Here is a 115,343-nt window from a genome sequence, read left to right as displayed (position 1 = left end):
TGTAGGCCTCATCTGGCACTTCGCCCTTAATGTCGTACAACAACTTGTGCTCACAAAAGACTACTGGATCGTCATCTCGAATGGCTTGAATCAACAACCCTTTCACATCATAGGCACTTGAAGGCACCACCACTTTTAAACCAGGCACTGAGGCAAACACGTTATATGGCGACTGAGAATGCTGCGCTGCTGCGGAAAAACCTGCACCGATCATGCCTCTTACAACGAGTGGCGCTTTGGCTTTGCCACCAAACATATAGCGGAATTTAGCCGCTTGGTTATACAGCATGTCATAACACACGCCGTAAAAATCCATGAACATTAAATCTGCCACAGGTCTTAAACCGGTTGCAGCAGCACCTGCCGCCATACCAATAATCGCCGATTCTGTAATCGGGGTGTCAATGACTCGCTCAGAACCAAATTCAGTCCATAAGCCTTTGGTTACACCAAGTACACCGCCAAAACCTTCCAGTTTATTGTCTTCTGTATTTTTGCCACCATGCCCACCACGAACATCTTCACCGACCACAATGACACTCGGATCTCGGCGCATTTCTAATTCAATTGCTTCTTTAATCGCGTTTCGATAACTTTTATTTGGCATTTTTCTACTATTCCTTTAGTAAGAGACGTAAACATCAGTAAGTAACTGAGAGACTTCTGGGTACTGAGCTGCGCGTGCTTTTGCAACGGCATCGTCTACATTGGCTTTAGACTGGGCATCAATCGCATCCAGTTTGGCTTCGTCAATTTTATCCTTGACTTTTTCACGGAATATTTTCAATGGGTCTTTATGTTCTTTGACATAATCCAGTTCTTCTTTGGAACGAATAAGCCCCGGATCACCTTCAAAATGTCCATAAAAACGGTTGGTTACCGTTTCAATCACACTCGGACCTTCACCACAGCGGGCACGTTCAATGGCTTTTTGTGCAACTTCATACACAGCAAAAAAGTCTGTTCCATCTACTTTTTCAGCGGGTAAGCCAAAACCTGCTGCTCGGCCTGCAATGTCTTTACTGCCTACGGCATAGTCGTGTGCAGTGCCTTCACCAAAACCGTTGTTTTCAAAAACAAAAATGACAGGGAGCTTTAACACGACAGCCATATTAATGGCTTCAAAAGTTAAGCCCTGATTTGACCCGCCATCACCGGTAAAAGATAGACCAATCCCACCATTTTTCAGTGTTTTAGCACTTAAAGCTGCCCCAATAGCCAAAGGTGGACCACCACCCACAATACCGTTTGCACCGAGCATGCCTTTATCTAAGTCCGCAATGTGCATTGAGCCGCCTTTACCACGACACAAACCATCATCTTTGCCAAAAATTTCTAACATCATGGCATGAATGTCACAGCCCTTAGCAATACAATGTCCATGACCACGATGCGTTGATGTAATGAAGTCCTTGTCTGTTAAATTTTCACAGATCCCTACGGCAACAGCTTCCTCGCCGCTATATAAATGGATGAAACCGGGAATATCACCTGTATTATTTTCATCGTGAAGTCGATCCTCAAATTCACGAATGTCGCGCATTCTTTTGTATGCTGCTAGCAATTGCTCTTCCGTTAATTGCATATCTTTGTTCCTTATTAATTACGCTTAAAAGAAAATCCAAAAATTAATGGTTGAATTTTTAAACCGTATATTTATATAAATATATTTTTATTTAATTTCATATTAGACTAAAAAAATATAATGCATAAAAAGATGAGAAAAATATTAAAAACAGAAGGTTAAGAACTTAAAAAATTTTTTAAAATTTTACAGTAGTTCAATCACATATGAAAACAAACCTTTAACCAACCTTTATTTTATATGATAAGTTTTTTGCACTGTTTTAATATTATTAAAGCACCTAAAAGAGCTTATTTAATATCGGGATCTATATTAATTATTTTAAACGATGGAGTGTTTGTAATGGATTTAAATAACACAGTATTAACTGGAAAGAAGCTACGTGGCGCTGAAAAAATGGCGCGTATTCCAATTAAAGTTGTTCCAACGGAAACGACACCGAAAAAGCCAGAATGGATTCGGACTAAAATTAGTCAACCTGATGAAGTTCAAATCATTAAGGATTTATTACGACAACAGAAACTACATACGGTTTATGAAGAAGCGGCCTGCCCCAATTTGCCTCAATGCTTTAGCGGTGGAACTGCAACGTTTATGATCATGGGAGATATTTGTACCCGACGCTGTCCATTCTGTGATGTCGCACATGGTCGTCCTAATATCCTAGATCCTAATGAGCCAAAGCATCTGGCTGAAACAGTCAAGAATCTAAACTTAAAGTATGTCGTGATTACTTCTGTTGATCGAGACGACTTAAAAGATGGTGGTGCACAGCATTTTGCAGATTGCATTCGAGAAATTCGTCAAACCAGTCCAGAGACTCTGATAGAAATTTTGGTTCCTGATTTTCGTGGTCGTGCAGATATTGCCCTGAAGATTCTGAGCCAAAACCCACCCGATGTTTTTAATCATAATATTGAAACCGTTCCACGTCTGTATAAAGCCATGCGACCAGGCGCTGACTATCAGCATTCATTGAATTTAATTAAGAAATTTAAACACTACTGTCCAGATATCTCAACCAAATGTGGTTTGATGGTCGGTTTAGGAGAGATTGAAGCTGAGGTTATTGTGTTATTAAATGATTTGAAAGATTACCACGTTGACTATGTCACAATCGGTCAATACTTACAGCCATCTAAGTCTCATGCGCCAATTCATTGTTTTGTTACGTTGCAAGAGTTTAAGCACTATCAAACACATGGAGAGCGCTTAGCGTTTAAAAATATTTGGAGTGCACCATTGGTACGATCAAGTTATTTTGCCGATCGTCAGTATCATGGTGAGGCTGTGCCTAACCCTTACATGAGCGAATGAATTTTCATTCTATTTACGTTTATTAACATTTCAGATGGAAATAGTCATTTTCAGCTCATACGAACACTTTTAAAGTAACTCAAGGACTGGTAAAGCCAAAAGTTCTAATTTAACCAAGCAAAGAAAAAAGCATTTAAAATCGAAGCAAGAAGAAATGACGTAAATGACTATAAATTTTGAAGCTCATTTCTAAAGTTTAAAAATATTACAGTCTCATCATAAAGGAATATGATATGAACCTGTTCAATACCGCATCTGCAAAACAGCTGCAAACGACGCATTTAATTAATCAAACTACTGTACATGCTGCCCCTGTTTTAGCATTGCCTCAAGAAGATCAAACGTCTTTATTCCGCCGCTCTATTCAGCATAATTATGCTGACTTACTCAAAATAGCGGATGATTCAGATATGGCGATTGGTCTTACAGATCATCACGGGACTCTCTTGTGGACATGGAGTAGTTCAGCCATGCTTTCTTCTGCTGAACAAGTTCATTTTATTGAGGGCGGACATTGGTCTACACAGGCAGTTGGAACCAATGCGATTGGTATGGCGTTAAACAGCCAAATATCAAGTTGCGTCTATTCTCATGAAAACCAAATGGACAGTGTTAGAGATTGGGTTTGTTATGCCGCACCGATTTGGGACCCAACATCAAGACAATTTCACGGCATTATTAACCTTTCTACAAAATATAAAAAACATACGCCTTTAGGGTTGCTCGCAGTTGAACGCTGTGCAGATTTAATACAGCGTGCCATAAAATTTGAGCAGCAAAATTTTTTGTACATTAAAGCGCTAGATTCACCTTGGGTTCAATTTAATGGGCAAACTTTAAACTTGAGTCACCGTCAAATTGAAATACTTTGCATTTTAGCTTTGCATCCCCATGGAATTGGCTTAGAAGAGTTACACTATGCCCTTTATGGTGAGCGTAGTGTCAGCCTAAAAACCCTAAAGGCTGAGCTTTCACAACTTCGTAGCCTATTACCTCATTCAATTGAGGCTCGCATTTATAGGCTTAGCTGTGAAGTCCAATGTGATTTTTTACGTGCTGAACAATCATTAAATGCAAATCTTATTTCCAGTACATTCTCGCTATATAAAGGTAGCTTTCTCTCTAAATCAGAAAGCCCTTTACTCAGCATTTGGAGACATTGTTTTGATGCCCGTTTGAGCCAGTTGATCTATCAAATAAAGGATATCGATCAATTATTAAGAATTATTGGGCAGACACATGACCGAATTGATGCTGTACAGCGTTTATTAGAGTTATTACCACAGGACAGTATCCACCGTAATTATTTTTCAAATCTGATTTAGATTTGATCTGTTGCTTCAACTCGGCTTTGTTGCACAAATACCTAAAACTATGATTTTATTATATTTATTTCCTATTGAAATTTGGTAAACCCCTTAAAAATCAGTACCTTGCAAAATATTTATGCAACAAAGCCTATAGCCTGACCATTTTTTCCATAGTGTCCTGCCTAAATGGTCAAAATAGCTTCAATATTAAGTTTTTAATCACTAGATGGCTGAATAACCTTGTGAACGATATGTTCATGTGTCGGTACGAGGCCGGCTTTTAAGCCAAGTGGTTTAAACACCTTATCTAATACGACCTGAGTCAGTTGACCTTTGTCCTGTTCAATGTCGGTTAAAGTACGCCGACTGATTCCAACCATTGCTGCATATTTTTCTTGAGATAGCCCCAATACATTTTTGCGCAAGTGGCTCAGAAGTTGCCCCAAGGTAATTTTACCGAATAAATATTGGGTATATAAACCAATAAGCAATTGTTGACGGTCAAGTGGCTGATTTTCCTTTTTCATAATAGCTCCCATCGACTCAATTTGGCTTCAATAAAGTCATATCCTAGACCAGGCATCTCTATAATCGTTTGGGGAACACCTTTATTGATTAATTGCTGCTTGAGACCAATAAGTTTACTCGCCAATGTTTTCAATGTACTTAAAGATATATGTGGTTCACACCAGTGTGCAAGATTTTGTGTAATACCTTCCCAGCGGTATTCCCCTCCTTCTTCATACGGGCTTCCCCATGTTGTTGATCTTGTCACAACTTCTGGATCGGCTTTCATCGGCGCAAAATCATAAATTGGAGCAAGAAATATTCGTCCTGATTTTTTTAGGAATGACGTATTACGACCGTGATTATCTGAATTACCAAAAATGATATTCAGTAGATCCCTTTGTAACCACTCACAAACGAACTGCGAAGAATCAAAGTTTTTGTCCACCGATTTTAATAAGGAACAAAGCGCGTCTATGACTTCAAAATGATTCAAATGGCTCCCTGATGTTTTATTCAATACGGAATAAACTGACTCAAGCCCGAGTCGATGCCATTGTTGATTATGCCACTCTGTGTCAAATCTCGGCAACCATAACGAAGGGTATTTCTGACCTTCAATCAGTTTCATCTGAGAAGTTTCAATTGTTGTAAATCCAAGTTCATTCAGGACATGATAAAAATGATATTCTGCTCTCAATATGTCGCAATCTATTGCACTGCGCTTATTTCGAGGGAATTTAACTAGATAGTGCTGATCCGGTTCATCAAAAGAATTTTGATAGGTATCAATCCAAACTTGCTGATCCTTTGAGACGCGAATCAGTAGTTTTGGAGCCTCACCTCCTGCTCCAGTTGCACCACCACTAATTGCACCCATTTGTTGTGCGTATTCGAGAAAATCAACATTTCGTTCTGTAACATCACCAGTAGTGAACTTGCGTAAGTGCAATGTTGATTCTGAATTGATTGGTGGAACAGATTCCTTAACTCTTAGATTCCCTACAGGAGCAATTGTACCTTTTGCCAATAAAGTGAAATCTTGTTCTGCTGATGAGAGTTTTTGCAACCCTAGATATTGGACCAAATAACGTCGAGCAGCACCAGATGGAAAAATATCATCTAAAAAACTAAACCAGACTTTCGATTCATGTTGAATAAGAATTTGAACAGGAAGTGCTAAGCTACATGCATGTTCATCTCTCTTATCTAGATAAGAAATGGCATATTCTAATTCGTAGGCTAACTCACACGCACTTGCAGAACCCTTATGTGGTTCTAATATTTTAAGTTCTGCTATATCTAGCCATTCTGTATCGAGAAGAGCTTGAATCGTTAATTTTTCCATAAATATTAATGAGCAAATATTTTCTCAAAAATACCATAAAACTAAAAAAATGAGAATATATTTGCGCATTCACATAATAATTTAAATTAAATGAGCAAATATTTGCTCAATCAATAGCTAAAACTTCTTTCCATACTACAAATATAGAGCTCGTCCAAATCTGTAAGCAATTACCGAGCTACTTTTAAATGCAATACACCTAAAGCTAGATGCTATGATTAAGCACTGTTTATTATCTAATTTTCTCATGACGAATACATTTTCTGACAACAATCAAATTGAAGTAGTTTCTTCTTTTTCTGAACTTGTAAATTCCAAATTTCAAGGAGAAATGAATGCACTTTGCTGGCATAGAAATTTGGTTGGGGATTTTAAAGAAATTGTGGCTAAACTCGAATTAAAAGAAAATATTACAGAAGTTTCGATTGAAGATCTTTTAGCATTACAACTTTCAGAAAAAGGAAATTTAGCAAGGGAAATCATTTTAAAAGATATACAGCTCTTAACTGATTTTGGTGCATCTCCTGCTCTTAATTTACTAAAATGTTATGAGCGAAATGACGAGCTAGATTTCATTTCCACAGATGTATATTCGTTTCATGTTGATCGCTCACCGATTGAAACAGATACTTTCCTCTGCACTTATCACGGCGCTGCAAGTGATATCGTACCCAATGATCAGGTGGAGCAAAAGATTCTAATTCCCGAGATCAGAGAAAAACTTAAAAAATTACATGATGGCCCTGAAGCTGAATTTGAAACATTTCTAGAAGAATATTTTTTTGATCTGCATTATCAGCCTAAACTGAATGCAAAACCTGTGAATTTAGGCTTAGGCCATCTTTGTCGTTTGGCGGTAGATCATCCTATGCAAAAAGTCTTGCCTTGTGTACATAGAGCACCCGTTGAAAAGGATGGCGAATATAGATTACTGTTGATTTGTTAAACATTTATTCGATACAGAGTCGATGAATTTAATCTATTTATAGACGCTAAAAAAGCACCTTAAATTTTAAGGTGCTTAGCTGAAAAGCGTTACTATGCGATTTCACCGTTATTGAGTTTAGTAATCCCAAAAAATGCGTTGGATTTCCTTGGCATCTTTGGTTTTTGTTAAAGCAAGTGCAGCCAGTAATTTAGCTTTTTGCGGGTTAAGATCATGTGCAACGACCCAACCATATTTGTCATCTGGTTGTTCTGCATTTCTAAGAATAAAACCTTGAGGTACGCGAGATGAACGAATAATTTGCACACCTTGTTTTTGTAAGTCAGTTAAAGTTGGGACAATATAATTGGCTACCGAGCCATTCCCTGTACCTGCATGAATAATAGCCTTTGCCCCTGCTTTAGCATAAGCCGTGTATGCATCTGGCAACATATTGCCTGAACCATAAACAATTTGTACCAGCGGTAAATTATCACCTTTAATATTTTCAATATTAAATTCGGAGCTCTTATTATGACGTTTCGCCGTGTTTCTGAACCAATATGCTTTTCCTTCAACTAAGGTTCCAAGCGCACCCCATTGGCTCATAAATGCATTGGTATGGATATTAATTGTTTTTGAAACATCTCGTGCTGCAAAAATGTCGTCATTCATGAGCACAAATGTTCCCTTACCTTTTGCACTGTCATCGGCAGCAAGTGCAACCGCACTATAAAGGTTCAACGGGCCATCAGCAGAAAGTGCAGTACTTGGACGCATTGACCCGACCAATACAATCGGCTTATCTGAATGAATCACTAAATTTAAAAAGAAAGCTGTTTCTTCTAGGGTGTCTGTTCCATGTGTAATCACTACACCATTCACATCAGGCTTTTTAAGCAAATCATTGACTTGACGTGCAAGGGATAATAATTCTTTATCCGTAATACTTTCTGATGCAACTTGCATTGCCTGCACACCAGTTACATTGGCAATGTTTTGAATCTGGGGAACCGCATTTAATAATGCATCTACAGGAACTTTTGCCGCAGTATAGGTTGCACTATTGGTAGAACTTGCACCAGCACCTGCAATCGTTCCACCAGTAGCGACAACAACAACATTATTTTTGGCAAATGCTACACATGGGAGTAATAGGCTTAAACTGAGTGTCAAAGCTGAAATCGTTTTTTTCATAGGTCATCCTTTTTGAGTCATTTTATTCTTAGCATTTTTCATACCATATTATAAAATTACTTGAAAAAGATCGGATTGTATAGGTGTAGAAATTGTATTTTTGGGCCATCACATTTCTTATCTTAAATACAAATAAGCAGCTACAACATGAATGATCTGACCTATGCAATCATCCAATCACTATGAATGGGTGATATTTCCGCCCACTTTCGACTAGCTCAAGTGGGGGTATTCTAAAAGCAAAGGCTCTTAGGTGACTTCCTCACGGATTTCGCTTGCTTTCTACTTCATAGGTCGACCTTTAATGTATCTTCCTTCCACAGACAAAACGGTACATCCTACCGCTAAAATGTTGCGAGAAGCGTTTGTATCCGCATTCTCGCTAAAGCCACACTCAACACAGTTAAAGTTTGCCTGTATGCCTTTATTTAAAACTATTTATTAGAAGTTCACAGTCCATGAAAATTGCGCTGTACGCGGTGTGCCCAGAAATAAGTAATCATCCCCGAAGAAGCTTCCTGCATCTCGCCAATATTTTTTATTGAACAGGTTATCCACATTCAGGCTAAGCATATTGTCATAACCATAAGCACGGAAGTTATAGGCTGCACCCGCATCGAATACGGTATAGCCTGAAACTTTAACCGTACCAGTTTTGTTAGCATATTTACTACTACTGTATTGCATACCTGCGAGTAGACGTAAACCTTCTACTTGAGGCATTTGATAAGACACATGACTGGCAAAACGAACCGTCGGTAAATTTTGAGTTTGATGTCCTTTGTAAGCATCTACCTGTATATCTTCCAAACGTGAACGAGTCAGAGCCAAAGTCGATGTCATATCCATATTTTCAGCAACGCGACCTTGCAAGCCCAATTCCAAACCTAGATTATGCTGTTCACCATCGGTGACATAGTAATTGTCTAAGTTGGTATATTGATGGTCTTGTGTTAAGTCAAAAAAAGCGGCAGTAAATAGTAGCTCTTGCCATTGCTGTTTAAGACCTAACTCATATTGAGTTGAGCGTCTTGGTGCTAAAGTTTCAAAGGCATTTCCTACGATGCCTTTATCCTCATTACCATAGGCAGACCACGGCGCTTGACTGCCGTCACTTATCCCTTTGGCATACGAAGCATACAGATGAGTGTTCTGCCAAGGCTGATACATCAACGCAAGCTGTGGCAAGAAGCGATTGAAGTCGGTGTCACGAATACTATTGCCATCCGCAGCATAGGCACTTTCATTTAAATGTAAAAACTTACCGCCTAGCAAAACTGACCAAGCATCATTAAATTCGATTTGATCTAACACATTGAGGGCTGTTTGTTGACTATCCAGAGATTTGTAATGATTACCTAAAGGTTTATCCGTAGGCGTATAGCTAATAGGATCATTATAAATATTTCCTGAACCTATCCATTCATTGATTGCATCATACTGAGTATGGCGTTTGTAGGCATGTGACAACTGTAAACTCAGGTTATGTTGCCATGCTCCAGTGCTGAATTTTCCGTTTAAGCCCGTTTTAAATTGATTGGTTAGATAGCTATCATCTGGGCTGCGGAAATCATAAATGTCATAGTTACCATCAGTGTCAAAGGTGTAGGCAAAGGCTGAGTAATCATCTACGACCACACGGCTTTGTGAAACAGACAGATTGCTGCTCCAATTATCATTGATTTGATAGTTATATTTCAGACTCGTATTTAAACTTTCATTGGTGATTGGTTTGCTCCAGCTTTGATAACCCAGCAAACGATCCCATTCCACTCCTGTCGGTACAGTTTCACCCCCAAGTAGCTGATAACCGGGTACCGAACGCTGTTTTTGACGCTGTGATTCAAGATCAAATTCAAGTTTTGAACGATCTGAAATTTTCCAGTCTAAAGCCAAGGAGCCAAACAAACGTTTTCCATCGGCATGTTCAACATAGGGGTGAATATCTTCATAAGCTGCATTCACGCGATATCCAAATTTTTGATTGTTTCCAAACCATCCACCAAGGTCAGTCGCTACACGACTACCGCCATGACTACCTGCATCAAGGGTTAAAGATTGAACATCTTGAGGGCGTTTGCTCACATAGTTCACCACACCGCCCGGCGTTGACATCCCACTTTGAATCGCACTCATGCCTTTTAGGATTTCAACTTGCTCTTTATTTTCAAGTGCTATATTTTGCTCACCGCGTAGCAAATGACCGTTCAGTAAATAACTTGATCCCGCATTTAAGCTAAATCCACGCATCACAAAGTTTGCATAGTAACCAATAGGTGCATAGCCATCCCCAACAGACGCATCGTTCTTTACCACATCGCCCAGTGTTTTCGCATGTTGATCTGCGATCAGTTCAGCAGTAACGGTGTGAATAGATGCAGGAATGGCTGCAAGGTTTTGCTGACCAAACCCAGACAAATTAACTTTGGGCTGATAATAAGCCAGTTGTTCAGTCTGAGCAGTGGTTGTAATGGTTGCGAGTTGTTCCACATCACTTTCTTCTGCCGCATGTACCCATACCGAGTTCAGCCCTAGACATGAAAATGAACCAACCGCCAATAATGCTTTTTGTAAACGAGAAAATGGATACGTTTTCACTGTCGTTGCTAACCCCAAAAGATAAATTTACAGCCTGAATTTTGCGGCATGAGTATTCACAATTTTCTTAGAATGAACAAGCACATTATTCAACATATCTCAGCTTTTTTTAAATTATCTGGCGATAGCTTTGAGTGTGAAGATTTAGAATTAGAAATTGAGTTTATAGTTTAACCACATGCTTTTAAATTATAACTTAGATCTGCTTTCCATATCTTCAGTCGTATTTGATACAGCATATGGTATTGGGACTTTAGCTGCCTTTAAACAGTGTATGGTGGATTGGAACCTAAAAGCTTAGGTTGATTTATTTCATTTTTTTAAACCATTTTTCGTTTTTAAAATGATTTTTTAACTACAAATTCATTAAAATGTTATAACATAATAATACAAATTTAAACTACTCTCCTTCATGATGAATAAATTCTCTCTTTTTTTCCTCAAGCATATATTTAAGCCTGCTGAGTTCTTTCACTTGGGCCGAAACTTCAACAGAAGTACTCCAGACCATCCAATTACAAGCTGAAACTGAGGGGGAAAACCTTCAACAAAGCACCGCAATGACTAAGTTTTCGCATGACATTTTAGACGTGCCATTTAGTCGAAGTGTGTTATCCAAAGCGTTAATTCAGCAACAAGATGTGCAACGTATTGACGATGCACTCACGCAAGTGAGCGGGGTTTATAGTCAAACTAATTATGGTGGCGGCTTTTGGGATAACTTTTCATTTAGAGGTTTTAGTACAGACCCCAATATTGGGGCACAAATCGTCAGAAATGGCCTCAGTGTCAACCGTGGACTCAGCGCTCCCCGAGACATGGTGAATATTGAATCTCTCGACTTTTTAAAAGGCCCAATGGCTGCGCTCTATGGCCGCGGGGAAGCTGGTGGTCTACTGAATATCAACACTAAAAAGCCTGAATGGGAACGTTCTTCAGAAGTGAATTTACGTGCCAATAGTTTAGAAAAATACCGTGCTAGTTTTGAACATACTGCCCCAATCAGTGATGCTGTGGCTTATCGTATTGCGGTCGCACATGAAGATAACCAAAGTTTTCGTGATCATGTGCAGAGTGAGCGTTGGTTTTTCTCCCCTCAACTCACATGGAAAATTTCAGATTCGACTCAGTTAGATTTTGACAGCGAATTTACCCGACAAGATGGAACCTTCGATCGTGGTGTAAGTAGTTATCAAAAACAATTCGTGATGGACCCTAAAACATTTACAGGCGAACCTGATGATGGTGATCATATTCAAAAAGATCATTTCTATCAGCTTCGACTTGCACATCAGTTTAATGATGACTGGAAAATGAATAGTGCCCTCAGTGTGAAAGATACTCAGCTCAAAGGCTTTTCCAGTGAACCTCGTCGTATTCAAAGTGATGGACGCACATTAGGGCGCCAGCGTCGCTACCGTGACAATAAAAGTGATGACATTCTCTTTCAAACTGAAGTTCTTGGGACGATCCAACAAGACTGGGCCCGTCATGAAGTACTTTTGAGCATTGAATTTGGGCAGATGAAGTATCGTCAATTACAACTGCGTCGAAACCACAGCAGTAGCGTGCCAAATAGCATTGATATCTATACTCCTATTTATGGACAATACTTACCCGAGCTTCCACTTTTCATTAACACCGAAGAACAGCAACGCTATTTTGCACTGAATCTACAAGATCAAATTTTCCTCAATGATCAATGGAGTGTACTGTTTGGTGCGCGCTTTGATCACATCACCCAAGACTTTCAAAATAAACTTGCAGGTACATCCAATAAAAAGGATTTACAACAAACCAGTCCACGCTTGGGTTTAAACTACCGACTGAATGATCGTTGGTCATGGTAAGCCAACTATGGAGAATCGTTTGCACTCAACAGTGGCATGGACCGAAACGGTGATGTGTTTAACCCTGAAAAAGGCAAAAGCTATGAAATTGGTGGGAAATATCGGATTAACCCACAGAGTTTGTTGAGCTTAACCCTCTTTAAAATGGATAAAGAGAATGTCTTAACCACAGATCTAGCAGATAGTAACTATCAAATTACCGTTGGAGAAGTGTCAAGTAAGGGGCTAGAGTTGGATTTAGAGACACAGCTTAATGATCAATTCTCTATACGTGCCAATTATAGCTATACAGACGCTCAAGTGGAAAAAGACCAGAGTCTTGCTAAAGGTTCACGACTCAGCAATGTACCAAAACATAGTGGTTCTGTTAGCAGCAACTATGAATGGACCTTTGCCAATGCGGACAAAGTTGGACTCGGTGCAACGGCAATCTATGTGGGAAAACGTAGTGGACACAGTACAGATAACGGATTCAACTTACCTGAGTACACGTTGTTAAATCTAAATGCTTATTATGCGCCAACAGATCAGCTACGTTATCAGTTCAATGTGCACAATCTCTTAGATGAAACGTACTATGTTGCAAGCTATAGCGATATGTGGATTCAACCAGGCGACCCTTTAAATGCATCTGTCTCGGTGCAATGGAAGTTTTAAAGTTTAAAAACCAGACTCATCTCGTAGGAGTTGAGTCTGGTAGTCAGAAAATTAAGATTCTGATTGCTTTTTGAAGTATTAGCTACCTTAGTTTTCTTTAGCCTTACTATGTACTTACTTCAAAAAGTATTCCCAAATGATAAATCCAAGAAAAAATCCAAGAAACGAATATAAAGTAATGATAAAGAATACAAACCAAGCTCTATTTTTCTTCAGTAAAAAGTTCATTTTCAATACCTCAACGTACTCTATATATATTCATTATTCTAAGGTTTCCTATACGAAAGGACAGATACAGTTCTTTGTGAAAAAAATATAACAGACTATAACAGATTTGCCATTTTTAACTTCCAAAACCGATCATACTGATATCAAGTACTATATAAAAGCATAAGGAGGCTATTTTGCCTCCTCATGCTTCAGTAGATTAAGGAATTAAACTTTCATTTCTTTTTTGCATTCATCCAACGATACAACACTGGCAATAGCACCAAGGTCAATAACGTCGAAGAAATAATTCCACCAATCACCACGGTCGCCAGTGGACGTTGGACCTCTGCCCCTGTACCCGTAGCAAGCGCCATGGGAACAAAACCTAAAGACGCTACACAAGCGGTCATTAAAACAGGCCTTAATCGCAAAATCGCTCCCTGCCAAACGGCTTCATGCAGGCGATATTGCTCTCTTAGCTCTTTAATAAAGGTCAGCATGACCAAACCATTTAAGACGGCAACCCCAGACAAGGCAATGAAACCAATACCCGCAGACATTGACAAGGGAATGTCTCTTAACCACAAGAAAAGCACACCGCCAGTTAGAGCAAATGGAACCCCCGTGAACACCAACAAGCTTTCTTTGACGTTATGGAAAACGGCCATCAGCAAAATAAAGATCGTCAGTAACGCCAGTGGAATCACAATCTGCATTCGAGCCTGCGCCGAGGCCAAATTTTCAAACTGACCACCATATTCAATCCAGTAACCACTTGGTAGAGAATACTGCTTAAGCTGACTTTGTACTTCTGTGACAAAAGAACCCAAATCTCGCCCTTCCACATTCGCCGTGACAATCACACGACGTTTGCCATTTTCACGACTGACTTGGTTGATACCATCCATCATGTTTACAGTGGCAATATCAGTGAGCAGAATGCTGCCACCGTTCGGAAGCTGTATTGGCAGTTGTGCAATCCCAGTGACACTACGATCTTGCTCACTCAGTCGAATGACAAAGTCAAAACGGCGGTCACCCTGTAAAATTTCACCGACATTTTGTCCGCCAATGCTTGCGGACACATAGTCTTGTATGGTTTTAACACTTAAGCCATATTGAGCTGCTAAACTTTTATCAATTTCCACATTGAGTAAAGGTAAACCCGACGTTTGTTCAACTTTAACGGCGGTACTGCCTGAAACCTGTTGAATCAATTTACTAATTTTTTCAGCTTCCGTATTTAATACTTGCATGTCATCGCCAAAGATTTTGACACCAACATCGCTACGTACACCCGATATTAACTCATTGAAACGCAGTTCAATTGGCTGAGAAAACTCACTGTTGTTACCGGGCAATGTTGCTAAATAGGCCTGCATACGGCTACGCAATTCATCGAGTGTTTCTTTTGGATTTGGCCATGCATCACGGGGTTTCAGCATGACGTAACCATCTGAAATATTTGGAGGCATTACATCCGTCGCCACTTCAGCCGTGCCTGTCCGCGCAAAAATAGCGTGTATTTCAGGGAATTTTTTCAAAAGTAGCTTTTCTGTATTTTCCTGAATACGAAGTGATTCTTCTAAGCCTGTGCTTGGAGAGCGCAGTTGCTGTACAGCAAAGTCCCCTTCACTCAGTTGCGGTGCAAACTCACTGCCGATACGCGTTGCAAGTAATCCTGTCAACATCAACAAGCACAGTGCAAAGGTTAAAACCACCGCTTTATACTGATAGGCACAGTCCAATACCCGTTGATAATGCTCTTTTAACCACAACATCCAACGGCTTTCGGTTTCTTTGATGTCACCTTTAACAAAAAGTGCGACAGCCGCAGGCACAAAGCTGATCGACAAAATAATGGCTGCAACGAGTGCAAGTACAACAGTCAAAGCCATTGGGTGGAACATTTTTGCTTCTACACCAGTCAGTGCAAAAATCGGTAAGTACACCACTAAAATAATCAGTTGACCAAAAATGAGCGGGCGACGGGCTTGGCGTGCTGCCAAAAACACTTCTTTAAAGCGTTCCGACTGGGTCAATGGTCGTTTGAGTAATTGCTGCGCATGGGCTAAACGGCGAATACAGTTTTCAACAATCACCACTGCGCCATCGACAATAATACCGAAATCCAATGCCCCTAAACTCATTAGGTTGGCACTGATGTTCTGCTGTGCCATACCCGTTAAAGTAAATAGCATAGACAGTGGAATAACACAGGCTGTAATTAACGCCGCACGAATATTACCTAAGAATAAAAAGAGGATCACAATCACCAAGATTGCGCCTTCAACCAAGTTCTTCTGCACCGTTTTAATGGCTTTTTCCACCAAAGTGGTTCGGTCATAAACCGTTTCTATTCTAACGCCTTGCGGTAAACTACTTTGCACCTCTTGAATTTTGGCATCTACAGCTTTAGACACCGTTCGACTGTTTTCCCCCATCATCATCATAGCGATGCCGAGTACAGTTTCTTCGCCGTTATAGGTGGCGCCTCCTGTTCGGAGGTCATGGTCAATTGAAACTTGCGCAATATCCGCAACACGGATCGGGCTGCCATTTGGGCTGGCAACTGTTGTATTTTCAATGTCCGCAAGACTGTTGAGTGTCCCCGGAACACGCACTGTGAGTTGCTGACCATTTTCCTCAATATAACCAGCGCCACGGTTTTCATTATTTTCCTGTAATGCAGTTTGCAATTGGCTTAAGGAAATATTTAACTGTTGCATACGGTTTAAGTCAGGAGCAACGACATAGGTTTTATTAAACCCGCCAATACTGTTGACCTCGGCCACCCCCGCAACACGTTGCAGTTGTGGACGAACGATCCAATCTTGGATCTCCCGCAAGTCCATCGCGCTATAAGTCGTACCATCGGCTTTTTTGGCATTCGTTTCGGCTTTAATAACCCATTGATAAATTTCACCTAAACCTGTCGAAACTGGTGACATGGTCGGGGAAACATCGCTAGGTAAATCTGCTTTGACCTCTTGTACCCGCTGATTAATCTGTTGACGTGCCCAATAGATGTCTGTGCCATCCTCAAATACAATAGTGACTTGCGACAAACCATAACGTGAAATCGAACGAGTCAACTGTAAATCTGGAATACCCGCCATTGCAGTTTCAATCGGATAGGTAATCCGCTGCTCAACCTCCAGTGCGGTAAAACCATTGGCTTGTGTATTAATTTGTACTTGCGTATTGGTAATATCGGGCACTGCATCAATCGGCAGTTTTTGATAGCTATAAACTCCGACCGCAATCCATGTACAGACAAAGAGCATAACCCAAATTGCATTTTGAATAGAGAACTGAATAATTCGTTCAAACAAACCCTCAGGCTTGGGTAAATCATGATTAGTGTGCATGATCAGCCTCACCTTTTTCTAGTTCGGACTTAAGCACAAAGCTACCTTGACTGACATAGCGTTGTCCTGCTGTTAGGCCTGAAATCACTTCCACCCATTGAGCGTCATTTGAAGCTTGCCCAAGTTGAACGGGCTGCGCTTTCAAATGCACTTGTCCTTTTTGTTCAGCCTCGACCACAAATACCGAAGTTTGACCTTCAATGTTTTGAATAGCACTTTTATGGACGCGAAGCGCTGTTTTGGAACTGGTATTGTCTAAAAAGATATTCACTAAAACATTTGGACGTAGTTCAGCCGCTTGGCTTTTTAACTTAGCACGTACCACCAAGCGTCCTGTTTGTGCATCGGCTTGAGAGGTTAAGCTTTGGATAATGGCTTCATATTTTTGCTCAGAAGCATTCGGCTTAAATGTCAGACTCTGATTGGCTTGTAACTGACCTGAGTACTGAGCAGGCAGATTAAACTCAAGCCATAACTCTTTAAATTGTTCAATCACAAAAAGCTGATCGGCCAATTGTACGTTTTCACCCACCACGATATCTTTTTGGCTAATCACACCTGAAATGGGTGCTTTAATGGCAAAACGACCATTTACTCCACCTGTTGCCCCTAGGGCGTTTAAGCGACTTTGCACCGATTGCACAGTAATCTGCGCTTGTCGGTAAGCATTTTCTGCCCGTTGGTAGTCTTGCTTAGCAGAAATGCCCTGTGACCATAACTGCTGTTCACGTTGATAATCTTGACGTGCCAAATCCAAACTGGCTTGAGCCATCCGCAAATTGGCCTGTTGATCAATCAGTTCTGGGACGGACAGTACAGCTAAGGTTTGTCCTTTTTGTACGTTTTGACCAAGTTCAACATTCACCTGTTCCACATGCCCACCAAAGTTTGGCGAAATATGTGCTTGCTGATCGGTATTAACCACAAGCTTTCCAGGCAGAACGGTAACTTGAGACACCACGCCTTGTTGAGCTGAAGCGATTTGAATGCCTTGCTCTGTCAGTTGCTGTGCCGTCAGTTGAATTTCACCTTCCTCGGCATGTCCTTTTTCTGCCTCGGGTTCATCAGCATGTTCAGATTCTTCATGTTCTGCATGCGCATGTTCATCAGTGGTTTTATCTTTTGAGCTAAACCAGATCCCTAAAGCGATGAGAAATGTAATGAGGAGCAAAAGCCCAATCATCAATGGCTGTGATATTTTTCCAAGTTGGTTTTTTAGTTGCATATTATTGTGCTCCGCCAAGGATGAGGTCTTGTATTTGTGCGATAGAATTTTTACTGATTTGGCTATAAGCATCTGAACTACTGATCTGTTCGTAGCTAGTACCTAGGCTGAGTGCTTCTGCGCTCAATGCAGTCTGCCAAGCTTGACGTAATAACTGCAACTGCCCAAGGCGTATGCTTTGCAGTTGTGAGTTAGCTTGTTGGATGTCGGTAATGGACAGCTTTCCCGCTTTAAAACCTTGCAGCGTGCGTACTTGAACTTGTTCTGCCAAAGTGGTTTGTTGGCTCATCGAACTGAACTGTTTATTTAGTCCTTTGAGCTCATGCATGGCATTGGCGATATCTAAAATCTGCTGTTTTAACTCACGCTGTTGCTGCTGATTCAACAGGCTTTGCTGACGCTGGGCCATCGGAATGCTGTATTGCTGACGGTTAAAAATATTCAGCGGAATATCCACGCCGACACCTAATGTGGTATCGCTACTTTCATTCGGTGCTTGGCTCCGTTTCATGCCGACATTTAAGGTCGGATTGGGACGTGCCTGCACTTTTAAACTTTCAATGTTTAAATTGGATTGTTGAATGTTCAGTGCATACAGTTTTTCCAACCAACCTTCAGCAATATAGCGCTGTACTGTGGCATCGCTTTGATCTGGCCATGGCATTGAGGTCGCATTGAGTTGAATATCGGCTTTGGTTTCGCCCCAAAGGTTTGAGAGTTGACGCTGTGCTACTTGTTCTGCCAGTATCGCTTGTTGGTATAAGCGCTGCATATCCAAACTTTCGATTTGCGCACGTTCATAGTCAACCAAAGCAATACTGCCCGCCTGATAACGTTTTTTGGCACTGTCTAAATTGTTTTGACTCACTTTAAGTTGTGCTGCGTACAGTGATTTTTCAACTTGCGCTAAAGCCAACTGTGACCATGCAAATTTCACCACCAATTGGCTTTGTGCTGTCCACAGTTGTTGCTGTAACTGCCCTTGTTGGTGCGCTGTTTCTGCGAGTTTTTGATTGAGCTTACGCTGTCCAAAAACATCTAAGGGCTGACTGATGGCAATACTGAGCTCTTGATCGGTATTTGAACCAAAACCATCTTGATTGATATTTAAGCTAGGATTTTGCCATAGGCCACTATTTTTGATGTTCAGCTCTGAAATGCTTTGACGCTGTTGCCCAATGTCACTTTGGTTTTGATAGCGCTCTACTTTTGCGAAAGCTTCATCCAAAGTCTTGATCGGTTCGGCAAAACTCCATTGCATCGCGGCTGTTGTTATGCCCACAGCAAGGGCTTGGCGTATAAACGCCTTAAATTGATTCGACATGCTTTTTCCCACTAATTTTTAGAAGAAGTGGTGGGAAATGTTTTAGGCTACCCCACCATTAGCGGGGAAAGTTCAGGAGGAGGATGTTGCCCCAATAAATCAGGGGCTTGATAGGCATTGTGCCAAAAAAACTGCGGACGCTCACGAAGTTCAAGCGCGAGTGGCAGTTGATAGTTTTTTTCTTTCGGAATAATCAAATGTGCCATTGAGGGCAAATGATCTTGATGGTCTTCACCCAATTCAAACTGATCATTTGCCGTTTGAGTATGGTCATCAACACTGCTTTGCTGGTGTGCCTTATCATCAGACACACACAAGGTGGTTTGATGGTGGCCAAAATGAAAACTTTGTTGAGTCACGACTTGAGCTTTTTGTTCTTCATGGACGCAAAAAGCTGCCGCCACGTTCCAAAGACTTTGGAACATGAATAAAGCAACTAAGACGCTAATCCACGTGGTAGAACGCATAATGTCGTACTGAAATAAAGTGATGCTATTGTAAAGCCTAGACTAAGTCTAAGGTCAAGTCTTTTTAATGACTATGTTCATGTTGGTGTGGATGGCATTCATCTTCTTCAATCTGCAAAGTCACTTGCGTAATCCCATGCTCATGCCCCAATAACTCCACAGCTTGGTGGTATAAAGCTCTCTGATCTACATCGGGTGCAATCAAATGCGCTGTTAAATGCACATTTTTAGAGGTAATGGCCCAAACTTTAAGCTGGTGAATGCCTTGCACTCCATCTAAAGCCAGCAAGTCATTACGTAAAGATTCGATATCAATTTCACTTGGCACACCTTCGAGCAAAATATTGATACTTTGTTTCAGTAGGACCCAAGTTCGAGGTAAGACCCAAAAGCCGATCAACACCGCAATAACAGTATCTACCCACATCCAACCTGTGAAATAAATCACCAGTGCGCCAATGATCACACCCACAGAGCCTAAGGCATCACTGAGCACCTCAAGATAAGCCCCTTTCACATTTAAGCTGTCTTGGCTGCTCGACACCAAAATTTTCATTGAAATCAGATTGATGATTAAACCCAAAGCCGCAACAATCAGCATGCCCAAGCTTTGAATTTCAGGTGGCTGACTAAAACGCTGATAGGCTTCATATAAAATGTAAATCGCCACCACAAACAACATCATGGCATTAAACAAAGCTGCCAAAATTTCAAACCGCTGATAGCCAAAAGTACGTTTATCATCGGCAGGCTTTTGACCAATTTTAATGGCTGCTAAAGCAATCGCTAAAGCAGCGGCATCGGTAAACATATGCGCTGCATCGGACAGTAAAGCCAAACTTTGTGTGATAAATCCTGCAACCACTTCCACAATTAAGAAGGTAAACGTCAGGGCAAGTGCAATGGTTAATTTCTTGGCATTTTTTGCAGTCACTTCAACATGACTATGATCATGGTTATGAGAACCACTCATGTAGGGCTCCTTATCATTTTATTTAACGGAATGCTTCAGCATTGAAATCAAAGCTTTTATTAATTTAAAAATTACTCGATTCAGCATACTCGGTTAAAACGATAAAATCATCTTTCATGTGAATACGTCTTTATTTGCGGCGTTTTTTACCTGTCAAAAAGTTCATCGCCTGCGTATAGCCTGTTGGTGTAATACGCTGTACCAGATCGATAATTTTGGCATCTGTTCCAATTAATACACGGCGCTCATCTTTTTTCACAGCCTTTAAAATGGCCTGTGCTGCTACATCTGGCGGGGTTTTAAGCATTTTATTGAAAGAATGGCTGGCACGCTCTGGGTTCATACCCAGCGTACGAATACTGTCACTCATTCGAGCACTATTGGCGATATTGGTACGTATACCACCGGGATGAACACAAGTTGCACTAACGCCACAGTTTTGCAAATCTAACTCTTGACGTAGTGCCTCGGTAAAACCACGAACAGCAAACTTTGTCGCATTATAGGCACTTTGGGTAGGCTGAGCAGTGAGCCCAAATAAACTTGAAATATTCACAATATGCCCAGAGCCACTTTGTTTTAAATAGGGTAAAAAAGCTTTGGTTCCATACACCACACCCCAAAAGTTGATGTTGAAAATCCACTCGGCATCTTCATAGCTTAAGCCTTCAACAGTACTCGCTAACGCGACCCCTGCATTATTAAAAACTAAATTGACCTGTCCGAAATCCTTCTCACACTGCTTTGCCCAATCCTCTACAGCCTTACGGTCTGAAACATCTAGTTTTGTGAGCGTGACTGAAATAGGATAATCTTTGACGTGGTTTAAGGTTTCCGCCAAACCTTGTTCATTGACATCACTGAGTGCCAAATGTGTACCTTGTTTAGCCAGTTGAATCGCCAACTGCTGCCCAATGCCTGAACCTGCGCCTGTGATCGCAGCCACTTTATTTTCAAAACTTTTCATAATGCTCTCTAAAATATAGTGTTCTAAATATCGTTTTACACTTAAACGTCATGCTGAAGGTTCAAGTACTCTAATTCTACGCAGCCAAGGTGCTATTTTAGTTAATGTACAAAAATTAAAGTCATGAATGAAATGATCATTTCTAATGATTCAGTATGTATAAAATTCATGGGTGGTATTTTAAATATAAGATCATTTTTTATTTGGTTTTTGTTCTTAAGTGATAGGGCTCTAAAAACTGAAATCAAGTTACTGATATCTACATACTGTCCCAACAGGATTTAAAATATAACAGTCTTTAGCAATTCTGCTTCATCTGTTATATTTTTTTAATCTTGTTTTTGTATCTGTTTCATCAGTCGTTTGCTTTGCATAATGTACTCATCACCTCAGTTGAGTGCCCCAACCATGAAAGATCTAGACTCAAAAAAACCAGCAAAATATGCAGATAGTTCAATTTCAGATAAAGCTTTTAAAAAAATGATTATCTGGTTCGCGATTTACTGTGGGCTTTTTTGTATAGGTGTGATTTTCTTTGTCGGTGCAGATCAAAACTACCTTCTTCAGTAAGAATTTGAAGCTTGTTGCACTGATATAGACATCTAAATTTTAGCTGCAGAACGGAATTTTACGTGAAGGATAGACTTTGGAGATTAAACCTAGACATGGGTTTAATCTCAATTTTTTTGATTTGAAAACTAGTAAAACGGTAGTTATATTACATTTTGAATGGTCAATGTAATTACAAATGAATGACAGAGGTTGTGTAAAGATCAGACTTCAAGCCCAAATCACTAAAAATGCAGCAATCACCACCAGTACAATACCGAGATGTTCAGCACGTGCCAGCTTTTCTTTAAAGAAGTAGGCTGAAATCAACATACTAAAAATAATCTCAACCTGCCCCAAAGTTTTTACAATGGGCACGGACTGCATACTCATGGCACTAAACCAACCCAGTGACGCCAAAAAACTACAGAGGCTGACACGAAATGTAAGTCCAATACGCTGCCACATGGCCCATAGTGTTGCACGGCGAAATATTCCTAAATACATTAAAAGTAAACAGCACTGTGTCCCAATCACCATTAAAAGCACCCAAGCTGCGCGGTGAATAAAGGGTAAATTTGTTAGTTCTAAACTGGCCTCACGTACCAAGAGCGAGGTAATGGCAAAACATAAACCACTACCGATACCTATACATAAGGTGGGTACGGAAAAATCAGAAAAGTCCCGCCCTTTAGACATTAAAAATACCGCAAAGCCTCCCACAGCAACCCCAAACAAGCCTAAAAGGCTTAAATGGTCGGATAAAAAGACTACAGCAATAATCGCAGCAAGTACCGCCTCACTTTTAGCAAGACCCACCCCAATCGCATAATTTTTTTGCTTAAAAAGCTGAACCATCAACGCTGTTGCTGCAATTTGGCTCAATGCCGCAATAAGCACATAAATAGAAAAACGGAGATTGAAATGGACGGACTCCGTCACAGGCTGGAAATGGTAAAGACAACTGATGTAAATGAGTGCTAAGGGTAGAGCAAAGATGAACCGCGCTAGAGTCACTCCATAAACATCTACAGTAGTACTGAGTTGCTTTTGAAAAGCGTTGCGCCAAGCCTGCATAAAAGCGGCCATAAGCGTAAAAACAATCCATGTTATTGTCATCAAGTACTATATATGCAGTTACTTATCTCGCATAATGTAACCTTTTGATGGCAGCACATGTGCTTTATTTTCATGACTTATTCTTATGTGATAAATAACTTAAGTTCTGATGAAACTTCGACTATTACATTACATGTGCAACATCTTTTCAAAACTGAGTATCGAGTAAATTAAACGGCAATACATAAAAAGCCGAAGGAGTTATCCTTCGGCTTTTTATGTGAAATTTGACTTAAAGTATTAGAAGTTATAAATCGCAACCAAGTTCACACGGTTGTCTTCACCTTTTTTACTACCATTTGCCGCAGGTGCAAACGCTTCACGCTCACCGTAGACATACTCGACGCCAAGGCTAACAGGCTGAACTGGGCTATAGAATAAATTACCCCATGCTTGCCATAAGTTTTTATTGATTTTGGTATCATCAGTTACAGCATCAAGGTAGTCCTGATTTTTATCAAAAGTCATATAACCATAAGCCAAAGTGCCACGTAATTTGTCATTAAACTTCTGTGTTAAACCGACAGTAATTGAGTCAAACTCACTTTGTTCAATACTTGTGCCTGTTGCAACTACGCCAGGGTTTGTAAAGGATACAAAGCTGCTATCCCCTTTGACATGGTAGTAGTCGGCTTTTACAGAAGTTACTGGGGTGATGTCAAATTTGGCACCAACACCTACGCCATACGCCCACTCTTCTTGATTTTGAATGCGTTTTTCATGCGCCATTGCACGTCCACTGACTGAAAGGGCATCATTAAACTTATGATTCAGTCGTCCTGTAAATGCAGGCATACGTTGGCTTATGCTGGCATCTTTCGGGTCTTCCACTGCCGCGACTAAGTTAGTATTTGGCGTGAATTTATGGGTATAACGCACTTGAGGTGTACGTTTAATTGAAGCACCCACATAAGCCAAAGCATCAATCGTTTCAGGGATATAGTCTGGAGTCGCAAAGTTTGACCACGTTTGACCAATTAGCCAGTTACCATAGTTTAAATACGCATGACGAATACGTAAATTATCAAGGTTTGCACCACCTAAAAAGTCGACCTCAATTTTGGCATTTAAGTTCTGATCAGCTACTGGCGCTTTAAAGTCCAAACCTAATCGCGTTGCTGAAAGGGTTGATCTTAACCGATCGCTATTTTCAGCATTTCCTTCTAAAGGTACGCTATTGATTTGGTTATAGGGCATATCACGAGCACCACCTTCAGCTTGATACGATGCATCCATTCGAACATTACCGTATAAGTTGAACTCGGCCCCACCTTTGGTCAAACCTAAACCCGTTTTTTCAACCGTTTTTGGCGTCGTCAACACTTGACGTTCAACAGCGCTCAATTGAACAGCTTGCTGCTGTTGTTGCTGCGTATTCTGTTGAAGCATTTGTTTTAACACATTAATTTCATTTCTAAGTTGCTCAATCTCTGTCGTTGTATTGGTTTGTGCGTGTAATGCTGCACTACTTAACATCGATAAAGTGACAACTAAAACGTTCTTCTTAAATTGTTTCATTCTAACACGGGTCCTGTGTATTTAAGTCTGTCCTGACTTTTACTCTTTAATATTTAGCTCTCTTTTTCATCGCTGTTTTCTAACGCAATGCATTTCTTTTAATACTTTAAAATGAAACTTTTTATCGCATTAAAAATCGCGTTAAAAAACAACTTATAAAAAGCAAATTGATTTTAACAGTTCATACAGTTTTGGAAATGAGCCTACTACTAATGCACTAGACTCATGGGTTCAGTATTATTTAATTAGCTGTGGATTTAACTGCATCAAACACTTGTAATGCCGAAATTCACTATCAAACCTTTGGTGACCCAAAAAATCCCGCGATCGTTTTTTCAAACTCGCTAGGCACAAACTTCAACATGTGGAAACCACAAATTACTTTTTTCCAAAAAAATTATTTTGTGATTTGCTATGACACTCGCCGGCATGGCCATTCTTCCGCACATCAAGGGCCTTATGATATTGAACAACTTGATCTAGACCTGATACATTTATTGGACCATTTAAACATTGAGAAAGCCATTTTTTGCGGTATCTCAATGGGCGGACTTACAGGTCAGTGGTTAGTCATTCATAAACCTGAACGTTTTCACCGTGCCATTGTATGTAATACCTCAGCCAAAATTGGCAATGAACAAGCATGGAATGATCGCGCGTCGTTAGTACGTACCCAAGGTCTAGAACCCATTGCATCGACGGCTGCGAGCCGTTGGTTTACGGAACCCTTTATCCGAAGCAACGCAGCAACTGTAGCAGCGCTTTCAAACGACTTAGGTGCTGGCAGCCCAGAAAGTTATGCGAGTTGCTGTGAAGCTTTGGCTAAAGCGGATTTACGTGAAAAACTCGAAAGTATTCACGTACCTTTACTTGTGATTGCTGGGCGTAAAGACCCCGTAACAACAGTCTCAGATGCACAGTACATGGTGAATCACATCCGAAGTAGTGCCCTATTTGAAATCGATGCCTCTCATATTTCAAATATCGAACAGCCCAAAGCCTTCAATTAGGCCATTTTAGACTTTATTGCTTAATAATCTAGATGTGAACGCAAAACAGCCCAACAGGGGCTGTTTTTTTATCTATTTAAATAAAGAGGTAAGAATGCATCAAACGAATCATTAAAAACATGCTGGCTTTGGTTCATTCTATTTTTCCTCTTAAAATCATCAAAACTTAAAAAGTTGTATATAAAACAAACTGAAATTATTATGATTGCAAAATTATCTCTTCCAAATTTCACTTATTGCCAATCCTAAAGTCACCAGATCCCATCATGTAAAGCCAAATCTACCCAGTTAAAATGAGCAAAATAGCCAATTCTTTTCTTTTATAAAATCTTCTCTCACAGCAAAAGCCCTGACGCAATAGGAGGATATTTTTTCAATACATTCTGCTAATCAGCAATTTTTCTACAGTCTTTTGTTTATTTAACGGCAAAATTTCTCAACCAAGAGGATGCTGAAAAACACCGTTACAAACCTGAATTTTCCTCTTACTGGTTCAAGTTTTTCAGTTTTTATCTAAAAGATCATGGCATCAGCTAGATAGACGTTAACAACAGACAAAATCGTGCATCTACACTCTAATGTAACAAGTTAATGTTTTAATTGATGAAAGTGATATTTTTCCAGTTCAATGTTGATCCAATAAAGCTTAGAAGCTGAATTGATCATGCTCGTCAAGCCAGCCAAAAGAGTTAGAATAAATTGATCAGATCATCTCCAGATACAAACCATATCAGACTTCAGTTTTATTTTGATATACAGTTTAGCCATATAAAAATTGATCTACATCTGATGCAGAGTGAGCTATCGACTCAGAAGGCTGAGTTGCCCTGGTTTCAAGACTTGAGTTGTACCTGTGGCACAAAACGAAAACAAATCTGCTGCTTTTGGTCAATTTGGCTTACAATGTAAAAAAGAGTAATAATCCAAAAATTTGTAATCTTTTAACATTGCCAATTACTTGCAAAATTTACATTATATTGCCGAAGTTTGGCACTAAGCATCTACGTCAATTCAAACAAACTATAAAAAAAATGTAGAACTTTATGCCATAATACGCAAACTTTGCAGCCATCTTGCAAAGATTTATTGCAACTTATAATTGGAGCAAGATAAATGAGTTCGACCATTTTGGTTATTCATGGACCGAATCTAAATTTGCTAGGAATGCGTGAACCAGAGGTCTATGGCTCTCTAACGCTGAAAGACATCAACCTACAACTCATTGCACAAGCTGAAAATGCTTCAATTTCTCTCGACACTTTTCAAAGCAATTGGGAAGGTGCCATTGTCGACCGTATTCATCAAGCTCAAGCGGATGGCGTTCAATTTATTATTATTAACCCTGCTGCACTCACGCATACCTCTGTTGCTCTACGTGATGCTTTGCTTGGTGTAGCCATCCCATTTATTGAAGTTCATTTATCAAATGTTCATGCGCGCGAAGCATTTAGACATCATTCATATTTATCAGATAAAGCCGTTGGCGTTATTTGTGGCTTAGGTGCTCAAGGTTATAGCGCTGCGCTCAATTACGCTCTCAATAAAATTCAACCCTCTACGCAATCATAATTAGGAATACTGTCACATGGATATTCGTAAAATCAAGAAACTCATCGACCTGATGATTGAGTCTGACTTACAAGCGATTGAAGTTAAAGAAGGCGATCAATCGATTGCATTGACTCGTCGTAATCCAGTTGTTGCAGCTGGTGCTCCTGTTGCTATGACAGCTCCTGTTACTCAAGCTCCAGCGGCTAAAGCACCACGTGGTGCTGTAGAAACGTCTCCAATGGTTGGTGTGTTCTACGCGGCTCCGAGCCCAGGTGAAGCGCCATTTGTTAAAGTCGGTCAAACAATCACTGCAGGTGAAACACTTGGTATTATCGAAGCAATGAAAATCATGAACCCGATTGAAGCAACGCAAAGCGGTGTAGTCGAAGAAATTTTAGTGAAAAACGGCGAAGTGATCCAATTCGGTCAACCATTATTCCGCTACCGCGCGTAATAGACGGGGACTTATAATGTTGCAAAAAGTTTTAATTGCAAACCGTGGTGAAATTGCCCTGCGCATCACTCGTGCCTGCAAAACTTTAGGGATTAAGACTGTAGGAATCTATTCAGATGCCGACAAAGACTTAATGCATCTACGTTTTGTAGACGAAGCAGTATGTATTGGACCGGGTGCGAGCAGCGAAAGCTACTTGAACATTCCTGCCATTATTACAGCAGCTGAAATTTCAGGTGCAGATGCCATTCACCCAGGTTATGGCTTCTTATCAGAAAATGCTGAATTTGCTGAAATTGTAGAAAACTCAGGTTTTATTTTTATTGGACCACGCCCTGAACATATTCGTTTGATGGGTAATAAAGTTTCTGCAATTACCGCAATGCGTAAAGCAGGTGTTCCAACCGTACCAGGTTCTGCAAATGCGGTTACACCGCAAAATGCGCTGGCTGAAGCTAAAGAAATTGGTTTTCCATTGATCGTAAAAGCTGCTTCTGGTGGTGGTGGTCGTGGTATGCGTATTGTAGAACGTGTCGACACCCTGCTTGAATCCGTTCAAGCTGCACAGCGTGATGCTGAAATGTGGTTTGGCGATGACACGGTGTATATGGAGCGTTTCCTACAAAAACCTCGTCACGTTGAAGTTCAAGTTCTTGCTGACGGTAATGGCCACGCGATTCACCTGTATGACCGAGACTGCTCTTTACAGCGTCGCCATCAGAAAGTGTTAGAAGAAGCGCCAGCGCCAAATTTACCTGAACAAGCACGTGCTGACATTTTAGAAGCTTGCGTAAATGCTTGTAAATTAATGCAGTACCGCGGTGCAGGTACATTCGAGTTCTTGTTTGAAGATGGTGAATTCTTCTTTATTGAGATGAATACACGTGTTCAAGTTGAGCACCCTGTAACTGAAATGGTGACAGGTATCGACATTATTGAACAGCAGCTCCGGATTGCTGGTGGTCTAGGTCTTGAAATTGAACAAGATCAAGTTGAAGTGAAAGGTCATGCGATTGAATGCCGTATCAATGCTGAAGATCCAACGACCTTCTTACCTTCACCGGGTAAAATTGAGAATTTTTATGTGCCAGGTGGTGCAGGTATTCGTCTTGATTCACATATCTATCAAGGCTATAGCATTCCGCCATACTATGACTCGATGATTGCAAAGCTGATTGCACACGGTAAGGATCGTAAAACATCACTTGCTCGCATGCGCCAAGCACTTGATGAAATGATTTTGACAGGTATTAAAACCAATATTCCATTGCATAAAGATTTGATTCTTCAAGATGAAAAATTCTGTGAACAAGCAATGGATATTCACTACCTTGAAAAGCATTTGTTAAAGCAAATTGAAGGTAATCAAGATAAATAATTGTCTTTATCCTTAATAAAAAACCGCGATAAATCGCGGTTTTTTATTTATAAAACAATTAATTAAGGTAGTACACGACGTAGCGTTGCAAAGCATTGTTGTGCTTTATCATTGGCACAAAAATTAATGGTCGATGGACTTTGCCATTTCACAAAATACTGAGACATTTCACCAGTCTGATCTTCTTGAGACCCAGAACAATCCACTTGGTTATTGTCAAATTTGACCTGTAAAATTAAAGCAGGCAGTTGCACATTTTTATCGGTAGATGGCTGGTAATCATAAATTCCCGTAGACCATTCTTCCCCACTTTTAATCACAACATCACTATTACTTTTAAAATTATAGTATTCAACGCATTTACGATTATTTGGAATTTCCATTCCCCATAGTCCTACAATTTCAGGGCGAGTCGTTACACGAATATTATTTTGATTTGATGCTTGAGTATCTTCAGCCTGATTTGGCGTATTTGCCATAAGCACTGATGAAGTTAACATGAATAACATGCCGAGTAATGTTTTTTTCATACAAGCCATAATGTTTTTAAGCGTCTCACTAAATTAGCATATTTTGATTCAAAACATCATTTTATAACCATTTCATAACAATCTATTTTTTGTTATCGGTTGCAATCTCGATTTAACAAAACGATTTATTGTCAGCACTAGATAAATCCTACTTTCAGAATCGAAAAAAGACCGCTTAAGCAGTCTTTTTTGTATTTATTGATATTTGAATTTAGGCTACAGGTGCCAGTGTAAACAGCACCTGACCTGTTTTTACCGTTTGCTTTTTTTCAATGGTAATGGCTTCAACCTTCATCCGCTCAGGTGCAATAATGGGAATTTCAATTTTCATGGCTTCAATCACGACCAAAGTTGCTCCTTCTTCCACAATGTCTCCAGAGGAAGATTCAGTTTTCCAAATAGAACCGGGCATGTGCGACTCTACTGCACAGCCACCTTGAGGAATTTGAATTTCACTGTCGCCTAACACTGTATCTAGACTTTCAGAAACATATTCAGCCAAACCTGCCTCATGCCAGCGACGGCGTTCATCTTCAAAGTTTGCTTGCTGTACCGCTTTAAAACTTGAAATGGATGCTGCATTTTCAATGAGGAAGTCATTATATTCTTTTAGATTTAAAACCCCATCTTCCACACACAGCTTTAAGCACCCTGCTTTAAAGTCTTACCACATTTGCATCAATTCTGTTTCAGATACTTCATAAAATTTAATTTGATCAAAGAAGCGCAGTAACCATGGCTTATCCTGTTCAAAGTCTGGATTTTTGCGGTAACGATTCCACATTTGGGTGGTACGCCCAACAAACTGATAACCGCCAGGGCCTTCCATGCCATAGACACACATATACGCTCCACCGATGCCGACTGCATTTTCAGGTTCATGTACGTGCAGGATTATATTTGGTGGTCACTAAACGATGGCGTGGATCCAGTGGCGTTGCCACAGGTGCCCCCAAGTACACATCTCTCAAGCCCATGACCAAATAATTGGTACTATACACAACGTCCTTTACCGCTTGTTTTGACTCTAATCCATTGATGCAGCGGATAAATTCAATATTGTCTGGACACCACGGCGCATCTGGACATACCGTTTGCATATAGCGCTTAGTCGCCAGCTGGGTTTGCGAGTCTTCCCAAGCCAAAGGTAAATAGACTGTACGCGAAGGCACTTCGATTGCGGTCACATCAGGCAATTCATTTTCTGCTAGCTGTAATAATTCCAACAAATGCTTCTGATTAAGTTTTAATGAATCAAAGTGAATTTGTAGCGAACGAATTCCTGGGGTTAAATCAATAATCCCTTCGATACTTTGCTCTTTAACCCATTGCATTAAAGCGTGAATACGGAAACGTAAATTGAGGTCTAAAACCAACTCTCCATATTCAACCAGTAAATAACTGTTCCCTGCGGGACGATAAATTACATCGGGTGCAGCACTCTCACCTTTTTGGGTCGCCAAAACGGCGTCTGAGAGGGTTTCCATTTCAGCGTGAAAACTTGGAGCAAATTCTAAATTTTCAGTCGTATCCGCTGTTAACGCTGCGCTATATTTTTGATTCAATACTTGTGCTTGATCATAAGAAATTGGGGTAAATTTAACTTTATCGCCCGCTTTAAGTTGACTAATTTTCCATAGTTCAGAGCTAACCACCACCGCAGGACAAACAAAGCCGCCTAAACTTGGACCATCTGGTCCCAAAATAATTGGCATATCTCCAGTGAAGTCAATCGCACCAATGGCATAAGCATTGTCATGAATATTCGAAGGGTGCAGCCCTGCTCCACCACCATTTGTATGCGCCCATTCAGTTTTTTCACCTACTAAACGAATGCCTGTACGACGTGAGTTAAAATGAATTTCAAATTCTTGCTTGAACAAACGCTCAATATCGCGTTTGGTGAAAAAGTCGGGCGCACCATGCAGTCTATACATCACTGCAATGTTCCAAGTGTGGCTAAAGCTTGGCACTTATGCTGCACTGAGTGCAACAGTTTCTACCGAGCTCTAAGCCGTAATGGGCAACATATCTACTATGAGTAAATTGCGTCCTGCATGACCACTAAACTAACCTAAAGTAAAAGTTGCTTGTGAGCCTAAGTAGGAAGGTACATTGAGCCCACCTTTAATACCAATATAACTGCGACAACCTGTGGTGATTTTACCTGTTTTAAGGATTTGCCCTTTTTTAACATTAAGGGTCTGCCACATTGCAACGTCGACACCATCCAATGTCGCAAGCATGTCGCCACCCGTAATCACTATTTGGCTGTCACAATGGAATTTTAAAGTTGGGCCTTGTTTAGTTTCAATTCCTGCCACTGAGGTTTTTACCAAGGTGTCACTCATGGCCTGAATTGCACTTTCACGGTTTTCGTGAGCCACAATGATTTTGGGAAAAGCATCAAATTTTAAGAATTACTTCATCAAAATTTCATGGAACATGTGACGCAGCCATTGGTGGCTGGTTTTATGATGACAAGACATGTGCCAATACTGTTTCACTCCATAACTTGGAAAGGCAATCGGCGCATTGAAGATCTTTAAATTGCCACGTGAAAGCAGCACTTCACTCAAATAGTATGGAACTGTGGCGATTGCATCTGTTTCTTGTACCACCAAGCCTACCCCCAAATAGCTCGGTAAACGCATTAAAATGTCACGCTTTAGTTCTAAATTAAGCAGTTCGTTTTCAATATGGTAATGTCCCATACCCGCATCAATATCGATATGTGACTCAGCCAAGTATTGCGCTGTGCTGATACTGTCACCTGTCAAACGCGGATGGTCTTTGGCTGCAATCACCACATAATACTGCTCAAACAGTTGCTGTTGATAAAAGCCATTTTCCAGTTGAGGTAAAAAACCCAGCGCCAAATCAATCTCACCATTTGCCATTTGATAACTAGTTTCAGAGGTGATCGGACGAATATTCAAACGAATATGCGGCGCATGTTTCTTTAAGTATTGCGAAATTTTCGGCAATAACACCAAATGCGAAACATCGGTCATGGCCAAACTAAACTGTTGCTGCGAAGTGGCTTGGTCAAAATCAATCGTGAAGTTATTGATGATTTCAACCTTGTTTAAAGCCTCACTGACCAATGGAAATAACTGTTTCGACAGCTCAGTCGGTACCATTTCATTGCCAATCCGTAAAAACAGCGGATCATTATAATGTTGGCGAATTTTATTCAGAATGTTACTCACCGTCGGTTGACTCATTTCTAAATGATCAGCCGCCAGTGACACACTTTTAAACTTATAAACGTAAAAAAAGATACTGAGTAATTTACAGTCCAGTTCAAACACGAAAAAAATGTTCCTTATATGTATGTGATGGTAGACGATCCATCATCTACCCATTATAGCGATGATCCAATGCTCAAAACTTACTTTTACAGGCATCTAGGTTTAATATCAGACGTTTCAGCAATAAAAGTACATTAATTATACCTTTAGCTGTACTGCACAATCGATGCTCTCCCTGAAAAGTTAAGACGCATGATCTGCATGTATTTTACAAAATAAAAAAGGCCCGAATCAATCGAACCTTTGATGAAATCAACCATGCCGAATTATAGCGATTTAAAGTATTTTCTTCACAGGCATAGCTAAGAATATTTACAGCTTTAGTCCAGCAGCTCTATGGCAATAGCAGTCGCCTCACCACCACCAATACACAAGGCAGCTACACCCTTTTTCCCACCAGTACGTTTCAAGGCATGCAGTAAAGTCACGATAATACGTGAACCAGATGAACCCAATGGATGACCAAGTGCACAAGCACCACCATTCACATTGACTTTTGCAGGGTCTAAATGAAAACCATCAATTGCAAGCATTGTGACCATCGCAAACGCTTCATTGACTTCCCACAGATCTACATCACTCGCAGACCAGCCTGCTTTGGCTAAAACTTTCTCAATGGCACCTACCGGGGCAATGGTGAACTCAGATGGATGCTGGGAATTACTTGCATAAGCCACAACTTTTGCCAATGGCTTAAGACCACGTGCGTCAGCAACTTCGGATGAAGTTACAACCAATGCCGAAGCACCATCCGAAATAGAGCTCGAATTTGCCGCGGTAATCGTGCCGTCTTTTTTAAATGCCGGACGTAAAGTTGGAATTTTATCCACTTTGGCATTTAGCGGCTGTTCATCCTGATCAACCACAACATCGCCTTTACGGCTACTCACCGTCACAGGCACGATTTCATCTTTGAAGAAACCACCTTGAATCGCAGCAACGGCTTTATTTAAAGAACCAATAGCATACTGATCCTGTTGCTCACGGGTATAGCCTTTTTTATCTGCCATTTCTTGAGCAAGTACACCCATCGATAGACCTGTTTCAGCATCTTCTAAACCTTCTTGGAACATGTGATCGGTTGTTTTACCATGTCCCATACGGTAGCCCGCGCGTGCTTTTTCAAGTAAATACGGCGCATTTGACATCGACTCCATACCACCGGCTACCACAATCTCAGCTGAACCTGCTTTAATTGCGTCAGCCGCTTGCATGACGGCTTTCATACCAGAGCCACAAATTTTATTGATGGTTGTTGCACCCGTTGAGTCAGGTAGGCCCGCCATACGCATTGCTTGACGTGCAGGGCCTTGTTTTAAACCTGCTGGAAGTACACAACCAAAGATCACTTCATCGACATCGGTCGGCTGTAAGCCAGAACGGTTTAACACTTCTTTAATTGTCACCGCACCCAGTTCAGGCGCGGTACAGCTCGATAGTGAACCTTGAAAACCACCCATTGCTGTACGTACACCGTCTACAATAACAATCATTTTCTATTTCATCCTTTTTTGCGGTTTATTTACTTTAAGTCCAATTAAGAGACTTAAAAACATTCCCTATCTATTTTTTCATATTGCAAAGGAGTTAACCTTTTCAGATCTTATTTTAATGTTTTTCATAGTGCTACCATCTCAAAGCAAGTCATCTATAAAGACATTAAAATAAACACAAGTGCATAAGACATCGATCCATAAGACACATGATCTATTTATCAACCCGCACTGCATTCAAGGTTTGAGCACTAAATGTTCTCGTCTCTAAGAACACAGTGGCTCTACACTGACAATAGTGTAAAAATCACGAAAAAGGAATGCAATGGCCTAAATTTGATCTCTAGAGATCAAATTTATTGACAACGAAATGAGAAAATGCACCTGTATTTATTTCTATTGTTGAACAAGTGGATATTTTTAAAACGATTGTAGTAATATCCAAGACCTTAGTTGCATTTTCATTTTCAACCAAGTTCAATAGCCTCTCTATAGTTCTCATGAAATACACTGGAATAAGCCAATGACTTCAGTACGCCAACAAAATTTTCTATTACGCAAAGAGAAAATTTTAGCCATGGCTGAGACTTTATTATTAGACAATAATCAAGACATCACCTTAAGCGAATTAGCAACGGAACTCGATATTGCGAAGGGTACGATCTACAAGCATTTCAAAAGTAAAAATCAACTTTATTTAGAGCTGATTATCTTGAATGAAACTCGCCTGCTAGAGATTTCTCAAAAGCATAACAATGATATTAAAACGTATGTTTCCGAATACATGCTTTATAATATGTTGAACTCGAACCGTACGATTTTACTGCACGTTATTGAAGAACGTTTAACCAATAATGAACGTAAACTCAAAGAACTTTTTGAGAAGCTCTATCAAATACGTGAACAACGTATTATCGAAATTAAAGACATGACCTCTGACTATTTAAAGTCTTTAGACAGTGCAATGTCCATTCGTGATTATTTATCTTATGTATGGACAGTGACCTATGGTGCGTCATTGTTACTCAATTCAACGCATTATCAAAAATCAATCGGTTCTCGCGAGCGTCTGATTAAACTTTATGTAAACCAAGCCCTCATGACACCTGATAAAATTTCACACGCAGCACTTTAAGTTTCTAAACGGCATAAAAAAGCTAAACATTTTATATTTAGCTTTTTTTCATCTAGAAAATTAGTCTACGGAAATATCTTCAAACAAAACTGAAGATAAATAACGTTCACCACCGTCAGGTAAAATCACCACAATAGTTTTACCTGCATTTTCAGGGCGTGCTGCAAGTTCAGCTGCTGCTGCCATCGCGGCACCACTTGAAATACCTACCAAAATACCCTCTTGACTTGCTGTTTTTCGCGCCCAATCAATTGCTGTTGCAGCATCAATTGGCATCACTTCATCGACCAAGTCGAGGTCTAAGTTTTTAGGAATAAAGTTAGCGCCAATGCCCTGAATCTTATGTGGTCCAGGCGTCAAAGTTTCACCACGTTTGGTTTGACCAATAATCGGCGATTCAGCAGGTTCTACCGCAACTGAATACAGGGCTTGTTTTTTTACTTTTTCAAAATAACTTGAAATCCCTGAAATCGTACCACCCGTCCCAACACCTGCAACTAAAATATCAACTTTACCACCTGTTGCTTCCCAAATTTCTGGGCCAGTCGTTGATTCATGAATAGCTGGGTTTGCTGGGTTTTCAAACTGTTGTGGTAAAAAATAAGTGTCTGGATTTTCATCCAACAAACGCTGTGCTTCTTCTACCGCACCGCGCATCCCTTTTGCAGGGTCGGTGAGAACCAAGTTCGCGCCCAAAGCTTTCATCACTTTACGACGTTCGATACTCATGCTTGATGGCATAGTTAGAGTTAACGCATAACCTTTTGCAGCAGCAACGAATGCCAAAGCAATACCTGTATTGCCACTGGTTGGTTCGACAATGTGCATTCCGGCTTTCAGCACACCGCGTGCTTCCGCATCCGCAATCAGCGCAGCCCCAATACGACATTTTATTGAAAATGCAGGGTTACGGCTTTCAACTTTGGCTAAAACGGTGGCTGGACTTTGTATAATTCGGTTAATACGAACCAATGGTGTGTTACCAATCGCTTCTGCATTATTACTATAAACCGCTATCCCTAAATTATTAGGCGTTGGAAAAGCTGAGTCAGTACTCATACCAATGTTTCCTATGTTGTTTTTAATGATCCACTCATTATCATACCCTGATTTTTAAATGCAAACTGACATTTGGTCGGGCTTATGTTTTTATTTGATAAATAAATCAATTAAACAGAAAAAGTATGCGTTTTCCGATGCCTTTTCCCCAAGCGACCAACTCAAACAAGAGTGAGACTATTCCACTTTTCTAACTGTGTAACGGCCACGCTAAAATCTACTCGTGCAGCCTGTTCTCGGTCTGTTTTTAAGAACAGTTCCTGTGTCACTTGAAAAATAGGTGTTTTCATCTGTCCTTCTTCGGCAAGATCTACCGCAATACCAATGTCTTTTTGCAACAGGTTTAACGCAAAGGTTTTTTGAAAAGTTCGGCTCAAAACTTTTTGCGCCATCACTGTTTCAGACATGGTACTTTTACCACTGGAGTGATTAATACAACTCAATGCTCCAGCCAAGTCAACGCATCGATTTTTCAAAATAGACAACCCTTCACACAGTGCCCATAAATGTGTTGCCATGAGCGTATTGTTCACCGCCTTAACCGCAAAGCCTGCACCACTTTCCCCGACGTATTCAATCAGTCCTGCAAATGCCTGAATAATAGGCTTTGCCCTTTCAAATCCAGCGATATTACCACCCACCATAACCGTCAAAGTACCGCGTTCAGCACCAATGGTTTGACCCGAAACAGGTGCATCTAAGTAAGTTACTCCACGTGCTGCCAAATCAGTGGAAATTCGCTGCGCGGACTCAGGCACGCCACTGGTACAATCCACCCACAGACTTCCAAATTTGGGCGGATGTAACGCAATTAACGTTTCAACATCTGCACTTGTCGGTAAGCATGAAAATATAACATCGGCTTGCATCGCTTGTTGAAGTTCAACCTGCAAAGTACCAAAGGTTTGCGCATGTGAAGACGCTTTTTCCGCTGTGCGATTCCACACCCAAACAGGATGACCCAGATTTGGCAAATGGGAGGCCATATGCCAGCCCATTGCCCCAAGTCCTATAAATGCAATATTCAGACTCAAAACGTACTCCTAACTGTGTGCAATAGTGCTATTGATTTGATCTTCTGACTTCTCTACGACTGGCTCTTTTTCACTGCCTCGGTTCAAGAAAAGATTGAGCAGAATGGCTGCTAGTGTTGCAGTGCCAATACCACCTAGGTCAAAACTCCCTATTTGTAAGCTGTAATTGCCTGTTCCCATAATCAAACACACGGCCCCAATCATTAAAGTACTGTTCTTGGTGAAATCAATTTTGTTATCGACCCAAATTTTTGCGCCAGCAACGGTAATCAAACCAAAAACCACAATGGATGCACCACCCAAGAGTGCAACAGGAATAGTACTAATCACTGCGCCAAACTTTGGCGAAAGCCCCAGTAAAATCGCAAATACACCTGCAAAAACAAAGATTGTGGTTGAATAAACTTTAGTGACTGCCATCACCCCAATGTTTTCAGCATAGGTGGTCATCCCTGTCCCACCAACTGAAGCAGACAGTGTGGTACATACCCCATCTGCAAAGAAACCGCGTCCCATATAAGGAGACAAATTTTTCCCAGTCATCGCCGACACAGCTTTGAAATGCCCTAAGTTTTCGGCCACCAAAATAATCGCAACGGGTGCAATCAACATCATAGCGTTTAGATCAAAGGTTGGGCTGTGGAACACTGGTAAACCAAACCATGCTGCTTGACCGACTTTTGCAAAGTCAATTGCAGTGCCAAAACCCATGACATTGGTGAGTAAGAAGTAAATAAAATAGGAGGCAACCAAGCCTAAAAGTAGCAGTAAACGGCGCAGCATACCTTTGGTAAATACCGCAATGACACTAATACAAATAATCGTGATTAACGCCATCCAAGAGTCAAACTGATTGGCTGACACACTTTTGATCGCAACTGGTGCAAGGTGTAGGCCAATAATCATCACGATGGCACCTGTCACTATAGGTGGCATCAACTTTTCAATCCATGCCGTACCAGTTCGTATCACAATTAAACCGATGAACGCGTACAGCACCCCACATGCAATAGTTCCACCCAGTGCTAAAGAAAGATTTGGGTTTGCTCCAACACCTGTATAACCCGTAACTGCAACCACTGCTCCAATGAAGGCAAAGCTGGACCCCAAATAACTTGGCATACGTCCACCGGTCATGAGGAAGAAGAGTATCGTACCAATGCCTGTAATGAAGATCGTTAGATTCGGATCAAAGCCCATCAGCAATGGCGCAAGCACAGTTGCACCGAACATGGCAAAAGCATGTTGCAACCCCAAAATAATACTTTTTGCTGCGGGTAAGTATTCATCTGTTTGCACAGGCGTTGTATCTAAATCGCCTTGATAAGGCTTAAATTTTGGAAACCACGATTCTTTTGTTTGCATGGGTTTCCCCTCCTTGTAAAAGTAGGAATTTTTGAATTAGCACATTGGTAATGGCTCACAATAACCACGGTTAAAATACATCAGCGCATTTAGTCCATAACTTTGCTTCATGGCTTTGACTTGGCAAAACAGCACATCATGGCTACCTACAGATATGGTCTGAACCACTTCACAATCAAAGCTCACCAAGGCATCCTCCAAGACCGGTGCATTGGTCAACAGTGTGGACCATGTGCCCTGAGCAAAACGTTCAGGCATTGGGGTTTTCCCCCAAAACAGATTAGATAAATGTTGTTGCTGGCTCGACAACGTGTTTACACATAACACTTGATTGCTTTTAAATGTCTCAAACACAGAGGCTGAACGGTTTAAACACACTAACAACGTTGGCGGTGTATCGGTCACACTACATACTGCCGATGCCGTAAAGCCTGCCTGACCGGCCCTCCCATCCGTTGTAATCACATTGACCGCAGCCCCTAGATTCGCCATACCTTGACGAAACGTGTGTTGATCCAAGATTGCCTCTGGTGCTTTATGATTGAGCATGGTTTCAACTTGATCTTGATTCATCAGTTTTGCATTCATCGTATTCTCCATGCCCTAAAAAATCGTATATCAGGGCATTAAAATTTGATTATTCCACTTAAGCCACATGTGCAACCGAAGCGATTTCAACCAAAGCCTCTGGCTTGACCAGTCCAGTCTGTACGCAATAGCGTGCAGGTTTATCGTTTGGAAAATACTCGGCATATACAGCATTAATCGCGCCATAATCGGCCCAATCTTTCACAAAAATATGATTAAAAGTGACGTCATCCATTGTGCCACCTGCCGTTGCAAGGACTCGTTTAATGGTTTCTAAAATATGTCGAGTCTGTGCTGCGGCATCACCAACATGAACGACGTTGTTATGTTCATCAAAGGCCAAGGTGCCTGATACATAAACGATATTGTCAGCCTTAGTTGCAGGTACAAATGGTGCAAGTGGTTTCGCTGTGCCTTCTAGCACAATAATTTCTTTAGGCATGAGGTTTCCTCTATCTTTCGTACGTATGACTTATGCAGTTTTTGCCAGCGTTTGACTGCTTGAAGTTTCAAAGGTGTTCACAAAACTTTGTGTATCAGACACCCAACCAAAAAAGGTTTTGATGTTATAGAGACTTGCTTCTTGCACCTCGATAGGCCCAGCTTGATAGCACGCATCTTTAAGAGCGATTCCAAAATACTCCAAGAAAAAACCATCCCTCAAAGTTGACTCGACACAGACATTGGTCGCAATACCCACAAAAACTAAATTTCGGATTCCTCGCACCCGCAACATACTGTCCAACGCAGTATTAAAGAATCCACTATAGCGAGGCTTTTCTATAACTAAATCTTGTGGTTCAGGCTTGAGTGCATCAATCAACTCAAAATCCCAACCACCTTTTGCCAGTAGTTTTCCCTGCAGCTCTGGATTGTTGCGCATGGTTTTTAAAGCATTCGACTTATGGAAGTTTGGTGAATCACCCCCTCCTGCTTCACGGTACTGGTCATCCCAACCATTTTTAAAGTAAATCACCTGAATGCCAGCTGCATGTGCAGCAGTAATGGTTTTTTGAATGTTTTCAACCACAGGTTTGGTTTTAGATACATCAAACCCGGCCAAGTCCAAATAGCCACCTACTGAGGTATAGGCATTTTGCATATCAATCACAATCAATGCCGTGTGTTCAGGTGCTAAAGCAATATGTTCAGGTTCTGCTTTTAATGTTTTTGCTTGCAGACTTTGTTTAGTAAATTCTGCACAGACTATAGATTCATTCATGCGCTTTTCTCCAAAACAACGCGTGGTGCATCCGCTTCAACCACGATATGTTCACGGCATTTCATCAAAGGTTGTATACGCTGACCAAAGTCTTCGACCCCTTGTACAAAGTCATCAAAGGTAAGCAAAATACCTTCAGTCCCCTGAATTTCACTAATTTCATCCAACATTTGTGCAACATGTTCAAACGAACCGACTAAAGTTCCCATATTGATATTCACAGGCGAAACCGAAGATGCCATTTGGCGAATATTGGTATCTGTTCCAGATTTGGTATCTTTACCACCTTGGTTCATTAGCCAATTAATCGCCTCCATATCCGCACCAGCGTTATATGTTTGCCATTTCGCATGCGCCTCTTCATCTGTTTCTGCAACAATCACCATAAACAGCACATAGGTTTGTACATCACGCCCTGTTTTATCGGTTTGCTGTTTTAAACGCGCATTGATTTCTGCATAGGCAGTCGGTGTATTTAGCCCTTTACCGAAAACAAAGTTGTAATCGGCATATTTGGCAGAAAATTCAAGCCCTGTATCAGACTGGCCCGCGCAAATAATTTTCATATCCGCTTGTGGACGTGGGCTCACACGGCAGTCCTGCATAGTAAAATGCTCTCCTTTAAAATCTGAACGACCTGTCGCCCAGAGTTCTCGTAGAATTTCTACATATTCAGAAAGATATTCATAACGCTGTGCAAAATATTCATCTCCTGGCCACATCCCCATTTGTGTATATTCGGGTGCTTGCCAGCCTGTCACGACATTTAAACCAAAACGACCATTTGAAATGGAATCAATGGTTGATGCCATACGTGCCACAATTGCAGGCGGCATCACCAACGTCGCTGCTGTTGCATAGATTTGGATTTTACTGGTCACCGCAGCGAGGCCAGCCATCAAAGTAAATGTTTCTAGGTTATGATCCCAAAACTCTGTTTTCCCGCCAAAGCCACGCAGTTTGATCATCGACAAAGCAAAGTCAAAACCATAATGCTCAGCACGTTGAACAATTTTTTTATTTAGTTCAAATGAAGGCATGTACTGTGGCGCGGTTTCCGAAAGCAGCCAGCCATTATTTCCAATCGGGCAAAATACACCTATTTTCATCTCGTTTATCCTCTACACTTATTTCATTATTTGCAGAACTTCAAAGGCTAAATAGAGCAAAACTTTTGACCTTTAGTTTGATAAAAATATATTTGCACAAGGCATGCCAACTATTATTTATTATTATTTTTCAATATATTAAATATTTTTACTTAATTTTATTTTTTACCAAAAAGTAAAATTGGTTTTGATTTTATGCACTATCTCTGTGAGGCGTGATCAATGATTGTGCGGTAAGTGATCCAAACTAGAATTTTTATATTTTTAGCCTAAATAAAAAAGGTGTATAGATTTCAGAACCTATACACCTTCACTTTATAAAGCCAAATTAAACAATCGATAATCTAAACTAAAATTTCCTGCCCTGTTAAAAAGCCCAACATTTCCTTATTCATCAGTACTGTTTCGGTTACAGTCGCTGCATGAGCGCCCTGCTTTAAAAGAGTCAACTGTGCATGGGGAAACAACCCTTTTAGGTTTTGTGAGCGTTGGTAAGGCACAAGGAAATCATCTTGGTTCGCAATCAAATGCATCGGTATATTCTGCAAAGCGGCTCGTATCTCCTCGCTCAGTTGAAAGTTCATTAAAGCACTTAACCGTCGCAATACATTTTCATGAGGTGGAAACTTTTGAATTTGCAACTGTTCTTGTTTTTGAATACTTTCTATATTTGCTGAAATCCAAGCTGGTGGATATAAAAACAAAGCCTGTGCTTTGACATAAGCCTCAGTGCCTGCACATGTTAAAAGATTAATTCGGGTTTCAAAGCATCTATAGGTATGCGCATCTAACGTGTCCCAACCATTTAAAATCGTGATTGATAACATCTGATACTCGCTCGATTGGCACAAGTAGGCCAACTCCGCACCAATAAAACCACCCAGTGCATGGCCGATAAAATGAAAGCGTTGAATATGTTGTTGTTTTAAAATCTGCAAAAGCTGCTGCCCCAAATCGCGTATGCAATAATCTGGTTTTAATAATGTACTGTTTTCATGGCAACCTTCTTGATCGTAAGTTAAGACATGAAATTTAGTTTGTAGGTCTTGAATTTGTGGCTGCCAAAACTGCGCATGTCCACCTAAACCCGACGACAAAACCACATATTCGGCATCTTCGATATGGGATGGAAAAATTTATACATTCATCTCAAAGTTTACTTATTGGTCAAAAATATTATCTAGCAATAATTATGCCTTTTAATAAATGTTTGTATTTTTTAAATTTATAATGAATTTTTTAAAAGCTCTGTAGTTATGATTTTAATGTTCCCTATATGATAAAATATTCAAAGCTTATTATAAATAATCATAAAGAATGAGTTTTTGATTTAAAAAATCGGCTTAAATTATATAAATATCGAGAACTTAACTGACATTTTGAATAACTAATTTTCATGTAAACATTCAGTATATATAACTTTAGCTAATATTTTATTTCACTAAAAGCCATGCATATTGGACTTGAAAAGACAGCATTATGAACGGCTTGGTTTTATACTAAGCGCACAGTTGTTTTGTTTTATGAGTAGGTTTTAAATGAACACAGGACTTGAAATAACGTCTATGCGCGACTCTGCTGAAGTTGTTGTGAGTATTTTAAAATCTCTAGCCAATACTGATCGTTTATTAATTTTGTGTCATTTGTCGCAACAAGAACTTAATGTTTCTCAAATTGAAGAAATTACTGACATCAAACAGCCGACTCTTTCTCAACAATTAATGATGTTACGTAAAAGTGATGTGGTAAATACGCGCCGTGATGGTAAGCAAATTTATTACTCCATTAAAGATGAACGCATGATTGAAGTTTTAAATACTTTGTATAGCTTGTACTGCCCAAAACCACATCTCTAAACCAAATCACTTCTATATTTTGTGTGCTATGAAAACGAATGCTAAGACTTCTTAGCATTTTTTATGCATAATATATGTAAATTTGTGATTTAGATTTTTTTATGTCTGATTGGAACCGTCGTCTAAGCCATTATCTACCCGCATGGCAATGGCTCAAGAACTATGACACGCCTACGTTTAAGTCAGATTTACCTGCATCTTTTATCGTCATTGCCATGTTGGTTCCTCAAGGCATGGCCTATGCCATGTTGGCAGGCTTACCGCCAATCACTGGGCTCTATGCCAGCATTATCCCAATGATTATTTATGCCATCATTGGTGGCAGTCCGACACTTTCTATTGGTCCTGTTGCCATCATTTCGATGATGACCTTTGCGACTTTGAGCTCGATGTTTGAAGTTGGTTCACCTGTTTATATACAAGCGGCATGCTTATTAGCACTAATGGTCGGTATCATTTCCCTGCTGTTGGGTTTATTTCGGTTTGGTTTCCTCATCCAACTGATTAGCCACCCCGTCATCCAAAGTTTCATTATTGCATCTGCTTTGCTGATTGCGTTGGGTCAGTTGAAGTTTATTGTCGATCTACCTTTGAAAGCCAATAATATCCCCGAGTTTGTGGTAAGTGTTTGGCAATACATCAGTTTGACTCATATAGGTACGCTGCTTTTTGGACTGTGCGCAATCGTATTTTTAATTTATGTACCAAAGCTGCTGAATACTAATACCTTAAAAGGTTGGTTCGGATCGACCACATTACTTTCGCGTACCATTCCTTTATTTTTAGTGGTTGCCTCGATTGCCTTGGTCTATTTTTTCCAACTGCAAAAGCTTGGAATCAAAACGGTCGGAATCATTCCATCTGGTATGCCCCCACTCGATATGCCATATTGGAACTGGACTTTAGTTCTGCAACTTTTGCCAGGCGCAACCATGATCGCGATGATCAGTTTTGTTGAATCACTTTCCATTGCTCAAGCCACTGCTTTACAAAACCGAAGTCAACTCAATAGCAACCAAGAACTTATCGCTTTAGGATTAGCCAATATCAGTGCCGGTTTCAGTTCCGCCTTTCCTGTAACAGGCAGCCTTTCTCGTACTGTCGTAAATGCAGATGCAGGCGCTCAGACCCCTATGGCTGGCGTCCTATCTTCGCTGTTGATTATTGTAGTGAGCTTATACTTTACCGGTTTTTTTCAGGACCTTCCTTTAGCTATTTTGGCTGCAACGATTATCGTCTCGATATGGAAACTTGTGGACTTTAAACCCTTCATCGAAGCATGGAAGTATTCCAAAGCAGATGGTATCGCGATGTGGATTACCTTTTTTGGTGTTGTCTGTATCGATATTTCAACCGGCCTGATCATTGGCATGATCTCAACCTTTATTTTGTTGCTTTGGCGGATTAGTCGGCCACATATTGCTGTGATTGGCTTGGTCGAGGGGACACAACATTTTCGCAATGTTGAACGCCATCAAGTTCAAACAACGGCACAAGTACTGTCAATGCGTATAGATGAAAGCCTAACCTTCTTAAATGCTAATATATTGAAAGGCGAGCTGATCAATGCTGTGAGCAAACACCCTGAGTTAGCTCATGTTGTTATTAATTGCTCCAGTGTGAGTAGTATCGACTTGAGTGCTTTAGAAATGCTAGAAGATATTAATCTAGAATTGGCCAAGCAAAACATTCAACTGCATTTGTCCGAAGTTAAAGGCCCTGTGATGGACCGCCTGCAAAGTTCAAAATTATTGAAACATTTGAGTGGAAATGTCTTTTTAACTCATTATCAAGCCATTCAGACCCTTTCACCTCAACTGCTTAAAACTTCATAAGAGACCGAATGTCTGCTTGCACTTTTTCAATATAATGAGAAATATCAAGCAGGCATTTATGATAAAAATCCATTAAATATGTCATTTTTATGAATTAAAATGAATAATAAAAACTGAAATTACAACAACTTAATTTTTATATTTAAATATTTTTCAGTCAATTAGTAAATTAGGTATAAAATGGCGCACTTAAAATCCGTATTTTGTCCTCGTAATTTCAACAAGGCGCCTCTATGTTTTCTGTTTTAGCGCGAATGAGTCTAGTTACTCGAATTATTATTGCCATTATTTTGGGTATTGGTGTAGCCCTTGTTTTCCCAGGCGTTGCACCTTATTTGAGCCTGCTAGGCGACTTATTTATTAAAGCGTTAAAATCTGTCGCGCCTGTACTTGTATTTGTCTTGGTTCTTGCTTCTATTGCAAATTTTAAAGTAGGTCATAGTGCGAATCTACGTCCTATCATCATCATGTATGCAGTGGGTATGCTACTGGCTGCTTTTTCAGCAGTTGCTGTCAGCATCGCTTTCCCAAGTACTTTGTTCTTAAATTTACCTGCAAATACTGACTTACAACCACCAAGTAGCTTGATTGAAATCTTTAAGAACCTGCTGCTGAGCTTTATTGCTAACCCTGTAACTGCCATTAGTGAAGCAAACTTCATTGGTATTTTGGCGTGGGCTGTAGCCTTGGGTACTGCATTCCGTCATGCCAAAGACTCAACCAAAGACTTACTCAATGATACTGCACACGCAGTAAATAGCGTGATTCGTTTGGTGATTAACTTTGCGCCTATCGGTATTTTCGGTCTAGTGGCGGTAACCTTTGCAGAAACAGGTTTAAGCACATTAGCAAGCTATGCACACTTATTGGCGATCTTAATCGGCACAATGGTTTTCGTTGCCTTAGTCATCAACCCGCTTATGGTTGCTGTGGTAACACGTAGCAATCCATATCCTTTGGTATTTCAGTGTTTACGTGAAAGTGGTATCACTGCTTTCTTCACGCGTAGTTCTGCTGCGAACATTCCTGTGAACTTAGATCTTGCAAAACGTTTGGGTGTGGCTGAATCTACAGCGAGTGTAGCCATTCCACTCGGTGCGACCATCAACATGGCCGGTGCCTCAGTGACTATTACTGTTCTTACACTGGCAGCAGTCAATACACTAGGTCTTAATGTTGACTTTACCACTATGATGATTTTATCCGTGCTTGCAACAGTTTCAGCTTGTGGTGCTTCTGGTGTTGCAGGTGGTTCTTTGCTGTTGATCCCTGTTGCGTGTGGACTGTTTGGTATTTCATCTGATATTTCAATGCAAGTCGTTGCAATTGGTATGGTGATTAGCGTACTACAAGACTCTACTGAAACCGCGTTGAACTCATCAACTGACGTGTTATTTACTGCAGCAGTTGACCGCGCTTCAAAATAATATATTGTAGAATCAGTATATTATTTCTTTTTGAAGTTATGCCATTTCAACACTTACCACTTTGGATTCAAATGGGGGCATTCTTTCTTGCAGTCAATGCAGGAATGATTAATGTCTTAGGACTGGTGACTGTTTTACACCAGTCTGTTTCCCATATGACTGGTAATGTAAGTGTTTTGGCGATGTCGCTTGTACATTGGCAACCCGAAAGCATTTTATATTTGCTATTAGTAACGCTCTGCTATGTCATCGGTTCATTTTATAGCGGTGTAATTTTGGGAAATAGTCACTTTCGATTGGGACGCCGCTATGGCGTACCACTCAGTTTAGTGGCTTTTTTTATTTTTCTGTGTTGGTTCTTTCTACCTTATTTTCCACGTTATGCTTTACTCTGGGCCTGTGTCGCAATGGGTGTGCAAAATGCCATGGTGAGCCATTATAAAGGCACTATCATTCGCACTACACATTTATCGGGTGTCCTTACCGATCTCGGCTTAGCCCTTGGTTATCGAGTGCGCGGACTCGTGGTTGAGCGTCGGCGCGTAGTTTTACAACTTTTGATTTTAAGTGGCTTTTTGATCGGCGGACTCTGTGCAAGTTGGATGTATCCCTATTTAAAACTCAATTCTTTTTTAGTTCCAACAGCATTAAGCTTGATCCTTAGTGTTGTATATTGGATCATTTACTTTCGTTATCGTCGTTTTTAAACGCAGTTGTGGAATTCGCTATGGTAAAAAATGCATTACAGGCTCAGTTACTCAAAGCCGGTTTAGTTGACAACAAAAAGGCCAAAAAACTTTCTAAACAAGCAGTGCATGAGCAAAGAACAGGTCAAAGCAGTGAAGCGGAGATCAAGGCAAAAATTGCACAAAACAAACAGCAAAAACAGGCCAAAGATCAAGCGATTGAACTTGAGAAGAAAACGATATTGCAAGAAAAAGAGCTCAAAGCCACGATCATTCAAATGATCACGCAGCATAAAATCCGGGATACCGATGGTGACGTGGCCTATCAGTTTATTGACGATGGCAAAATCAAAAAACAATATATCAATCAACAAATCTATAATGCCTTGGTTGCTGGTAGCCTCGTGATTGCACGTGATCATGAAAGTTATGCCTTCTTACCTAAAACTTTAGCTGATCGTATTAATGCCAAACTTGAAGGCTTTATTATTGTAAATACTTCAGAGAAAAATGAAGCAGTCACCGATGAGGAAGATCCATATGCTGCGTACGTGATTCCTGATGATCTCATGTGGTAATTTGAACCATCAGAAGCTTCCATATTGGAAGCTTCGTTGTTTCCTAGTTCATTATAAAACTAATTTACCATTCCACTGCTCTGACATATCCCGACCATCAACAATTTATGCTTCATGACATTCAAATATCGATTTAAAAAATAAATCTACGAGAGTAAATAAACAAGTCGTTGAAAACATGTATAAACTTAGTGACACAATTTGCTTAATTCGTATAGCTGATTACACTATTTACAGTGTTTTAATCATAAGAAGATCGCATTTTGGATAATTTTCATTTTATACAGAGTTTAAAAGACTGGTCAGACCAGTATCCTTGGATCGAAATGTTGACAGGATTCTGCATACTCATTCTAGTGACTATACTGGCGTATATTATTGCCAAGCATGTTGTCGTTCGTGGTATTCGGCATCTCATCACTAAGCTAAAATTTGCTAATCACGACATTATGTCGCAGCATAGCGTGATTCGTCGAGTTGCCAACATTGTCCCAGCAATCGTCATTATGAATGGTATCGTCACCGTTCCTCACCTGTCTGCCAAAATAATCAGCTTTGTTCAAATGGCGGCTCAGGCCTTTATTTTCTTAACCATTGCGCTTGCGATTGGTGAATTACTGAATATATTCAATTTGGTTTATCAACGTAATCCAAAGTCTAGAAATAAGCCCATCAAAGGCTATTTACAGCTGATCAAACTTATTATTTTCATCGTTTGTGGCTTGATGATCTTAGGAACTTTCCTGAAAAAAGATGTCTTCACCTTGCTAGCGGGCTTCGGTGCTATGGCAGCAGTGCTGATGTTGGTCTTCCAAAACACCATTTTGTCTTTGGTGGCTTCTGTTCAGATTTCATCCTATGACATGGTTCGCATTGGGGATTGGATTGAAATGCCATCTCTGAATGCAGACGGTGATGTCATTGATATGTCATTACATACCATCACCGTACAAAACTTTGATAAAACCTTTACCACGATTCCAACCAACAAATTGGTCACTGATACTTTTAAAAACTGGCGTGGTATGTCACAGGCAGGCGTACGTCGTATCAAACGCTCACTTTATATTGATCAAAGTAGCGTTCACTTTATGTCTGAAGCAGAACAAAGCAAACTTAAAAAGTTCTTATTATTAGACCAATATCTGGATCACAAAAGTACAGAGCTGATTCAGTTTAATCAGAAACTGAGCAATACATCTCCTTGTAATCAGCGACGTTTAACCAATATTGGGACCTTCCGTGCGTATGTTGAGCTGTACCTTAATCAGCATCCCAACATTTCAAAACAACAGTCTTTAATCGTACGTCAGTTACAACCGACTGAAAAAGGCTTGCCACTTGAAATTTATGCATTTAGCAATCAAATTGCGTGGAAAGATTATGAAGCGATTCAGTCGGATATTTTCGACCATTTAATTGCCATTCTTCCTGAATTTGGTCTCAAAATTTACCAAGCACCATCGGGATATGACATGCAAATCGCAATGTCAAACCCGTAATTTTTCACTTTGGATATGCTAAAACTACTGCAGTTTTGGCATATCGAAAGTCTTAAAAATGCAAAATAAGCATTTTAATATATATTCAAAACTACCTAATTAATAATAAAAATTATCAAAAAACATAGCATTAGAATTCTTGCATTAGTCAAAATTTAAACAGCCCAAAGCTACATTTTATAAGGTTTTAGCCAATTCAAAAATTATGTAAAACGATACTTTCGCAAGAGCTTTATTAGTTCTGAAGTAAATAAGTTATTTATAATGTGTATTATGTAAGTTAATTATGTGAAATATACTTCAATATCACAATACCAACCTTTTCTCTTCATTAAATTAGCCACTCCTTTTCACTTTATAAGACTTTCTAAAATGAATACTTTAAATAAATCTTTATGTGCCACCCTTTTAGCTGTCACAGCGGCATCTTCTTTTGAAGCAGAAACTCAAGCTGCTGTTGCTACTGAAAATGCAGCACCTGCTTCAGAAGCTGCGGCATCTGATGGGGTTGCGACATCATAAGTTCAAGCAAACTAATGCTTTAAGCATCTTGGGGGATTCATTTGGTTGAATTCCCTTTTATCACGCTTCTCTATATCAGACTTTTATATCTATTCATCTACCTTTCATGCTATCAATACTGCTACAACATCGTTTAGCCTCTGGCAATTTACACAGACGACTGAGGTATTTTCATGCTAAAATTTTCAAATTCTGCTTATTTATAAAACAAGTCATTAACTCATAAATGACTTATTTTTTTGAAGGTTTTATTCATGTTCAAATGGTTTGAAAAACGTGTTGATCCCTATCCAGACGAAGGTTTAAATCAACCTTTACCGACCACGTTCTTTCCGTTTGTATGGCAGGCCGCTAAAGGTGTGCGTGGCTATTTGTTGATCTTGGTTTTATTCACGGCTGGTGCTGCCAGCTTTGAAGCTTTGTTCTACGCCAAAATTGGTGACTTAGTGAATTGGCTCAGTAAAAGCCAGCCAGAAACATTTTTATCGGAACATGGTTCAAACTTAGCCCTTCTATCCTGTATTTTATTAGCCAATATTTTATTTGCCAGTTTACAGTCGATTATTAAACACCAAATATTATTTAGTAATTTTCCTATGCGTCTGCGCTGGCGCTTTCATAATTTACTACTGAAGCAAAGTCTCGACTTTTTTCACAATGACTTTGCAGGACGCCTCTCCGCAAAAGTCATGCAAACCGCACTGGCAATACGTGAGTTTTGGGTTATTTTAGGTGACATGTTGGCATATGTGCTCATTTATTTTGTCACGGTCAATTTGGTACTTGCCACTATTTCCCCCCTCCTAATATTACCGTTACTGGTCTGGTTAGCGTTGTTTATCTGCGCAGCGTATTACTTCATCCCGCGTTTGAGCAAAGTTTCAAATGAACAGGCCGATGCCCGAGCTGTGATGACTGGCCGTGTTACCGATGCCTACACCAATATTCAGACAGTGAAGCTTTTTGCTCATGCAGGACGTGAAAGTTTATATGCCAAAGCCTCGATGCAAGAGTTCATGGTCACCGTCTATAAACAAATGCGTTTAGGTGCTAAATATGAAATCAGCATCCTGTTTTTAAACGTAGTACTGTACGCGGGTGTATTGGGCACTGCGGTTTGGTTATGGATGAATGGGCGAGTTGAACTCGGTGTTATTGCTGCTGCAACGGCTATGATTTTAAAACTGAGCAGTATCGCAGAATTTATCATGTGGCAAACCTCAGCACTTTTTGAAAGTGTCGGCACTATTCAAGATGGCATGAAAACTCTAAGTCGTTCAATCACGATCCAAGACAAACCTGATGCCAAAGATCTTGCGGTTAAACAAGGTGTGATTGAATTTAAAGACGTAACTTTCGCGTATAACAGTAAAAATGTCATCGACAATTTAAACCTACGCATCCAAGCTGGTGAAAAAATTGGGATCGTAGGTCGCTCTGGTGCAGGAAAATCAACACTGATTCAACTATTGCTACATTTTTATCAATTGAATCAGGGTGAAATTTTAATTGATGGACAGAATATTGAAGATGTCACCCAAGATAGCTTACGTCGTAATATTGCCTTAGTGACTCAAGACACCTCCCTGCTACACCGTAGTGTCGTAGAAAATATCAAATATGGCCGCCCCAATGCCAGTGATGAAGAAATGTATGCTGCTGTACGTAAAGCCAAAGCTGAAGAGTTTATTCCTCAGCTGACTGACTTACGTGGCAAATCAGGTTATGAAGCTTATGTTGGTGAACGAGGGGTGAAACTTTCAGGCGGTCAACGCCAGCGTATCGCCATTGCTCGTGTGTTCTTAAAAGATGCACCAATCTTAATTTTAGATGAAGCCACCAGTGCCCTAGACTCAGAAGTTGAAGCTGCAATTCAATCTAGCCTTGATGACTTAATGCAAGATAAAACGGTGATTGCAATTGCGCATCGTCTTTCAACCATTGCTCAAATGGATCGTTTGATTGTGCTTGATGAAGGTCGTATTGCAGAACAAGGGACACATCAAGAATTGATTCAAAAAAATGGTATCTATGCGCACCTTTGGCAGCGTCAAACAGGTGGGTTTTTAACGGAACAACATCCGATTAAAAAGAAAGAAGCCTAATTTTTCTTTCCATTTTCAGTACGTTTAGATCATTATCTCAATGATTTTAGCATGCTGATTTTGAAAAGATTTTACTTAATTTTTACCATCATTTGCTAAGCGTTGTTTTTTATCAAGAGTCTTATATTTTTGCTCATAAATTTATGATATTTATAATATCGTTCCACTAAATCAAAAATGTAAAGGATACTGAATTGATATAGGCTCGGAACATATTGTCCAACAATATGCTCCATGAATTTGAAATATTCATGCCAATATAACTTCAGTCAGAAAAGAAAGAAAAATGCAATGGATTGCGCATGAAAACAGTTTCACTTCGCCAAGATCAAGGAATTCCTGGGGTTTATGGCTTATTGTTGTTAGATGTTGTGTCTCGTTGGGGCTATAATGCAGAGACGCTATTTTCCCCTTTTCAACTCACGAGTGAACAACTCGCAGAGCCTGAGTTCCGCATACCTGTTCATACTGCCAATGAACTTGTGAAGTTGGCCAGCCGTCTCACTGGTGAGCCCACGCTTGGCTACCATCTAGGCACGCAAATGCGTATTTCAATTCATGGTTTCATTGGCTATGCCATTATGACAACTCATGATATTGGCGAAGCCTTGGTACTTGCTAACCGTTTTATTCAACTGCGCATGCCTTTTTTGCAGCTTTTCTTTTCCACCTTTGGCGAAAAAGCAACTTTACAATTACGCTGTGATGTCGATATAGAACCGTTGCGTACCGATATTGCGATCAGTATTATTTTTGGCATTGTTTCTATGAATAAGGCGCTCACTGGCATTGAAAATCTGGCTGGGGAAATTGATTTCGATTTTCCAGAACCCGAAGGCTTTGATCGCTATTGTGCAAAGCTACCTAACCATAGTGTTCGCTTTGATCAACCGCATTTACTTTTGAGTTTTGATAAGCATTATCTCGGCTTTAAAATGGCCAATGCTGACCCACTTGCAAGCCAAATAGCCATTAATCAATGTGAAGCTGAGCTCTCAGCCATGGGCGAACGCCGAAGATTATCGATGCGTGTACGTGACATTTTGACGCGCTCAGAACAACACTATTTAAGCATCGAGCATGTGGCTGACCTCTTACACATGTCTGATCGCACACTGAAACGCCAACTGGCTGCTGAAAGCATATCTTTTTCTACTATTGTGGATGAAGTGCGTTACCGTCATGCTACGTCACTTTTGTCACGTACAGACTATAGCTTAGAGCAAATTGCGGACGAACTGGGATATAGTGATGTGGCAAATTTCAGCCGAGCCTTTAAGCGTTGGAGTGGACGCAGCCCGAGTAATTGGCGTAAAGATCCGTATTTATAGATCTTTTGTTTTGATAGAAAAGCATGTATAAATCATGCGAAAAATGATTTTTGTATTTTAAGGAGTTATTCATGAATCATCCTTCAGAATTGAAGTATGCAAGTACACATGAATGGGTGCGTATTGAAGGTGATCTTGTTGTAACTGGTATTTCAGACCATGCACAGGATGCCTTAGGCGATTTAGTCTACGTTGAAACACCAGAAGTTGGTCAACAAATCACTGCGGGTGAACAAGCGGGTGTGGTTGAATCTGTAAAAACGGCTTCTGATATTCATGCACCGGTTTCTGGCATCGTAGTAGAAATCAATGCCAATTTGGAAGATGATCCTGACTTCGTCAATGATGACCCTTATGGTAAAGGTTGGATTTATAAAATCAAACCAGACAATATCGCAGATGTAGAACAACTCCTTTCAAGCACAGCCTATGAAGCGGGTCTATAAGCTTAGTATTTATACTTACGGCTCAAAAAATCAGTTTTCGGACTGATTTTTTTGCATCTATTCTCTTATTTTAATAAATTAACTCAACATTTACATATTCATCTCGCTTTAACACCAGAATTTATTACTATAATTATACTTTTCACGTGCATTATCTTATAATTTGATTGTTTCAATTTCACAGCCGAGACCTAGCTTCTGCATAAAATAATAACAACAGTTTACGTCCTGTGGCCTCATCTTCGAGCCAAGGGTTCTGCATGTCTGCTCTCAATACATCATCACTATGGAATAAGTCTTTTATTCTGTGCTTAGCGAAAAATCTGTTTTTGTTCATCTTTTACTTTGCACAGACCTCAATCCTCCCAATCTATATTTTGAATGATTTGGGTGGAAACCTTGCACAAGCAGGCTTAGCCATGACCTTGTTCATGGCATCGTCTATCGCAGTTCGCCCTTATAGCGGACTCATTATTGAAAAATTTGGCAATAAGAAAACGCTTTTTTTTTGCGGAAGCCCTATTTGGTTTGTTTTCCTTGGCTTGTTTGTTTGCCAATAATTTACAACTGCTGTTACTGATTCGTTTTCTACATGGCATCTGGCTAAGTATCATCACCACAGTTGCCGTACCTATCGTCAATGAGTTTATTCCAGAAAAACGTAAAGGCGAAGGTATGAGCTATTTTGTCATGTCCATTAATCTGGGGATTGTACTTGGGCCATTCCTCGGTTTAACCCTGATCCAGTCTGTATCCTATCCAATGGTCGCAGGGATTTTAGCGTTTAGTATCTGTCTCGGTTTCTTGTTTTGCTTCTTTATCCCAATTCAGCAGACCACTCAAAAATTGACACTACCCGTGAAGCGCAAGCTCAGTATCCATGACTTTGTTGAAACTAAAGCCTTGAATATTTCAATTATGGGCATGATCGTTTCTTTTTCCTATGCCAATATCATGTCGTTCATTTCAACTTATGCAGAGTCTAAACATCTGCTCAACTACGCGAGCCTGTTTTTTATCGTCTTTGCAATTTCCATGATGAGCCTACGTCCGATTACAGGCAAAGTTTATGACCGTTGTGGGCCAAGTTATGTGATTTACCCAGCGATTATATTATTTAGCTTAGGGCTTGTGATTCTTAGTCAGATTCAATCTTTGACGGGTTTATTGGTTGGGGCTGTATGCGTTGGCATGGGCTTTGGTTCTGCACAGCCTTGTCTACAGACTCTAGCTATTCAAGGTGCGGAAAAGCATCGGATTGGCCATGCGACCTCTACATTCTTTACCATGTATGACTTAGGTATTGCACTTGGCTCTATATTGTTGGGCATACTCATTTCTAAGCAAGGTTATAGCTTTACCTATTTATTCTGTGCACTGACAACCGTTTTAAGTTTATTTTTCTATGCCTTTATCGCGAATAGAAAGAAAACTGCTTAAAACATCAGTCCGTATGCGCATAGCAATGAACATACGGACTCAGAAAATTAGGCGTCGGCCTTGTCTTCTTCAGCATCTTTGGCTTTTTCAGCAATCGCTTGATCAAAAGACAAAGCACTATTTGAGTTTAACTGTGGGTTGGCACGACTACTCTTTAATTTAATCTGTAGACGTAATTCATTGACCGAGTCTGCATTTCGTAGCGCCTCTTCGTAAGCGATTGCACCTTGATTGTATAAATCAAACAAAGCCTGATCAAAAGTCTGCATGCCTAACTCTCGTGACTTCGACATCACTTCTTTAAGTTCGTGGAAATTCCCTTTAAGTATCAAGTCTGACATCAACGGTGTATTGAGCATGATTTCTACTGCTGCTCGGCGACCACGCCCATCTTCAGTTCGCACCAGACGCTGTGAAATAATCGCTTTCATATTGGAAGATAAGTCCATCAAAAGTTGATTGCGACGTTCGTCTGGGAAAAAGTTAATAATTCGATCTAAAGCCTGATTTGCATTATTAGCATGTAATGTGCCTAGGCATAAGTGGCCTGTTTCTGCAAAAGCTATGGCATGCTCCATAGTCTCCGTGTCACGAATTTCACCAATTAAAATGACATCGGGCGCTTGGCGCAAAGTATTTTTCAAAGCATTGTGCCAAGAGTGACAGTCCACACCTACTTCTCGATGAGTAATCATCGACTTCTTATGCTTGTGAACATATTCCACTGGGTCTTCAACCGTAATAATGTGCCCTGCCGAGTTTTCATTTCGATGATCAATCATGGCCGCCAAAGACGTAGATTTACCTGACCCTGTACCCCCAACTACCAATACTAAACCACGTTTTTCCATAATCACGTCTTTTAAAGACGTTGGAAGTTGTAACTTGGTGAAGTTAGGAATTTCCGCGGTAATCGTACGAATCACCATACCTACATGTAGTTGCTGCTGAAAAACATTGACGCGAAAACGTGAAACATTGGGAACGCTAATTGCAAAATTACACTCAAGCTCAGTTTCGAATTCCAATCGTTGCTTTTCGTTCATTAAGCTATAAGCAAAGAGCTTAGTCTGATCAGATGGTAAATTTTGTTGACCTAATGGCTTCATGAGGCCCTGATGCTTAATACTTGGCGGAAAGTCTGCAGATATAAATAAGTCTGAACCACCATACTCAACCACTTTGCTGAGCATGTGAAACATCATTCGACGGGCTTCTTCTAAAAGTTCTGCAGAATACATAGTGTTCTCTAAAAATTAGTGCAAATAGCTGACTTTAAAAAGCATTTCTTTTATTCAAAATACAATTTTTATCGTGTTGTTTCAGGCTTCTGATTTTGCATAAGTTTCTGCTCTAGCTCAACCTAATTTATCGTTTGATAAATAACTTTTAGCTTATTTTTCAATTTATTATCTTAATTTATTGAACTAGATCACAAAAAAAGACCTTTCATTGAAAGGTCTTTTTGGCTGCGTTGATTAAGCACTACGTTGAACGGCATGACTGCGTAATGTGTCGGCAACCTCTAAAAGTACTCGCTCGGTTTTTTCCCAGCCTAAACAGCCATCGGTAACAGACTGACCATAGACCATGTCATCTGAAATTTTCTGATTACCATCAACCAAATGACTTTCAAGCATGACACCACACACATTGCTTTGCGTACGTTCTGCAACAATGCTACGCAATACACTAGGTTGATTAAGTGGATTTTTACTACTGTTCCCATGACTACAGTCAATCACCAAAGCAGGTAATTCACCTTTGACTTTATCTTGCATATGACGAATATCTGTTAAAGCATAGTTAGGCCCTGAGTTTGCCCCACGTAAAATCAGGTGCGGCTTCGGATTTCCTTGGGAATGAAGCATACATGCCATGCCTTGCTGCCCAATTCCCATGAACTGGTGAGGGTTTGATGCAGACTGAATCGCATCCAGAGCAATTTGAATTGAACCATCTGTGCCATTTTTGAAACCAATGCTGAATGGCATATGACTCGAAATTTCACGATGAATCTGCGACTCGCTGGTACGCGCACCAATGGCTCCCCATGCCAACAGATCATCGAAATAAGCAGTCGCCATCGGGCTTAAAATTTCTGTAGCAATCGGCAAACCCATTTCAATAATCGCTAAATACAATGCTCGAGACTGCTCTAGTCCCAACTGCATATTGGACGATCCATCGAGCAGAGGATCGTATAAGAAACCTTTCCAACCCACTGTTGTCCGTGGTTTTTCAATATAGGCACGCATTACGAAGAAAATCTGATCTGAAACCTTGGTTTGTAATTGTTTTAACTTTTCAGCGTATTCTAAAACCGCAATAGGGTCATGAATGGAACAAGGGCCAGTAATGACCATTAAACGATGGTCTTTGCCTTCTAATATATTTTGAATGGTTTGACGCTGTTCAGCAATTTGTAATTTTAATGGCGTTGAAAGTGGTAACTGCGCTTTGAGTTGCTGCGGCAAACTTAAAAGTGTTTCTTGAACTGTCGTTTGATTACTTTGTAGTGCAGTATTTAGAGCATTCATTGGTTTGTATCCTTTGGACTGTGGTCTTCAGTCCGATCTTTTATTTGAGCGTTATGGGTCTAATGGATTGCTGGGCTAAAGTCATAAATTGACTAAAGTAAAACCAATAAAAGTTGCTAAAGTATGAATAGTTAGTTGTTTTCATGAAGTACTCCAAAATTTATTAAAACAGCAGATATAAAAAAACCTGATCAGGGTTGCCGATCAGGTATTAACTAGGTGGGCAACCTTTTGATGCCCGAACGCGTTCAGGCAATTATTTAAATTGCCAAAAGTAATAATTTGCGTTAGAGATTACAGGTTGCTTTAACATTTTTATATCTTCAAAAAATATGTTATCTGAAATTTAAAATACGCTGATTTTTTTGCTTTTACAACACTTTTTTATACAAAAAATTCTGTTCTATCCAGTTCAAGCTACTACCTTCGTCTTTAATTCAATGGCCTAATCATGTTTGAGTTCATGAGAACAGTTTAAAGCGCGACTTAATCTCTGGGACTATGTTGAGTACGAAGACTAAAGCAGACCAACTATCTACAAATGGCTGGAACATTCAGTCATGTGCATAATCCAAATAGTTACCTAAAGTAAGCCTATTTCAGAAAATAAGTTCTGATAAGCCTCAGCTTTTTTCTCTAAAGCCAAAGGATAGGCTCGAGAAGAAGATGGCATCCGATAAAGGTTCAGGTCTCGCCCGGCAAAATGTGTCTCGGACTTCATACCAATTTGTGGTTTTAAAGTACCTGTAGGCATAGACAGCATGAGGGTGTCAGTGGCTTTATCACCCGTGGTCATCACACTATGACACCCGGGTATTTGTTTAAGTAAATGGTGTATATTGGTTGGGGTAATAATGTGCAAAAACTTATCTGAAGCATTTCCTTTTTGGCGAATCACTTCATAGGCTGTATCAAAAATCGCAATGCCACGTTCATTTAAAAATGTACGGATCTGTTGTTCTTTAAATGTCTTCTGCTCGATATTGAGAAAATAATTTTTATCTTGAAAAAAACACAGACCAAATATTTTCCACATATCATTTTGAAAATTTGGATAGTAAAAGTCCATTTTCCAGCGAGTCTTGGGCGGCGGAAAGCTGCCCAGCATCAATAATTTGGCATTAGCTGGGAGGAACGGTTTAAGTGGATGTTTTTCGATTTCAACTGAATGTGTCATAAGCTATAAAAAATTGTCTTTATTGCATTTTAAAAAGATTGGCGTATTTTTTCAGCCACTTGTTTACCCCAAAATTGATAAATTTCTTTGCTAGGGTGGAAACCATCTTCGGCCATAGCTAAGTTTAAAGTCAAAAATTTCTTGAGATCGTATGCTATCCATTCCATCTGATTTTGCTGTGCGACAAATTGGCCTAATTCTAAGTTCATCGCTTTGGCATATTTACCGAACAACCACGCAAGTGGGTTTGGAAGTGCGGGAAACTGATCCATCGGTGGTACACCTGATGCAATTGTTAGTTGTGGACTAAACTTATGTTTGAGTATTTGATAAAGCTGCCTCTGTTTTGTGATCCAAGCCTGCGGCGAAGTGAATTTTGTAATGTCATTTACGCCCACAGAAGTAATAATGACATCAAAATGCTGTGTCTCAAGTGTTTGGATGGACTGAATGACCTGATCTGTGGTGAATCCCGTCGTTGCGTGTAAATAAAATTGAATACTAAACTCAGATGACAGTTCTTTTAAAATTGAACCCAATAACGCATCATCTTGAACATTTACACCAACACCAGCCGCCGCTGAATCCCCCAAAATGAGCAAGGAAAGCGACTTACCCACGCCTTTTTGTCCAATGCGTTCTCCTTTGGGTTCAGCCAATCTTGGTGTATTTTTTTTGACGGCATAGCCCTGAAAAAGAATGACTGGAATCAAAGCCAGCGTATAAATTTTTAATCGCATATTCAGTGACTGGGTCTAAGCTAGCTGAGAGATGAAAATAGTATACGTTGAATTGCACCGACACACCGACTTAAATATTCTTAAGAAATCAAGAAGTAATGTTGTTCCAGCCATTTTAAGTCTATGTGTTCGGCTATTTTTCTAAGTGACAAATATAATCTACGACTTCACTTGCCATCATACTAAAGCGACTGTTGGCAGGAACATCAAAACTTTCACCTGCATGATACAGCATCATTTCAGTCTGTAACCCAATTTTAACTTGGCATTGACCTGAAACAATTTCAATATGCTCCGCGAGATGTGTTTCAAAAGTCAGTGGTTGATCTGTAGGCAAAATAACCCCAAGGGTCTTTTGTGAACCATCTTCACATTGAATGACATGGATGATTGCGCGCCCACCAAAATGAACATTGGGCTTTTTTCTGACTGAAACAAAGTCGAATTGTGTGGACATCTTGATCACCTTTTTTCTTCAATGCTACCTCGAGTTTATGACCAACTCATGAATGCACTCAAATGATCATCTGGAAATAGCAACGTGTGTTTAGAAGGCAGTGGCATAGTTAAAAATAAAAAGGCTGATTTACAGCTTTTTTATTTCAATCATTTGTTCCGTCCTGAAATAAGTTTACACCTTAAGAGACTTATTTTATGGAACATGCACGAGAACAAAGAGTTAAACGTACACAACGTGATTATAACTTCGCCTTTAAAATGATGGTTGTACATGAAGTAGAAAAAGGGCAAATTACTTATAAACAAGCTCAGGCAAAATATGGTATTCAAGGAAGATCAACTGTGCTGGTATGGTTACGCAAGCACGGACAACAGGACTGGACTTCGAATATGCCGACTTCTTCTAAACGCCAATTGACACCCCAACAACGAATCCGCCAATTAGAAAAACAGTTAGCCGCAGAAAAGCTCAAAACTGAATTTATACAGGATGTGATTTATCACATTGATAAAGAGTGTGGGACTGATCTTGGAAAAAAGTATACCGAGCACGTTTCAAAGATTGGCAAAGCCAAAGAAGACTAAGCGTTTCACGTTATTGTCAGTGGTTAGGAATCACTCGACAAGCTTATTATCAAGCAGAAAAACGTGCTCAAATGACTGCACAAGTAACCGAACAAATACTCGAGTTGATTATGGAGTATCGCTGTCTCATGCCAAGTATCGGAACACGTAAGCTGTATTGGCTTAGCGCCATTATGGGATATGTCCTTCCATGACAGATGGAGGAGACTGTTATCAAAATGCATTAGCAGAGCGGATTAATGGAATATTAAAGCAAGAGTTTTTAACTACACGATGTCAAACCATGAAGGAGTTAGATCACTTAATTACGGAATCTATCATGATTTATAATTGCTATAGACCACATTTAAGTTTAAATATGAACACCCCGAATCAGATGTATGAGCAAACTAAAACCGAGCTAATTGCTTAACTCGGTTTGAAGTGGAATACTGTCAATCTATTTCAGGACAAGACAATTAACCCAGTTTATTGACCAATTTCAGCGGTAAAATTTTCATTGCTAAACCAAGTGGTAACCACGGCCATTTAGGAACATAGGCTTTTACAGGGGCTTTTTCAATTTCTGCGGCCAACAGTCGTGAACCTGTTTTTTCATCCACTTCAAAAGGTAGTGGTTTTGCACCCTCATTGATTTCTGTACGAATATAGCCAGGGAAAATCGTGGTGACTTTAATTGGGGTATTGAGCAGTTCTGCAAGAATACCTTCGGCCAAATGTGCAACACCTGCTTTACTTGCACCATACGCTGTCAAATGTTTCGGCATACCGCGGACTGCACTCATAGAAGAGATAACAACCAAATGCCCTGCATTTTGCTCACGGAAAATTTCAACTGCAGCTTCACACTGCGCTAGAGCTGAAATAAAGTTGGTTTCAACAGTGGCTTTATTAATCGCAAAACTGCCTTTACCAATTCGACGTCCATCTCCAATTCCAGCATTTACAATCACACGGTCTAAATGGCCAAACTCTTGTTTAAATGCACGAAAAACTTCAACCACTTGATCGTAATTGGTCACATCTAAAACTCTAGGGATGACTTTTATCCCGTACTTGCTTTTAAGTTCCTGCTTTAAACTTTCAAGGCGATCTAAGCGTCGTGCACAAATTGCCAAGTTATAGCCTTTTTGTGCAAATTCGCGCGCCATACCTGCACCAATGCCAGAACTTGCCCCTGTAATTAAAATTGTTTTAGCCATGTCTTAATCCTGTCCTTAGATCCATGTCAGTAAGTTTGAGTTTTCAGCTTTAATAAAATGATGTTCATTGAGACTTAAAAGCTGTGGTTCATTGCCCACCAGTCGTAATGTGGTCATGCTGCTGTTGGCAATAGCCCAATTAAGCGCAAAGGTTTTATTTGGACTTAAACCCAACAGCCTACCTGCAACCACTGAAATTACACCGCCTGAAGTAAACACCACAGCATAGCGCGGTTTGCTTTGAGCCAGTTCATCACACAAATCTTGTAAAGCGACTTCAATTCGACTTTTAAACTCAGGCCATGATTCATCGTACTCATGGTGATAGTCGCCACCTGTCCATCGTTCAATTGCCCCTTCAAATATCTTGGCCAAATATACACGTGGGTTCGACTCTTTTGCCACATCGGCTTTTAGTAAATGTGGCTCATTAAAACGCGGTTCGTAATGAGCAAAGACTTGCTGATGATTGAACTCATTCCATGCAGGATCTGTTAAGACATCTACTTCAGGAAAGCATTCAGCCAAAGAAATACATGCCGTTTGCTGATGTCGCTGCATGGAGCCTGACACCACCACAGGGGCTTCTTTTAAGATCTGATCAAAATATTGACCCAAAATTTTGGCTTGGAGTTCACCATTGGGAGAGAGTTGATCATAACTTTCTGCACCAAAAGATGCTTGCCCGTGGCGAATGAAATAAATAGTGGTCATTTGCCTAATATTTCCTTCATTTTAACAATGTACTTTTGAGCGACTTCATTGGCTTCAATTTTCTGTAAACCAATCAATTTAAGTGCACGAATATGGAGAGCATGAATCAAAATCCAAAAATCTTTGAAGGCAGGATTATTGGTCTGTTTATGGTGATAGCGATAATAAATTTGTTGGGCAATCACGGCTAAACGGAAAATGCCAAAGACTTCATAAAAGGTCCAATTCTCTGCTTCTAAACCCGTTTTTTCTAAATAATAATCGACCACTTCTTTACGTGTGAACATGCCTTGAAGATTTGTCGGTTGACGACGTGTCGCTTTAAAGAGTGCACTATCCGACTCTTCAACCCAATATGCCAAGGCCGAACCTAAGTCCATGAGTGGATCACCGAGCGTTGCCATTTCCCAATCTAAAACGCCAATAATTTGTGTCGGATGATTCGGATCTAAAATAACATTATCAAAACGCCAATCGTTATGAATTACGCAGGTTTTTGAGTCTGCTGGAATGTTATCCTTCAGCCACTTTCGCACATATTTGAATGAAGGGACGTTAATGGTTTTGGCTTTTTCAAAACGAGCGTCCCAACCTTCCACTTGACGACGGCAGTAACCATCACCTTTACCAAGGTTCTCAAGTTCTGTGCCTTGGTATGGCACTTGATGAAGTTCGATCAGTTTATCAATCACATTGATACACAACTCACGAACTTGGGCTTCTTTAAAATCTAGCTCTCTCGGTAAATTGGCACGTGGAATAATGCCTTCTACACGTTTCATCACGTAGAAGTCACAGCCAAGAACAGATTCGTCCTGACACAACGCAACCATTTCGGGAAGCACAGGATAAAAAGGGATTAAATTCTTTTGCACATGATATTCACGTGCCATGTCATGTGCAGATTTAGCTTTTGTACCTTTGGGTGGGCGGCGTAGAATTAGATCGACATTGTCGTATTTCAATCTATACGTCCAGTTAGATGCACCGCCTGAGTATTGCGTAACTTCTTCAACCTGCCCTTGTAGATCGACACCTTGTGCTTTGAGCCAGTTTTCTACGGCTACAGCATCCAGTTCTTCACCCGCCCGAACTGTTCCACCTACATCAATCGCTGACATTCTTTTTTCCCAAACTATCAATCTTTTCTTTATAACTTAGAAGATCATCTATTCTTATTTCAACACAATGAATTAAAGAGGTGATCTTCTCGTCTATTATTTTTTACGACGCGTACTATAGCCACGTTTTGCCAGTTCTAATTTTGCAATCATACCTTTATGCACTTCATCTGGTCCATCGGCCAAACGCAGTGAACGTGCTTGAGCGAAGAAACCTGTCAAAGGTGTATCACGCGACACACCTGCTCCGCCGTGAATTTGAATCGCCATATCGACCACTTTTTCAAGCACACTTGGCGCCACGACTTTAATGGCAGAGATTTCAGTTAACGCTGCCATATTCCCTAAAGTATCCATTTTATACGCAGCATACAAGGTTAATAAACGTGCTTGATCAATTGCAACACGTGCATCAGCCACGCGCTCTAGATTTCCACCTAATTTTAAAATTTCTTTGCCAAATGCAGTACGATTCATACCACGATCGATCATCAACTCTAAAGATTTTTCCGCAGCACCAATACAGCGCATACAGTGATGAATACGCCCCGGACCTAAACGACCTTGGGCAATTTCAAAACCTTGACCTGCACCACCAATAAAGTTGGAGACAGGAACACGAACATTACTAAAGCTAATTTCGCCGTGACCATGTGGTGCATCGTAATCGCCAAAGACTGGTAACATCCGTTCAATTTTGACTCCAGCTGTTTCAACAGGCACTAAAACCATCGAATGTTGATGGTGGCGATCTTTGGTTTCATCTGGTGTATGCGCCATAAAAATAATAATTTTGGCATTGGGGTCACCTAAGCCTGATGACCACCATTTACGACCATTTAACACAATTTCATCGCCTTCGATCACGGCTGTTGCTTGCATATTGGTCGCATCGGATGAAGCAACAGCAGGTTCTGTCATGCAGAAAACAGAGCGAATTTTTCCATCTAAAAGCTGTGTAAGCCACTCTTGCTTTTGAGTTTCAGAGCCGTAACGCCACAATACTTCCATATTGCCACTGTCAGGCGCATTACAGTTAAACACGGTCGGCGCAAGGAGACTCCGACCTGTAAGTTCTGCAATATGAGCATACTCTTGAACCGATAGACCTTGACCCAATTCAGGACAAGGCAAAAACATATTCCATAAACCCGCAGCTTTTGCTTTGGCTTTAAGCGTTTCAAGTTGCGCGGGCCACTGCCATTTGGTCCAGTCACCACCTTGGTTTAGTTCATGTACCTCATGCCAAAAGTCGGTTTCGATAGGCTCAATTTCGTTTTGAATAAATTGTTTGGTACGTTCTACATAATCTTGAGCACGTGCTGAAAGTTCAAACATGGCTGCTTCCTTCAATCTATTTTGATATTTTCGCTTTACATCAACATAACCTAAAAACTAATATGAACAAAATGGTTTTATTTTATAGATCAGCATGAACAATATTCATAGTAAGTCACCCATTGATATGGGACTTTTTCATCGCATTGATATCAATTTATACCCGCTTTTTATTGCGATTTATGAGCAAAAAAGTATTTCAAAAGCAGCTCAAATCTTGTCGATTACGCAGTCTGCTGCTAGTCATGCCTTGCAGCGTCTACGTAGCCATTTAAAGGATGATTTATTTGTTCGCTCTGGCAGCCAAATGCTTCCAACACCTTTTGCAGAACAAAATTACCTAATTATTAAAAATGCTTTAATTGCGATTCAAAGTATTTCTATGCAGCAGCAAAGCTTCGACCCGAACATGGTTCAAAGCCTAAAAATTGCGATTCATGATGAAATCGAACCGATTGTTTTCCCAAAGCTAGTCGCTCACTTTCAGAAACTTGGACTAAGTATTCAGTTTATGAGTAGCAAGCTTGACCGTAAAACGGTAGATGCCGATTTAGTTTCTCAACAAATTGATTTTGTGATTGATTTGGAACAAAATTTTGGTGATAAAATTCAATTTGAGAGCCTAGTCAAAGACCAGTTTGTGGCTTGTACTCAGCTCCAGCAAATCAATGCTGAATTGTATTTGGCTGCACCGCATATTGGTGTATCTTCGCGGCGTACTGGTGTTTTGGTTGAAGATATTCATTTAAATCGTAAGCAACTGTCTAGGCAGGTTTTTTTGCGTTGTCAGCACTATTCCACTGCGCTACAAATTTTAGAGCAATATCCAAATGCAATTTTAACGATTCCTCAAAATATTTTGAGCCATTTGCATGTTTCACCTCTACTCAATATTTTTGATGTTCCTGTTCAACTGCCGCAAATGAATATTGGAATTTATTGGCATAAAAACTTAATGGATAATAAAAGAAACCATTTTTTAAGAAACGAAATTTATAAAATTTTTACTTAGGCTATTTTTATATCTCACAAATTTGCTTAGGCTATTTCTTAATGAACTATAAGTTTATGCAAATAGACTGACTATTGGCTTTTTTATTTCGTTAAAAATTTGTTCCAGTTTACTTGTTCAATTAAACATCTATTTTGTTATTAAAAATAAACACTTGAGATCACTTAAAGCATTTTAAATAATGTATCTACCATACAATGTCTTTTTGATATTTTTATTTTCCATTGCTCTCCTCTATGTTTGATCACCTGTCCAATAGCTGGCTCATCGGTATTGGCTTCGTCCTTTGCCTGATACTGGTATTTACTTTTTATAAAATACAAAATGCTCTCAGCCAATTTCTTCATCCTTTTAAAAAAGGTAAAACCTATTGGTGTCGAATTACGGCTATAAGTGATGGTGATACACTGACATGTTATCGCTTTAACTTTTGACGCTCTGAAACCAAATTACGCTTTGCCTATATTGATGCGCCTGAGTCGACTCAAAGCTATGGGCCTGAATCCAAACGCTTAATCAAAAAAATGGTTTATCGGAAAGTGGTTCGTGTTCGCATTACAGACATTGACCGTTACGGTCGTTGTGTAGGTGAAATCTACCGTTTTCGGAGAAGTATGAATGAAGAGATGGTCAAACGTGGTGCAGCATGGGTCTATGAGGACTATATTAAGGATAAAAAGCATTTGAAACATATGAATGCTTTACAAAGTCATGCGAAAAAGCACAAGAAAGGTTTATGGCGCGGCACCCACCCTATTCGCCCGAGTGACTACCGAAAAATGAAGAAGTAGCCGATCTGTAAAAACTAAGCCGAAAAAGCCGCTCCATATGAAGCGGCTTTTTCATTAATTATTTGAAGACTTTAAAGCGTACAGCATCATCCACAAAGCCTTTTTCTTTGGCTTCCCCCTCAACCGAACCAAAGACCAGTTGTGCACACAGTTTCCAACTTGCAGGCACATCCCACTCAGCATGCACTTCTTCATCTACAATTGGATTGTAATGCTGTAAAGATGCACCTAAACCTAAGGTATGCAATGCAGTCCAAGTTGCAAACTGCGCTATTGCAGTTGAATGCTCTGCCCATACTGGGAAATTTTCAGCATAAGATGGAAATTGCTCTTGTAGGTTTTGAATTACATCCAGATCTTCAAAAAATAAAACTGTTCCCACACCTGCTGCAAAACTGGCCATTTTTGCCGTTGTTTTAGCCGCACTTTCTTCATCTTTAGCGTAAGACTTCAGTTTTTCAGCCACAAAAGTCCAAAACTTTTCATGTTCCGCATTAAATAAAATTACCGCCCGAGATGACTGTGAATTGAACGATGATGGGCTTTGTTTAATGGCTGTTTGAATCAAATCAGTTAAAAATTCAGGGCTGTGCTCGACCTTTTTACCAATGGCATAAATGGTACGACGCTTTGTGATTAAGTCGATGAACTGATTTGACATATTATAAAATCCTTACGGTTATATTGTGAATGATGACCCAATGTATCAAGCAATATTAATTCCAACATTTGACCAAATGATAAAATTTAGTGCTTTAGATGCAGTTTAAGTACTTTCTTGTTCTCGCAAGTACATAGTTTTGCTATCGATATAAAAAATCCTCCATTTGGAGGATTTTTTGAATGACTTAAAATTTAGCTTCTAAGACGTGAGTTGGAATTTTATTTTTCCATAAGTCACGAAGAACGGGTAAATAGAACTTTTCACCCAGTTCAACCAATTCTGCATCGATCAATGCATGAATCTCATGCATAAATAAATAATCGAGTTCAACTGTTTTCAACTGTTGCTGCGCTTTTGCAAAGTCTTTGCGTTTTTGTTGTGCACGTTTCACTAGAGCATCGGCAAAATCTTTATCTTTAAACTGTTTGATCGCGTTTAAACGTAGCTCAATCACGCCCCAACCACTCAACAACAGTTTGAAAAGTTCAAAGTCAGTCGTGGTCGATTCCCATGTCATTTCTTCAAGATTTTCATTTTCAGGTAGAACAGGAAGTAATAACTCCATAACACTTGGGAAAATCTTTTTGAAATTTAAAACAAATTTAACAGGATGTTCACCTGGATAATCGTTAAATTGCACGTTTTTCTGAACATCTGTCAAATAAATATCAAGCATGGCAACTCATCAGCAGTTTATCTTTAGTCGACCATTGTACCGACTTCGCCCAAAGATAAAAACCGCTGATGTTCATTTGCTCTTTAGTTGAGCATCTTTACCAAGGGCTATTTTACATTTGGGGAAATCATTTGCTCTGGACGTACAACTTCATCAAACTGCTCAGCGGTGACCAAGTTCAACTCCACAGCCACTTGTTTTAGGGTTTTGCCTTCTTTATACGCTGTTTTGGCAACTTTCGCTGCATTTTCATAGCCAATCACTGGGTTTAAAGCCGTGACTAACATCAATGAGTCATGTAAGAAATGGTCAATCTTTTCGCGGTTTGGCTCAATACCCACTGCACAGTGATCATTAAAGCTATTACACACGTCACCCAAAAGCTGAATAGACTGCAACAAATTAAACGCAATCACTGGCATGAATACATTCAATTCAAAGTTACCTGATGCACCCGCAACATTAATCGTGGTGTCATTGCCTAAGACTTGAGCCACCACCATGGTCATCGCTTCACTTTGAGTCGGATTCACTTTCCCAGGCATAATACTTGAGCCTGGTTCATTTTCAGGAATACGTAACTCGCCAAAACCACAACGTGGACCACTTGCCAACCAACGAATGTCATTGGCAATTTTGTTCAAGCTTACCGCAAGCGTTTTTAATGCACCTGAAGCAAACACTGCTGCATCACGCCCAGCCAATGCTTCAAATTTATTTGGTGCAGTCACAAAAGGTAGTCCAGTCAACTGTGCCAGTTGCTGCGCTGATTTTTCTGCATAATCAGGATGAGCGTTCAACCCTGTACCTACAGCGGTTCCACCTAAAGGTAGTTCATACAAACCTGAAAGTGCTTGTTGTAAACGCTTTAAGCCGTGATCGAGCTGAGAAACATAACCGCTAAATTCTTGGCCTAAGGTTAAGGGTGTCGCATCTTGTAAATGTGTTCGCCCAATTTTGACGATGTCAGCAAATGCTTGAGACTTTGCCTCTAAAGTATCTCGAAGATGGGTAAGCGCAGGAATCAGTAATTCATTGATTTGAATACTTGCTGCGACATGAATCGCCGTTGGGAACGAGTCATTGGTTGACTGAGCACGGTTCACGTGATCATTCGGGTGTACAGGTTTTTGCGCGCCTAAAGGATTGCCGAGTTTCTGATTGGCTATATTGGCAATCACTTCATTACAGTTCATGTTGCTTTGTGTGCCTGAACCAGTTTGCCATACCACTAAAGGAAACTGACTATCCCACTGCCCTGCAATCACTTCATCCGCTGCACCGACGATGTATTGCGCCAATTCTTGTGGAATTTGGTTGAGCTCAGCATTGGTCAATGCTGCTGCTTTTTTCACTAAGCCCATGGCACGAATCATTGGACGTGGTAGACGTTCATTACCAATTTTAAAGTTTTGCAAACTACGCTGAGTTTGAGCACCCCAAAGTGCTTCACTAGGTACTTCAACTTCGCCCATCGTGTCATGTTCAATACGTGTTTGCATTTTAACCTCTTCCTTTTTAAGTGAATTACAAAATGATTATTTTGCGCTTGTTTTCCTTATCTTAATGATTAAGCAAAAATATGTAAATGATAATTGTTATCATTAAATTAATTAACCGCCATTTAAACTTTGTTGGTAGAAATGCCATCCATCTTCAAGGGTTTGTTCTAAACTGCGCTTCGCTTTCCAGTGTAAAACCTTGTTCGCTTTACTACACTCGGCTGCGACCTGATCTAATTCTACGATGTTCGAATCCTTCACATCGACTGTCGCAATATCACTTTGCGTCACATTTTCAACTTTTTCAATCAATTGCTGTATCGACACACTTTGACCTGCAATATTAAAAGCTTCACAGGCAAATTGTTGAGTACTTAACCATTGTAACGAAGCGGCAATCGCATCACATGCGTCGAGGATATGTAAAAAACTACGCTCTACGGTATGGTCTGTGGTTTGTGCACTTTTTCTAAGTTCAATGTGATCACGCTGTTTTCCGGCGACTTGCATCAACAGTGGAATAATATTTTTCGGTAAAGGCGGGAACAATTCTCCGAGCATCGCATTTTCAAATGCACCAGCGACATTGCCCATTCTTAAAATTGCAATTTTCCATTCATTATCCGTTTTTGCTGTATCTCGAATAATTTCTTCGACCATTTGCTGCGACTTGATATACGGGTTTGGATAGCCGAAATTCAGCTCCAAATCTTCTTCTAAATGTAGGCTGGATTCACCATAGACCGCAAGACTGGAAAGATGAACCAAAGTGCGTACACCTGTGCGCTGCATGGCACGCAGTAAACTCATGATACAACTGACATTATCATTATAGTATTCCAAAGGCTTCAGTACAGATTCTTCAAGTGATTTAAAACTTGCTGCATGCACCACTGCGTCGATGGAATACTGCTCAAAAACTTTGTTTAAAGCAGGCGTATTTCGTATATCAATTTTGACAAAAGGCACGTACATGCCGCTAATAAATTCTAATCGTTCAAGAGTTTGTAAGTTCGCATTGGATAAATTGTCTACAATAATGACCTCTTGCCCATGCGCCATAAAGCTCAAAGCAATATGAGAGCCTATAAAGCCTAAACCACCAGTCACTAAAATCATTGTATACATACTCCCTATAATAATCAGCAAGTTGCGTTTTATTGGTGTATTTATGGTGTTTAAAATGACTTATCCACAGATATTAAACGCAAAAAACCGACTCAAAATTCTCTTGAGTCGGCCAATCTGCAAGAGCACTATACCATCATTTTAAAGGTTCGGAATACCGCATGTGTTACAGTTGTAGCTATGTACTGTATATCGTTTATGAAAAGAAAAAATTTGTTAGATAAATTGTGAAGCTTTAATTTGATTGCGTAACCTCTCTAGTTTTTGAGTTTAAAGAAATACAGAAATTCTCAGGAAGACTATAAGACAGCTTTCTCTACCAAATTTGTTAAAACATACCCTGATAAGCCCTTAACATTCTCCTCTCACAATCCAACTTTGAAAGCACTTTACTTGCAGTATTAAATGTGCAATTTTTATACATAAAGGTAATGTTTTTTTATTAATCCATTTTTAATACATATTTTTAAAATATATTATATTTATTCTTCATATAAATTTGAAAATCAAATGCTTAAATCTATACTTTTAATTAGTCCATGTGCTTTTTTAACAGCATGTATTGTTGTTGAATATCCTGTACCAGTCGTTGTAAATAAGGACGTAACCACCACTATAGATTATCCAATTAATGCACCTCTTGATCGGTTTAAAGAGGTAAAAATTCGTACCTACGATAATCGCTGTTTAGAGCTTAGTCCTTTCAATGAAAGAGAGCTTTTAGCTTCACGTTGCCAAAATACATCTAATCAGAAGCTGGTCTATCATGAAGATAAAAGCATAACAGTACAAGGAAAATGCTTAGACGTATCTGGCGCAAATAAAAATGATGGTGCTCAAGTTATTGCATACCAGTGTAATAACCAACCAAATCAAAAATGGTTTTTTGATGGTTACCGTATTCGTAGTCAAGATAGCGGTAAATGTCTAGATATCTATAATGGCAAAATGAAGATGTATACCTGCAGTAATAATCTTGGCCAGAAGTTCACTATTACTCCTTTACTATAAAGAGATTTACCGGCTTTGTTACATAAATATTTTTGCAAAATGCTGATTTTTAACGGGTTTTATAGAATTTTAATAAAAAATAAACATAATAAAATCATAGTGTCAGGTGTTTTTGCAACAAAGCCGAATTTAGCTATAGAGTGTGGTTTGATTTTAGGTGGGCGCTTTTTAGTTTTCTGGAAATAGTCGTCTGCATTCATAAATTTCGCCCATTAAAAAACCACCCGAAGGTGGTTCGCTTAAAACAACATCGACATTTGCCCAAACTCATAAATAATTAATGTAAGGACAAAAGCAGAAACCGAGATTACAAGCACATCTTGTGAAGCCATACTTTCCTCCCTTTATTGTTCTTTTTTTATACTCTCACAATTGAAATATTTATCAACACCGAAATAATACATTTCTCACAATTTACAGTCATAGATATGTAAGAAATTATACCCAAAAAGTGTAGTTGTTAAATAAGTGTCTAAGTGCTTAAAAATTTACGCAGTTGCTTTTGTCTTCTTGTAAGTCCAAGCACCTCTTTTCGATTAAGAATTTCATCTTCAGTGAAAGGTAGGTGCTCCTTAAGGTCATCAATCAACATAGAACTATTTTCAATTAAGAAACAGTCTTGTTCTGTTGTCCAATTTGACGTTATGTGCTCAGATTTTTTACGATGTCTTCTCATAAGATAAAATTATACACATGTTCAGTAAGGTGAAAAAGTAGCATAAATTGCTCTAGCTTTTAACTTCCTTCAAGCATTCTCGGCAGACATTAATTTCTTCATGGTTGATTGTATAATCGATCTCAATTGCACCATGAAGGCCAAATAAACACATTAACAATCGAAGCATTACTTTTCTCCATGCAAAAAAAGCCCACATCAGCAGTAGATTGATGTGGGCTTAAACTAAGGACCTTGGAAGTTCATTCTGAAACTACAGCTGTTTCTAGCAGCAATCATGCATAATTATTCGTGAATTTTTTGTGAAAAAAATGAATTAAGAATAAATCAATATTTTATGAATTAACTTTAATTGAAATCTGGGTGGCGACATGCAATACAAACCACTAGGAATAAAAGAACCGCCATACGAGCATCGATATTGCTTATACATAAAACATTTCTGTGAGCATTTGTTGTAATTCTCGTCTTTCCCAGTATCAATCGATTTACTTAGTTAAATGATCTATAACGACATCTAACCGGCTTTGTTGCACAAATCTATCTGTAAAGGGTTTTTCAGCGATATAATTTTCAAATGAAGAAGCCTACACACAAAATCTACCGCACAACCAATTGGCCCGCATATAACCGAGCACTCATGAGTCGCGGAAATATTGCCATTTGGTTTGATCCTGCTACGCAATGGTATGCGCCATCAAAAGGCAAACAAGGGCGAAATCAAACCTACTCCGACGCAGCCATCCAATGCTGCTTAATGATTAAATCCTTATTCCGTCTGTCTTTACGTATGGTCACTGGCTTTGTGCAAAGTCTGATTAAACTTTGCGGATTAAATTGGATAGCTCCAGATTACACCACGCTTTGTAGAAGACAAAAGCATATTGATATTGTAATCAGCTACCAAAAAAGTAGCGATGGGCTGCATCTACTCATGGACTCTACAGGCATGAAGTTTCTAGGTGAGGGCGAATGGAAACGCAAGAAACATGGACCTGAATATCGTCGCAAATGGCGTAAACTTCATATTGGTATAGATGCTAAAACCCTACAAATACGAGCAGTTCAGCTTACAACCAATAATGTCAGTGATTCACAGGTGCTTGGTGATTTACTTAATCAGATTCCACAAGATGAGCAGATTAACTCTGTTTATACCGATGGAGCTTATGACACCAAGCAATGCCGTCAGGTCATTGCAGATCGGCAAGCGCATGCGGTGATTCCACCTAGAAAAAATGCGAAACCATGGAAAGATACAAAGAGTAGCTCGCTAGAGCGAAATGAATTACTTCGAACAATTAAACGTTTAGGCAGGACATTATGGAAAAAATGGTCAGGCTATCATCGGCGAAGTTTGGTTGAAACTAAGATGCATTGCATCAAATTATTAGGAGATAAACTCAGTGCAAGGAGTTTTGATAGCCAAGTGAATGAGATCCATGCACGTGTAGCAGTCCTTAACAGATTTACGGAATTAGGTCGACCACTTACCCAAGTTAGGCCTTAAATTTGGCTCAATTAGGGGCGCTTTGCATTTCAAATCTTTGTGCAACAAAGCCGATACCACCTAAAATCATTGTATACTACCTTTTTATTATGAAGTCCGAATGTACCAAGCAAGGTTTGGACATTCCTCTAGTGAAGTTTGATGAGTACTTTATTACTAATTACCTCCGCACCGAGTTCAATTCATGCATGGCATGCTTTAGGTTTAGCACAAGCATTGAAAGCGAAAAATGAACCCTTTCGAGTGTTTTTCTACCAAGATGCTGTTCAAGTTGCCAATGCCCTGCAATGGGTACCTGACGACCAACGGAATCTATGTTCCGAGTGGCAAAAACTCGCCATTCGTCTACCCGTTTGTGTAAGTGCAGCTTTGGCCCGAGGAATTACCGATGCCGAAAATGCACAGCGTCATCAGTTAGCACAGCATAATCTTGCGACAGGTTTTGACTTGGTAGGCCTAGGGGAACTGGCCGATGCTGTTCAGTCTGCAGAGCGCTTAATTCAATTCTAAGTGCTCAGTTTTCAAGAATTTGTTGCTTTTAAAAGGTATATTGTGTGAAATCTGTACTGGTTATTTTAACCGAAGCCAATTTGAACTCTTTGCAAGTGCATGAAAGCCTCTCTGCAACCATGGTTCTTGCAACTTTTGGCTGTGAAGTCAAAGTCTTATTACAAGATGCTGCACTCAGCTTATTAAACAATGCTCAATCATTTGAACCCTTAAAACATGCGTTTAAACTGGCTTCAAACATGGTTGATAGCTTTGAGTTTTATGACTTAAGCCCGATTTGGATTGAAACCAACAATCAAGCTTCTGCTTTTGTTCAACAAACCGAGCAAGAAATCGAATATGTTGAACTTAATGCCAATTTAATACAACAGTTTGACCATGTATTATATTGGTAAGGAGCCAGCTATGAGCAAAACACTTTATCTCGTGCAGTCTCCATTTTCCGCGACGGAACAAGCACTGAGTAAATTACAAAACCTCTATCAATCAGGGGATGATGTGGTTTTAATGGGCGATGCAGCACTTTATATAGATCATACTTTTATTCAGCAGTTAGCTTGTGTATTTGTGCTTGAACAGGATGCTGAAAATATTGCTGCTGTCCATCCGAGTAATTTAGAAACCATCAGCTATACTAGGTTTGCTGAGCTATCCTTAAACCATAGTCGTTGTATCAGTTTGAAATAGTTTTGAGTGTTTAGATGAATTTAGAATTAGACCAAGATGGTCATTTAGTCGATTACACCATTTGGAATCAAGAAGTTGCAAAAGAGTTAGCAAAATCTTTAGAACTTGAATTGACCGATTGGCACTTTGAAATCCTCATGGCAGTGCGTCAGTTTTACCAACAGTTTGGACACTCACCTGCAACACGTCCACTAATTAAGTTTTTAATGAAAACAGTCAGTGCAGACATCAATAATGCCATACTGCAAGAAAAGTTTAATACTGGGCTTGTAGCGCGTCATCTGAGTCGTTTGGCAGGCGTGCCAAAACCTGCAAACTGTTTATAAACTTAAGCTTGTTTAACGTCTGATTGAACAGCTAAAGCATCGACATAAACCTGTGTCGGTATCGCTTTGATGTCTTTGGCATGTATGGCATCACCACATTCATTACAAACCAAATGTGGCTGAATGCTATGCCCGCAGGTTTTATGAATAAATTGCACGGGACGACCTAAACCCTCGTCCATCCATTGATCGGCCCATGTTGCCATGGACATCAGCACTGGGTATAAAGCCAGACCTTTTTCAGTCAGACAATATTCAAAGCGCTCTTGGCGATCTGTATAGGGTCTTTTCTCCAAAATTTTATGTTCAACCAAACGCTTTAAACGCTCAGAAAGCACATGTCGAGTGACACCTAAGTTTTGTTGAAAACTTTCAAAACGGCGTGCACCCAAGAATGCATTTCGTAAAATCAACATCGTCCACCGATCGCCAATCACCGACAGCGTTCGTGCAATTGAACACGGTTGTTCCCCGATCTCATCCCATTTCATTGTAAAAAAACCAAGTCTCTCTTAGGTCTAACGTTAAAAGATTTAAGACCATAAGAAAAGCTCTTTTTATCAAGCCTTTCTTATGGTGTTTTAACATTTAAGACGGCTCAAAGAGATCTGAATATCATGAAGACTTAAGCACAGCTCATTTCAGCCTTTTGAGGTTGGTCAGGGATCATAAAGTCTTCCATTCCCAACTCACCATTTTGATATTCATTGATACGTTTTTGAATGACATAATACAGCGCTTTTTTGTGCGCTTTTGACAGGTTCATCTGTTGAAGTTGCTGCTTCAGATGTCCTAACAATACATCCATGGGTTGGTTCTCTTCTTCCATCAAATACAAATAGCCAAAGATCGCACCACTTAATAGTGCTTCAAAAGAAAATCCATGCGAGACATTGTACGCGACCGATGAAAATACACGTTCAAATGCACTCAACTTACGCAGTGGATCACGCCCAACCCGACGACATGGGTCTTTATACGCATACTGGCAAGATTGATCAAAACTTCGGGCTAAACGCGTTAAATCATTTTTGCGTTTTGGCAGGTAATGCGTCAGACCCTGCGTTACTTCTGCAAGCAGTTTTTCAACATAATACTGCACTCGCGGATCGCCCATCGCCACACCAATAGTCTGATGCCCGAGTAGGCTGGCATACCACGCAGTCATGGCATGTACGCCATTCCATAAGCGGTTTTTAATGAGCTGAATATCTGAAATTTGATCTACCAAGATCATTTGACGCATTTTACTAAGTAAGGGACTTTTGTTTTCCACATAGATCGGCATATCCATTTCAGCATTGAATAGAATTAAATCCATATGTTGTAAAATATGACTCGGTTGAAAATTTTGTCTTAAATCTTCTACATATTCACTGGCACGGCGCTCTTGTTCCGCACTCAGTTTACTGACATCTTCAATTTCAATTTGATTACTCTCGTCATCAAGTTGATATTGCTTAAAAATATTGTATTTAATGCACAGTTGACGATATAGATTTTTATCGCTCAGCTTAGATACCATACGGTTCACAACCGTATCGCAGAAATAGTGCTGCTCTAAAATAAAATCAGCAACAGCATGGTCTGTTAATTCTACCAAGGCTTTACGTACCTGTTCTAGAACCAACTGCTTGGCACCAATTTTATTTAAGATAATTAACAGCGTCATTGGAGTTTGAACTTGCTCATCTTGCGCCAGATAGCGTGCATAGAGGCCCTGTGCAATGGTTGCAGCTTCACTGGCTAATGCATTTTCAGCTAAACAAATCGCAATTAAACTCGACTCGACGTACATGGCATGCATCTGCTGTAAGTCTTCAGCATCAATAATATGCATATTTTCAATACGCTCATCATAAGACACTTGCCCATAACGTATGCAATATGCGCCAAAAGCATTTACGGCAGAACGGTATAAACTGTTACGTGTAGACGCATAGATTTTTTTAGGACGCGTATAGCCATCCCAATGCGACAAGATTTGTGTAATATAGCCTCCGCCAATGGCGCCAAATCCGTGAATTCCAACAGTGAGTTGATTTAAAGTTTGAGGAAAGCTTTCTTGTAAGTTGGGCATTTCCAGATGTGAGCTGTAGATATCTAATTCCGTTAGATAGTCATACATATTTTCAAAATAATAATTGGCATGTGCCAACATGCTTGCATTGGGTTCTTTAATATCTTTGAACAGTACACAGATGCCCCCAGCATCATGTGCCGAGCGGATACCATTTTCAGAGTCTTCAAACATGAAACACTGCGCTGGTTCAAGGTTTAGTTTTTGTGCTGCACTTAAGAAAATTTCAGGATGTGGTTTTCCCTTTTCAACCTCATCACCACAGACCAAAACATCAAAAAATTTATAAACATTGGCATTGATTAAATACTCTTCAGCAATCGCTCTTCGGCTAGAAGTCGCCACGGCCATACGTAATCCTGCTTTACGTAAGCGTTCTAGAACTTGTACCAAACCTTTTTTAATCGGCACACCATATTGGCGCACTGTTTCTAATTCTAATTCATCTGCCCGTTTACGAATCTCTGCATAGGGAACTTCCTGCCCATATTGCTTTTGCGCCAAGGCTTCCGCACTTCGGGCGCTTAAGCCTAAACATGCCATAAGGTAGGCATCTGAAAACTCGACCCCAATTAGCTCTTTGGATGCCTGTTTCAAGGTTTGAAACCGTAAACGTTCGGTATCAAACATTGTTCCATCCATGTCAAAAAGCGCACCGTGCACAATATCATTCTTAAATTTGAACATTTAGCCTCCGTTTTTATGTTTGCACTTAGACTATACAAAAATCGGGCACAGAGACTCTGATCTGATTTTATGAAACATTTTTGTTTACTTATTAATCAATAAATTAGTATTTAGACATTTTTTTGTAAACGTAAGGTAACAATAGGTAATCAAAACATAACCAGAGTGATCATTTTTTAATAAAGCGTGTCTGAAGATGAACTATCTAAAAATGAATTTGATCTTTATATTCATCAACGATCGATAACCATGCACGAGTTGCAGGATTCATCACTACGGTTGAATTCCATGCCATATTTAAGTTCCACCTCAAGCTAGGTTGTTCCACTAAACTGACACTGAATTTTGCGCGATCTAACTGCTCACAATAAATTTGCGGCAATAAAGCAATACCGACACCTGACTCGACCATTTTGGCAATAAAGTCCCACTGGCTACTTTTGCATAACACTTTGGGTTCAAAACCAGCCGCCATCGCCGCATCTAGAATCACATGGTTTAAAGTAAAGGTGTCTGCATACAGTAAAAATGACTCTTCTTGAAGTTCAGCAAACTGCACCACATCGCGCTTTCTCCACTGTGAATCGTAGTTAGAAAGCAAACACAAAGGTGAATCGATAATTTGAATGCCTTGAATGCTGGGTTTTAACTCGCCCAATAAAATCCCAACGTCAATTTTTTTGGCCAAAATGGCTTCTTCAATGCCTGTTGCACCGACTTCTAAAAAGTTCAACTCAATGTTGGGATACAATTTGTGAAATTTAACAATTAAGGAACTCAACAATACTGAGCCTAAAGGTGGTAAACCCAATCTCAGCACACCTTGTTTCAACCCACGAATTTGATCTGCAGCTTCAAAGATCTGTTGCTCCTGCTGCAAAATCTGCACAGCATGTAAATAGACTTGCTCTCCCATATAGGTCAGTTTGACTTCTCGCTTACGCCCTGCCTCGCCTTTATGAAATAGAGGCAGTCCTATCTCGTCTTCTAACTGTTTTAAAGATTTACTAATAGTGGGTTGAGTCACAGATAGTTCCTCCGCAGCAATACTAAAACTGTGACTTTTCACCAGCTGCACAAATATTTTTAGCGCTTTAAAATCCAAAATTATTCCAATTAAGCATAATTATTATTTTATTATTCATAATTACACGATCAGGTCAAACTTAAAATAACACCAACAACTTATACCCTGTGGTCTTACAATGCGTTCGTTCAAATTGCCTTATCGTTCTACTCTTCAAGTAGGTTTGCTGATTGGGATTTGGTATCTCGGAACGCTGATACAAGTCGCCATGTCTTTACCAATATCAGGTGGGGTCGTAGGTCTAACGCTTTTACTTATTTCTCTGTTAGCGGGTGTATTTAAGCTGGACTGGATTAAGTCGGGTTCGGATTTACTTTTAGCTGAACTGTTGTTGTTTTTTATTCCTTGTATTATTGGGTTAATTAAATATAAACATCTTTTTATTACCCAAGGTTGGCAACTGGTTTTATCTATTGTACTTGGAACCATTTGCGTGATGACCTGCACTGCCTACTGTGTTTTCTTGGGCTTTAAGCTTGAGGCCAAGTTTCAAAAAAAGCACAAGCAGTCACATCAGCTGAAAAGTCAAATTTAAGGAACGATCATGCATATTCATTTCGTTGCCTTGATCTGTTTTATCGGAACGGTACTGGCCTATCTTTGGGGTAAAAAGTTTTATCAGAAACACCCGTATGTATTGCTCTCACCAGCGGTTTTTATTCCCTGTCTGATTATTTTGTGTCTAGTGTTTTTCAACATTCAGTATGACAACTATATGTACTACAGCAAATGGTTAGTCTGGATGTTAGGCCCTGCAACGGTGGCGTTTGCCATCCCGATCTATGAATATCGCAAAGTCATTCAACAGCATGCTTTTTCGATTGCTTTGGGCATTATCGTAGGTATGTTGGTTGGCGTAGTCAGCTCTTTTTACTTGGCACGTTTATTCCATTTCGATGCTGCAACCAGTTATAGTTTGATGAGCCGCTCTATCTCTACCCCTTTTGCCATGGAAGTCACTCAAGCCGTCGGAGGCTCAGTCGAGCTGGTGATTTTATTCACTGTGATTACGGGGATCGTTGGTGGACTCTTGGCCAACACCGTATTACTTGTTCTAAAATTGGATTCTAAATTTGCTCAAGGTGCATCCTTGGGTAGTGCCGCACATGGTTTTGGTACCAGTACCGCGTTCAAACGTCATAAAGAAGAAGGTGTCGCGGCCTGCCTCAGTATGGTTTTGGCCGGTATTTTCATGGTGCTGTTTGGCCCAAGTTTAATTCACGCTGTCGTTTATCTTCTTGGTTAATCCTCTTCGATAAAGGATCTCATGCCACACTACTGAGATCCTTGTTGGTTTGTATGTGTTTAAAGCTGAAGTACAACATCAGCGCCATCATCAATACCAATAAAAAACAATAAGGTAAATGCTAATTCCACTGATATAAGCCTGTACTTAGTAAAGGTGCAAAACGAAACTCAGTGCTTGCGTAGCTGTGCATAAACTGGCAATTTTAGTTTGTAGCATGGTTGGTGCGGTTTGGGCTGCCTCTGTGGTAAAAGCTGGAATTAAACAAGCCACGCCGATACCATAAAAAAGATAAGCCGCTTGGAAAGTCCAAATCTGACTAGCACTCAGTGAAAGTAATAAACCTAAAACCATCGTCACAAGACCAATCCAAAGTAATTGTTTAATTGATCATTTAAAGCGTTTTGAAATCGCCAATTGCATCAAAACGAGCGCTATCCCCACAATCAATGAACACTGAGAAAAATACATTGCACTCTGATAGGTATCGAAATGGAATCGATCTTGGATATAAAAACCAGCGGTTAAATTCAGGGTGACAATCGCAACATATAAGCTAAAACCCAGCAACAACCAAATCCCTAACTTTGACCATTGCAGCTTTTCTGTAGACACGTCTTGTAATTTAGCCGTGGTTTCATCTCGTTCTTGTGTATGTAACGCTTGCTTCCCTTGAAAGCCTAGTACAATCCAAGCCGCCATAGCCGTTAGAATAGCCACTGGGCCCCATAACGGTGTCAACATTCTCCATGTCAGCAATAATGTCGTCGCTAAAGGACCTATCACCACGCCTAGGCTATTCAGCGCGCCAAACTTTGCCATATTCTGGCTACGTTCCTGTTCACTGTGAAAAGCCGTCATGACATAACTTTGCAGCGCAATTTGTGGCATCGCCATAAAAAAGCCAGTACTGGCACGGGTCAATATCAGTAAGCTAAACAATAAATGACATGGCATAACTCAGTCCATAGCTGAGTACCGCCGCAAATAAGCCCCAAGCGATCGCCATACCGATAAAACCGATACTTAACAATTGATAAATGATGAATTTTTGAGTTTGTTTAGAAATATAAATAGCTGAGATAGCCATCACCAAACCACCAGCCGAAACCAACGCTCCACCTTGCAGTTCCGTCAGTCCCAGTTGCCGAATAAACGGTGCAAGTAAAGGTAAAATCATCGAAAAACAAGCGCCATTGGCAAGGCTGCCTGCAATAAAGATTTTGTTATTGCTATTGATTTTATTATTGAAACCATTTCTTAATGGCGAGATTACAAAGCAAAGAGGTAGCTGAAAGCTACCTCTAGTTGTGCAATTAGTATTTTAATGTGTAGCTCAAACCATAGGTTCGACCTTGAGCTGCTAAGCTTGAAATAGCACCATAAACTGACTCCACAGCTTGACTATAGACTGATTTGTAGTCCGCATTCCAAACGTTATACACACCAAAGCCCACAGTACCAGGACCTGCTTTTGCATTGGCTATGACGTCCATTGTTGCAAAGCCTTTAATTTCAGCAGGAACCGTTGAACCATACTTTACAGCATCTTTTTTGGCTTTATCTGTACCACCGATAGCAAGAGCTTGAACACGCAGGCTCATGTCATTGTTAAACTGCCACTCAGAAAATGCTGTACCTTTCAGTGGTGCAACACGGATTGCATCTAGCTCTTGCCACTTTCCTGCGGTATTTTTAAATTGTCCGCGGGTGTAAGCCATGGTTCCACCCACTATCCAATTTGGCTGTAGTCGATATGACAGATTTCCTTCAATACCATAAACGCGTTCATCGGTATCTAGTACTTCAATCGTGTAGTTGGGACGGCCAAATTTTAAACTTTTATCTGAGTCATTATAGAAAGTGGTGACACTCGCATTTAAACCGTTTGCAGCTTGTACACGCCATCCCAGCTCATAGTTATTGACTTTAATTGGATCAATAGTTTGACTATTCACAGTAAAACTTGCGGGTACATCACGAAGCATACGTTGAATATCAGGTAAATTTGATCCTTGAGAAAAGTTTGCAAAAATTTGTTGAGCATCTGTTAAGTGATAAAGCGCGCCCAAATTAAATAATGTCGCATCATGCTTTACCTTACCGCCATTTAAAGTCTTGGCTTGGTAGCCTGGTTGCAAGTCAGCGGTAATTGCCTCTAAATAAGGCGTTGATTCATCAACTTGGCTTTCTACACGTTCATAACGCACCCCTGCTTTTAAGCCTAAGCGATCTATCACATCAAAGTCTGTTTGAATGAAGGTACCCAACTTTTCTGTTTCGACATCTGGCCCAAAAGCATAATAATTAAAAGGCTTATAATTTAGACCGTTACTAGCCACAAATGCAGCACTATCGTACATTTGAATATTTTGTTCATCTTGTTCATTTTCATAGTCAATACCATAGCTGAGTCCCAACTTCCGACCATTTAAATCAAACTGTTTCTGCAAAGCAACACGCGCACCGTACACATCAATATCTGTTTCCGATTGATAAACGAGGTATAAACCGCCACCCATTGCTTGGGCTGAAGGAAACCAACGTGCCTGTTCGTTACGATAATACGCTTCGGCATTTAAGGTATGACCCAATACATTTTGATTTTCATATTGTGTATTAAACGCATAGCGTTCAGTTTGAGGTTGAGTCTCAAGTTGCATGCCTTTAACTGCAGCAAGGCTGGCTGTATAGGTCGGGTCTCGTTTTACATAAGCTAAATTTGGACCATAGTCAGGTCCATACTCACTGTCTTGTTGATCATTAAAATATTGTGCACCAAAACTTAAACTTTGTTCATCTGAAATATTCCACGTCAAACGGCCATTGAGGTCCAATGTGTCCGTATCTTGGCGGTCAGTCTGCGCAACCTCAGGTCCTATGCGATTGCCATGGCTATCCTGAATTTCACCGCGAGTGGTGTAACTTGCACCGAAAGCACCTTGCAATACACCTTGATTAAATAAGACACTTTGTGATGCTTCATAGGCCATAGCATCTGATTTAAAGTTATTTCCCGCAGTCATCCCAACTTTAGTTTCAAAGCTAATCGGGTCTTGGCCACCACGTTTGGTAATAATATTAATAATCCCGCCTGTTGCTCCCGAGCCATAAATACTGGTTGCTCCTGAAACCACTTCAATACGCTCAATCATAGACGGTTGAATGCTATTTAACTGACGTGAACCATCGCGATAACCTGTTTGCGGTACACCATCAATCATGTATTGCACTACACGACCGCGCATGGTCATACCATAGTTTGAGGTCGTTCCACTACTCGGTGTCAGAGATGGAACTAACATTCCCAAGATATCTGCAATACTCTTTCCTGCATTGGCCTGTTTTTCAATTTCAGCTTGATCAATGCTATAAACTGTCCCCGCAATATCCGCAATGCTCTTTGCAGAACGAGTTGCTGTCATCACAATCGGTGCCAGTTGTGTAGCTTCTTTTTGTTTAGCTTCAACACGGCTTGTTTGGCTATCTAATGTTGTAGTGACATTATCTTGTGCATACAATTGTGTACATACAGCAAGTGTTAAACAAGTCAACTGCATAGGTAACATAAAACGGCTCATATCTTTTTCCTTTTATTAAATTTCTTGATTCAAAAGTTTTGTTGAGTTTTTTGATGACGTGAAATGATGTATTGGCTCAGTAGTACACTGACCACAGACGCAACCGTCAATACCATATAAAAATTGCCATAGCCAAGTGATTTGGCTAAAAAGCCCGATGTGGCTCCCCCGATGAAATAAACCAACAGTTCAAAACACACTAAAATGGTGAAATCAGTGCCTGCCTGTTCTTTAGAACTGCTTTGCATGAAATAGGCATATAACGAAGTCATCGCGACATAACGAATCGCAAGCATGACAATGACAAATCCCCCCAAGAGCAAATGCCACTGGTTTAACCAACCCAAAATAATGGCTACACCAATCACCCCATACAACGCTGTTCGGCACCACCCCGCCCAAATGAGCAACTGTGTAGCCTGAATTTTTTTCAATAAAAATGCGGCACTCACAGCAGCCAACAAACCAACACCAGCTCCAATCACAGACATCAGTACCCCAATTTGGGCAAGCGTCCATTTCTGGTCAATCAGCATTGGATTGAGCATCGCCATTGCCGGTGCTTCAACCACGCGATAACACAGGATCAGTGCCAAGGCAGATAGAATCTCTGGTCGTTTAAAAGCACGGATTAAGCTTGGGGCTTGTTTAGCGATATTCGTCTGTTCGTTTGCATTTTCTTGAATATAAAAAACAGCAAACATGGTCAATGCTGTCATGAGTGCTAAACACACTAATGCGCTTTCCCAACCGTAATATTGGTATAGCCATAATGTCGCTGCACCACCCAACATACTCCCCAAAGCGACCCCAATACTTTGTGCCATACTGCCTAGATGGTACTCAGACGCTGAAAAGGTTTCTACGGTATAACCATCTATGGCAATGTCTTGAGTCGCCGCAAAGCTTGAAATCCACAAGCCAATCACAATAAACACCACCAGCCCATAAGAGAACTGGGTAAATGCCAAGGCCAATACCCCAAGTACTAGGGCTACTTGTGTAAAGAGCAGCCATGTTTTTCGTTTCCCTAACTTCTTGATATAGAGTCGGTCAATCAGTGGTGCCCATAAAAATTTAAAAGCCCATGGAATATAAAGCAGTGACAACATTCCAATCCAACGTAAGTCTACCCCCTGATGTCGCAAAATAGCGGGTAATGCCACATTGTAAAAATACAAAGGCAAGGCATGCGCCAGATATAAAACAATAACAACGGCTAGGCTCAAAGCTGAGATTTGGCTTGTTGCTCTTTGTGTATTTAGGTTTTGCATATCCACCTCTGCACGGCCCATTGCAGTGCATCAGAATGATCAAGCGTGACGTAATAAGGCACCCGCCACGCAGCATGCAGTGCGGGTGTATTCAGTCGTTGTTGATCTGCCGGGTCTTGTGCGATTCGGACTAAACCCAAACAATATTGAAAAAAAAGCTGTTTGTATGTTTTGTACCAAGCCGCTTGCAGTTGACGATATTCTTCCGGAAATTCCGTACCAACGTCGGTTTGCATGACCAAAGCAAAGTTTTGTTTCTTTAAGAAAAAACGTTCAATTTGGCTGAGCCATTGTTCAAATTCGGCGACAGTGACATGCGCTGAAAAGCGCATGTCCATGATTTGTATATGTTCTGAGCTATAGCTCATGTAAGTTCCTCAGTCCTATTGAGTGGGTTATGGTTTTGCATAAATGCATTTGAATCAGTTAAATACCCTCCAAATTTTTCATAGAATTTTTGTTTAAAGCAACAATACAACATGGCCGTTTTTTCAGGCATCGGGATCAAGCGCTGCGCCTCATAGCACATTTCTTCCACTACTACGGCATAAGGTTTAACGGTGTGGTCAGGCTCCCCGACAATTTTGTCGGAGAGTGCATTTTCAAAAATATAGAAACCTAATAGCCACATCACTGGACGCAAGTAGCCTTTACCAAAAGCCGACTTTTCACCAAACAATAAATGCCAACCGAGGTCTAAATCATCACCATCGTAATAACGCCCTAGACGGTCACGCTTGCCTTCATAGATTTCGGTATAGCCGACATCCTACCCATCCCCCCCAACGATCAACAAACGGTGATGGTCATCGGCCAGCATTTTTTCAAAATACACCGTGAGATCAATTTCAGACTTATTCCAAGCTCATTTCATGTAATTATGTTTCTTAAAGGTGTTCACGTTAGCCAACGCTGCAAAATAATATTAATGATAATTATTACCATTAATATTTGCAATTTTGTTTATTTTTGAAGATACACCCACTAAACCAACATATATTATTGTTTTTTAATACTTTTAAAAATTTAATCAGTTTTTCTAATAAAGCCTATACGAAATCACACCATAGCTTTAAATGATAGTTTATGAATTTATAATTGATTCGAACTATAAAATTTCCCTATATTTCACAAGGAAAAGCCCATTCCGTCACCTAAATGGGCTTTCATTTATACTGAAATTAATACTAAAAAGAGCTTAAGACTAAATTAATATAGATAAATAAAGCAGCGAAGACGTCACTGCTCTTTATTGATCCAGTACATCAGCAAAAGTGGCTGAAAGCAATTTTGCTAAATCCTGCGGTTTTAAACCGATATCTAAGCCGCGCTTCCCCCCACTGACATAGAGTTTTTCCAACTGTACTGCGCTTTGGTCAATCACGGTTTTTAACCTTTTTTTCTGTCCAACAGGACTAATCCCACCAACCAAATAACCTGTCAGTCGTTCTGCATCTTTAGGGTCGGACATTTTTAGTTTTTTTGCCCCCACTGCCTGTGCAACTTTTTTCAAGTTTAACTGATGATGTACAGGAAGAATCGCAACAAAATAGTTTTTTTCGTCAGTCACCAACAGTGTTTTAAACACCTCTTCGACACGTAGATTTAATTTTTCTGCGGCTTCAAGCCCAAAGCTTTTTGCATTGGCATCATGTTCATATTCATGAATAGAAAAATCGATTTTATTGGCTTTTAAAAGTTTGGTTGCAGGTGTCATTTCTGTTCAATATTTTCACAACATACTCGGCATTATATGCCTATTCAAAAAGAAAGTTTAGCGCTACGACTATCATGATCATCGAACTTACAGGCACTCAACGAATCAATGACTGTAAATTCGATGTCAATTATGTATGCAACTTGTTATCGCTGAAATATCGCAGTTTAGTCAGCACATAATCCAAATTTCTTAAAGATTAGAGCACGGCGCTTTGGCAAGATATTGGCCTTGGTCAAATCACCTTCGTAGTGATCAAACACTCGTTGATCCATCATTTTAAACCACAGCTTTGGAATTAACGCTGGAATTAACATGGTAGCATAACCACTCGGTAGCTCTGGGGCTTCATCAAAATGCCTTAAGGCCTGAAATGGGCGGGTTGGATAGGCATGATGATCTGAATGGCGTTGTAACTGGTATAAGAATAAGTTAGTCACAATGTTGTTATTATTCCAGCTGTGTTCTGGCATGGTTCGCGCGTAGCTGCCATCTTCCTTTTGGCTACGCTTTAAACCATAGTGTTCAATATAATTAATAATTTCAAACAGACTCACGCCATAAAATGCTTGTGTCACCAGATATGGCGTCACTTTTTTACCAAACAATTTCAACATGGCTGCATGAAAACCAGCACTCATCGCCCATCCATGAAACAGTTCATTTTCTTTGGAGAAGAAAGACAGACCTTTTCGTTTTAGGCGTTTATGTTCAATTTCAACACCCGACTTTAGCCCACCGAAAACGGTGCGTGGCCAAAACTCATAAAAAGTCTCGCCCATTTTCGATGAAGCAGGATCTTCTGGCGTTGCAGCACGTTTATGATGCCCATAAGGGTGCTCAATGCGGAAATGGTTATAGACCAACGGCGCTAAAGTCATGTGTGACCAATAATGATCTGATTTTTTAGGACGATGGCACAGCTCATGTGCTGTATTTACTGCTACTCCATTAATTGCCCCCATGGAAACACCCAATAATATTTGGTCGAGCATCGATACATTTTGGCGAGTCACCACATAACCTGCAAACAGGTTGGCTGCCATTTGTAGCGGAATGAACAATTTCACAATACGGTCATAGTACGGGTCATTTACCAAGACCTTAATTTCATCATCTGAAGGATTATTTTCATCTGCACCGACCAGACCATCTACCGCAGGTATAATGACATGCAGTAGCAACGGTCCACCCAAAGCGAAAATTTTCTTGGTGGGTTTCGGGCCAAAATGATAGCCCGCTAAAATACCCATGCCAATCACAGGAAGCCCAGGACTCAATAACCAGCCAAAACGCTTGTTATCGATCCCTGCTGCATTTTTGACGACCACGCTAGAATTCGTCATTTTCACTGATGCATTCATTACCATTCTTCCAATTTTCTTGTTATGCCTTTATATTTCTAGAAATGGGTCATAAAGAACAGTTGCTAACGTCCAAGAAAACAGCGTAATCGTCCTTGGCCTGAAATGACTTAAATTGACCCTAAATCAAATATTAAGCCTAAGAAATAAAGACTAGAAATCGTAAAGTATGGATGCTTTAAGTAAAATTTTTGAAGATATACACCTCAACCAATCTGAGTACCTCTACCTAAAACCTCATGGTGAATGGGCTTTTCGCTATACCGAACAATCAACCATGATGGCCTATGCGGTACTTCAAGGACAATTCACCATTTGTTTAGATGCTAAACAAATTATTGTTGCTGAAGTCGGAGACTTGATATTACTGCCTTCAGGGCCAAGCCATGAGTGTCGATCCTCAACCACCGACCAACTATTGGAAGTATTCGATATTTCTGACTTATTTGTCCAAAACCAACATAAAGAAGTCTCTTTTGGGAGTAATGCGACACAACAAAAAACCGTGATCTTGGCCCTACATGCATATATGGACCCCATTATGGCACGTCCTTTAGTACAGGCCTTACCCGCGTTTATTCACCTTCAGCACAAAGATCTCAGCACGGTTCCTGAATGGTTACAAATTGGACTGCAGTTTCTCGCTCTAGAAGTCCAGCGCATACGCCCAGGTCGTGACAAAATTTTGGATCATTTGGTGAGTATTTTATTAATTGAATGTGTACGTGATTATATTGATGCGCTGCAAGACTCGAACAATTGGCTGAGTGCTTTATCTCATCCTGAACTCTCCAATGCCCTTGCAAAAATTCATGCGGAACCTGCACAGCCTTGGACCGTTGAGTCCCTTGCAGAACAGTGTTGTATGTCACGGTCTAAATTTGCCACATTATTTAGCCAAATTTTAGGCACCAGCCCTTTGGCTTATTTGCAACAACACCGTCTGCGTTTAGCCGCCCAATACCTGCGTAATGGACAAGGTAGCATTCAGCAAATTGCACATCGGGTGGGTTATAACTCTGAAACGGCTTTTAGCCAAAGCTTTAAACGACAATATCAAATGAGCCCAAGCCAATATAGAAATCATCCAAACCCAATTTAAAATGCTCGTCCGTAATGATTTAATAGCAGTCTTCACTCTACTCATGTCTTTCTGTACCCAGATAAATACCTTGAACTTGCAGACAAAGATTAGCATCTTGTGAAAATCACACTATAATATCCCGCATCCTTGCTAGAGATGGCTTCAAACCACTGCTTGTTTGTTCTTTTTCGCTCTAGCCACACTTTTTTTAAGTCCAGTCTTCATCCGTGATTCGGCTTATTTTCAATATTTTATCTCTTATATGTCCATGCTGACATATAAGAAAATTTAGGTGCCAGCATGGAAATCAAGGTTAATTATCTCGATAATCTTCGCCAAGAAGCGAAGTTCGACGATTTTACAGTCATTGCCGATCAACCGATTCGCTACAAAGGTGATGGCTCTGCACCCGGTCCATTTGACTATTTCTTAGCATCTTCTGCGCTTTGCGCGGCTTACTTTGTCAAAGTGTATTGTTTGGCACGTGACATTCCAACCGACAACATTCGTTTGTCACAAAACAATATTGTTGACCCTGAAAACCGCTATAAACAAATCTTCAAAATTCAAGTTGAACTCCCAGCGGACATTTCAGAAAAAGATCGCCAAGGTATTTTGCGCTCTATCGACCGGTGTACAGTTAAGAAAGTGATTCAAACAGGTCCTGAGTTTATTATTGAGGAAGTAGAAAGCATTGATGCTGATGCTCAAGCCCTACTTATTCCAAGCCTTGCTTCTGAAACCAGCACCATCATTGCAGGTAAAGACCTGCCTTTAGAAGAAACCATTGCCAATATGTCAGGTATTTTGGCTGGTCTAGGCATGAAAATTGAGATTGCCTCTTGGCGTAATATTGTGCCGAATGTGTGGTCTTTACATATTCGTGATGCTCAATCACCAATGTGTTTTACCAACGGTAAAGGGTCAAGCAAAGAAAGTGCATTAGCTTCTGCACTGGGTGAGTTCATTGAACGTCTGAACTGTAACTTCTTCTATAACGACCAGTTCTGGGGTGAAGATATTGCTAATGCCGAGTTTGTGCATTATCCAGATGAGAAATGGTTCATGCCAGGTCCAAATGGTGAAATGCCAGAAGGCGTTCTGGATGAATATACCCTTGAAATTTATGACCCTGAAGAAGAACTGTTAGGTACGCATTTATACGACACCAACTCAGGGAAAACTGAGCGCGGTATTTGCGCTTTGCCTTTTGTTCGCCAGTCTGATGCTGAAGTGGTTTACTTCCCATCAAACTTGATTGAAAACTTGTACCTTAGTAACGGGATGAGTGCAGGAAACACCTTAGCTGAAGCACAAGTACAGTGTTTGTCTGAAATTTTTGAGCGTGCCGTAAAACGTGAAATTTTGGAAGGCGAACTGACCCTGCCAGATGTACCACAAGAGGTTTTAGCGAAATATCCTAGCATTTTAGCGGGCATCCAAGGTTTAGAAGAGCAAGGTTTCCCTGTACTGGTGAAGGATGCTTCTCTAGGCGGTCAATACCCTGTAATGTGTGTGACGTTAATGAACCCACGTACAGGTGGTGTATTCGCCTCTTTCGGTGCACATCCAAGCTTTGAAGTTGCGCTTGAGCGTAGCTTAACTGAGCTACTTCAAGGTCGTAGCTTTGAAGGTCTGAACGACTTGCCTCGCCCAACATTTAGCTCAAATGCGGTCACTGAACCCAATAACTTTGTTGAACACTTCATTGACTCAAGTGGTGTGGTGTCATGGCGTTTCTTTAGTGCCAAATCGGACTATGACTTTGTCGAGTGGGACTTTACCAATCAAGGCAAAAACTCAAATGCAGATGAGGCTGATGAACTGTTCGGTATTTTGGAAAATATGGGCAAAGAAGTCTATATGGCGATTTACCAACATTTAGGCGCAACGGCGTGCCGTATCTTGGTACCAGGTTACTCAGAAATCTACTTGGTTGAAGACTTGGTTTGGGACAACACCAACAAAGCACTGCTTTACCGTGAAGACATCCTCAACTTACACCGTTTAAACAACGAACAACTCGAAGCGCTGGTTGAACGTTTAGAAGAATGTGAGCTAGATGACTATACTGAAATCAAGACTTTGATCGGGATTGAGTTTGATGACAATACCGAATGGGGTCAATTGACTCTGCTTGAACTTAAACTACTCATCTATCTTGCATTAGAGCAGTTTGAGGAAGCTAAAGACTTGGTTGAAGCATTCTTACAATACAACACCAATACCGTTGAACGTGGTCTGTTCTACCAGTGTATGAATGTCGTGCTCGAAGTAATGCTGGATGACGACATGGAACTGGAAGAATATGAAGCCAACTTCCGCCGTATGTTCGGTGATGAACGTATGGATGCGGTAATAGGCACAGTTGAAGGTCGTATTCGTTTCTATGGTTTAACAGAAACCAGTATGAAACTTGAAGGTTTGGACCGTCACTTACGTTTAATCGACAGTTATAAAAAGTTACACGCTGCACGTGCCAAGGCTGTTGGACTAAAACCTTAAAATAAAAAGAAACAACCCAAATACGTTTGGGTTGTTTCTCACTGCACTATCACGATGTCTTAAAGAAAATTAATCTAAAATATTTAAAATCGCCTCAACAGGGTTTTCACTATTACCTGCAAGTAACTGTTTATGCATGGTAATGTGCTGCATAGCCTGAATCTGTGCGGTTTCAATATTCATTAATTTTTCAATTTCATCCGCCAATTTCTCAGGCGTTGCATCTTTTTGAATTAATTCTTGTATCACTTTCTTGCCCGCAATAATATTTGGCAATGAATAATATTGAATCTTGATCAAGAATTTCACCACATGATAGGTGAGCCAGTTCAACTTATAGAAAGTTACCATTGGTCGGTGTAACAGCATAGCTTCTAAAGTTGCTGTACCTGAAGCCAAAGCTACAATATTAGCGGCGTTCATCACTTGGCGCCCGATCTTTGACTCGGTACTTGAGTTTTCAAGCAAGTCTATTTGATCGACCAGTGCTTTTGGATACTGGGCAAGCAAAGCTTCGATTTGTTGCTTACGTGCATCGTTGATCGCAGGTATCACAAAGCGATGGTTTGGATATTTGGCGTAGAGCAATTTTGCAGCATCTAAAACCAGTGGACCGAGCTTTTCAATTTCACCACGTCGGCTTCCCGGCAGTAAAGCAATATGCTTTTGGGTCAGATCTAAACCCAGTTCTTCTTTGGCTTGTAAAATTGGGTTTTCCAAAGGCAATTGGCTCGCCAAGGGGTGTCCTACAAAAGCAGCAGGAACATCCCATTTTTTATAAAATGTTTTTTCAAACGGAAATAAACACAGTACCAAATCAATAGAAGCTTTGATCCCATGAACCCGTCCCTGACGCCATGCCCAAACGGAAGGACTAACGTACTGCACAGTTTTTATGGGCAATTGTTTTTGTTTTAAACTTTTTGAAAGACGCAAATTAAAATCTGGCGCATCGATACCAATAAATACATCGACAGGATTGGTAGCCCACTTCTCTACCAGTCCATCACGCACAGCAAAAAGCTTTTTAATGTCTTTCAGAACCTCAACCAACCCCATGACCGATAAAATATCCATCGGATAAAAACTCTTGAAACCCTCTGCAATCATTTGCGGGCCACCAATACCCTCAAATTCTGCATCAATTCCTTGCTCACGAAAACTGCGAATAAGTTTAGCACCTAAAGTATCACCTGATACTTCACCCACTACGATTCCAATTTTAAGTTTCCGATTTTGCAAAGCATTATTCCTTATTTTTCAACCCATACATCATAACATAGCGTCTTTTAGATTGGCGTGGGTATGTTAAAGCAACAATGATAAAGTGCCGTCAACTTACATCAATGGTATTCATAAACCCTTAACCACTCCATATCGCCTCAATCAAAGATTTCTTTTGATTTATTTTTTCAATTGTAAATATCTTGTAAAACTCACATACAAACAATAAACTTATTAATAATTATTCTCATTAGTATTTATAAATGTCCAATATCTCCTTTCGCGGTTTTAAGCTCTCTATCATTAGTTTAGCTATTCTTAGCGCTCAGTATAGCTTTGCACAAGACGCTCAAAGCTTAGCAACAATTACTGTACAACCCACTGGTGATCAAGCCACTGAAAGCTCTGAACAGTCTAAATCCTATATTGTTCAACAGTCCATTAGTGCGACTAAACTAAATATCCCACTCAAAGAAACACCTCAAACAGTCAATGTTGTGACACGTCAACAACTTGATGACTTCGCACTCAATAGCACTCGTGAGGTTTTAAATAATACACCTGGAGTCACAGTTACGAACCAAGAAACGGAACGTTCAACGTATATGGCTCGTGGCTTTGAAATCTCAAATATATTAACAGATGGCGTTGGATTTCCATCGAGTAACTACAACTACAATAATACCAACCCAGACACATATTTTTATGATCGAGTTGAAGTCATTAAAGGTGCAGATGCTCTGACCAATGCTTTTGGCGACCCAAGTGCAACAATCGACTATATTCGTAAACGCCCAACCCAAGACTTTCAAGCAAATGCTGGTGTAAGTTATGGCTCTTGGAATACACAACGTTATGAAGCAGATGTATCAGGTACCCTCACTCAAGACGGACGTATTCGTGGTCGCTTAATGGGTTATGAGCAAACTGGAGATTCATATATAGACCGTTATTCTTCGGAGAAAAATGGATTTTCAGGCATTCTTGAAGCCGATCTGACAGATAGTACTTTACTTACTGTTGGCTATAGTGAAGAAAAAAATAAACCGAATGCAAATAATTGGGGAGCGTTACCTTTATTAGATGCTGATGGAAATCAACTTTCATATGATCGCAATTACAATCCAAACCCTGATTGGGCATATTGGGATAATAAAAGTCAAAAAGCATTCATAGAATTAAAGCAAAAGCTGAATGAAAATTGGGCAGCAAAATTCAGCTACAACTACACCAATACTGAGCACAATAGCAAGTTGCTCTATTACTATGGTTATCCAAATCAGGATGGATCTGACGTATCACTCACTGCTTGGGGTGGTAAAGAAAGTCAAAAAAGACATTTTGCTGATTTAAATTTACAGGGGGAATATGCTTTGTTTGGCCGAGATCATGAGGCCACGATTGGGTATAGTTATATTCACAGTAAGCAGCATGATCAACAAACCAATGGCTATATTAATGATAGTAATATTGTAGATGATTATTCGCTTGGCTACTTACGTCAATTAACGACAAATTGGGCAAGTTGGACTCCTCAATCTGTAACTTGGTCTGATTTCAGTGAAGCTGCAAATTATACTCAGAAAATTAACTCTTTATATGCCGCAACTCGGTTACATCTCAGTGATGACTTAAAGTTATTATTAGGTTCCAATTATGTACAAGCAAAAAATGATGGAACTAGTTATGGTTCATCTGTTGCTTATGATGAAAGTAAAGTTTCGCCATATGCTGGCATCACGTATAATTTTACTCCTGAATATACAGGGTACTTAAGCTATACCTCTATTTTCCGCCCACAAACTGGTGCAGAAGTTGATAAAGCGCTTAAACCTGTTGAAGGTGAAAGCTATGAGATGGGAGTTAAGAGTTCATGGCTAGATGAGAAACTCACTGGTACATTTGCTGTATTCAGAACAGAACAAAGTAACTATCCTTTACGTAGCTCAGATGGCAATCCACTAACACGGAAAGTGGAAACAAGTGATTTACGTTCCCAAGGCATTGAAGTGGGCTTAGCAGGTCAACTCACCGACCATCTAAATATATCCTTTGGCTATGCTCAATTTACCCTAAAGGATCTAAAAAACGGTGGAGATGCTCGAACTTATAATCCGAACCAAACCATAAATCTTTTGACGACATATAACATTCCTACCTTACCAAAACTAAAAGTTGGTGCGGCACTACAGTGGCAAGATTCGACGAAATTATATGATTCATCAGTAGATAGTACGATCACTCAAGATGCTTATGCATTAGTCAATTTAATGGCGAGTTATGATTTGAATAAGCATATTTCCCTTCAAGCTAATGCAAATAACGTTACAAATGAAAAATACTTATACAGCTTCCCTGATGGTCAAGCATTTTATGGCGCACCAGCCAATTATAGTGTTGCTGTAAAATTTAAATATTGATTCAATTGCGCCTTGTTTTCTGTTATTTAACAGCACAGAAAATGAGGTGCTTTTTTCTGGGTTAAATGGTTCGTCATGCATAAATTTCAATATCCCTTATCCGTTTTGTATCGGTTTTTGATCGCATTTGGCTTAGGCTATTTATGTACATTCATGTTATCAGAACTGCTTACACTCAGTTTTTACCCTCACTTCGCTAAAGCAGAATCCATTTATTTGGCGGCTTTTCTATCTCTTATTTTCTTTACCATTTTTGTCATTGTAAGCTTTTGTGTTCAATCCCTGAAAAAGTTAAGCGCTTCAACTATTTCTCTTTCCCTTTGCTTTTTTCTATTGCTGAAGTTCGTAGGTTAAACCATGCAAAAATCTGTTCGCCAATCAATGGCATGGCTACACTCTTGGCTTGGACTAACACTGGGATGGTTATTATTTGCCATTTTTATAACAGGTGCTGCGACCTATTACCGTCATGAAATAAATTTATGGATGCAACCGCAATTTGCCACCATGCAAGTCAAACAAGACACAGCGATGGAGTCGGCATATCAATACTTACAAAAAAATGCCGCAGATGCGCAAAGTTGGTATATCGGCGTGGCTAGCCCTAGTTCACCTGTTAATAAAATCTACTGGCAAAAGGCCGATGGTGGCTACGAAAATAAGACTTTGGATGCGAACACGGGTAAAGAAGTCACCTTGTCTGCAACCCAAGGCGGTGAGTTTTTCTATGGCTTTCACTATCAGCTGTATGGTGTGCCCTATTTTATCGGTAGGCTATTAGTCACGATTGCTGCCTTCTTAATGTTGATCATCCTCATTTCAGGCATCATCACACATAAAAAGATATTCACCGAATTCTTTACCCTACGAGCCTTCAAAGGGCAACGCTCGTATCTAGACTTTCACAATGTCACCTCTGTTATTGCTTTGCCCTTTTTTCTGACCATTACATTCACTGGTTTAGCCATTTTCTTTTATCTCATTCTTCCCAATGGCATGAAAAAACTTTACCCAGAGCAACCGTTCCAATATTTTGATGAAATTAGAAATATTAGCATCAGCTCTGAGGTTAAACCGACACCTGCTACGATGCGACCGATTGAGTACTTCATACAACAATCTGAGCAGCGTTGGGGTAAAACAGAAATTGACAATATTACGGTCAAACACCCCAATACCGATATCGCTCAGGTGAACTTGGTTGAGTCAACTGACCGAAGCATCACGCGAAACCAAGCCCAACTCAGCTTTAACGGGGAATCTGGCGCCCTGCTCGGTGACATTCGGAATAATAGTGCAATTGCAACGCTCAATAATGGAGTCTATGGTTTACACATGGCACACTTTGCACAGCCCATATTACGCTTTGCTTTATTCTTCTCAGGGCTTTTAGGCTGTGCCATGATTGCGTCTGGACTTTTACTCTGGAACTTAAAACGTCAGCTACAAAATAAAAAACAAAGTTTCCACTTTGGACATTATGTAGTTAACCGCCTAAATACGGCTGCCATCATTGGCTTGCCGATTGCTATGCTCAGTTATCTTTGTGCAAACCGTTTACTTCAGTTAGAAGCTGGTCAACCCAACTACGAAATTTACGCATTTTTCGGCACTTGGTTACTTAGTTTAGTCATTGCATTGCTCACTCCACAGCAACACCTTTGGAAAACTCAACTGAAAGTCTTCATTTTACTGGCTGTATCTTTGCCTATTTTCAACCTTTACTATTTAATCAGCCACCAATATGTACATGACTTACATGAATATTGGTTATTTTTGCGAGTTGATCTTATGATCTTCATCCTTGCGATATTGGCTGTTTTCTTACATCAAAAAGTCCAGCCGATTCAACAAAAAGCAGTACAAAAAATTCAGAAAAAATATGCCAATACTGCAGTTCAGGAGCCCAATTCATGATCTACCTGATTACAGGACTTCTGATCACTCTCGCGTGCTATGTATTATTTCTGGTGAGCGATAAGCAGCGTCCAAAAACTCAAAAGTCACGTTGGGCCAAGTGTGCAGAACATTATCAAATCTGCCGATATCTGGCTTTTGGTATACTGGCCGCGACATTAATTTTATTGATTCAATTCACGGGCCGCGGTGTGGGTAGTGTCAGTTTATTTGTATTTGCAACCCCGATACTTTTTATACTGATTCTGAGCATCAATGACTTAAAACCTAAAAAAACAGCTCAATCTAAGTAATTATTTACTCTACAACTCACACACCTTTTTATTAAGATCATGAGCCAAATAAAAAGGTGTGTAAATATATGAGCCAGAATCATCTCAACAGAATTTTAAAGAGTGATCAAAATCATTTAAGTTGAAACACCGTGAGTTTTTAGTTATAACACGCTTAATAATAAGCACTTTTATAGATCATTTCTCGGGACAAATATTACGTTCAGCTTTAGATTGGTTACAAAAAGAAATCATAATACCCTTTCAATAGCTCTGCATTTGGTCGCAGCATTATTTTGGCTGGACGCTTTTTATTTCATTCATTTTCAATTTGCTTGTATTTATTTGTTTCCCAAGCAGCTGGATCCCCCCCACTCAGATTCAGAGTAAAACCTTTGATGAAATCACCGTTGAAGTTAGTAAAGGATGAATCAATGCCTTGAAATTTAAACAACAGCATCATTTATGGATCGCAAACTGCGCATTGATGGGAGAACCTGTTCAAACACTATGTGACCAGACATCACATCGTCACCAATTTACGGCAAAGCAGGTCGAGGTTTACTATTTGGAGCGTATTTTTTTGAACCTAAAAAATGCAAAAAAGGAGGCATTTATTCATCAGATCACATTAGCTAATCCACGTCAGCAGCACTTAGATATGACCTATAGCTCGACCACAGCGAATTTTTGAGCAATGGAAAAAGCATCAGCTAGCCCCTCTTTATGTTCTACAAACACTCATAGGTTTCAATCTATGGTGGTTGCTGACAATTGTAGGCATAAAAATAAAAACGCGGCTACAGCTCAAATAATCTTTTCTATATCTCTTTTTAGAATAAGTAAATCAATAATCAAGACAACGACTTATATGAAAACGTCATAAGATATGCACGTTTTTTGATATTTTGGCATATAACAATGTTTGGTCCACTCGAATTTATTCTCGCAGGTGTTTTAGTCGGTTTTTGTGTGGGAATTACTGGTGTAGGTGGTGGTTCATTAATGACGCCGATCCTCATCAGCCTTTTCAGAATTGAACCACACATTGCCATTGGTACAGACTTGCTCTATGCAGCAATTTCAAAATTTTGTGGTTCATTTGTACATGCAAAAAAACTAAATATTGTGTGGCCAATTGTGCTTTGGCTTGCAATTGGCAGTATTCCAGCTTCCTTTGCAACGCACTGGGTACTCGATAACTATTTAAGCCAGTCTACCCACTACAAAGCCGTGCTCACCATAGTTTTAGGCTTCATGTTGACCATTACAGGTTTATCGATTGTCTTCCGTAATCAAATTGAAAAATTCTTCAACAAATTACGTAAGGATGAACTCCCAGACATGACTGAAGACTTAGAAAAAGTTCAGCTTCAAACCAGCAATAAACGTAAGTACATTGTGATGATGGGTGTGGTTCTTGGGGTTTTCGTAACACTGTCATCAGTCGGCGCAGGTGCTTTCGGAATCATGGCTTTGGTGATTATGTTCCCAAACCTACCAATGATTCGTATTATTGGTTCTGACGTTGTGCATGCGGTGTTACTTACTTTCGTTGCAGGTATGGGTCATATGACTTCAGGCAACGTCGACTTCCACCTCCTTATGTGGTTATTGGTGGGTTCTATTCCAGCAATTATTATCGGAACACTGATTAGTTCACGCCTTCCTGAAAAAATCATCCGTAAAGTGTTGGGTATTACCCTGTTTGCACTGGGTGTGAACTTCATGTTGAATCCGATCAAAGCCAAACCTGTGAAGCCAGCCGAAACCGCTCAAGTTGTTCAAATTTCAACAGTTAAAAATGCCTCAGTGTAGGCATTCTGATTTAAAATAAACCTAAGATTCATCACTTTTTTTTCAAAGATTCATTCGACTTTTTTATAACCTTTTATCAGCTAAACCGTGTTATATTCAGCTTATAAAGCAACTTAATACGATCGAACCAGTGACGGCAATGAATACTCTACAGTCAAACTCTATTACCCAAAACGACATCGATGACGTGAATTTACAAAGCATTCATCCGCTAGTTACCCCTGCGGAATTAAAAACTGAATTGCCTCTCACTGAGTCTGCATATCAAACTGTACTTCACGGTCGTGAAACGATTCGCAATATTTTAGATGGTAAAGACAAGCGCATTTTTGTGGTGATTGGTCCATGTTCAATTCATGATCCTGTCGCTGCTCACGAATACGCAGACCGTCTAAAAGTTTTAAGCGATAAAATTAAAGACTCAATCTATATCGTAATGCGTGTTTATTTTGAAAAACCACGTACCACAGTGGGTTGGAAAGGTCTGATCAATGACCCTGACATGAATGACTCATTCAACATTGAAAAAGGTTTACGCATTGGTCGTAAGCTTTTGGTTGAGTTAAATGAAAAAGGCTTGCCATGTGCGACTGAAGCACTCGATCCAAACTCACCACAGTATTACCAAGACTTAATCTCTTGGTCAGCGATTGGTGCACGTACCACTGAAAGCCAAACACACCGTGAAATGTCTTCAGGTTTATCTTCACCTGTAGGTTTCAAAAATGGTACAGACGGTGGTTTAACTGTTGCAACCAATGCAATGCAGTCTGTTAAACATGGACACCACTTCTTAGGCCTAAACAACCAAGGCCAAGTCTCTGTGATTCGTACTTCAGGTAACCCGTATGCACACGTGGTACTTCGTGGTGGTAACGGTAAGCCAAACTACGATGCAGGTTCTGTAGCAGAAGCAGAAGCAGCATTGGCTAAAGCGAAAGTCAGCACCAAAATTATGATTGACACCAGTCATGCAAACTCGAACAAAGACCCGTTCCTTCAACCACTTGTTCTGAAAAATATTACCGAACAAATTATTGATGGAAATAAATCTATTATCGGCATTATGGTTGAAAGTCACCTTAAAGGTGGTCGTCAGGAAATTCCTGAAAACCTATGCGATCTTGAATACGGCAAGTCAGTAACCGATGGTTGTATTGACTGGGATACCACAGAAAAGGTATTACTAGAGATGCACGAAGCACTCAAAGACGTTTTACCGAACCGTTAAGTTTTTAAAACGCCATCTTCGGATGGCGTTTTTCATTCTAAGATTAAGAAATAATTATGAACGCTATTGAAACACACTTAAGCCAAACACTTAACTTTCAATTTATCCACGAGCATTTGTTTACTTCTGGACAACCGACTGCTGAGCAATTACAGCAAATTAAAGAGTATGGCGTAAACACGGTCATCAATCTTGCGCTCAGTAATAGCAATAACTATTTAGCGAATGAAGATCAAATCTGTTTAGAGCTCGGTTTGAACTATATACAAGTGCCTATTTCATGGGATACACCATCTGATGATCAATGCTTATTGGTCTTAGATATGATTGATCATTTGGTGCAAGAACAAACTATTTGGGTCCATTGTTCAGAAAATTATCGAGTCAGTAGTTTGATGTATTTATATCGTCAATATTATATGAATATCGATATGCCAACCTCACATGAAGCCATGCATCAAATTTGGGAACCGAATGACACATGGACAGGTTTAGCTCATGCTGTTGCCTTACAACTTCAAGGTCGTAAAGCAACACAAGAATTAAAGCTCGCGATGATCAATCCTGATCATTTTGCGTGAGAAATCAGCACTGTAGCTGTAGATAAAATACCTTCCTGACGACCCGTAAAGCCCAGTTTTTCCGTGGTCGTTGCTTTAATGCTAATCTGCGTGATTTCAACATCAAGAACGTCTGCAATGCTTTGGCGCATCGCTAAATTATGCGGTGCCAACTTCGGACGTTCACATGCCACAGTAATGTCAGCATTATTTAACTGATAACCACGATCTAAAATGAGCTGATAGACATGTTTGAGTAATACTCGACTGTCTGCCCCTTTAAAGCGAGGATCGGTATCGGGAAAATGCTGACCAATATCGCCTAAAGCCAACGCACCCAATAATGCATCTGTTAAAGCATGCAAAACCACATCACCATCTGAATGTGCTTTTAAGCCGTGTGTATGTGGAATTTGAATACCTGCCAGTGTGACAAATTCCCCCTCTTCAAAAGCATGTACATCAAGCCCCTGTCCAATTCGAATATGTGCAACCATGCTCAGTTTCCTTTAAGAAATAAATGATTGAAATCTTGTATTCACGCTTTCTCTTTCGCTATAGTTACAAGCAGCGCAACATAGTGAAAGTATAAGCGATCATGCTGTTGAAAACCGACATAAAACTTATGAAAAAATTTAGTATTTTAGTGTGTCTAAGTTGTCTTTGTACCAGCTTTAGTTATGCTCAAGTCATTGACTGTGATGATCCTACTTCATCTAGCCTTAAAAAGATCTGTAGCGATCAATTCAAAGACATTCGACAAAAATTAGACACGCAATCAATGACTGCTTTTTTAATCAGTGATGCGCCGCAGCGTTTATTGGTCGATACCCATCAGCTATGGTTAAACCGCCTACAGCAGTGTAAATCCTTAGCTTGCTATCAGCAGCAGATGGATTTTAGAATTGATGATCTCAACTTCTATACATCGTTAAATCAAAGTTTGACTCAACATTATTTGAAATTTGAACATGGGGTCATTGCCAAACAACCTGTGCATCTACAAGTGCATCAGCTCTCTAAAGATAAAATTAAGATCGAAGGTATTGCATATCGTAGTCCCAATAACCGAATAGAAACCCAAACCATTTCATTTTTGGCCTATACAACACCAGACCAAAAACAAAACATTACTGATAATGAAAACAACTGTCACTACCAGTTCAACTTTCAAAAAGCCATTCTTTCTGTAAAAAGTGAAAGTAAAGCATGTAATCGTTTTGTCGGTTTGTACCGTGTTTATGACTAAGCTAGCAAACAGATCAACGTAATGAACATCGGGAGGCTAAAGTCGTGCAAGTACTCAAGCAATGCTGTAACCTCCTAGAACAAAAAAAATTGACCATTGCCTTTATCGAAAGTGCCAGTTCAGGTTATCTATCCAGTCAATTTTCGATTTATAAACATAGCGGAGCTGACATTCTACTCGGTGGACTGGTCAGTTATGACCCCAGTATCAAATGTGAAATTTTAAAGATTGACCCTGCACTTATTCAGCAATATACAGCAGAGTCGATTGTAGTCACTGAAGCTATGGCGCTTCATGGGCATCGACTGTTTGGTCATGCCGATATTATTGTCTCCTGTACAGGTTTGCTCAAACCTGGTGGAAGTGCGACGCCTGAAAAACCTGAAGGCACCTTTTATATTGCCATTCATTATCAAAACAGTTTAAGTACTTACCATTATTTACTACTGGGCAGTGCACTCGAGCGACTTGATCAACTTACGAAAAATGTCGCTCAAATGGTCATTGAACGTGTTCAAAATGCTTAAATCTTTACACTAAATTTGATTTTTCTACATTTAGAACCCTTAAACTGAACCATAATCAATAAAAATGTGAAGCGCTTCATGATGAAAATAATCCATTCTCTACTTTTCAGCACCCTATTTTTTTCAAGCCATAGTTTTGCAACTGTAGGGGGACCACAAAATATTGAAGTTTTAGGACTCGATCAAGCTGATCAAAAAATTTATGTGATGCGACATTATGTAGATGGTCGTGGTCGTTTACCACAATTGTATTATTATCAACTCAACAGCAAAACACCCTCTAAGCTGATTGAAGTAAAATCGTTATATATCAATCCAAAAACTCAAAAAATTGACTATGATCAAGACAGTCAGAAGTTTGACCGTGACATTGCAAAAATAAAAAAACGACTCAAAGCTTTAACGCCGATTCCACCCAAGCAGGTTAAAATTCAAGTCATCAGTAAAAAGACTTCAAAAGAACCCTCTTGGTATGACGCTAAAGTCTCCATCCCGAAGTTTAGCTATCAATATGAAGTGAAATACAGCAATTTGAAAAGTCCCGTACAAAAGGCGGTGGACTATAAAAATGGCATGCGCATTTCGCAAAGTTATAAAGTTCCGAATCAACAAAAAGTGCTGGTAACAGTTCAATATCTCGGGATTCCTTTTGAAACAGGTTATAACATTGAAGATCCTGTTTTATTGATGCCTAAAAAATAAAACCTCAGAAGAGGGAAAGCCAGTCAGTTAATAAGTTGCCTGGCTTTTTTTAAATTCATGATGTTATTCGATACATGGAAACGTCATCCGCAACTGTTCAAGGCAAAACTATTTTTAAAAAGTAAGTTTTCTGCGATTAATTAATCAATAAAAGGAATTTGGCGAGTTTTGCAGATGACAAATGCTTTTGATTACTTTGGGCTTATCCAAAGTAATAGATGAGCTCCAAGTATATGATTTAAAATAGAAGACTCCGTCGTGCATAACTAAAAGGCTAAGGTCTTTACTTCTAAAACCCTTTACTGACTGGCATTACTCTGAAAAGGCTTTTTTATAATGTATCAGAGCTTTACATTAAGCCGCTGAACGTTCATCAATCGGCACCACTTTACGTAGCTCAGGCCCCGTATATAGCTAAATTCTAAAAACACTAGCACATGGAAACATCTGTAAAACCTCATTTCCTATGGTTTTAGGTGTGATAATAAATTAAGTATTCAGCTATAGTGCGCACTTGGTCGAATAATACGTTGAACCAATCTACCCAATTTAATGTCGCAAGTTGTACATCTGCTAAACCTTGCCAATCTGCTTTTAAATATTCAATCACTTCTGTTTTGTATAAACCATTTACCGTTTCAGCCAAAGCATTATCATACGAATCACCAGTCGTGCCGACTGACGCTCGTAAATTTGCTGCCTCTAGACGATTTGTGTAGCGAATAGAGAGGTATTGCACACCTCTGTCTGAATGATGAATTACATTCTTTGACATACCTCGATCATGCAATGCTTGCTCAAGTGCATCGAGCACCATATCTGTATTCATCCGTGTAGATACTTTTCATCCAACAATTGCTCGTGAGAACACATCAATAATAAAGACGCTATCTCATCTCAGAATATTGACTCTCCAACAAACCCGGTACGGTTCACATCGTTTTAATCTTAAGTTGATGGCTGTAGTCAAGGATGAAGTGATACTTCACTCGGGCTGGCTTGCAAAGTACCTTGCGGCCTTTTTTAAGATATCTCGCTCCTCTTCTGTTTGTTTAAGCTGACTTTTAAGCCGTAGAATTTCTTTCTTTTCTTCAAGCAGTTCATGTTCATCATGATTGTTGTGTAATGGATGTACAGCTTTAAGCCATTTATAAATACTGTGCTGTGATACACCTAAACGTTCTGCCACATCAATGACAGATTATCCTCGTTCAGTAATCAATTTTACAGCTTCATCTTTAAATTCTGGGTATAACGTTGTCCACTCATAATGTTTTCTCCTATGCAAAAATAATAGATCATATTTGTCTAGGAGAGTGGTGGTAGTCCAAAAGATGGTTATGTGTGTCTAGAATTTTGGTGACTATTCACATTTCTGTTCCATGATTTATGGTTACTTATGTTACTATGTCAGGGACGATACAAGAATTAAGGTAACTTATGAAAATAGCGAATACGAAATTACTAGCTGGTGCTTGTATGGCCCTAACTTTAACTATGCTTAGCCCTGCCGTACTTGCAAATGATAACAATGATATACAAAAGACTGTTGTAGTTAAGTTTGCAAAAAAAGCTTACTCTGCAAATTATTACGGAAGGCTAGATGGATACAAGTATGATTCCTACAAATTTTATGCTAAAAAAGGGCAAAAGTTAAAAGTGAAGTTGACTGGAGGAAATGTTGAAACTTACTTATGGGGTAATCAATTAAAAGACTCCATCAATCTTGGAGAATATTCTTCAGATCTTGATGATAATGGTATTTATATTTTACCTGCTTCAGGTGAGTATGAAATTAGAGTATTACAACCTAGATCACAGGCAAGAAAAGATAAAAAACCTCAATACTGGATGAATATTAACATTAAATAAAGACTTGCTAGATTCGTTTAAACTTTTATACAAGGGTTCAAAAACTATTGCCAGTTAAGCGGGGCGTGATTTTTACGTGTATGTGTTTATGTTAGTAAAATGATGCAGTTTACTTGTTTAATACCCCGAGAAATAATTTAATCTTGCTGTGCGTTAGTCACGTTTCTTTCTTTCAAAAGTTGATTATATATTTCAACCTAACCGTCGTAATATTCAAACTCTTCTGATAGGAATTTGCAGTGAAAGAATAGGCGAAACTTGTCTTAAATAATGGTAATTCCTTATCTTTAAAATAGAGAACGCCCGATGAAATTCATTGGGCGTTTAATTTAAATAAGTGTCAGCTTATTTTTTTAACTAGATGTACTTGTCAATCACGACTCTTTTTCTAAATTGCCTTTAAAAAATCAATCTTACTATTTTTGACTTTTCACACCATTTTGTTCAATTTGTACTGCGGCTTGCCAGCTAGGTAGTTGGCTTAAACCCGCTACATAACGTTGGATATGAGGATAATTTTCACCTTGTCCCATATGATGAACTAAAGCATGTAGTCCAAAGCCCATCATAAAGTCAGCACCGGTTAAACGGTCTGCCACTAGAAATTCTTTATCTTTTAAATATTTATTTAAATAGCTAAATACTTTATCGAACTCAACTTGAGTATAATTTTCTAGAAATACCAACTTCGTACCCTGCTTGGTTTCTATCGCATTAAACGTTTTTAATAAAAATGGCAGCATGGCAGAGCTTTCTGAGAAATGAATCCACTGTAGATAATCGACATAGGTAGGTTCATCCATATCTGGTGCTAAATGCGGCGCAAGTTGCTGAATTAATAACTCAACGATTGCGCCTGACTCTGCAATAACTTTGCCATCCCATTCCAATACTGGAGATTTCCCTAAAGGATGGATGGTTTTTAAAGAGTCAGGGGCCAAATGCGTGTTTAAGTCACGATAATAGCGTTTCAGCTCATAAGGCTGCTTGATTTCTTCAAGTAACCACAAAATGCGAAAAGAACGTGATTGATCTAAATGATGTAGTGTAATCATGATAATTCCTAAATTTTTACAACGACTTTGCCAAAGTTTTCGCCTTTCAACATACCATTGAAAGCATTGATCGTGTTATCTAAACCTTGCACCATATGCTCTTTATATTTGATTTTTCCGTCTTTCAACCATTCAGACATTTGCTGATAGAATTCCGGATACTGACTGCCATAATCATCAAAAATAATAAAGCCTTGCATGCGAATACGCTTTTTTAAAAGGGTGGAAATAAAGCCCGGTAAACGGTCTGGCCCTTGTGCTTGCTCGGTAGCGTTATACTGGGAAACCACACCACACACCGGTACACGTGCCGCAGAGTTAAGCAATGGCCATACCGCATCAAACACTTTACCCCCTACATTCTCATAATAAATATCAATACCGTTGGGAACTGCTTGTTGTAATTGTTCTGCAAAATTTTCATCATGATGATTGATACAAGCATCGAAGCCGAGTTCTTCTACTGCATAACGGCATTTTTCAGGCCCACCTGCGACGCCAACCACGCGACAATCTTTAAGTTTGCCAATTTGTCCAACCGTAGCACCAACAGGTCCCGTTGCAGCTGCAACGACTAATGTTTCACCGGCTTTAGGCTGACCAATGTCCAACAACCCCATATAAGCAGTAAATCCTGGCATTCCCAAAATACCCAATGCCCAAGATGGATGTTCAGGTTGCATACCTAAGCTTTGACAGGCAGACCCATTAGAAATTGCGTAGCCCTGCCAGCCATTTCCTGAAAGAACCCACTCGCCTTCTTTGAATTTTGGGTTTTTAGAGGCCACCACTTGACTGACTGTTCCACCGACCATCACTTCGCCAATTTCAACCGGCGCTGCATATGAAGGAGCATCACTCATGCGACCACGCATATAAGGATCGAGTGACAAGTAAATGGTTTTCAACAATATCTCGCCTTGTTTAAGTTCATTGAGCTCAACTTGCTCAATACGAAAATCGCTGTGTTTTGGCTCACCTACTGGCCGTTTAGCTAAAACGATGCGTTGGTTAATAACTGTTTCCACTCGCATAACTCCATGTTTTGTATAAAAGTATTTCTATTGATAATTGAAACTGTTGATTAAAACGTCTTTACATCAATTGTAGATGAGTTATAATAAAAAAAAATACGACTGGTCTATTTTTTACAATAGAGTAAATAATTAATATGAAGCCTACCCCTATTAAGAAGTCTGAAGCGAAGCGTTTACACATTCTTAACACCAGTTCAGACCTGATTTTGCATAAAGGTTTTACCGGTGTAGGATTACAGGAAATTTTACAGAGCTGTGAGATCCCTAAAGGCTCGTTTTATCATTATTTCCAATCTAAGGAAGCTTTCGGATGTGAATTGGTACAGCATTATGTGGATAATTATCAAGTCCGTTTAAATAATGTATGGCGTAGCGATAAATCCCCTTATCAAAAGCTGATTGAGTATTTTAATTTATGGATAGAAGATCCTGAAACACAGTGTGGTTGGGCGGATAGCTGTTTAATTGTGAAACTTGCCGCAGAAGTTGCCGATCTATCTGAAGATATGCGCTCCATTATGTCCGCTGGCGTCGATGATGTAATCCAACGTATTGCTGGTTTAATTGATTTGGGTAAACAGGATCAGTCTATCCAAGCAGATACTGAGGCCTCGACGTTGGCACAAGTACTTTACCAAATGTGGTTAGGTGCAGCATTACTGAGTAAGTTGCAAAAAGATAAAACACCATTACATCAAGCTCTAAGAGCAACTAAATTTCTATTAAAAAATGAAGATTCATAAAAATTAAATTAAATATCAATCACATAATTAATGACAGCAGCCCAATGATGACTTATTAATGTGTTGCTATTAGATCAATTTACAATCCATGAGTATAGCGCACAATGAATTCTCCTTCTAAAGCCCTCATGACTCGTATTTTAGTTGGTTATTTAGGCTTATATCCCACACTATTACTGGTTCTCACTTTATTAAAGCCAATTACTCAGCATCAAAGTTTCCCGATGATGGTGTTGATTGAAGTCATAGTATTAGTGCCAGTAACGCAACTGATTTCTTTTCCACTGGCTGGTTGGCTCATTACACAGCTAAAAAATTTTAAGAATTTGTTTTAACAAGAATTTATGCTGGCAACAGCAATCCTAAGTCCTTATTTTGCCAACTACAAAGGTTGGCAAAATAACTCACTTAGTCGAGATTAATCTGCGTAAGCTGGATAATCAATATAGCCTTTTTCCGTCCCACCATACATAGTGCTTGCATCTACTCCATTCAATGGCCAGCCATTGGCGATGCGATCGGGTAAATCTGGATTCGCAATAAATGGGCGTCCAAATGCAATTAAATCGGCCAGTCCTGCCTCTAAAATTCGAGTCCCTCTTTCTGCCGTATATCGACCTGCATAAATAATCCGACCACTGAAAGTGTCTCTGACATCTCTACGAAAATCATGAGGAAGTTCTGGTGCATTATCCCAGTCAGCTTCTGCAATAGATAAATAGGCAATCCCAACTTCTTCAAGTATTTTTATGGCTTCAATATAAGTCACATGTGGATCATCTTCAACCAACCCTATGTAAACACGATCTTCCTCTGTACTTTCAAATAGCGGGGCAAAACGCACTCCTAAACGATCTGCACCAACCACCTCAGCAACTGCCTCTACTACTTCACGTAAAAAACGCAAACGATTGTTTAGTGATCCACCATATTCATCTTCACGGTGGTTACTATGTGCAGAGATAAATTGATTCACCAAATAACCATTTGCACAATGAATTTCAACCCCATCAAAACCAGCAGCCAAGGCATTGCGTGCTGCTTGAGCATAGAGTTGCACTAATTCTTTAACTTCTGCATTGCTTAAAGCACGTGGCATTGAAGGATCAGCCAAGGTCCCAACATTAGGCCCGGTCTCAATAAACACTTTAACATTGCTATCAGCCCTAATAGCCGAGGGTGCGACCGGTGATGCATGATTGGGTTGCAAAGATGTATGTGAAACACGCCCAACATGCCAAAGTTGTGCAAAAATTATGCCTCCTTTAGCATGCAATGCTTCCGTCACTTTACGCCATCCAGCAATCTGTTCAGGGCTTTAAATACCGGGAGTCCAAGCATAGCCTTGTCCACGTGGCTCGATTTGCGTACCTTCGGTGACCATAAATCCTGCCCCGGCACGCTGTTGATAATAGGTTGCCATTAATTCATTTGGAATATTACCTGGCTGACTACTGCGCGACCGTGTTAATGGTGGCAATACAATACGGTTTTGCAAAACATAAGGGCCTAAGCTTAAGTTCTGAAAAAGTTTGCTGTCTTTCATTTCATTGTATCCAAGTAATCATGACTTAATTGATCTAAATTAAAAAAATACCCTTCCTTCCTGTATATAGAAAAAATAAAGGAAGGAAAGCTATTAACTCAGGCCCTTCACCATTAAATGAGGGTTATTTTGCTTATTACACCAGTTGCTCAGAGTCAGAAGTTTTATTCATTGCTAAGCACCACAACACAAACTAGCCACTCTTTATTTCAACAATTGAAGTAATGCTGAGGCAGTTGCAGCAGAAGATGCTGGATTTTGTCCAGTAACCAGCAAGCCATCTACTTGAACATATACTTGCCAATCATCCACTTTAGAATAATGACCACCGTTTTCTTTAAGCATGTCTTCGACTAAAAATGGTACAATTTCAGTCAAACCTACAGCGGCTTCCTCAGTATTGGTGAAACCAGTCACTAATTTACCGCTAACTAAAGGCGCTCCATTACTCGCTTTCACATGACGAAGAACACCTGGGGCATGACACACTGCTGCAACAGGTTTGCCAGACTGAATCGCCTGTTCTATCAGAGAAATTGAAATCGGATCTTCTGCTAAATCCCACAATGGGCCATGCCCGCCTGGATAAAACACTGCATCATAATCAGCTACAGAAATTTCGCTAAGTTTATGCGTCTGTGCCAATGCTTGCATTGCAGTTGGATCTGCTTCAAAACGATGAGTGGTTTCAGTTTGTGCTTCTGCTAAATTACTTTTCGGATCTAGTGGTGGCTGCCCACCTTTAGGCGACGCCAGCGTAACTTCAGCACCAGAGTCAATAAAGGTGTAATACGGTGCAGCAAGTTCTTCTAACCAGAAACCTGTTTTCTTACCAGTATTGCCAAGTTGATCATGTGAGGTTAAAACGATTAAAATTTTCATGTTATTTCTCCGATATTTTTCAGGATTGAGGAGCATTGTTGCATGATCACTTGTCGTGTAACGTGACCATGACAGATACGCTTATTTAGATACTCGTCTCGAGAATTTGGCGACTGATCTCTAATGAAACAGTTTTATGTTCGCCTAGCTGTGTAAGATTGTGTGATTTAAGTTGCGTAATGATGATCTCAATATCTGTCTCCCCCAATCCATAATCGCTAAGACGGGTCGGCAATCCAAGTTGCTCAAAGAAGGCTCGAGTACGAGCAATAGCAGTATCAATACGTTGTTCTTCATCACCTTCGACAATCTGCCAGACACGAGCCGCATATTGTAGTAATTTTTCTCGCTTCTCTTGACGACGTACTTGTAGATTGGCCGGCAACACAATTGCCAAGGTACGAGCATGATCAATACCATATAAAGCCGTGAGCTCATGTCCAATCAAATGGGTTGACCAATCTTGTGGTACACCAGCTCCAATTAGCCCATTCAGCGCCATGCTGGCGGTCCACATCAAGTTGGCACGCGTGTCATAGTCTGCCGAATCTTCCAAGATTTTCGGTCCAATCTCAATCAGAGTTTGCAATAGACCTTCGGCAAAACGATCTTGTACTTGTGCATTGACAGGGTAAGTTAAGTACTGTTCCATGACATGAACAAATGCATCGACCACGCCATTTGCTAACTGGCGCGTCGGCAAGCTAAAAGTTTTATTCGGATCGAGTACGGAAAATTGTGGAAAAACATAGGGACTGCTAAATGACAATTTGGCTTGGGTCGATTTTCTGGTGACTACCCCACCGCTATTCATTTCTGAACCAGTTGCTGGAAGGGTGAGTACACTCGCAAAAGGCAAAGCTTGAGTAATTTTAGTACCATGGGTTTCTAAAATCTCCCATGCATCCCCTGTATAATTGACTGCTGCTGCAATAAATTTAGTACCATCAATTACCGATCCACCACCGACAGCCATCAAGAAATCTATCTTTTGTTTTCGAATCAGCTCTACAGCTTTCATGAGGGTTTCATAACTCGGATTCGGCTCAATTCCGCCAAATTCATGAATTTCTCTTGGACCTAATGCTTCACGCACCTCAGCTAAAGTACCATTCTTACGTGCACTTTCACCACCAAACAACATTAATACTTTTGCTTCTGTAGGCACATAGTCATTGATTTTAGCTATTGTATCGCCACCAAAAATAATGCGGGTCGGATTATAAAAGTTAAAATTCAGCATATTTTTATCCTAGGATGATCAACTAATTGATTTGAAAAACCACCGTTATTCATCAAATAAACTTTAAAAAATTGGACAACACTGCGGCTTTTGCCTACACCATGTGGTGACTATACATAAAAATAGACCAGTCGTCTATTTTTATAAAAATTATTTCAGCTTGCAACTTTAGTGATGGTTAAAAAATCCAGGCTTGTTCTATACCGCTTTTATTATTGATGTATTTTCACGAGCGATTGTTGGATGAAAGGTATCAACACGTATGACTACTGACATGGTCATGAACGCATTGGCTAAAACAGTGGTGATTGAATATTTAAAGCAGATTGGCACGGTTTAGCAGATGTACAAATGCGACAGTAAATTAGATATATTGGTTCAATATAAAGCATGTACATGGGTGCATTCGTTTATTTACCCTGTTTTGATATTGATCCATGTAAATGATGAAATTAAGCCATTAAATAAAGTAGCCCAACTTGAATAAAAAGCCTCCGACAAACCTCAAAGGGTTGAAGTGCTGTCTTTCATTCGAAATTTCAGGCAGCACTTTCATACATTTAGGCGTCAGTATGAGCTGGTAGTTTACTAGCTAAAACATCTACTTTTTCAATTGATGGTGGCTCTGAAAATAGCTCATCGGCCTGAGCCATCAAAGCAGCTGCAACCTTGCCAGATAAATGTGCTTCGCGACCCGCCTCATCAGGAAATGCATCAAAAATACCAAATGTTGTAGGTCCAAGACGTAGGCCAAACCACGCAACTGTCGCAGGTTCTTCCATTACAATAGGTAAACCGGCTTTAAGGAAAGCTTCCACTTCGTCTTCTTTACCCGGTTTAGCTTCAAGGCGGACATATAAAGCTGTTTTAAGCATGACTAAGACTCCACAATTGATTAGAATTAAAACGATTCTGACATTGCTAATGGATGCATGTCAGAAAGTTTTGTTGTATAAAAGTTAAAAAAAATCCCATAGCTGAGCCAAAATCTGGTTTTTTTATTTCGGCATAATGCTATGAATTTATTCAAGTTAATACCATTAACATTTGAATCAGAAAATTAAGATATGAGATGATTAAATTCAATCTTAGTTATATAAGGATCAATTGATTCACCCTTAGATTTATAAGCTGACCTCTTCATCTGGAAATTATATTGCTCAAGAGACATTCAAGAACAACATATACATCCTCATATCTATGAAAGTTATTTAGCTAGGAATTTGCTGTGAAACTCTAGATGTTTCTCTATAAAGCTCGCAATGAAGTAATAGCTATGGTCATACCCTTCTCTTAGGTTAAGTGTAAGAGGATATTCTTGTTCCAAACAAATATCACTAAGAAGCTTAGGCTTTAACTGTTCTTCAAGAAAATCATCAGCTGTTCCCTGATTGACTAAAATAGGTAAATGAACTTCAGCGTTTTTGATTAATTCAATCGCATCATAGCTTTTCCATAAAGTTTCGGTTTCACCTAGGTAGTGTGTGAAAGCCTTTTTCCCCCAAGGTACTTGGCTAGGTGCAACAATTGGTGCAAAAGCAGAAATACTTTTATACAGCTCAGGGTTTTTTAAACCAATTACTAATGCACCATGACCACCCATGCTATGCCCCATAATGCTTTGGACTTGGTTGGTCGGAAAATTCAGGTCAATCAGATTTCTGAGCTCTTCCACAATATAATCATACATTTTGAAATGCTGTGACCAGGGTACTTGTGTTGCATTCACATAGAATCCTGCGCCTTGGCCTAAATCATAATCTGCATGATCTGGTACATCCTCTCCACGTGGGCTGGTATCTGGTGCAACAATAATGACTTTATGTTCAGCCGCATACTTTTGTGCTCCGGCTTTAGTAATAAAGTTCTGTTCGTTGCAAGTCAGTCCTGATAACCAATATAAAACTGGCAACCGCTCATCTTTGTCATGTGGTGGCAGATATATTGAGAATTTCATTGAACAGTTTCTCTGTACACGACAAAAATAGATAACTCATTGAAATAATGTCACAATAATTGTTTTCTAACGACGAATACTATGACACATCTCAATGAGTTATATCT

Annotated in this window: 98 protein-coding genes and 13 pseudogenes (1 of these 111 running past the window's edge); 47 read left to right on the top strand and 64 right to left on the bottom strand. The window is 39.9% G+C overall.

Annotated elements, in window-relative coordinates; genetic code table 11:
* Both ACG9ZB_RS08810 and ACG9ZB_RS08805 read right to left on the bottom strand, forming a co-directional pair.
* Window positions 1–607, bottom strand: the 5' portion of a protein-coding gene (locus ACG9ZB_RS08810; protein ID WP_419325376.1) for an alpha-ketoacid dehydrogenase subunit beta. 413 nt of this gene lie to the left of the window's left edge; the window shows 607 of its 1,020 coding nt (coding positions 1–607); it begins with the start codon at window positions 605–607; its stop codon lies beyond the left edge, outside the window.
* Between the two features lie 15 nt (window positions 608–622).
* Window positions 623–1,585 (bottom strand): thiamine pyrophosphate-dependent dehydrogenase E1 component subunit alpha, encoded by a 963-nt coding sequence (locus tag ACG9ZB_RS08805; protein WP_180058618.1) that lies wholly within the window; start codon window positions 1,583–1,585, stop codon window positions 623–625.
* A 342-nt stretch (window positions 1,586–1,927) separates the two neighbouring features.
* Here ACG9ZB_RS08805 and lipA point away from each other — a divergent pair, with 342 nt between their 5' ends.
* Together lipA and ACG9ZB_RS08795 are read left to right on the top strand one after the other, a co-directional pair.
* Window positions 1,928–2,902, top strand: a complete 975-nt coding sequence (gene lipA, locus ACG9ZB_RS08800) for a lipoyl synthase (RefSeq protein WP_419325375.1) — start codon at window positions 1,928–1,930, stop codon at window positions 2,900–2,902.
* A gap of 233 nt (window positions 2,903–3,135) precedes the next feature.
* Entirely contained in the window at window positions 3,136–4,227 is a 1,092-nt protein-coding gene (locus ACG9ZB_RS08795) for a transcriptional regulator (protein WP_419325374.1), read from the top strand.
* Between the two features lie 200 nt (window positions 4,228–4,427).
* On the opposite strand, the gene ACG9ZB_RS08790 is transcribed toward ACG9ZB_RS08795, so the two are convergent.
* Together ACG9ZB_RS08790 and ACG9ZB_RS08785 are read right to left on the bottom strand one after the other, a co-directional pair.
* The gene (locus ACG9ZB_RS08790) at window positions 4,428–4,751 is read right to left on the bottom strand and encodes a helix-turn-helix domain-containing protein (protein ID WP_081313242.1); all 324 of its coding nucleotides are present in this window, start codon (window positions 4,749–4,751) and stop codon (window positions 4,428–4,430) included.
* Window positions 4,736–6,067, bottom strand: coding sequence for a type II toxin-antitoxin system HipA family toxin (locus ACG9ZB_RS08785; protein ID WP_419325373.1), 1,332 nt, complete (start codon window positions 6,065–6,067; stop codon window positions 4,736–4,738). Before ACG9ZB_RS08785 ends, ACG9ZB_RS08790 begins: the two co-directional genes overlap by 16 nt.
* Before the next feature lie 247 nt (window positions 6,068–6,314).
* On the opposite strand from ACG9ZB_RS08785, the gene ACG9ZB_RS08780 reads away from it, so the two are divergent.
* Window positions 6,315–7,013: a DUF1826 domain-containing protein gene (locus ACG9ZB_RS08780; protein ID WP_419325372.1), complete on the top strand. Its 699-nt coding sequence runs from the start codon at window positions 6,315–6,317 to the stop codon at window positions 7,011–7,013.
* A 117-nt stretch (window positions 7,014–7,130) separates the two neighbouring features.
* Here the strand turns inward: ACG9ZB_RS08780 and ACG9ZB_RS08775 are convergent, their stop codons facing one another.
* The 3 genes and pseudogenes from ACG9ZB_RS08775 to ACG9ZB_RS08765 all read right to left on the bottom strand — a co-directional run bounded on the left by ACG9ZB_RS08775 (window position 7,131) and on the right by ACG9ZB_RS08765 (window position 10,787).
* Window positions 7,131–8,189, bottom strand: a complete 1,059-nt coding sequence (locus ACG9ZB_RS08775) for an asparaginase (protein ID WP_419325371.1) — start codon at window positions 8,187–8,189, stop codon at window positions 7,131–7,133.
* 282 nt (window positions 8,190–8,471) lie between these two features.
* A pseudogene (locus ACG9ZB_RS08770) lies at window positions 8,472–8,618 on the bottom strand (zinc ribbon domain-containing protein); the annotation flags it as partial.
* A 12-nt stretch (window positions 8,619–8,630) separates the two neighbouring features.
* On the bottom strand, window positions 8,631–10,787 hold the full coding sequence (locus ACG9ZB_RS08765) for a TonB-dependent siderophore receptor (protein WP_419325370.1): 2,157 nt from the start codon (window positions 10,785–10,787) through the stop codon (window positions 8,631–8,633).
* Window positions 10,788–11,206: 419 nt separating this feature from the next.
* Between ACG9ZB_RS08765 and ACG9ZB_RS08760 the strand changes: the two are divergent.
* Window positions 11,207–13,294 (top strand): annotated as a pseudogene (locus tag ACG9ZB_RS08760) (TonB-dependent siderophore receptor).
* 114 nt (window positions 13,295–13,408) lie between these two features.
* Here the strand turns inward: ACG9ZB_RS08760 and ACG9ZB_RS08755 are convergent.
* From ACG9ZB_RS08755 to ACG9ZB_RS08715, 9 genes are all read right to left on the bottom strand, one after another.
* Window positions 13,409–13,522: a hypothetical protein gene (locus ACG9ZB_RS08755; protein WP_010326689.1), complete on the bottom strand. Its 114-nt coding sequence runs from the start codon at window positions 13,520–13,522 to the stop codon at window positions 13,409–13,411.
* Window positions 13,523–13,737: 215 nt separating this feature from the next.
* The gene (locus ACG9ZB_RS08750; RefSeq protein WP_419325369.1) at window positions 13,738–16,875 is read right to left on the bottom strand and encodes an efflux RND transporter permease subunit; all 3,138 of its coding nucleotides are present in this window, start codon (window positions 16,873–16,875) and stop codon (window positions 13,738–13,740) included.
* Window positions 16,865–18,100 (bottom strand): efflux RND transporter periplasmic adaptor subunit, encoded by a 1,236-nt coding sequence (locus tag ACG9ZB_RS08745; protein WP_419325368.1) that lies wholly within the window; start codon window positions 18,098–18,100, stop codon window positions 16,865–16,867. Before ACG9ZB_RS08745 ends, ACG9ZB_RS08750 begins: the two co-directional genes overlap by 11 nt.
* A 1-nt stretch (window position 18,101) precedes the next feature.
* Window positions 18,102–19,424: a TolC family protein gene (locus tag ACG9ZB_RS08740; RefSeq protein ID WP_419325367.1), complete on the bottom strand. Its 1,323-nt coding sequence runs from the start codon at window positions 19,422–19,424 to the stop codon at window positions 18,102–18,104.
* Window positions 19,425–19,471: 47 nt separating this feature from the next.
* Window positions 19,472–19,891 carry a cation efflux protein, CzcI-like gene (locus ACG9ZB_RS08735; RefSeq protein ID WP_201951434.1) on the bottom strand — a complete coding sequence of 140 codons (420 nt, stop codon included), beginning with the start codon at window positions 19,889–19,891 and terminating at the stop codon, window positions 19,472–19,474.
* 64 nt (window positions 19,892–19,955) lie between these two features.
* The gene (locus ACG9ZB_RS08730) at window positions 19,956–20,864 is read right to left on the bottom strand and encodes a cation diffusion facilitator family transporter (protein ID WP_062034794.1); all 909 of its coding nucleotides are present in this window, start codon (window positions 20,862–20,864) and stop codon (window positions 19,956–19,958) included.
* 130 nt (window positions 20,865–20,994) lie between these two features.
* On the bottom strand, window positions 20,995–21,831 hold the full coding sequence (locus ACG9ZB_RS08725) for an SDR family NAD(P)-dependent oxidoreductase (RefSeq protein WP_419325366.1): 837 nt from the start codon (window positions 21,829–21,831) through the stop codon (window positions 20,995–20,997).
* A 780-nt stretch (window positions 21,832–22,611) separates the two neighbouring features.
* On the bottom strand, window positions 22,612–23,499 hold the full coding sequence (locus ACG9ZB_RS08720) for an EamA family transporter (protein WP_419325397.1): 888 nt from the start codon (window positions 23,497–23,499) through the stop codon (window positions 22,612–22,614).
* Window positions 23,500–23,739: 240 nt separating this feature from the next.
* Complete coding sequence (locus ACG9ZB_RS08715) at window positions 23,740–25,017, bottom strand: DcaP family trimeric outer membrane transporter (protein ID WP_419325365.1); 1,278 nt, start codon at window positions 25,015–25,017, stop codon at window positions 23,740–23,742.
* Window positions 25,018–25,268: 251 nt separating this feature from the next.
* On the opposite strand from ACG9ZB_RS08715, the gene pcaD reads away from it, so the two are divergent.
* The 4 genes from pcaD (at window position 25,269) to accC (ending at window position 29,410) form a co-directional block, all read left to right on the top strand.
* On the top strand, window positions 25,269–26,027 hold the full coding sequence (gene pcaD, locus ACG9ZB_RS08710) for a 3-oxoadipate enol-lactonase (RefSeq protein ID WP_419325364.1): 759 nt from the start codon (window positions 25,269–25,271) through the stop codon (window positions 26,025–26,027).
* A gap of 1,113 nt (window positions 26,028–27,140) precedes the next feature.
* Window positions 27,141–27,596 carry a type II 3-dehydroquinate dehydratase gene (aroQ, locus tag ACG9ZB_RS08705; RefSeq protein WP_419325363.1) on the top strand — a complete coding sequence of 152 codons (456 nt, stop codon included), beginning with the start codon at window positions 27,141–27,143 and terminating at the stop codon, window positions 27,594–27,596.
* Between the two features lie 16 nt (window positions 27,597–27,612).
* Entirely contained in the window at window positions 27,613–28,032 is a 420-nt protein-coding gene (accB, locus tag ACG9ZB_RS08700) for an acetyl-CoA carboxylase biotin carboxyl carrier protein (protein ID WP_004693209.1), read from the top strand.
* Between the two features lie 16 nt (window positions 28,033–28,048).
* A complete protein-coding gene (gene accC, locus ACG9ZB_RS08695; RefSeq protein ID WP_004979754.1) occupies window positions 28,049–29,410 on the top strand; it encodes an acetyl-CoA carboxylase biotin carboxylase subunit in 1,362 nt (453 codons plus the stop codon).
* Window positions 29,411–29,472: 62 nt separating this feature from the next.
* Here accC and ACG9ZB_RS08690 read toward each other — a convergent pair whose 3' ends face one another.
* From ACG9ZB_RS08690 to ACG9ZB_RS08675, 4 genes and pseudogenes are all read right to left on the bottom strand, one after another.
* Window positions 29,473–29,940, bottom strand: a complete 468-nt coding sequence (locus ACG9ZB_RS08690; RefSeq protein ID WP_411370869.1) for a hypothetical protein — start codon at window positions 29,938–29,940, stop codon at window positions 29,473–29,475.
* A gap of 211 nt (window positions 29,941–30,151) precedes the next feature.
* Window positions 30,152–32,267, bottom strand: a pseudogene (locus ACG9ZB_RS08685) (carboxyltransferase domain-containing protein); the annotation flags it as partial.
* A 93-nt stretch (window positions 32,268–32,360) separates the two neighbouring features.
* Window positions 32,361–33,254: a LysR substrate-binding domain-containing protein gene (locus ACG9ZB_RS08680; RefSeq protein WP_004979763.1), complete on the bottom strand. Its 894-nt coding sequence runs from the start codon at window positions 33,252–33,254 to the stop codon at window positions 32,361–32,363.
* A 320-nt stretch (window positions 33,255–33,574) separates the two neighbouring features.
* The gene (locus ACG9ZB_RS08675) at window positions 33,575–34,747 is read right to left on the bottom strand and encodes a thiolase family protein (protein ID WP_419325362.1); all 1,173 of its coding nucleotides are present in this window, start codon (window positions 34,745–34,747) and stop codon (window positions 33,575–33,577) included.
* Between the two features lie 523 nt (window positions 34,748–35,270).
* Here ACG9ZB_RS08675 and ACG9ZB_RS08670 point away from each other — a divergent pair.
* Window positions 35,271–35,882, top strand: a complete 612-nt coding sequence (locus tag ACG9ZB_RS08670) for a TetR/AcrR family transcriptional regulator (RefSeq protein ID WP_004693224.1) — start codon at window positions 35,271–35,273, stop codon at window positions 35,880–35,882.
* A gap of 60 nt (window positions 35,883–35,942) precedes the next feature.
* On the opposite strand, the gene cysK is transcribed toward ACG9ZB_RS08670, so the two are convergent.
* From cysK to rutD, 8 genes are all read right to left on the bottom strand, one after another.
* Window positions 35,943–36,941: a cysteine synthase A gene (gene cysK, locus ACG9ZB_RS08665; RefSeq protein ID WP_078389093.1), complete on the bottom strand. Its 999-nt coding sequence runs from the start codon at window positions 36,939–36,941 to the stop codon at window positions 35,943–35,945.
* Window positions 36,942–37,102: 161 nt separating this feature from the next.
* Window positions 37,103–37,939: an NAD(P)-dependent oxidoreductase gene (locus ACG9ZB_RS08660; RefSeq protein WP_419325396.1), complete on the bottom strand. Its 837-nt coding sequence runs from the start codon at window positions 37,937–37,939 to the stop codon at window positions 37,103–37,105.
* 45 nt (window positions 37,940–37,984) lie between these two features.
* Window positions 37,985–39,340 carry a pyrimidine utilization transport protein G gene (gene rutG, locus ACG9ZB_RS08655; protein WP_419325361.1) on the bottom strand — a complete coding sequence of 452 codons (1,356 nt, stop codon included), beginning with the start codon at window positions 39,338–39,340 and terminating at the stop codon, window positions 37,985–37,987.
* Window positions 39,341–39,376: 36 nt separating this feature from the next.
* Window positions 39,377–39,913 carry an NADH-dependent FMN reductase RutF gene (rutF, locus tag ACG9ZB_RS08650; RefSeq protein ID WP_419325395.1) on the bottom strand — a complete coding sequence of 179 codons (537 nt, stop codon included), beginning with the start codon at window positions 39,911–39,913 and terminating at the stop codon, window positions 39,377–39,379.
* A gap of 73 nt (window positions 39,914–39,986) precedes the next feature.
* The gene (gene rutC / locus ACG9ZB_RS08645; protein ID WP_419325360.1) at window positions 39,987–40,370 is read right to left on the bottom strand and encodes a pyrimidine utilization protein C; all 384 of its coding nucleotides are present in this window, start codon (window positions 40,368–40,370) and stop codon (window positions 39,987–39,989) included.
* 30 nt (window positions 40,371–40,400) lie between these two features.
* On the bottom strand, window positions 40,401–41,150 hold the full coding sequence (rutB, locus tag ACG9ZB_RS08640; RefSeq protein ID WP_419325359.1) for a pyrimidine utilization protein B: 750 nt from the start codon (window positions 41,148–41,150) through the stop codon (window positions 40,401–40,403).
* Window positions 41,147–42,259, bottom strand: a complete 1,113-nt coding sequence (gene rutA / locus ACG9ZB_RS08635) for a pyrimidine utilization protein A (RefSeq protein WP_419325358.1) — start codon at window positions 42,257–42,259, stop codon at window positions 41,147–41,149. The genes rutB and rutA overlap by 4 nt, the downstream gene beginning before the upstream one ends.
* Window positions 42,260–42,603: 344 nt before the next feature.
* On the bottom strand, window positions 42,604–43,395 hold the full coding sequence (gene rutD / locus ACG9ZB_RS08630; RefSeq protein WP_419325394.1) for a pyrimidine utilization protein D: 792 nt from the start codon (window positions 43,393–43,395) through the stop codon (window positions 42,604–42,606).
* 402 nt (window positions 43,396–43,797) lie between these two features.
* Here rutD and ACG9ZB_RS08625 point away from each other — a divergent pair, with 402 nt between their 5' ends.
* From ACG9ZB_RS08625 to ACG9ZB_RS08575, 11 genes and pseudogenes are all read left to right on the top strand, one after another.
* Window positions 43,798–44,115: an ArsR/SmtB family transcription factor gene (locus tag ACG9ZB_RS08625; RefSeq protein ID WP_234304918.1), complete on the top strand. Its 318-nt coding sequence runs from the start codon at window positions 43,798–43,800 to the stop codon at window positions 44,113–44,115.
* A 101-nt stretch (window positions 44,116–44,216) separates the two neighbouring features.
* Window positions 44,217–45,950 (top strand): SulP family inorganic anion transporter, encoded by a 1,734-nt coding sequence (locus ACG9ZB_RS08620; RefSeq protein WP_419325357.1) that lies wholly within the window; start codon window positions 44,217–44,219, stop codon window positions 45,948–45,950.
* A 233-nt stretch (window positions 45,951–46,183) separates the two neighbouring features.
* Window positions 46,184–47,377, top strand: a complete 1,194-nt coding sequence (gene sstT / locus ACG9ZB_RS08615; RefSeq protein WP_419325356.1) for a serine/threonine transporter SstT — start codon at window positions 46,184–46,186, stop codon at window positions 47,375–47,377.
* Between the two features lie 38 nt (window positions 47,378–47,415).
* Window positions 47,416–48,084: a YoaK family protein gene (locus ACG9ZB_RS08610; RefSeq protein WP_419325355.1), complete on the top strand. Its 669-nt coding sequence runs from the start codon at window positions 47,416–47,418 to the stop codon at window positions 48,082–48,084.
* A 20-nt stretch (window positions 48,085–48,104) separates the two neighbouring features.
* Entirely contained in the window at window positions 48,105–48,641 is a 537-nt protein-coding gene (locus tag ACG9ZB_RS08605) for a DUF2058 domain-containing protein (protein ID WP_419325354.1), read from the top strand.
* Window positions 48,642–48,904: 263 nt separating this feature from the next.
* Window positions 48,905–50,143, top strand: coding sequence for a mechanosensitive ion channel family protein (locus ACG9ZB_RS08600; protein WP_419325353.1), 1,239 nt, complete (start codon window positions 48,905–48,907; stop codon window positions 50,141–50,143).
* A 372-nt stretch (window positions 50,144–50,515) separates the two neighbouring features.
* Window positions 50,516–50,665, top strand: a complete 150-nt coding sequence (locus tag ACG9ZB_RS08595) for a hypothetical protein (RefSeq protein WP_419325352.1) — start codon at window positions 50,516–50,518, stop codon at window positions 50,663–50,665.
* A gap of 254 nt (window positions 50,666–50,919) precedes the next feature.
* Complete coding sequence (locus tag ACG9ZB_RS08590) at window positions 50,920–52,770, top strand: ABC transporter ATP-binding protein (RefSeq protein ID WP_419325351.1); 1,851 nt, start codon at window positions 50,920–50,922, stop codon at window positions 52,768–52,770.
* Between the two features lie 302 nt (window positions 52,771–53,072).
* Complete coding sequence (locus ACG9ZB_RS08585; protein WP_419325350.1) at window positions 53,073–54,101, top strand: helix-turn-helix domain-containing protein; 1,029 nt, start codon at window positions 53,073–53,075, stop codon at window positions 54,099–54,101.
* Between the two features lie 71 nt (window positions 54,102–54,172).
* Window positions 54,173–54,547: a glycine cleavage system protein GcvH gene (gene gcvH, locus ACG9ZB_RS08580; RefSeq protein ID WP_183176077.1), complete on the top strand. Its 375-nt coding sequence runs from the start codon at window positions 54,173–54,175 to the stop codon at window positions 54,545–54,547.
* Between the two features lie 260 nt (window positions 54,548–54,807).
* Window positions 54,808–55,987 (top strand): annotated as a pseudogene (locus ACG9ZB_RS08575) (MFS transporter).
* A gap of 47 nt (window positions 55,988–56,034) precedes the next feature.
* Here ACG9ZB_RS08575 and ACG9ZB_RS08570 read toward each other — a convergent pair.
* The 5 genes from ACG9ZB_RS08570 to ACG9ZB_RS08550 form a co-directional block, all read right to left on the bottom strand.
* A complete protein-coding gene (locus tag ACG9ZB_RS08570; RefSeq protein WP_419325349.1) occupies window positions 56,035–57,228 on the bottom strand; it encodes a PilT/PilU family type 4a pilus ATPase in 1,194 nt (397 codons plus the stop codon).
* Between the two features lie 237 nt (window positions 57,229–57,465).
* Complete coding sequence (locus ACG9ZB_RS08565; protein WP_419325348.1) at window positions 57,466–58,527, bottom strand: 3-deoxy-7-phosphoheptulonate synthase; 1,062 nt, start codon at window positions 58,525–58,527, stop codon at window positions 57,466–57,468.
* Between the two features lie 583 nt (window positions 58,528–59,110).
* Window positions 59,111–59,704 (bottom strand): uracil-DNA glycosylase family protein, encoded by a 594-nt coding sequence (locus tag ACG9ZB_RS08560; protein ID WP_419325347.1) that lies wholly within the window; start codon window positions 59,702–59,704, stop codon window positions 59,111–59,113.
* Window positions 59,705–59,733: 29 nt separating this feature from the next.
* Window positions 59,734–60,444 (bottom strand): SGNH/GDSL hydrolase family protein, encoded by a 711-nt coding sequence (locus ACG9ZB_RS08555; RefSeq protein ID WP_419325346.1) that lies wholly within the window; start codon window positions 60,442–60,444, stop codon window positions 59,734–59,736.
* Window positions 60,445–60,577: 133 nt separating this feature from the next.
* Window positions 60,578–60,901, bottom strand: coding sequence for a pyrimidine/purine nucleoside phosphorylase (locus ACG9ZB_RS08550; RefSeq protein ID WP_419325345.1), 324 nt, complete (start codon window positions 60,899–60,901; stop codon window positions 60,578–60,580).
* Between the two features lie 197 nt (window positions 60,902–61,098).
* On the opposite strand from ACG9ZB_RS08550, the pseudogene ACG9ZB_RS08545 reads away from it, so the two are divergent.
* Window positions 61,099–61,900: pseudogene (locus ACG9ZB_RS08545) on the top strand (integrase core domain-containing protein).
* A gap of 46 nt (window positions 61,901–61,946) precedes the next feature.
* On the opposite strand, the gene ACG9ZB_RS08540 reads toward ACG9ZB_RS08545, so the two are convergent.
* The 4 genes from ACG9ZB_RS08540 to ACG9ZB_RS08525 form a co-directional block, all read right to left on the bottom strand.
* Window positions 61,947–62,690 (bottom strand): SDR family oxidoreductase, encoded by a 744-nt coding sequence (locus tag ACG9ZB_RS08540; RefSeq protein WP_419325344.1) that lies wholly within the window; start codon window positions 62,688–62,690, stop codon window positions 61,947–61,949.
* Window positions 62,691–62,705: 15 nt separating this feature from the next.
* On the bottom strand, window positions 62,706–63,404 hold the full coding sequence (locus ACG9ZB_RS08535) for a histidine phosphatase family protein (RefSeq protein WP_419325343.1): 699 nt from the start codon (window positions 63,402–63,404) through the stop codon (window positions 62,706–62,708).
* Window positions 63,401–64,525, bottom strand: coding sequence for a phosphotransferase family protein (locus tag ACG9ZB_RS08530; protein WP_419325342.1), 1,125 nt, complete (start codon window positions 64,523–64,525; stop codon window positions 63,401–63,403). Before ACG9ZB_RS08530 ends, ACG9ZB_RS08535 begins: the two co-directional genes overlap by 4 nt.
* Window positions 64,526–64,621: 96 nt before the next feature.
* Window positions 64,622–65,863, bottom strand: a complete 1,242-nt coding sequence (locus ACG9ZB_RS08525; RefSeq protein ID WP_419325341.1) for an acyl-CoA dehydrogenase family protein — start codon at window positions 65,861–65,863, stop codon at window positions 64,622–64,624.
* Window positions 65,864–65,957: 94 nt separating this feature from the next.
* Between ACG9ZB_RS08525 and ACG9ZB_RS08520 the strand changes: the two genes are divergently transcribed.
* Window positions 65,958–66,875, top strand: coding sequence for a LysR family transcriptional regulator (locus ACG9ZB_RS08520; protein ID WP_279733850.1), 918 nt, complete (start codon window positions 65,958–65,960; stop codon window positions 66,873–66,875).
* A 164-nt stretch (window positions 66,876–67,039) separates the two neighbouring features.
* Here ACG9ZB_RS08520 and ACG9ZB_RS08515 read toward each other — a convergent pair whose 3' ends face one another.
* Window positions 67,040–67,213 (bottom strand): hypothetical protein, encoded by a 174-nt coding sequence (locus ACG9ZB_RS08515; protein WP_419325399.1) that lies wholly within the window; start codon window positions 67,211–67,213, stop codon window positions 67,040–67,042.
* Between ACG9ZB_RS08515 and ACG9ZB_RS08510 the strand changes: the two are divergent.
* Window positions 67,142–67,666: pseudogene (locus ACG9ZB_RS08510) on the top strand (thermonuclease family protein). The gene ACG9ZB_RS08515 and the pseudogene ACG9ZB_RS08510 sit on opposite strands and share 72 nt — an antisense overlap.
* 58 nt (window positions 67,667–67,724) lie before the next feature.
* On the opposite strand, the gene ACG9ZB_RS08505 reads toward ACG9ZB_RS08510, so the two are convergent.
* The 4 genes from ACG9ZB_RS08505 to ACG9ZB_RS08490 all read right to left on the bottom strand — a co-directional run bounded on the left by ACG9ZB_RS08505 (window position 67,725) and on the right by ACG9ZB_RS08490 (window position 71,627).
* Window positions 67,725–68,327 (bottom strand): nitroreductase family protein, encoded by a 603-nt coding sequence (locus ACG9ZB_RS08505; RefSeq protein ID WP_419325340.1) that lies wholly within the window; start codon window positions 68,325–68,327, stop codon window positions 67,725–67,727.
* Between the two features lie 187 nt (window positions 68,328–68,514).
* On the bottom strand, window positions 68,515–69,006 hold the full coding sequence (locus ACG9ZB_RS08500) for a hypothetical protein (protein ID WP_419325339.1): 492 nt from the start codon (window positions 69,004–69,006) through the stop codon (window positions 68,515–68,517).
* A gap of 107 nt (window positions 69,007–69,113) precedes the next feature.
* Complete coding sequence (gene fumC, locus ACG9ZB_RS08495; RefSeq protein WP_419325338.1) at window positions 69,114–70,508, bottom strand: class II fumarate hydratase; 1,395 nt, start codon at window positions 70,506–70,508, stop codon at window positions 69,114–69,116.
* A gap of 111 nt (window positions 70,509–70,619) precedes the next feature.
* Window positions 70,620–71,627 (bottom strand): NAD-dependent epimerase/dehydratase family protein, encoded by a 1,008-nt coding sequence (locus ACG9ZB_RS08490; RefSeq protein WP_419325337.1) that lies wholly within the window; start codon window positions 71,625–71,627, stop codon window positions 70,620–70,622.
* Window positions 71,628–72,146: 519 nt separating this feature from the next.
* Between ACG9ZB_RS08490 and ACG9ZB_RS08485 the strand changes: the two genes are divergently transcribed.
* On the top strand, window positions 72,147–72,647 hold the full coding sequence (locus tag ACG9ZB_RS08485) for a ricin-type beta-trefoil lectin domain protein (protein WP_419325336.1): 501 nt from the start codon (window positions 72,147–72,149) through the stop codon (window positions 72,645–72,647).
* 472 nt (window positions 72,648–73,119) lie between these two features.
* On the opposite strand, the gene ACG9ZB_RS08480 is transcribed toward ACG9ZB_RS08485, so the two are convergent.
* Window positions 73,120–73,323 (bottom strand): acyl-CoA thioesterase, encoded by a 204-nt coding sequence (locus ACG9ZB_RS08480; protein ID WP_419325335.1) that lies wholly within the window; start codon window positions 73,321–73,323, stop codon window positions 73,120–73,122.
* Between the two features lie 577 nt (window positions 73,324–73,900).
* Here ACG9ZB_RS08480 and ACG9ZB_RS08475 point away from each other — a divergent pair.
* The 5 genes from ACG9ZB_RS08475 (at window position 73,901) to ACG9ZB_RS08455 (ending at window position 76,356) form a co-directional block, all read left to right on the top strand.
* The gene (locus ACG9ZB_RS08475) at window positions 73,901–74,833 is read left to right on the top strand and encodes an IS5-like element ISAba12 family transposase (protein WP_419325334.1); all 933 of its coding nucleotides are present in this window, start codon (window positions 73,901–73,903) and stop codon (window positions 74,831–74,833) included.
* 141 nt (window positions 74,834–74,974) lie between these two features.
* On the top strand, window positions 74,975–75,343 hold the full coding sequence (tusD, locus tag ACG9ZB_RS08470; RefSeq protein ID WP_348928304.1) for a sulfurtransferase complex subunit TusD: 369 nt from the start codon (window positions 74,975–74,977) through the stop codon (window positions 75,341–75,343).
* A gap of 44 nt (window positions 75,344–75,387) precedes the next feature.
* Window positions 75,388–75,738: a hypothetical protein gene (locus ACG9ZB_RS08465; RefSeq protein ID WP_348928302.1), complete on the top strand. Its 351-nt coding sequence runs from the start codon at window positions 75,388–75,390 to the stop codon at window positions 75,736–75,738.
* A 10-nt stretch (window positions 75,739–75,748) separates the two neighbouring features.
* On the top strand, window positions 75,749–76,030 hold the full coding sequence (locus tag ACG9ZB_RS08460; protein WP_419325333.1) for a DsrH/TusB family sulfur metabolism protein: 282 nt from the start codon (window positions 75,749–75,751) through the stop codon (window positions 76,028–76,030).
* 14 nt (window positions 76,031–76,044) lie between these two features.
* Window positions 76,045–76,356: a TusE/DsrC/DsvC family sulfur relay protein gene (locus ACG9ZB_RS08455; RefSeq protein WP_004979945.1), complete on the top strand. Its 312-nt coding sequence runs from the start codon at window positions 76,045–76,047 to the stop codon at window positions 76,354–76,356.
* Window positions 76,357–76,358: 2 nt separating this feature from the next.
* On the opposite strand, the gene ACG9ZB_RS08450 is transcribed toward ACG9ZB_RS08455, so the two are convergent.
* The 3 genes from ACG9ZB_RS08450 to ACG9ZB_RS08440 form a co-directional block, all read right to left on the bottom strand.
* Window positions 76,359–76,847, bottom strand: coding sequence for a winged helix-turn-helix transcriptional regulator (locus tag ACG9ZB_RS08450; RefSeq protein WP_419325332.1), 489 nt, complete (start codon window positions 76,845–76,847; stop codon window positions 76,359–76,361).
* Window positions 76,848–76,981: 134 nt separating this feature from the next.
* The gene (gene mtlD, locus ACG9ZB_RS08445) at window positions 76,982–79,123 is read right to left on the bottom strand and encodes a bifunctional mannitol-1-phosphate dehydrogenase/phosphatase (RefSeq protein WP_419325331.1); all 2,142 of its coding nucleotides are present in this window, start codon (window positions 79,121–79,123) and stop codon (window positions 76,982–76,984) included.
* Between the two features lie 205 nt (window positions 79,124–79,328).
* Entirely contained in the window at window positions 79,329–80,228 is a 900-nt protein-coding gene (locus ACG9ZB_RS08440) for a LysR substrate-binding domain-containing protein (protein ID WP_419325330.1), read from the bottom strand.
* 100 nt (window positions 80,229–80,328) lie between these two features.
* Between ACG9ZB_RS08440 and ACG9ZB_RS08435 the strand changes: the two genes are divergently transcribed.
* Window positions 80,329–80,745 (top strand): CidA/LrgA family protein, encoded by a 417-nt coding sequence (locus tag ACG9ZB_RS08435; protein WP_419325329.1) that lies wholly within the window; start codon window positions 80,329–80,331, stop codon window positions 80,743–80,745.
* A gap of 9 nt (window positions 80,746–80,754) precedes the next feature.
* Window positions 80,755–81,456 (top strand): LrgB family protein, encoded by a 702-nt coding sequence (locus ACG9ZB_RS08430; protein WP_004693320.1) that lies wholly within the window; start codon window positions 80,755–80,757, stop codon window positions 81,454–81,456.
* Between the two features lie 19 nt (window positions 81,457–81,475).
* Here the strand turns inward: ACG9ZB_RS08430 and ACG9ZB_RS08425 are convergent.
* The 7 genes and pseudogenes from ACG9ZB_RS08425 to ACG9ZB_RS08395 form a co-directional block, all read right to left on the bottom strand.
* Window positions 81,476–82,696 (bottom strand): annotated as a pseudogene (locus tag ACG9ZB_RS08425) (MFS transporter).
* 76 nt (window positions 82,697–82,772) lie between these two features.
* Window positions 82,773–85,037: a TonB-dependent receptor gene (locus ACG9ZB_RS08420; RefSeq protein WP_419325328.1), complete on the bottom strand. Its 2,265-nt coding sequence runs from the start codon at window positions 85,035–85,037 to the stop codon at window positions 82,773–82,775.
* Window positions 85,038–85,066: 29 nt separating this feature from the next.
* A complete protein-coding gene (locus ACG9ZB_RS08415; RefSeq protein WP_419325327.1) occupies window positions 85,067–86,332 on the bottom strand; it encodes an MFS transporter in 1,266 nt (421 codons plus the stop codon).
* Window positions 86,299–86,679, bottom strand: a complete 381-nt coding sequence (locus tag ACG9ZB_RS08410; protein WP_419325326.1) for a hypothetical protein — start codon at window positions 86,677–86,679, stop codon at window positions 86,299–86,301. The genes ACG9ZB_RS08415 and ACG9ZB_RS08410 overlap by 34 nt, the downstream gene beginning before the upstream one ends.
* Window positions 86,676–87,170: pseudogene (locus ACG9ZB_RS08405) on the bottom strand (GNAT family N-acetyltransferase); the annotation flags it as partial. The gene ACG9ZB_RS08410 and the pseudogene ACG9ZB_RS08405, both read right to left, overlap by 4 nt.
* Before the next feature lie 390 nt (window positions 87,171–87,560).
* Window positions 87,561–88,028: a Cys-tRNA(Pro) deacylase gene (gene ybaK, locus ACG9ZB_RS08400; RefSeq protein WP_419325325.1), complete on the bottom strand. Its 468-nt coding sequence runs from the start codon at window positions 88,026–88,028 to the stop codon at window positions 87,561–87,563.
* Between the two features lie 167 nt (window positions 88,029–88,195).
* Complete coding sequence (locus tag ACG9ZB_RS08395) at window positions 88,196–89,392, bottom strand: alkane 1-monooxygenase (RefSeq protein ID WP_419325324.1); 1,197 nt, start codon at window positions 89,390–89,392, stop codon at window positions 88,196–88,198.
* 169 nt (window positions 89,393–89,561) lie between these two features.
* On the opposite strand from ACG9ZB_RS08395, the gene ACG9ZB_RS08390 reads away from it, so the two are divergent.
* Entirely contained in the window at window positions 89,562–90,494 is a 933-nt protein-coding gene (locus ACG9ZB_RS08390) for an AraC family transcriptional regulator (protein ID WP_419325323.1), read from the top strand.
* 282 nt (window positions 90,495–90,776) lie between these two features.
* Entirely contained in the window at window positions 90,777–92,981 is a 2,205-nt protein-coding gene (locus ACG9ZB_RS08385; RefSeq protein WP_419325322.1) for an OsmC domain/YcaO domain-containing protein, read from the top strand.
* Window positions 92,982–93,050: 69 nt separating this feature from the next.
* On the opposite strand, the gene lpxB is transcribed toward ACG9ZB_RS08385, so the two are convergent.
* Window positions 93,051–94,223, bottom strand: a complete 1,173-nt coding sequence (lpxB, locus tag ACG9ZB_RS08380) for a lipid-A-disaccharide synthase (protein WP_419325321.1) — start codon at window positions 94,221–94,223, stop codon at window positions 93,051–93,053.
* A gap of 245 nt (window positions 94,224–94,468) precedes the next feature.
* On the opposite strand from lpxB, the gene ACG9ZB_RS08375 reads away from it, so the two are divergent.
* The 7 genes from ACG9ZB_RS08375 (at window position 94,469) to ACG9ZB_RS08345 (ending at window position 102,444) form a co-directional block, all read left to right on the top strand.
* The gene (locus ACG9ZB_RS08375; protein WP_419325320.1) at window positions 94,469–96,625 is read left to right on the top strand and encodes a TonB-dependent siderophore receptor; all 2,157 of its coding nucleotides are present in this window, start codon (window positions 94,469–94,471) and stop codon (window positions 96,623–96,625) included.
* Between the two features lie 357 nt (window positions 96,626–96,982).
* Window positions 96,983–98,542, top strand: a complete 1,560-nt coding sequence (locus ACG9ZB_RS08370) for a PepSY-associated TM helix domain-containing protein (protein WP_419325319.1) — start codon at window positions 96,983–96,985, stop codon at window positions 98,540–98,542.
* A complete protein-coding gene (locus tag ACG9ZB_RS08365) occupies window positions 98,539–98,835 on the top strand; it encodes a hypothetical protein (RefSeq protein ID WP_419325318.1) in 297 nt (98 codons plus the stop codon). The genes ACG9ZB_RS08370 and ACG9ZB_RS08365 overlap by 4 nt, the downstream gene beginning before the upstream one ends.
* Before the next feature lie 418 nt (window positions 98,836–99,253).
* Window positions 99,254–99,508, top strand: coding sequence for a hypothetical protein (locus ACG9ZB_RS08360; RefSeq protein ID WP_419325317.1), 255 nt, complete (start codon window positions 99,254–99,256; stop codon window positions 99,506–99,508).
* A 227-nt stretch (window positions 99,509–99,735) separates the two neighbouring features.
* Window positions 99,736–100,632, top strand: a complete 897-nt coding sequence (locus tag ACG9ZB_RS08355; protein WP_419325316.1) for a sulfite exporter TauE/SafE family protein — start codon at window positions 99,736–99,738, stop codon at window positions 100,630–100,632.
* Between the two features lie 139 nt (window positions 100,633–100,771).
* Window positions 100,772–101,863, top strand: a complete 1,092-nt coding sequence (locus ACG9ZB_RS08350; RefSeq protein ID WP_010326598.1) for a 3-deoxy-7-phosphoheptulonate synthase — start codon at window positions 100,772–100,774, stop codon at window positions 101,861–101,863.
* A 56-nt stretch (window positions 101,864–101,919) separates the two neighbouring features.
* Window positions 101,920–102,444: a protein tyrosine phosphatase family protein gene (locus ACG9ZB_RS08345; protein WP_419325315.1), complete on the top strand. Its 525-nt coding sequence runs from the start codon at window positions 101,920–101,922 to the stop codon at window positions 102,442–102,444.
* Here ACG9ZB_RS08345 and ispF read toward each other — a convergent pair.
* On the bottom strand, window positions 102,432–102,920 hold the full coding sequence (ispF, locus tag ACG9ZB_RS08340; protein ID WP_004979990.1) for a 2-C-methyl-D-erythritol 2,4-cyclodiphosphate synthase: 489 nt from the start codon (window positions 102,918–102,920) through the stop codon (window positions 102,432–102,434). The two genes, ACG9ZB_RS08345 and ispF, sit on opposite strands and share 13 nt — an antisense overlap.
* Before the next feature lie 101 nt (window positions 102,921–103,021).
* Here ispF and ACG9ZB_RS08335 point away from each other — a divergent pair, with 101 nt between their 5' ends.
* The 3 genes from ACG9ZB_RS08335 to ACG9ZB_RS08325 all read left to right on the top strand — a co-directional run bounded on the left by ACG9ZB_RS08335 (window position 103,022) and on the right by ACG9ZB_RS08325 (window position 104,901).
* Window positions 103,022–103,672, top strand: coding sequence for an A1S_1983 family putative colistin resistance protein (locus tag ACG9ZB_RS08335; protein WP_419325314.1), 651 nt, complete (start codon window positions 103,022–103,024; stop codon window positions 103,670–103,672).
* A gap of 44 nt (window positions 103,673–103,716) precedes the next feature.
* Window positions 103,717–104,199: a CinA family protein gene (locus tag ACG9ZB_RS08330; RefSeq protein ID WP_419325313.1), complete on the top strand. Its 483-nt coding sequence runs from the start codon at window positions 103,717–103,719 to the stop codon at window positions 104,197–104,199.
* Between the two features lie 81 nt (window positions 104,200–104,280).
* Window positions 104,281–104,901 carry an aminotransferase gene (locus ACG9ZB_RS08325; RefSeq protein ID WP_419325393.1) on the top strand — a complete coding sequence of 207 codons (621 nt, stop codon included), beginning with the start codon at window positions 104,281–104,283 and terminating at the stop codon, window positions 104,899–104,901.
* A 529-nt stretch (window positions 104,902–105,430) separates the two neighbouring features.
* Here the strand turns inward: ACG9ZB_RS08325 and ACG9ZB_RS08320 are convergent.
* Together ACG9ZB_RS08320 and ACG9ZB_RS08315 are read right to left on the bottom strand one after the other, a co-directional pair.
* A pseudogene (locus tag ACG9ZB_RS08320) lies at window positions 105,431–105,790 on the bottom strand (DDE-type integrase/transposase/recombinase); the annotation flags it as partial.
* 46 nt (window positions 105,791–105,836) lie between these two features.
* Window positions 105,837–106,170, bottom strand: a pseudogene (locus ACG9ZB_RS08315) (transposase); the annotation flags it as partial.
* A gap of 171 nt (window positions 106,171–106,341) precedes the next feature.
* On the opposite strand from ACG9ZB_RS08315, the gene ACG9ZB_RS08310 reads away from it, so the two are divergent.
* Complete coding sequence (locus ACG9ZB_RS08310; protein ID WP_419325312.1) at window positions 106,342–106,773, top strand: PPC domain-containing protein; 432 nt, start codon at window positions 106,342–106,344, stop codon at window positions 106,771–106,773.
* Window positions 106,774–107,189: 416 nt separating this feature from the next.
* Here the strand turns inward: ACG9ZB_RS08310 and ACG9ZB_RS08305 are convergent, their stop codons facing one another.
* Together ACG9ZB_RS08305 and ACG9ZB_RS08300 are read right to left on the bottom strand one after the other, a co-directional pair.
* A complete protein-coding gene (locus ACG9ZB_RS08305) occupies window positions 107,190–107,828 on the bottom strand; it encodes a glutathione S-transferase family protein (protein ID WP_419325311.1) in 639 nt (212 codons plus the stop codon).
* A gap of 8 nt (window positions 107,829–107,836) precedes the next feature.
* Window positions 107,837–108,856, bottom strand: a complete 1,020-nt coding sequence (locus ACG9ZB_RS08300; RefSeq protein WP_419325310.1) for an NADP-dependent oxidoreductase — start codon at window positions 108,854–108,856, stop codon at window positions 107,837–107,839.
* A gap of 143 nt (window positions 108,857–108,999) precedes the next feature.
* Between ACG9ZB_RS08300 and ACG9ZB_RS08295 the strand changes: the two genes are divergently transcribed.
* Together ACG9ZB_RS08295 and ACG9ZB_RS08290 are read left to right on the top strand one after the other, a co-directional pair.
* Window positions 109,000–109,608 carry a TetR/AcrR family transcriptional regulator gene (locus ACG9ZB_RS08295; RefSeq protein ID WP_419325309.1) on the top strand — a complete coding sequence of 203 codons (609 nt, stop codon included), beginning with the start codon at window positions 109,000–109,002 and terminating at the stop codon, window positions 109,606–109,608.
* A gap of 104 nt (window positions 109,609–109,712) precedes the next feature.
* Window positions 109,713–109,943, top strand: coding sequence for a hypothetical protein (locus tag ACG9ZB_RS08290; protein WP_001087973.1), 231 nt, complete (start codon window positions 109,713–109,715; stop codon window positions 109,941–109,943).
* Between the two features lie 83 nt (window positions 109,944–110,026).
* Here the strand turns inward: ACG9ZB_RS08290 and ACG9ZB_RS08285 are convergent.
* From ACG9ZB_RS08285 to ACG9ZB_RS08275, 3 genes and pseudogenes are all read right to left on the bottom strand, one after another.
* Window positions 110,027–111,154: pseudogene (locus ACG9ZB_RS08285) on the bottom strand (alkene reductase).
* 204 nt (window positions 111,155–111,358) lie between these two features.
* Window positions 111,359–112,036 (bottom strand): type 1 glutamine amidotransferase domain-containing protein, encoded by a 678-nt coding sequence (locus tag ACG9ZB_RS08280; protein WP_419325308.1) that lies wholly within the window; start codon window positions 112,034–112,036, stop codon window positions 111,359–111,361.
* Window positions 112,037–112,121: 85 nt separating this feature from the next.
* Window positions 112,122–113,279, bottom strand: coding sequence for an iron-containing alcohol dehydrogenase (locus ACG9ZB_RS08275; protein ID WP_419325307.1), 1,158 nt, complete (start codon window positions 113,277–113,279; stop codon window positions 112,122–112,124).
* 184 nt (window positions 113,280–113,463) lie between these two features.
* On the opposite strand from ACG9ZB_RS08275, the pseudogene ACG9ZB_RS08270 reads away from it, so the two are divergent.
* A pseudogene (locus tag ACG9ZB_RS08270) lies at window positions 113,464–113,766 on the top strand (hypothetical protein); the annotation flags it as partial.
* A gap of 73 nt (window positions 113,767–113,839) precedes the next feature.
* Here the strand turns inward: ACG9ZB_RS08270 and ACG9ZB_RS08265 are convergent.
* On the bottom strand, window positions 113,840–114,154 hold the full coding sequence (locus tag ACG9ZB_RS08265) for a putative quinol monooxygenase (RefSeq protein ID WP_032056236.1): 315 nt from the start codon (window positions 114,152–114,154) through the stop codon (window positions 113,840–113,842).
* Between the two features lie 332 nt (window positions 114,155–114,486).
* Window positions 114,487–115,245 (bottom strand): annotated as a pseudogene (gene fghA, locus ACG9ZB_RS08260) (S-formylglutathione hydrolase); the annotation flags it as partial.
* Between the last annotated feature and the right edge of the window lie 98 nt (window positions 115,246–115,343).

This window comes from Acinetobacter johnsonii (assembly GCF_048551975.1).
Classification (GTDB): domain Bacteria; phylum Pseudomonadota; class Gammaproteobacteria; order Pseudomonadales; family Moraxellaceae; genus Acinetobacter; species Acinetobacter johnsonii_A.
This window is presented reverse-complemented; position numbering and strand designations above follow the sequence as displayed.

Bases quoted from the DNA above. Each gene is read 5' to 3' on its own strand.
- ACG9ZB_RS08540 (WP_419325344.1), bottom strand. From the start codon at position 62,690: ATGGCTAAAACAATTTTAATTACAGGGGCAAGTTCTGGCATTGGTGCA.
- ACG9ZB_RS08750 (WP_419325369.1), bottom strand. From the start codon at position 16,875: ATGCACACTAATCATGATTTACCCAAGCCTGAGGGTTTGTTTGAACGA.
- gcvH (WP_183176077.1), top strand. From the start codon at position 54,173: ATGAATCATCCTTCAGAATTGAAGTATGCAAGTACACATGAATGGGTG.
- ACG9ZB_RS08670 (WP_004693224.1), top strand. From the start codon at position 35,271: ATGACTTCAGTACGCCAACAAAATTTTCTATTACGCAAAGAGAAAATT.
- tusD (WP_348928304.1), top strand. From the start codon at position 74,975: ATGAGTACTTTATTACTAATTACCTCCGCACCGAGTTCAATTCATGCA.
- ACG9ZB_RS08620 (WP_419325357.1), top strand. From the start codon at position 44,217: ATGTCTGATTGGAACCGTCGTCTAAGCCATTATCTACCCGCATGGCAA.
- ACG9ZB_RS08550 (WP_419325345.1), bottom strand. From the start codon at position 60,901: ATGTCCACACAATTCGACTTTGTTTCAGTCAGAAAAAAGCCCAATGTT.
- ACG9ZB_RS08325 (WP_419325393.1), top strand. From the start codon at position 104,281: ATGAAAATAATCCATTCTCTACTTTTCAGCACCCTATTTTTTTCAAGC.
- ACG9ZB_RS08720 (WP_419325397.1), bottom strand. From the start codon at position 23,499: ATGACAATAACATGGATTGTTTTTACGCTTATGGCCGCTTTTATGCAG.
- ACG9ZB_RS08275 (WP_419325307.1), bottom strand. From the start codon at position 113,279: ATGCTGAATTTTAACTTTTATAATCCGACCCGCATTATTTTTGGTGGC.
- ACG9ZB_RS08350 (WP_010326598.1), top strand. From the start codon at position 100,772: ATGAATACTCTACAGTCAAACTCTATTACCCAAAACGACATCGATGAC.
- ACG9ZB_RS08375 (WP_419325320.1), top strand. From the start codon at position 94,469: ATGTCCAATATCTCCTTTCGCGGTTTTAAGCTCTCTATCATTAGTTTA.
- ACG9ZB_RS08740 (WP_419325367.1), bottom strand. From the start codon at position 19,424: ATGTCGAATCAATTTAAGGCGTTTATACGCCAAGCCCTTGCTGTGGGC.
- ACG9ZB_RS08560 (WP_419325347.1), bottom strand. From the start codon at position 59,704: ATGACACATTCAGTTGAAATCGAAAAACATCCACTTAAACCGTTCCTC.
- ACG9ZB_RS08395 (WP_419325324.1), bottom strand. From the start codon at position 89,392: ATGAATGCATCAGTGAAAATGACGAATTCTAGCGTGGTCGTCAAAAAT.
- ACG9ZB_RS08480 (WP_419325335.1), bottom strand. From the start codon at position 73,323: ATGAGAAGACATCGTAAAAAATCTGAGCACATAACGTCAAATTGGACA.
- ACG9ZB_RS08280 (WP_419325308.1), bottom strand. From the start codon at position 112,036: ATGAAAATTTTAATCGTTTTAACCTCACATGATCAACTTGGCAATACT.
- ACG9ZB_RS08625 (WP_234304918.1), top strand. From the start codon at position 43,798: ATGAACACAGGACTTGAAATAACGTCTATGCGCGACTCTGCTGAAGTT.
- accC (WP_004979754.1), top strand. From the start codon at position 28,049: ATGTTGCAAAAAGTTTTAATTGCAAACCGTGGTGAAATTGCCCTGCGC.
- rutC (WP_419325360.1), bottom strand. From the start codon at position 40,370: ATGCCTAAAGAAATTATTGTGCTAGAAGGCACAGCGAAACCACTTGCA.
- ACG9ZB_RS08490 (WP_419325337.1), bottom strand. From the start codon at position 71,627: ATGATTTTAGTGACTGGTGGTTTAGGCTTTATAGGCTCTCATATTGCT.
- ACG9ZB_RS08590 (WP_419325351.1), top strand. From the start codon at position 50,920: ATGTTCAAATGGTTTGAAAAACGTGTTGATCCCTATCCAGACGAAGGT.
- ACG9ZB_RS08310 (WP_419325312.1), top strand. From the start codon at position 106,342: ATGAAAATAGCGAATACGAAATTACTAGCTGGTGCTTGTATGGCCCTA.
- ACG9ZB_RS08780 (WP_419325372.1), top strand. From the start codon at position 6,315: ATGACGAATACATTTTCTGACAACAATCAAATTGAAGTAGTTTCTTCT.
- rutG (WP_419325361.1), bottom strand. From the start codon at position 39,340: ATGCAAACAAAAGAATCGTGGTTTCCAAAATTTAAGCCTTATCAAGGC.
- ACG9ZB_RS08410 (WP_419325326.1), bottom strand. From the start codon at position 86,679: ATGAGCTATAGCTCAGAACATATACAAATCATGGACATGCGCTTTTCA.
- ACG9ZB_RS08715 (WP_419325365.1), bottom strand. From the start codon at position 25,017: ATGAAACAATTTAAGAAGAACGTTTTAGTTGTCACTTTATCGATGTTA.
- ispF (WP_004979990.1), bottom strand. From the start codon at position 102,920: ATGGTTGCACATATTCGAATTGGACAGGGGCTTGATGTACATGCTTTT.
- accB (WP_004693209.1), top strand. From the start codon at position 27,613: ATGGATATTCGTAAAATCAAGAAACTCATCGACCTGATGATTGAGTCT.
- ACG9ZB_RS08570 (WP_419325349.1), bottom strand. From the start codon at position 57,228: ATGTATTCTGCAGAACTTTTAGAAGAAGCCCGTCGAATGATGTTTCAC.
- ACG9ZB_RS08795 (WP_419325374.1), top strand. From the start codon at position 3,136: ATGAACCTGTTCAATACCGCATCTGCAAAACAGCTGCAAACGACGCAT.
- ACG9ZB_RS08430 (WP_004693320.1), top strand. From the start codon at position 80,755: ATGCATATTCATTTCGTTGCCTTGATCTGTTTTATCGGAACGGTACTG.
- ACG9ZB_RS08500 (WP_419325339.1), bottom strand. From the start codon at position 69,006: ATGCTTGATATTTATTTGACAGATGTTCAGAAAAACGTGCAATTTAAC.
- rutB (WP_419325359.1), bottom strand. From the start codon at position 41,150: ATGAATGAATCTATAGTCTGTGCAGAATTTACTAAACAAAGTCTGCAA.
- lipA (WP_419325375.1), top strand. From the start codon at position 1,928: ATGGATTTAAATAACACAGTATTAACTGGAAAGAAGCTACGTGGCGCT.
- ACG9ZB_RS08355 (WP_419325316.1), top strand. From the start codon at position 99,736: ATGTTTGGTCCACTCGAATTTATTCTCGCAGGTGTTTTAGTCGGTTTT.
- fumC (WP_419325338.1), bottom strand. From the start codon at position 70,508: ATGCAAACACGTATTGAACATGACACGATGGGCGAAGTTGAAGTACCT.
- rutA (WP_419325358.1), bottom strand. From the start codon at position 42,259: ATGAAAATAGGTGTATTTTGCCCGATTGGAAATAATGGCTGGCTGCTT.
- ACG9ZB_RS08265 (WP_032056236.1), bottom strand. From the start codon at position 114,154: ATGCTTAAAACAGCTTTATATGTCCGCCTTGAAGCTAAACCGGGTAAA.
- ACG9ZB_RS08460 (WP_419325333.1), top strand. From the start codon at position 75,749: ATGAGCAAAACACTTTATCTCGTGCAGTCTCCATTTTCCGCGACGGAA.
- ACG9ZB_RS08725 (WP_419325366.1), bottom strand. From the start codon at position 21,831: ATGAAAAGTTTTGAAAATAAAGTGGCTGCGATCACAGGCGCAGGTTCA.
- ACG9ZB_RS08805 (WP_180058618.1), bottom strand. From the start codon at position 1,585: ATGCAATTAACGGAAGAGCAATTGCTAGCAGCATACAAAAGAATGCGC.
- ACG9ZB_RS08365 (WP_419325318.1), top strand. From the start codon at position 98,539: ATGATCTACCTGATTACAGGACTTCTGATCACTCTCGCGTGCTATGTA.
- ACG9ZB_RS08385 (WP_419325322.1), top strand. From the start codon at position 90,777: ATGGAAATCAAGGTTAATTATCTCGATAATCTTCGCCAAGAAGCGAAG.
- ACG9ZB_RS08530 (WP_419325342.1), bottom strand. From the start codon at position 64,525: ATGTCAGCGATTGATGTAGGTGGAACAGTTCGGGCGGGTGAAGAACTG.
- ACG9ZB_RS08535 (WP_419325343.1), bottom strand. From the start codon at position 63,404: ATGACCACTATTTATTTCATTCGCCACGGGCAAGCATCTTTTGGTGCA.
- ACG9ZB_RS08785 (WP_419325373.1), bottom strand. From the start codon at position 6,067: ATGGAAAAATTAACGATTCAAGCTCTTCTCGATACAGAATGGCTAGAT.
- ACG9ZB_RS08345 (WP_419325315.1), top strand. From the start codon at position 101,920: ATGAACGCTATTGAAACACACTTAAGCCAAACACTTAACTTTCAATTT.
- ACG9ZB_RS08485 (WP_419325336.1), top strand. From the start codon at position 72,147: ATGCTTAAATCTATACTTTTAATTAGTCCATGTGCTTTTTTAACAGCA.
- ACG9ZB_RS08690 (WP_411370869.1), bottom strand. From the start codon at position 29,940: ATGAAAAAAACATTACTCGGCATGTTATTCATGTTAACTTCATCAGTG.
- ACG9ZB_RS08520 (WP_279733850.1), top strand. From the start codon at position 65,958: ATGAACAATATTCATAGTAAGTCACCCATTGATATGGGACTTTTTCAT.
- ACG9ZB_RS08595 (WP_419325352.1), top strand. From the start codon at position 50,516: ATGAATACTTTAAATAAATCTTTATGTGCCACCCTTTTAGCTGTCACA.
- ACG9ZB_RS08775 (WP_419325371.1), bottom strand. From the start codon at position 8,189: ATGAAAAAAACGATTTCAGCTTTGACACTCAGTTTAAGCCTATTACTC.
- ACG9ZB_RS08790 (WP_081313242.1), bottom strand. From the start codon at position 4,751: ATGGGAGCTATTATGAAAAAGGAAAATCAGCCACTTGACCGTCAACAA.
- ACG9ZB_RS08305 (WP_419325311.1), bottom strand. From the start codon at position 107,828: ATGATTACACTACATCATTTAGATCAATCACGTTCTTTTCGCATTTTG.
- ACG9ZB_RS08390 (WP_419325323.1), top strand. From the start codon at position 89,562: ATGGATGCTTTAAGTAAAATTTTTGAAGATATACACCTCAACCAATCT.
- ACG9ZB_RS08610 (WP_419325355.1), top strand. From the start codon at position 47,416: ATGCCATTTCAACACTTACCACTTTGGATTCAAATGGGGGCATTCTTT.
- aroQ (WP_419325363.1), top strand. From the start codon at position 27,141: ATGAGTTCGACCATTTTGGTTATTCATGGACCGAATCTAAATTTGCTA.
- ACG9ZB_RS08555 (WP_419325346.1), bottom strand. From the start codon at position 60,444: ATGCGATTAAAAATTTATACGCTGGCTTTGATTCCAGTCATTCTTTTT.
- ACG9ZB_RS08295 (WP_419325309.1), top strand. From the start codon at position 109,000: ATGAAGCCTACCCCTATTAAGAAGTCTGAAGCGAAGCGTTTACACATT.
- ACG9ZB_RS08605 (WP_419325354.1), top strand. From the start codon at position 48,105: ATGGTAAAAAATGCATTACAGGCTCAGTTACTCAAAGCCGGTTTAGTT.
- ACG9ZB_RS08565 (WP_419325348.1), bottom strand. From the start codon at position 58,527: ATGAATGCTCTAAATACTGCACTACAAAGTAATCAAACGACAGTTCAA.
- ACG9ZB_RS08290 (WP_001087973.1), top strand. From the start codon at position 109,713: ATGAATTCTCCTTCTAAAGCCCTCATGACTCGTATTTTAGTTGGTTAT.
- ACG9ZB_RS08745 (WP_419325368.1), bottom strand. From the start codon at position 18,100: ATGCAACTAAAAAACCAACTTGGAAAAATATCACAGCCATTGATGATT.
- ACG9ZB_RS08455 (WP_004979945.1), top strand. From the start codon at position 76,045: ATGAATTTAGAATTAGACCAAGATGGTCATTTAGTCGATTACACCATT.
- ACG9ZB_RS08450 (WP_419325332.1), bottom strand. From the start codon at position 76,847: ATGAAATGGGATGAGATCGGGGAACAACCGTGTTCAATTGCACGAACG.
- ACG9ZB_RS08370 (WP_419325319.1), top strand. From the start codon at position 96,983: ATGCAAAAATCTGTTCGCCAATCAATGGCATGGCTACACTCTTGGCTT.
- ybaK (WP_419325325.1), bottom strand. From the start codon at position 88,028: ATGACACCTGCAACCAAACTTTTAAAAGCCAATAAAATCGATTTTTCT.
- ACG9ZB_RS08435 (WP_419325329.1), top strand. From the start codon at position 80,329: ATGCGTTCGTTCAAATTGCCTTATCGTTCTACTCTTCAAGTAGGTTTG.
- ACG9ZB_RS08735 (WP_201951434.1), bottom strand. From the start codon at position 19,891: ATGCGTTCTACCACGTGGATTAGCGTCTTAGTTGCTTTATTCATGTTC.
- ACG9ZB_RS08730 (WP_062034794.1), bottom strand. From the start codon at position 20,864: ATGAGTGGTTCTCATAACCATGATCATAGTCATGTTGAAGTGACTGCA.
- ACG9ZB_RS08420 (WP_419325328.1), bottom strand. From the start codon at position 85,037: ATGAGCCGTTTTATGTTACCTATGCAGTTGACTTGTTTAACACTTGCT.
- ACG9ZB_RS08505 (WP_419325340.1), bottom strand. From the start codon at position 68,327: ATGTCAAATCAGTTCATCGACTTAATCACAAAGCGTCGTACCATTTAT.
- ACG9ZB_RS08675 (WP_419325362.1), bottom strand. From the start codon at position 34,747: ATGATTGTTATTGTAGACGGTGTACGTACAGCAATGGGTGGTTTTCAA.
- rutF (WP_419325395.1), bottom strand. From the start codon at position 39,913: ATGAATCAAGATCAAGTTGAAACCATGCTCAATCATAAAGCACCAGAG.
- ACG9ZB_RS08335 (WP_419325314.1), top strand. From the start codon at position 103,022: ATGCTGTTGAAAACCGACATAAAACTTATGAAAAAATTTAGTATTTTA.
- sstT (WP_419325356.1), top strand. From the start codon at position 46,184: ATGTTTTCTGTTTTAGCGCGAATGAGTCTAGTTACTCGAATTATTATT.
- mtlD (WP_419325331.1), bottom strand. From the start codon at position 79,123: ATGTTCAAATTTAAGAATGATATTGTGCACGGTGCGCTTTTTGACATG.
- ACG9ZB_RS08755 (WP_010326689.1), bottom strand. From the start codon at position 13,522: ATGAACTTTTTACTGAAGAAAAATAGAGCTTGGTTTGTATTCTTTATC.
- ACG9ZB_RS08525 (WP_419325341.1), bottom strand. From the start codon at position 65,863: ATGTTTGAACTTTCAGCACGTGCTCAAGATTATGTAGAACGTACCAAA.
- ACG9ZB_RS08660 (WP_419325396.1), bottom strand. From the start codon at position 37,939: ATGGGCTGGCATATGGCCTCCCATTTGCCAAATCTGGGTCATCCTGTT.
- cysK (WP_078389093.1), bottom strand. From the start codon at position 36,941: ATGAGTACTGACTCAGCTTTTCCAACGCCTAATAATTTAGGGATAGCG.
- ACG9ZB_RS08475 (WP_419325334.1), top strand. From the start codon at position 73,901: ATGAAGAAGCCTACACACAAAATCTACCGCACAACCAATTGGCCCGCA.
- ACG9ZB_RS08585 (WP_419325350.1), top strand. From the start codon at position 53,073: ATGAAAACAGTTTCACTTCGCCAAGATCAAGGAATTCCTGGGGTTTAT.
- ACG9ZB_RS08415 (WP_419325327.1), bottom strand. From the start codon at position 86,332: ATGGGCCGTGCAGAGGTGGATATGCAAAACCTAAATACACAAAGAGCA.